This is a genomic window from Picosynechococcus sp. PCC 7002 (genome assembly GCF_963860125.1).
Lineage (GTDB): Bacteria > Cyanobacteriota > Cyanobacteriia > Cyanobacteriales > MRBY01 > MRBY01.
Genome location: NZ_CAWLFA010000001.1, coordinates 229,166 through 344,508, shown reverse-complemented (window position 1 = coordinate 344,508; position 115,343 = coordinate 229,166). Strand labels below are relative to the sequence as shown.

Below are 115,343 nucleotides of genomic sequence, written 5' to 3'. Positions count from 1 at the left end.
CACTCCAAATTTAACAGCATCGGATTGCCCGCAAAGGCCGAATAACACAGATAAGGAGAATTCCCAAACCCCGTTGGCCCCAGGGGCAGAACTTGCCAAACCTGCTGTCCACTATCGGCAAGAAAATCAATAAATCGATAGGCTTCTGGCCCTAGATCGCCGATTCCAAATCGACCCGGCAAAGACGTAGGATGCAACAGAACACCACTAGCACGACGTTGAAACATACGCAGATTACAAGCTCACAATTTTTCTCTACTGGCCATCCTAGCAACCGTTTCCCGTACAGCCGGAGATTGTGACGATTTTTGACAGCTTAAGGTCAAGGTTTGCCTATATCCCGCCCATTCTGCCCAAATACTTTCCTTTTTTCCTTGCTTTTCCATTAAGTAATCCTTTAGCAAGAGCGCATCCCCTAGACACAGTCGTTACCATTAGGGCAGACCCATAAAGGAAAAAGCCTATGCCAGATCACAATAACGACATTACCCAAAGTCCCAGTCTTGACCGCGACTGCACCACCCTCTCCCGCCACGTTTTGCAACAGCTCCAGAGCTTCGACACGGCAGCCCAGGACATCAGCGCCATCATGAATCGCATTGCCCTCGCCGGAAAGCTCGTTGCCCGTCGCCTCAGTCGCGCTGGCTTGATGGAAGGGGTACTCGGCTTCACAGGGGAAGAAAATGTCCAAGGAGAATCTGTCAAACGGATGGATCTCTATGCCAACGATGTCTTTATTTCCGTTTTCAAACAAAGTGGCCTCGTCTGTCGCCTCGCCTCCGAGGAAATGGAAAAACCCTACTACATTCCTGAAAACTGCCCCATCGGTCGCTATACGCTGCTCTACGATCCGATTGATGGCTCCTCCAATGTCGATATTAATCTCAACGTGGGGTCTATTTTTTCCATTCGCCAACAAGAAGGCATGGACCTCGACGGAGACGCCGCCGACCTCCTCCAAAATGGCCATAAACAGATTGCTGCTGGTTATATTCTCTATGGCCCTTCGACCATGTTGGTTTACTCCATTGGCACAGGGGTTCACTCGTTTATTCTCGATCCCAGTTTGGGGGAATTTATCCTCGCTGAAGAAAACATCACAATGCCCAACCATGGCTCGATCTACAGCGTCAATGAGGGGAATTTTTGGCAGTGGGAAGATTCGATTCGAGATTACATCCGCTATATGCACCGCCACGAAGGTTACACGGCCCGCTACAGCGGTGCCCTCGTGGGGGATCTACACCGCATCCTGATGCAGGGGGGCGTCTTTCTCTATCCGGGCACAAAGAAAAAGCCAGAGGGCAAACTGCGCCTCCTCTATGAAACCGCACCGTTAGCTTGGCTCATTGAACAGGCCGGGGGGAAAGCCAGCACAGGCACTATGCCGCTCCTGGATTTTGTGCCGACCTATCTCCACCAGCGCACCCCGACAATCCTCGGCAGTGTGGAAAATGTGGAATTGGTTGAATCGTTTATCCAAGAGGCAGAGCGGGAAACCGTCGGTGTTTAAGCATTGAGAGGATGTGGCAAAAATTCGGATCGACAACTGTGAGGTGAAGCTGAATGCAAGAGTTAACGGGGCGCATTGCCCATCAATCCTTAGGTGTTGGCGTATGGGTTCTCGAAACAGCAGCGGGGGTCAACTATGAACTGCGGGATTTACCCCAGGTCTATCAGCAGCCAGGGCTGCAAGTTACTGTAACGGGAGAAGTCCTCGCCGATACGGTTTCTGTTGCCATGGTGGGGCCAATTTTCGCCGTGGATACCGTTACAAAACTTTAGCGCTACACTGAAGGCACTTGTGCGCTTACCTGACATCAGTTTTGATGATGGTCGGCGATCGCCTTCTAAAAATCAGCCTTTTTAAAACCCTTTCATCATAAAACTCTTAAATACCATGCGTGTCCTCCTCATTTATCCGGTTTTTCCGCCCACCTTTTGGTCCTACGAAAAAATCCTTGAACTGGTCAACCGCAAGGTGCTGCTGCCCCCCTTGGGCTTGATTACTGTGGCGGCGATTTTACCCCAAGAATGGGAATTTAAGCTGGTTGACCGCAATATCCGTGCTGTCACCGAAGCGGAATGGGAATGGGCCGATCTGGTCTTGATGTCGGCAATGATCGTCCAAAAGGATGACCTCCTCGATCAAATCAAAGAAGCCAAAAAACGAGATAAATTAGTGGCCGTTGGTGGCCCCTACCCGACGTCGGTACCTGAAGAAGTCCAGGATGTGGGGGCGGACTTTTTGATCCTCGATGAAGGAGAAATCACCCTGCCGATGTTTGTGGAGGCCGTTAATAATGGCGCAACCTCAGGCACCTTTCGGGCTGAGGAAAAACCCGATGTCACCACCACCCCTGTCCCCCGTTATGATCTGCTGGAATTGGATCAATATGATTCGATGTCGGTGCAATTTTCCCGGGGCTGTCCCTTCCAATGTGAATTTTGTGACATCATCGTCCTCTATGGGCGCAAACCCCGCACCAAAACCCCAGAGCAGCTTCTTAAGGAATTAGATTGCCTCTACGAATTGGGTTGGCGACGGAGTATTTTCATGGTGGATGATAATTTCATCGGCAATAAACGCAATGTCAAACTCCTCCTCAAGGCCCTTAAGGAATGGCAACGGGAACATCAATATCCTTTCCGCTTCAATACTGAAGCTTCGGTGGATCTCGCTGACGATCCAGAGCTGATGGATTTGATGGTGGAATGTTTCTTTGATGCGGTTTTCCTGGGTATTGAAACCCCTGACGAAGAGAGTTTGCAACTGACGAAAAAATTTCAAAATACCCGCAGTTCCCTCGCTGAATCCATTGACAAAATTATTCAAGCGGGATTGCGACCCATGGCAGGCTTTATCATCGGCTTCGATGGGGAGAAAAAAGGGGCAGGCGATCGCATTATCAAATTTGCAGAACTGACGGCGATCCCCACCACCACCTTTGCGATGCTCCAGGCGTTACCGAATACGGCTCTCTGGCACCGCCTCGAAGCAGAAGGACGACTCCGGGCGAAAAAGGACGGCAACATCAACCAAACGACCCTGATGAATTTCATCCCTACTCGTCCCCTCGAAGACATCGCCAATGAGTATGTCCACGCCTTTTGGCAACTCTACGATCCCCACCTTTATTTGGACCGCATTTACCGTTGTTTCCTGAAATTGGGCGCGCCCAAATGTCATCCCCCGGCCAAGTTGCCCAGCCTGGTCGATCTCAAGGCATTGGCGATCGTCATTTGGCGACAGGGCATTAAACGGGATACCCGCTGGCGCTTCTGGCACCATTTATTTGGTATTTTGCGCCACAATCCGGCAGTTTTTGAGCATTACCTCACCCTCTGCGCCCACAACGAGCATTTCCTGGAATATCGCCAGATCGTCAAAGACAGCATCGAAACCCAGTTAACGGAATTTTTAGAACAGGAAGAAACCTCTACTCCCACCCCCGTTACGGTGTAATTCCCACTGGGCCAAGCATGTAAAAATAAAACTCCCCGATTTTCAATAGTTGGGGAGCTTTTTATTGCTTTGGGCAGGATAAAGAAATTTAGAGAGCCATGGCAGCGAGGGTCTGGTCTAAAAGGGCGATCGCCTCATTGATTTCTGCGGCGGAAACAATCAGAGGCGGCACAAATCGGAGTACCTTCGGGCCAGCGGGAGCCAACAGTAGACCCTTTTCCATAGCTGCTTTGACCACTTCAATGGAGGTGAGTTCGAGGTCTGCTTTAATTTCCATACCATTGATCAAACCCCAGCCCCGGACATCGCTGAAGTAGGGATATTTTTCGGCCAGGGTTTTTAAACCCGCCCGGAGCTGCTCCCCACGGGCATTGACATTTTCGAGTAGGTTTTCCTGTTCGAGGGTTTCAACCACCGCTAGGGCCGCCGCACAGGAGAATGGGTTACCGCCGAAGGTGCTGGCGTGTTCCCCAGGGTTAAAGACCGCACAGGAATCCTTGCACATCATCGCGCCAATGGGGATTCCTCCCGCTAATCCCTTCGCACTGGTGAAAATATCCGGTTCAATGCCGAGGTTTTCGTAGCCCCAGTATTTGCCAGTTCTCCCGACCCCAACTTGCACTTCATCGAGGACAAGGAGAATTCCGTTTTCGTCACAAATGCGCCGCACTGCTTTGAAATATTCCACATCACCAGGCCGGACGCCCCCTTCTCCCTGGAGGGCTTCGAGCATAATGGCAGCGACGCGGCGGTTACCTTCATCGATGTCGGTGATCGCTTCTTCGAGGGCGCGAATGTCGTTGTAGGGCACATAGGCAAACCCATCGGGGAGCGGGTCGAAATGTTTTTGGTATTTGGGTTGTCCGGTGGCGGTAATCGTCGCAAGGGTACGCCCGTGGAAGCTCGATTTCGCCGAAAGGATCACGGGTTGTTCGAGGAAATCTGAGACGGTGTGGGCATATTTACGGACTAATTTAATCGCCGCTTCGTTGGCTTCGGCCCCGGAGTTACAGAAAAAGACTTTATCGGCACAGGAATGTTCGACGATCCACTGGGCTAAAGCGCCTTGCTCTGGGATGTAGTAGAGGTTAGAAATATGGTGCAGTTTTTGAATCTGCGCACTGACCGCTTGGATCAGGGCTGGGTGAGCATGGCCCAGGGTGCAGGTGGCAATGCCTGCGACAAAATCGAGGTAACTTTTCCCTTCGGTATCCCACAGACGACATCCTTCCCCCTTGGCGATCGCCACCGGAAAGCGCCCATAGGTATGCATCACATACTGATCGAACTGAGTTGGGTTAAAGCTTTGGGCTGGGGAATGGTTCAGTAGCGTTTGGGGACTCACGGGTTACTCCTCTTCGATGGCGAGACTCAAAGTTAAATTTCAGTTTAGCCAATGGGTAATCTTTTTTGCTAAATACAAGGGGGGAATGAGCTAAAGAAATTCTATGTTTTTTTAGCTTCCTACGGGTCGGCTGAAATTGTCTGCAACTTTCCCTACAAACATCAGACTTATCTTGAGGTTCATCGGTGTACAGCATTGAGCAAAAATATAGACGCCTCAGGGGGCAACTGCAATTGGGTCTGCTGATGCTTGTGGCGCTGTTTCTGCTGGGGACAAGTTGGTTCATTGTCGTGGAGCAGTGGTCGTGGGTAGATGCGGCCTACATGACGATGATCACCTTAGCCACGGTGGGCTTTGGGGAAATTCATCCCCTAGGCGATCGCTCTCGGATATTCACTATTATTCTGATTTTTTTGGGCTTGATTGCGGTTGGTTATATCGTCAACCGTTTCATCGAAGCAATGATTAGCGGCTATTTTCAGGAGATAAAAAAATTGAAACAGTATCAGCAGCAAATTAGTCGTCTCAATAACCATTACATTGTTTGTGGCCTCGGTCGCACGGGGCAGCAGGTGGCCCGGGAATTTCTCGCCGAGAATATTCCCTTTGTCGTCATTGACCAAGATCCCGACATTATCGAAGCCGCTCAGGATCAAGGCTATATTTGTATTCAAGGAGATGCCACCCTCGATCAACATCTCCATGAAGCGAAAATCGACCGGGCAACTTGTTTGGTGGCGGCCCTCAGCTCCGATGCAGAAAATCTCTATACGGTACTCTCTGCCAAAACATTGAATCCAAAAATTCGGGCGATCGCCAGGGCCAGTACCGAAGAAGCCGTGGAAAAATTACGCCGCGCCGGAGCCGATGCCGTTGTTTCTCCCTACATTACCGGGGGACGTCGCCTGGCCGCCGCGGCCCTTAGACCCCAGGTTATGGATTTTGTTGATGGCATTTTGACTGGCGCAGAACGGTCTTACTACCTCGAAGAAATCCGTGTGGATAGCAATTGCGGCGGTTACATTGGCAAAAGCCTCAGTGAAGCCCGACTCAGGGTACAGTCCGGTGCCCTCGTCCTCGCCATTCGCCGTCAAGATGGCAGCCTTATTCCTGGGCCGACGGGTGATACCTTACTGTTATCTGGGGACTTTTTAATTTGCATGGGCACAGCCGAACAACTGCGTAAATTAAATAGTATTTTGATCCCTGTACAAACCGATGGGCCTCTCCGTCCCCCCCAGCGCTAGGTCAGTGTTTCCTGAAACAATGCTCTACCCAGGCTAGGCCACAAAAAATATTGATACAAACTTTTGTTAATATTGATACCAACTTAGAATTCTTGAGATAATAAGAGGAATCCACCCACCATGACTGACAAGAAAATTGTAGTTTCCCCGTCCATTCTTTCAGCGGACTTTAGCCGCCTTGGTGAAGAAATTAAAGCAGTCGATGAGGCTGGCGCTGATTGGATCCACGTCGATGTCATGGATGGTCGTTTTGTCCCGAATATCACCATTGGGCCGTTAATCGTCGAAGCCATTCGTCCCTACACCAAAAAGCCTTTGGATGTGCATTTGATGATCGTTGAGCCAGAAAAATACGTGGCAAATTTTGCTAAAGCTGGCGCTGACATTATCTCCGTCCACGCAGAACACAATGCGTCTCCCCACCTCCATCGCACCCTCTGCCAGATTCGTGAACTGGGTAAAAAATCTGGGGTTGTGCTGAATCCTTCTACGCCCCTTGACATCATTGAGCACGTCCTTGATGTTTGTGACCTGATTTTGATCATGAGCGTAAACCCTGGGTTCGGCGGCCAAAGCTTCATTCCTTCGATGGTGAACAAAATCGAAAAACTCCGGGCCATGTGTGATGAGCGCGGCCTGGATCCTTGGATTGAAGTCGATGGTGGGATCAAGCCTGCTAATGCGTGGCAAGTGATTGATGCGGGTGCGAATGCGATTGTTGCAGGTTCTGCTGTTTTCAAGGCCCCCAGTTATGCTGAGGCGATTGAAGGGATTCGTAACAGCAAAAAATCAGAAGCGGTTGCGGCCTAGGACATCCCCCTAAATCCCCCTTCAAAGGGGGACTTGAGATCCTATTTTTGTGGCCAAGGGAGTCTGGTGGCATAATCGAAATGCTCCCCTCCAGAATGGTTGTGCTGTGAAAGAGTCGGATTTGCGTCGATTGGCGGAACAGGGAAATCCCCAGGCGATCGCCCAGGTGTTAAGGCAAGCGTTTCAACCCCACCAGATCCGGGTGATGCTCAAACGGGTGACTGATAAGCACCTCAAAATTCAACTCGAAGGTTTTAATACCCCCGACCAGGCGATCGCCAAACAAATCCTTACCCCTTGGCAGAAAATCTGGGAGCACACGATCACAGAAACCTTTACTGTTGAAGGCATTCGGTTTGGGGAAGTTACCCCCGACTGGGAATGGACAATTGTAGCGGGCTTACTCTCTCCAGCCGAACGGGAACCCTCCCCGGAAGCGCTCAGTGCCCAAGAATCACCTAAAAAGGCAGCCCTCAAAAACGATGATCTCACCCTGAAACTCCGGCAACTACTCGCTGCATACCTATGGAGTATCAAAGTTACCCCTTCCGCTGGGGCCTTGGTGATCAAGTTAACGGTAATTGACCAGCGCGATAGCCAAGACTATTGCCAGATTATCCAGCAGGCTTTGCAGCATTTCTCCCTGGATAATGTGGAAAAAGTCTATCTCAATGTCTACCATCGTCAGCAACGGCAGTATCTCCTCAAAACCTGTTTTTCTCTCCATGGCGCCCTGCCGTCCCAAATCCCCAACCCGCGCCCCCGGTCACGGCAACTGCATCCAGATACCCCCCAGGCGCTCCTCATTGGTGGCGGCCTAGGTCTGATTCTCTTTTTGCTGCCCCCCAGTCGCTTTATTCTGAATACCTTTCTCACCCTCGTCCATGAAATTGGCCATGCGATCGCCTTTTGGCTGTTTGGCTATCCCGCTGTGCCGAGTTTTGACTTTATCTTTGGGGGGGGAATTACCCTCGCCCTCGGCCGCGCCAGCATTATTTTGTGGCTACTCTACGGGGCGATCGCCTATCTCGCTTGGCAATACCGTCGCAATCGCGGTACCCTAATCACCTTGGCAGGTCTGACTCTCCTGCAAATCCTTTTGATCCTGACGGGTTGGGATCAAATCGCCATTATCGCCATGGGTCATCTCTTGGAAATTGCCGCCGTCTTTATTTGTCTGTACTTTGCCCTCGGTAAATATTTTTGCCATGTCTCCGGTGAACAAACTCTCTATGCCCTGTTGGCCAGTTTTAGCTTTCTGGAAAATGGTGCCTTTTTCGGGCAGCTTATGACCAGCGAAACGTTCCGCATTGCCTACCGGGTCGGGAAAGGGGGCCTCCTCGACCATGACCTGGTGCGTCTGACCCAAGATTTTTTCGCGATGTCCCTGTCAACCCTGGCGGGTTGCTTTCTGCTGCTGACTTTCCTCGCGCCCGTGCTGGCCTTTGGGGCATTTTATTGGGAATCCCGCTGGGTACCTCAGTTTTATCGACTATGCCAACCGAGCCCCAAATCCTAAAAATTGTCGTAAAAAAACCTATTCCTCAGGAATAGGTTAATTGCAATTGAAAATTTAGGTTTGACTCACAAACATCTTCCTAAACGTAGCAAGATTTCATTTGTATTTTTAATAGTCACCGGTGTTCAGACGTTGGTCACCATCAATAAACACATCAGCAGGCGGTGTTACAGTGAAACGCTCCAAATTTTCCTCTAACCGTGCCAGTTGCTTCTCGCTGAGGTCGGGGATATTCAATACATCTTCAACACTGTCATAGGGGGCATTTTCGATGATGCGTTTAGCCAATGTGGGATAAAATCCACGGAGCTCGCGGAAAAGACGGACGCTGGCGTTGTTTAGGTCGATTTTCTTGCCGTATTCTGACTCAAGCACCTTGTCAGCGGGATTAACACGCTCACCGAGCACGGCTGCAGAAACAAAGCCATTGCTTAAATCGAGGGCTTGGGCTTGGGGCTGAACGCTAAAGAACGCGCAACCGAACATGAGGACGAGCCCCATTAATGCACTCACAACTCTACTCATTATGATTGATTCCTCCTAGGCTTTTCCCAGCTTTTTTTGATGATTTTTAGATTTATGTAAAATACCAAGCTTCAGGCGGCCTGAAACTACTAACGTAAAAAATTCTGGCTTATTATTTCATTTTTCCGGCTTGATTGTCACCCTCGGCTTTTTTGATTCTGAAGAATGGCAACAAAAGTTAATAAATATTGCGCTGTGTGACGGCAGCTTATCATTTTCTGGTGGCGATCGCCCCCCTTGGCATCTTCCCAGGGAGATGGGCCATAATAATTCTTTGGTAGTTTATTTAACATCAGGAGTTTAGTTTATGTCTCTCCGGTTAGGCGATGTGGCCCCCAACTTTACCCAAGATTCCACCATTGGGGAAATTAATTTTTACGATTGGGCCGGCGACAGTTGGGTTGTTTTGTTTTCTCACCCCGCTGACTTTACCCCCGTGTGCACCACCGAATTGGGCGAAGTGGCTCGGTTAAAGGGAGAGTTTGAAAAGCGCAATGCTAAGGTAATTGCCCTCAGCGTTGATGACACGGCCTCCCACAATGGCTGGGTGGGTGATATCGACGAAACCCAGGGATGTGCTGTCAATTACCCGATTTTGTCCGACGCAGATCAGAAGGTCGCTACCCTCTACAATATGATCCACCCCAATGCCAACCCGAAGGTGACAGTGCGGACAGTCTTTGTCATTGATACTGAGCGGAAGGTACGTTTAACCATTACCTATCCCCCCAGCACCGGCCGGAATTTCCAAGAAATTTTGCGGGTTTTGGATTCGTTGCAACTCACAGACAACTACAGCGTGGCGACTCCCGTTAACTGGCAGGATGGTGAAGATGTCGTGGTTTCTCCGGCAATCTCCACTGAGGATGCGAAGGTCAAGTTTCCAAAGGGCGTTAAGGAAATCAAGCCCTATCTCCGTATGACCCCCCAACCGAATAAGTAGAGCCTCAAGTCCTAGGGGTTGGCAGTCTCTGAAAAAAGGCGATCGCCAGCCCCAGCAATACAAGTCAAACTATCGGCGTTATCCTTCACCCAATAGCAGCTTGATTAGAATTTTAGAAAAGCATTGCCTGTAAGGTTTTGGCAAGCTGGGTATGGAGTTTATGGCTTGCTTTATAGGCCAGGTAATGGGCCGTGGGAATTGTGCCCAGCAAACTCAAATCCCCGATTAAATCAAGTAATTTGTGGCGAGCCGGCTCATTGTCAAACCGAAGCGGCGGATTGAGCCATTTTTCTTGATCGCAAACGAGGGCATTATCAAGACTGCCTCCCTGAATTAAACCAGCTTTTTTCAATTGCTCAATTTGATCGGCAAAGCCAAACGTCCGGGCCGGGGCGATCGCCTGGGCAAAGGGCTCTGCTGCGGGGCTCCAACTGTGCCACTGGTTGCCAATGGGCTTGTAGGTAAAATCGATGCCATAGGTAAACCGCAGTTCCAGTGAGGGTAAGGCCACCACAAACGCGTCATCTTCCCGGAGCCAAACGGGTTCTGCGACCACGGGAACGGCGATCGCCTCATCTGTGAGGGTCTGGGTGCCTGCCTTGGCGATCGCCTCTACCCACTGCGCTGCCGAGCCATCCAACAGGGGTAACTCCGGCCCATCTATTTCGAGGCGCACAACATCGATCCCAAGACCCACCAATGCCGCTAACAAATGCTCTGTGGTTCTGACCTTGGCCTCACCCACTGCCAATTCCGTAGACAAAAGGGTTTGATCGACGGCCTCAATGCGGGCCGGGATCTGGGGTTGCCCTGGTAAATCTGTACGCACAAAATAACGACCCTGGTGGCGATCGCCAGGCACGAGCCTTAGGGTGACCCGTTGCCCCGAATGGAGACCCACCCCAGAACATTCAACGGTTGTTTTTAACGTTTTAACCATCACAAAAAAGGGGGGTGCCCCCCACGAAATCAGACCGATAACACCTTAGAAACGCTCACCAATACCAAAGTGAATACGACTGTCCCCTTGGTCGTTAAGCCCATAATCCACCCGGATTGGCCCCAGGGGAGAATTCACCCGCACACCGATACCATAGCCGAAACCATTACCGGGCTTACCACGGGTCCCCGCCGGATCTCCAGGCACATCATCCCCGGAACCGAGGTCTGTGGCATAGTCCGCAAATAGCGCGCCACCCACCGCCGAGAAAATGGGGAAGCGATATTCTGCTGTCGCTTGGATGTAGTTACGGCCACTGCCGAGGTCTCCTTCTTCAAAGCCCCGAACCGAGTTACTCCCCCCAAGAGAGAAGGCTTCGTAGGGGGGTAAATCCCCGATAATTGCGCCCCCTTGGATATTGAAGGCCAAAGTGTGGGGTTTCTCTTCACTGCCAAAACTGGGGAGTTTAATCGGTGAATCCATATAGATACTGTGGCTGGCCCGGAGTCGGTTAAAGAGAATACTGCCGCTACCAATGGGAATGGTCTGGTCGGTGCCGAAACGGGTAATGGAGCCGCGGGTTGCCCCATCGAAGCTCGTGCGTTTATCGCGCACCACATTTAGACTCAGAGCAAAGATATCGTCAATACCATTGTCAGAGAAACTGAGTTGGTTCCCAGCTTCGTCGATAAACTCTGTATCACCATCGGCATTGGTAATCCGGACGCGATTGTAGTCGAAGCCGAGGGAGGCGCGCCATTCAGAGGGGCCAAAAACATCCTTCGATAAAGGACGGCTAAAGGTCACCCCACCGCCAATCCGGTTAATTCGGGGGCGATCGCCGCTGTCTTGCAGATCAACATCATTTTCCCCACCATCAAAGATCAGTGAGATAGAACGACGGCGGAAGGCATTGACCGAATAGGACGTCCGGTAAGGATCGCCGGCAATCCAAGGATCCGTAAAGGATAGGTCGAACAGAGCATCCCGTTGTCCTAATTGGAATTCGGCTGCCAGACGCTGGTTATTGCCGCCCAGGTTTTGTTGTTGGTAGCTCACACTCCCAAAGAAACCGCTGGCGGAGCTAATCCCCCCACCCGCAGCGATGGAGCCTGTATTTCCTTCAATGACATTTAGATTGAGGACAGCCTGGGTCGGATCTTCGGTGCCTGTGGTGAAATCTAACTGGACATCTTCAAATAACCCCAGACCAAACACCCGCTGGAGATCCCGTTGGGCGACATCCCGCCGGAAAACGTCTCCTGGCTTGAGTTCCATTTCCCGCGTGATGATAAAGTCTCGGGTCTTGCCATCAACGGATTCATTGTCAGCATTAATGAAATTGACCTGAATATCTTCGATCACCCCTTCAACGACGACGAGGGTCACAACCCCATCGGCACTGGGTTCATCAATACCGATCACTTTCGCTAAATCGTAGCCATTGTCTTGGTACCACTGCTGGAGTTGTTGCAGCTTATTACTGCCCTCTTGGAAATCGTTGAGGTTGATAATTTCGCCATAGCGATCGCTAAAAATATTATCGACAACTTCGGGAGGGGTAATATTTTGACTGCCTTCTAGGGGCAATGCCTGCACGACGATATCGGTCAAAACGGGGTTGGGCACCACGTCAAATGTCACCCGTACCCCAAGGGGTGTATCTTCCGGGGTGGCGACTACATTGGCAAACAAACCTGTCGCATAAACACGGTTCACGTCATTACGGATTTGTGAAACCGTCGTCGGCCGCCCGGCTTGGGTTTCAATGGCCCGGATAATTCTTTGTTCCAGTTCGACGTTGTCGCCCACACCATTAATCTGAATTTCTGCGACCAATACCCTAGGCTCGTTGGGGTTGGCTTGCTGGGCATTAGGATTTCCCTGCTGCTGGGCGTAGAGTTGCGGCAGATTACTATCTTGGGGAGCTTCTTGAGCCTGAGCAACGGGAGAGGTAACAGCTTGGGTTGATGATTGGGCCAGGTTTTCGGACTGGGGCGCTGGCGTCTGGGAAGCTGGTGCTGCTGTGGGGGCTACATCCTCTACGGGCAGAGCTGGCACAACAACTTGGGTCGCCGTTGGCACCAGGGGATCGGAGTGACTCCCTTCTGATCGGGGTTCGGCATGGGCCGGAGACATCACACCCAAAGAGGCGATCGCCGCCCAAAGTGCGAGGGCCTGGGGGGAAAAATAGTCTAAATTTTGTTGTTTCTGCACGTCCAAACACCAGATCAAACGAAAGTTATCAGCACTATATTTATAAGTGCTTTTTCTGTAAATCGGCCAACATGAGTAATTTACTCTGCTGGATTGTACCAGAGTCGAAGACGGGGAAGCGTTGCTTATGTTTCCATGTCTAGACCCCGTAATTTAGCCTTGGGTCGGGAAAATTTAGGCGAGGGATTGCAATTGCTGCACCTGGGCCAAGACCCTGGCCTGGACAGTTTGATAAGCGTTTTCGATGTTACCGAGGTCTTGACGGAAGCGGTCTTTATCCATCACCCGCAGGTTGGGGTCTGTTTCGGTTTGATCCCACAGGCGGCAGGTGTCGGGACTAATTTCGTCGGCCAAAAGAATTGTCCCTGTTTTGTCGGTGCCAAACTCGATTTTAAAATCCACCAGGGTAATCTGACAGCGCGCAAAAAAGCCTTGCATCAGACCATTGATCCGCAGGGCATAGTCCTGGAGTTGGGCCAGTTGCTCGGCGGTGACGATCTGAAGCAGCATAAGGCGATCGCGGGTCAAGAGCGGATCACCGAGGTTATCATCCTTGAGATAAAACTCCACGAGGGGTTGGGGGAGAACTGTGCCCTGGGCCAAACCCGTTTGTTTACAAAGACTACCCGCCGCAATATTGCGCACAACCACTTCTACCGGCAGAATTTTAACTGCTTTAACGAGCATTTCATCGGCTTTCGTTTGTTCGATAAAGTGGGTCGGAATACCCTGGGTTTCCAGCCATTGGAGGAGGGCAGCGGCAATGGTGCAGTTCATTTCCCCTTTACCCTGGATGGTGCCTTTTTTCTGGGCATTAAAGGCGGTGGCGTCATCTTTAAAATAGGTGAGGAGAACATCAGAGTCGGCGGTGCTGTAGAGAATTTTTGCCTTACCTTCGTATCTTTTTTCCGGGTGGTGCTCGCTCATAAGCTGGTTAAAATCGTGGATAAAATCATTCTCCATTGTAGGGGCTGATGTCCCTGGGTTTGCCTAGGGGCTTGGGGAAACAATATGTCACAATAAAGCCGATCTCTTCTGTGTGGCGCTGTATTTTGTGATTGCTATTTATCCTGGAAGCTTTGATCCGATCACCCTGGGTCATCTCGATATTATTGAACGGGGCGATCGCCTCTTTGAAAAAGTAATCGTGGCGGTGCTGTGCAATCCCAGTAAATCGCCGATTTTTAGCCTCGAAAAGCGCGTGGCCCAGATTCGTCGCTGTACCCAACATTTACCCAATGTAGAAGTGGCGAGTTTCACGGGTTTAACCACCGACTACGCCCGACAACGTAATGCGGGTGTATTACTACGAGGGCTACGGGTGCTGTCCGACTTCGAGAAGGAGCTACAGATGGCGCATACAAATAAGACGCTTTGGGATAATATCGAGACAGTATTCCTGGCGACCTCCAACGAATATAGTTTTCTCAGCAGCAGCGTCGTCAAAGAAATTGCTAAATTTGGTGGTTCCGTTGATCACCTCGTTCCTGACAATGTCGCTGAAGATCTTTATCAATGGTACAAAGTTCATCCTCCCCAGGTAAGCCCACCGACAATAATGCCAACTCCCCAACCCTTTATCGAGGGGTAGACTTGAATGTGCAGGAACAGCTCACCCATTTAGAAGAAGTAATTTTTGAAGGCTTTCAAATTCCCCTCACGGGACTAACTCTCGTTAAAGACAACGATGTTTTAGACCAGCTCGATGCGGTACGGGCCAGTGTTCCTGAAATTATTGAGCGGGCCGTCGAAGTGCTCCAATATAAGCAACACCTCGTTGAACAGGCCGAAGCCGATGCGGATCGGATTGTCACCAGTGCCAAGCAGCAGGCCGCCCAATACTTAGACGAGATGGCCCTCACCCGGCAAGCTGAGCAACAGGCGGCTCAATTACGCTACACCACAGAGCAGGAATGCCAAGCCCTCCGCCAAAGTACCCTCGCTGATCTAGAGGCCTTTCGGCAGCAGGTGTCCCAGGAAGTGCAGCAAATGAAAAACCAGGCGATCGCCGAGGCCCAGGCCATCCAACAAGATGCGGATCAATATGCCCACAATCTCCTCGGACGCCTTGAGGTGAATCTCCGGGAGCAACTAGAAATTGTTCAAAACGGACGGCGGCAACTCCAACCGCCACCATCCTCGAATAATGGGTTAGCCCCCCAGGCGACTGGCCAAAATCCCCAGGGACGGCGTACTTCTCCCCAACCGCGTCAGCCTAGATCGAGATAGGTATCGAGATCCGGCACCGTTAACCAACGGCCTTGGGTATGGGCCTGGTGGGTTAAATCCATTAGCAATTGAGAATAGACCCCTTCCCGGAGCGTTGGGGCGATCGCCACTGGATCTTCGGAGATCCCTTGATTTTGCTGGCAGCGGTCGATGGCTTTGACCCAATGATCGACAACTCGAATAAAAGGCGCGAGGCGGCCATCGGCAAAGGTTTGGGGAAATTCAAGGCGCTCTGGAATAGCCACAGGTTGCAGTGCTTCACCCGCCTGGCCCGCCTGGAGCGTAAAACCATGGACATAATCCTTGAGGTTGCTGCTTCCCAAAACCAGAGAACCGCGATCGCCATAGACTTCAACCCAGTGGCCCCGACCATGGTGACTGACGGAGGTGATATTAATTTGACAGGGTGTGCCGTCGGCCAGTTCTAGCATGATCAAGCAGGTGTCATCGGCATCTACGGGTTTAAGGCGATCGCCATCCTTGGGGTCGGGTCGCTCTTTAATGGCGCAACTGAGATGACCCGCCAAACGTTGCACGGGGCCAAACAACCAATGGACATAATCAAAGGCATGGGAACCCACTGCCCCCAAAGCGCCACCCCCTTGATCCTGGCGGGCATACCAATTCCAAGGTCGGTCTGGGTTGGCTCGACTGGTCACTAACCAGTTGATCGTAATCAGGCGTTTTTCACCAACAAAACCCTGTTGCAGATATTCCGCGAGACATTGCCAAGCAGGGACAAAGCGAAATTCAAAGTCCGGGGTTACGACCAAATTTTTTTGGGCTGCCAGATGGTAAAGCTCCCGCGCCTCAGCCCCATTCAAGGTCATGGGTTTTTCTAATAAAACATGTTTCCCCGCTAGAAGAGCTTGTTTGGCCATTTCATAATGCAAAAAAGGGGGCGTCGAAATGGCAACGGCGGCAACGGCAGGATTTTCTAGAAGCGCATTAAAGTCGCTGGCACTTTCGGCAATTTGATGGGTGGCAGCGATCGCCTGGGCTTTGTCCGGATCGCGATGGTAAACCGAGACCACTTCAGTACGGTGGTGGTGTTGGAGGCCGGGAATGTGAATTTTTTGGCCAAAACCGGTGCCGGCGATCGCCACCCCAATGGTGTCGTGGGTCATGGGAACTCCTCAATCGATGATCTTCCTCCGCATTATCCAGAACAGCGGTGGGCAAAATCAAAATTTTTCTGGCCTAGCCCTGGCGCACTGCTTGCCAAACCTGTTGATACTGGGCCGTCGCGTCGGGGTCTAACATCTCAATGATTTCACTGGCCCGGAAGGTGTTTTGATCAAGGTAAATTAACGGATTATCAGTGATGGCAGGGTCTAAATTGGTCGCCGCATAAATCAGTGGAGAGGCCCCGTGACTACTACGGGAAATCTGCTGAATCGCCGCCGGTTCCCAACAAAAATCTAACCAAGTTTTTAGGGTCTCAAAAGAAGTTTGGCTGCGTTGGGGCTGCACCCACAGATCACACCAGAGGGCCGTGCCACTGGCGGGAATCACTGCCCCTAAATTGCGGTAGCGTTGCAGGAGCGGCAAAATATCCTGGGACCACCCCTGGGCAATCCAGGTGTCGCCCATGTTGAGGGGCTGGAGATAGTGGGTGGAACTATAGAATTTGACCTGGCGGTGGAGGGTTTGGAAATCGCTCTCTAAATTGGCGATCGCCTCTGGATCGGTTTCGTTGTAGGATTTCCCCTGTTTTTTCAGCAAAAGCCCCAACACTTCCCGCGATTGATTCAGCAGAGAAATTTTTCCCTGTAATTCTGGCCGCCATAGATCTGCCCAATCCGTCGGTGTCCACCCCAGGTTTTTCAACTTATCCTTGCGGTAGACCAGCATCGTCGTGCCCCAGCGGTAGGGCTGTCCCCACAGTTGCCCTTGGGGGTCGATCTCGCCCTGGACATTGCGGCGCAAAAACCGTTGCCAAGGTTCCCCCAACTCTTCCCACCGCGTTAGTTCCTCCAGAGATAACGGTTGAACAAATCCCAAGGCGATCGCCTGTTGATACCAACCATGGCCCAGGGTCAGCAAATCCGGCACCGCTGCCGAGCGATTGAGGAAATTTTCAGATGTCTCCGGTATCCTCATGGCCGCATCCTGCAGCACTACAAATAATTCTTGGAGCTGTTCTAGGGGTTTGAGATCTAAGCTGACCGTTTGCCCTTGGTTTTGCCGAAACAATGTCAACAGTTGTGGCGAAATTGACCCCCGTAATGTATTGATTTGTAAAGTTGTCTCCGAGGTTCGTTGACACCCTCCCAAACACCCAGCGAGGGCATAGAGTGCGGAAATAGTCAAAAAATGGCGGCGATTGGGCATAAATCTAAATGTCGTTTCCCCTGGGAAATATCTTTTCAAAAAATAGCAAATTTAGCCTTTAATCAAGTTCAACCTTGGCCAGGACAATTGCAACTTTATCCTTAGAGAGGCAAGGTTTTCTTAAGGTTTTCTAAGAGAATCTTAAATATATCAGGATAAATATTCACAGCCTTGGGGTTGGTACTAGCATGGGACAAAGACCCGACTTTAGGCTGACAAAATATGAGTGTTCAAGGCTATATCAACGAGTTGAAACATCAGCTTGATCTGTTGTATCAAACCGTCGAACAAATGCAGCAGGGGCTAGGCCCAACGGGACAATCCTTATCGGAAGCAGATTTGATGGCGATGGTTCCCAAAATTGATCCAGCGGTCTTTGGTCTAGACTTTCGAGTCGGCGGAGAATCCTTTCAGCATAAAGATGTTTTATTTGATGAAACCCTTGGCTTAGAGGGGCGTCCCATGGACGAAAAACAAATGAGCCCAGAATTACAAATCAAACGACTGACGGCCCAGTTGACAGTGGCCTACAAACGCATTGCCCAATTAGAGGAGCAGTTGCTCTCGCGGCAAAACGAACACAATGGCAGTGAATATATCTATTCTTGATATTTTCTGAGAATCCATAACGGCGATCGCTCCACCCTCCAGATTATTAAAAGATTACTTAGAGTTAGGGGGCGATTCTGTTTGGGCAAGGCGGTAGGAAAACCACAAATTGAGCAATAAACAGGCGATGCCAATGTTGATACAGACATCGGCAATGTTAAACACGGGAAAATTAATCAGGCGAAAGTCGAGAAAATCGACCACATAGCCAAATAAAAAGCGATCGACGCCATTACCCATCGCCCCCGCAAGAATAAATCCGTAGCCGCCTTGTTCCCAGAGCGTTTGGCGATCGCCAAACCAAGCCAAAGCCATCAAACCCACACTGACCCCCAAGGACAACCACCGGAGCCAATGCACCCCATCGGTAAAGATACTGAAGGCAGCCCCAGTGTTTTGCACATAGGTGAAATGGAAGACATTCGGCCAGAGGGCAAAGGTATCACCCACTTCCGGCAAAGTCTGGAGCACAATGGTTTTTGTCAGTTGATCGAGGACTAATCCGAGGAAGGCAACAAGCCAAAACCAGCGATTTTTCAGTAAATCTTGGCGCAGATCCATGGAGAGAGAGTTTCCGTTTCGCTAAAAAGAAAAAATATCAAGCCCAATGCTTTGGCTTAATAGAAGAGAATCCGTCGTACCCCATAGGCCACCACGGCCACACCACAGACTAGCATTAACTGACTCGGAAAGGGAGTCACACTATAGAGGGCGATCGCCTGGAGCAAACTCAGTTCCGTCGCCTGTAATTTTTCTAAGAGGGTCAGCCCCATCAGATAAAGAATGCCGCAACTGTGGAGAGCGATCAGACCACAAAAAGCACTAAGAGCGAGGGCTTCTAAACTCAGCACATACCGAAAGGCAAGCCAACCACAAATGCCCGCCGCTGGGATAAAGCCAAGAATGTAACCAAAGGTGGGTTCTGTCAGATATCCCAGTTTTCCCCCTTGGGAGAACACCGGCAACCAAAACAAACCGATCAGAATATAGGCAATCTGGGCGATAATCCCCGCATTTTTGCCCCCCAAACAGCCCGTGAGGAGAACGGCAGCCACTTGACAGTAAATCCCCAAAGACTGAGTTTGTAGTCCCGCCGTTGACCAGTCCCAAGGGAGATTGAGCCGATGGGCCTCGATGAAGGTGCCCCCAATCGTCAGGGATACACCGATCAATGCCCACAGGAGTTGGTTAAACCAGTTCGGGCCAGTGGTGGCAGTTTGCTTTGGGGACAAGGATCTGGGGAGGGCTTTCGCTTTCAAGGGTTATTGGGCGGCAGAATATTGGCCAGGAATCGGTGCTTCACCCCCTTGTAAGCCGAGGGATTTGAGCATCGCTTGATCCTGTTCGGGGGGTTGGCCCATGGTGGTGAGGTAGTGGCCGATGAGCATCGCGTTAATGCCTGCCTTCAGGCCGAGGTGTTGTAGTTCACCCATTACCGCTTCGCGACCGCCAGCATAGCGGATAATTTGTTCGGGCAAGATAAACCGGAAGATTGCCATGCATTTGAGGGCTTCGTAGACATCGAGACGGTCATTGCTTCCGAGGGGAGTTCCCTGACGGGGATTGAGGAGATTCAAAGGCACAGATTCGACTTCGAGATCCCGCAGGGCGATCGCCAAATCAACCCGGTCTTCCCAACTTTCACCGAGGCCCATAATGCCACCACTGCACGCCTGAATGCCCGCTGCTTTGAGATTTTTGATGGTTTCGACCCGGTCTTGCCAACTGTGGGTGGTGACGATATCGGGGAAGAAATTTTCCGAAGCTTCGAGGTTGTGGTTGTAGCGGGTGACGCCGGCTTCCCGGAGCTGTTGGGCTTGTTCTGGGGTGACTTCGCCGAGGGCACAGCAGGGTTTGATCGCTGTTTCTGCCTGGATGCGGCGCACGGTTTCTAAAATTTGCTCAAATTCAGTATCCCTGGGGCTGTTGTACTTAATGCCCCGGCCTTGGCTAACGAGACAAAAACGCTTTGCCCCAGCGGCTTCAGCGGCTTTGGCCTGTTCAATAATTTCTTCGGCGGTTTTGAGGCCATACACAGGGGAATCTTCGCCGGGGTGGTGGGCGGACTGGGAGCAAAAACTACAGTTTTCGGAGCAACTGCCAGATTTCACATTCACAATGCTGCAGAGGTCAACGGTATTACCACAGCATTCATGCCGGATCAGATCCGCAGCGGCACAGAGTTTGAGGATATTTTCGGGGCCGGTGATGGCGGTGAGACGGAGAGCTTCGGTACGGGTGAGGCGATCGCCATTAATAATCCGCTGCGCCCAGTCATTTAACCAAGCTTCGAGGGCCGGGCCATTGGGAATTGCAGTGGTGGGGGCGGGGGTTTGCGGGGTGGGCTTGATCGGTACTTGAACCACGTTGACCTTCTCTCTCTTTTACTAAAAAAGTATTCCAAATTTTATCATTCCCGTTTCCCTGGCTTAAAGGTTCTCTGTACATCTGTTACATCTTGGGGCAGCGGTGGCGGATCTCTCGGTTGGTACGCATCATCCGGGTCACGCTTGCTTTCTCCAGAAAGAATAGGTTAACTTCTATGGGTTTTAATTGCCGAACGGGAACCATGAGTCAACAAACCGCTTTAATCACAGGGGGGGCAAAACGCATCGGTGCGGCGATCGCCCGGACCCTCGCCCAGGAAGGAATCAATCTCATCCTCCATTACCGCTCTTCCCAAGCCGAGGTAGAACAACTGGCCGAAGAACTTTCAGCTTTGCCAATTTCGGTGGATATTGTGGCGGCGGATCTGCTCCAGCGGGATAGTGTGGAGGCGATGATCGAGACGGTGAAAGCGAAAACGCCCCAACTAGACATCTTGATTAATAATGCCTCGATGTTTAATAAGGAAAGTTTGTTTGCCCTGAGTCCAGAAAATCTCTGGGACAATATTCAAGTTCACGCCCTGCACCCTTTTTTGTTGACGAAAGCGTTCTTTTCTAAAGAATCTAGCCACGGGAATGTGATTAATTTCCTTGATACGCGTATCTACGGCTATGACCATGAGCACGTGCCCTATCACCTGAGCAAAAAGATGCTCCATAGTTTCACGAAGATGTTAGCATTTGAGCTTGCCCCCAATGTTCGTGTCAATGCGATCGCCCCAGGCCCCATCTTGCCACCAGTCAATGCGGAGGGAGATGAGCGGGTGCAAGCCGTGATTGCAAAAACCCCCCTGGGACGGTTTGGTGATCCACGCAATATTACCCAGACGGTACTGTTTTATTTAAAAAATGACTTCATCACTGGCCAAGTCATTTGTGTTGATGGTGGGTTTCACCTAGGAGAAAATTTCTATGTCTAAAAGCCTCGATAAAATTTACATTCGTGACCTGCTGCTGCGCTGCATTATCGGCATTTTTCCGGAAGAACGCACCAAAAAACAGGATGTGGTGATCAATGTGGTGATGCACGCGGATCTCACCAAAGCGGGCCAAACCGACAGTATCGATGACACCGTTGATTACAAACGAATCACCAAGGCAATTTTGGCCGCCATTGAGCCTTCTAGCTACAATTTGATCGAAAAAATGGCCCAGGTCGTCGCTGATATTTGCTTTACCGATGCCCTTGTCGAAAAGGTAGAAGTCACCATTGATAAACCCGGCGCCCTCCGTTTTGCCAAGGCTTCGGCGGTTACCATCTACCGGGAGCGTTAAAAGCCATGGCCCAGAATCGTGTCTACCTCAGCGTCGCCTCGAATATTCAACCGGAAGCCAATATCTTGCAAGCGATGACGGAATTAAAGCAGTTCTGTCAGCTCAAAGCGGTCTCGCGGTGTTTTGTGACGGACGCGATTCCGGCCCCAGGCCAAGCCCCCACCAAGGATCTGCCCTATTACATTAACTGTGTTGCCTTTGTCGAAACAGAGTACGAGGCGACAGCATTTAAGTTTGATATTTTGCGATCGCTCGAAACAAAGCTCGGCAGAGTCCGCACTGCTGATAAATATGCCCCCCGCACCCTGGATCTCGATATTTTGCTCTTTAATGACGCGGTGATCCAGGCGGAAAATTTGGTCATTCCAGATCCGGATATTAAAAAGCGTTGGTTCCTCACCCAGGGCATCCTCGATATCAACCCAGACCTTTCCCTCCCCGATGATGCCCAGCCGCTCCGGGTTTATCTGCAGCCCCTCTTGGATGATTTGGCAGCCACCAACCAGACCTTCACCGAAGACCAAACGCTCCGGGAAAAAATTTTGGCGATCGCCTAACCATCACCACACCCAGCCATTTGTGATCCATTGGCCATATTTCCTCTCGCCGAAAGTCGTGGGCGGTTTAACGAATCCTCTAAGATAGAGAACGCAAACTTTTTAAGAAAATTTTTAGAAATAACATGGGTGAGTTCATTCGTCCTTATCTAGAACCAATTGCCGCTCGGTTCAACACCTTACCGATCCCAGAAATCATTACCCACTGGGGGCACCCCTTGATGATGGGCATTGTCATTGTGGCTGTCGGTGGCTCCGCTGCCGTTAAGGGTTGGCAAATTCGCCGCAGTGAGGATGTCAGCGACAAAAACGAGAGTGCCTACTGGCATAAAAAAGCAGCGCTCTGGCTCACAACCTTTATCAGCTTGGGTTGGACAGGGGGCGTTCTCTCTTTAGTAATGCAGGGAGAGCCGATTTTTGAAAGTCCCCACTTTTGGACAGGCACGATCGCTATTGGGATGTTGATGGCCAACGGTGCGCTATCAATCACAAAATTCCTCGGCAAAGATTCCCTGCGCACGGTGCATGCCTATGTGGGGTCAGCGGCGATCGCCCTCCTTGTAGTCCATGCAGCCCTCGGTATTAACCTCGGTTTATCCTTCTAAATCAACAGCTTAAACTTTACGCCTAAAAAGAAAATTTCTGGGGGTCGTCATCCGGGCGGCCTCTTTTTTATTGCATCCACCCAGATGTTTAGTGGCAGCTTGCTAAAATTATTTGGGAGCAAAATTAAGCAATAAAAGATTATGTTAAAGTCTCTTTTGCGCAATTCAGAAAGACTTCAAAAAAGCGGTTCGGTTTAGGTTCGGGAAACCGAATAAATATTGCAAAAACAATACCTTTAAAATTTGAAACCCTTGATAAATAGGCGTTTCAGGAGCGATATATGTCTATCGATAGATGTGCCCAGTCGGAATATTTCATAATATTAAAAGTGTAGTCAAGCAAAAACAAATTCGATTTCAAAACAACATTTTGAACTTTGGATCTGATCCGTGCTTGATTTTTTGAAGAACACATCAACAAGGAGGTTTAAGCCTTACTTTATGGCTAACCAACTAAACAAAACCCTAGAACAAAACGCAGAAAATCAAAAACGCTATAAAGAGAAAGTCAAAGCGCAGATTGATAAAATCGACGCCCGCATTGATGAGTTCCGCGCCAAAGTTGATCAAGCAGAGGCAGACGGCAAACTCAAATACCAAAATATGCTCGAAGAGCTAACCGCCAAGCGGGATGCTGCCCAACAGAAATTTGACGAACTTCAGAATGCCAGCGAATCAGCCTGGGATGACTTGCAGAAGGGCTTTGAAAGCGCTTGGCAAGAGTTAGACCAATCCTTCCAGAAAGCTGTCAACAACTTCTAATCCTCTGTCTCACCACGCAACACGAACAAGAGACAATAGGAGGATAATCCATGACTACGGCAACCTTTGATCAGAACCAAAACAACCAACAAACGGCTGATCTCCAGACCAAAGTACCCTGTACTGTTTCCGCGATCTTTGAAGATCGCCAGCAGGCAAACAAAGTACTAAGGCAGTTGCTCGATATGGGGGTGAAGCGAGAAGACATCTCCATCATTGGTAAGAATTTGCAGTCAGAAACCCAAATCACTGGTTTCTTCGGTCGGGCAGATTTTATTAAAGAAGGTCTGCAGTCCGGCGCAATCTACGGTGCCCTCTTCGGAACCCTGTTTAGTGCCCTGAGTGGCTTCGGTGTCCTATTTGTTCCCTTCATTGGTACGGTGGTCGCGGGTGGCCCCATCGGTGCGGCCCTCCTCGGTGCAACTAGCGGGGCGATCGCCGGTGGTGCAGGTGTCGGACTCATCTCTGCCCTTGTCAGCCTCGGTATGCCCAAAGAAAAGGCAGCCATCTACGAAACGAAGATTAAAGCAGGTGGCTTGATGCTGACCGCCGAAACAAGTCAGGGTACTGCCACAGAGTTAGAAAGCCTCTTCCAGGCGGAAGGCGGGACAGACATTCTCTCCTGTAAAGACTTCTTGCTCTCCCGCTTTGATACTGGAAAAGTCAGCTCAACCGAGGATTTGCCGGAGTCTGTGCGCTCACGCCTTGCTGATGCGGCCCAAGAAACCTTTGTCGAGGTTTACAACCAGGTCTACGCAGAGAAGCAAAATCAACACGTCGCTGCCTACCGCGCTTGGATGCGGGTCGAAGATGAATATGAACAGAACAGCCAGGGCATCTGGGCAAAACCCAAAACCCTACAACAGGCCTAGGTTAGACCTTGACTCACAGTGAGCACGCTGAAGCATTTCAGAACCATGAATTCTAAAAAACCTTAAAGCAGAGTTTGTCCTAGAACACAACTCTGTTTAGCCCGGGGGTCGGAGCGAATGACTTCACCCTGCTAACCGGGCCTCTCTAACCCATTTACCAAATCCCTTTAACAACACTAGGAGGAAAATATTTTATGGCTACGACTTTACAAGCCCCCACCACTGGTACAACGACCCAAAACCAAGAGGCATCCTTAACGATCGCCCAATCTCTGTCCCACATTCTGGCAGATACTTATTTGCTTTACCTAAAGACCCAGAATTTCCACTGGAACGTCCAAGGGAATCTGTTCTACGGTATTCACAACCTACTTGAAGAGCAGTACCAAGCCTTGGCGATCGCCGTAGATGACATTGCCGAACGTATCCGGGTCTTAGGCTTATCCGCCCCTGGTTCCTTCCATCAATTCCTGGAATTGAGTTCTCTCAAGGAAGCTAGTGGTTTAGCCAGCGCCGAAGAAATGATCGCCGAGCTATCGAATGACCACATCACCCTGACCGAGAAGCTGAAGGGCGTCCTGCAACAGGCAGAACAAAACCACGATGTTTCTACAGTGGAACTCCTCAGTGGCCGGATCCGCGATCACGAGAAACAAGCTTGGATGCTCAGTAGCATTGTGCGATAAATCGAAACTTTCACTGAAAATTTGTTGATTTCGGTTAATTTTGCCCATGATGTTTATCTACTGTGGCTATAGCTTCAAGTTATTTTCCCAATGGCTGACTTCTCGTTAATTTCAGCCAGGAAAATTTCCCAACACCCCGAAAAAAAGCGAGTCCCTCCATTCTGGGGGGATTTTTTTTGTGAATTCAATGGCAGAAATGTTTTTCTTTTGCACCATCGCCTTGAAATCAACCAGGCTTCATGGGTAGTCAAGGACAACTCACAGTTCGCCGCGGTTTAAAGCTATAGTGATTAGAATTTATTGCCCACCCACTGTCCAAAGGAATGACCAGCGTGACCAATTTGCCGACTCAATTTGATGTTGTTGTCATTGGGAGTGGCGCAGCGGGCTTATATGCGGCCCTGTCTTTGCCGAGTCATTTACAGGTGGGTCTCATCACGAAGGCAAAGCTACGCACTGGATCAAGTAAGTGGGCCCAGGGCGGTATTGCGGCGGCGATCGCCCCAATGGATTCCCCAGAATTACATTTCCAAGACACCCTCAAGGCTGGGGCTGGCCTGTGTGATCCTGAGGCCGTTGAGTTTTTAGTTAACCACGCGAAGGAAGCCATTGATCATCTGGTGGCCATGGGAGTCGCCTTTGACCGCAGGGATGGGGAACTGGCGATGACCCTGGAAGCCGCCCATTCCCGCCCCCGGGTGTTACATTCTGCCGACACCACCGGCAAAGCGATCATTACTACCTTGATCGAGCAGGTGGTTGAACGTCCGAACATTCACATTGTTTCCCAGGCCTTTGCCCTCCAACTCTGGCGCAATGAAACAGGCCGATGCCAAGGGGTCAGCGTTTTATTTGATCATCACATCCAATGGATTGCCGCAGGAGCCGTAATTTTAGCGACAGGCGGTGGCGGCCAAATTTTCGCCCAAACCACAAACCCCACCGTCAGTACTGGGGATGGGGTGGCCCTGGCTTGGCGGGCAGGTGCCCAGTTGCGGGATCTCGAATTTTTTCAGTTTCATCCCACGGCCTTAACGAAACCGAACGCCCCCCATTTTTTGATTAGTGAGGCGGTACGGGGTGAAGGGGCGCATTTATTGGGGTTTAATGGCGATCGCTTTGCCTTTGACTACCATCCAGACGGTGAACTCGCCCCCCGTGATGTGGTCAGTCGCGCTATTTTTAGCTACCTAGCCGAAAATGCTGGCGATCCGGCCAATGCCCATGTTTACCTCGACTTGAGTGTGATCCCCGCCGAAAAAATCCGCCGTCGCTTCCCGAACATTATTCGGATGTGTGCCGAGTGGGGGGTGGATGTTTTTACGGAGCCGATTCCTGTGGCCCCCGCCGCCCACTATTGGATGGGAGGGATTACCACCAATACAGACTGTGAAACCTCGATTCCAGGGCTCTATGCCATTGGCGAAACCGCAAGTACAGGCGTCCATGGGGCGAACCGTCTCGCGAGTAACTCCTTGCTAGAATGTCTGGTTTTTGCGGCGCAACTGCGGGATCTCCAACCAAAACCAGCGACCCTAGCGGTACAAGATCCTGAGATCCAGACCATCACCGCAAGCTGGAAAAAATTATCCATTAAAGTGCAAACGATCCGGGCAGATCTCCCCCTATTACTCTGGCAAAGTGCTGGTATTTGTCGAGAACAAAAAATTTTACAGGAGGCGATCGCCCAGGTAAGCACCTGGCAAAAACAACTCCAGCAAATGCCCCTGGCGCAATTTCTTCAGGGCTATCCCCCGCAGCAAATCCATCTAAGCCATCCCGATGCCGAGGCACAAATTCGTCTCTACGCAGAAACCTGTAATCTCACCGATGTTGCCCTCTTGATCCTCAAGAGTGCCCTCTGGCGTACCGAGAGCCGTGGTGGGCACTATCGCACCGACTATCCCAACGCTGAAGTCCCTTGGCAAGTGCATACGTTAGTTGAAGGGGAAACGTTGCAACGTTCTGCACCGTCGCGCTTGGAGTCGTTGCATTAATAAACTTGTAGCTAGTTAATTAATGACCTCTGCGAGTTCGATCACCCGTTCATCCCAGTCTTTGACCAGAAAGTTTAAGGGTTTTTCCTGGCGAATTTTATATTTGAGACGGCGGGCTTGGATGCGGAGCAGGAGCGCTTCTAAACAATCTTTATCGAAACAAACGTGGCGTTGGCGATTCTTTTTTCCAAGGCTCGCCCCAGACACCACATGGAGTTGGGTATTTTTTTTCAGTTGATACCATAACCCGTCAGCTCCCCCCAAGGTTTCAGTGCGGCCCATCGCCATGGGACTGGCCCCCATGTACATCGGGTCAAGGCTGGCGGCCCCTAGGGTTTGTTCATAGTTGTAGTAGTAGTGGAGGGGGACATCGGCGACGGGGAGCTGCAAAATTCCTTCATAAAATCCCCTGGCCACTTCTAGATCCGAGACCATAATCGTGTGGACTTTGGGGGCTGTGGTCAGAAACATCCACATGGCGACCCCATAGGCACAGAGCAACATCACCATGATGCCTTGGGTGGAAAACAGGCTATCGAAGGCGGGGAAAAAGGCCGCCATTGAGGGATGGAACAATGCAGAGAAAGCAACGATCATGGAACAAAAGTTGGGAGGTGAATCGCTTATGATTAAAATCAGGTGACGCCGCACAGGCACTTTTTAGGCATTATTGCAGGACATGATTCAGATTCCGAGTTTTTCTGAAACCAATCATCCACTGATTTTGGCCCTCAACCATTATAGCGATTCGGATCTGCTGACTTTTTGTCAACGTTATTCGGATCAAGGGAAATACTTCACAGGGATTTTTTGTCGATATGCGCCGTTGGTGTACACGCTCGTTGGCCATGGGGGGCGATCGCCTGTGCAGACGGATTACCTTTTTGCCCTGACCTGGCGGCAAATTTTCCACGAAATGCGCACCCTCGATTTAGAGGCCCAAGGGTTTCAATCTTTACAGCAGTGGCTTTTGGAAGTGGCGACAGCCTACCAAAATCAATTTGAGATTCCGCCAGTGGCCAGCATTAACTACGATATTAAGCGGACAACGCCGCCCCTGTGGTGTTACCTCGAACAGGCCTTGGATTTAGTCCCGCCACTGCCCCGGTTGATTGTGGTGCTCGCGGATCATTTTCACTGGAGCTCGACCCGCATTTCTGCCCATCTCCAGGCCGAGAGAGAGTATTTAACCGTTGAGGACGTGGAGGATTGGCTTAACCAAGGGCGTCAATTGGTTTTAGAAGAGTTGCCGACAGATATTCGCACGATCTACTTTCCAGAATCCCTACCCCAACTCAATAACGAAGGCGATCGCCTGACAGATTCGGCGAGTAACGCCAATTGAACGCGCTATGATAGGTAAAATTTCTTAGTCATTTCAGTAAAAGGTTTGGAAGCGATGATTCTCCCTGGTAGCACGGTGCGCGTAATCAACCCCGATGACACCTTTTATCGGTTTAAGGGCCTCGTCCAACGGGTCAGCGATGGTCGGGCGGCAGTTCTTTTTGAAGGGGGGAACTGGGATAAACTGATTACCTTTAACCTCGCGGAGCTTGAAGTCACGAAATAAGTTCCTTTGGCTCCTCCTATGCGTCTGCCCTTGCCCCAATTTTCCCCTGGCGATCGCCACCCCGATCACATTGCCGAGGTCATTGAAACTGCCACCACTGAGTTTACTGCCCAATGTTTGGAGCCGGAAGACCTCAGCTTTCCAGTGATGCCCCCCTTTGGCAGTTGGGTGAAATCCTATGACGAAGAATCAGGCAACATCGTCTACGGGGTCGTTACCTATGTCACCACGGCCCCCATTGATTCAGTCCATCGGGCGAGAGCCTTGGGGATGAGCCTCGAAGAATTGCGAGAACAACAGCCGCAAATTTTTGCGATGCTCAAAACGGAGTTTCGGGCAGCCATCGTCGGTTTTGAAATTCCCAGTAATCGCCGCAATGGTCGGCGGGGCGAAGTGTTTCAATATTTACCGCCCCGTCCCCCCCAAATTCACCAATCGGTTTACCATTGCGAGCCGGACGAAATTATTCACTTCACCGACAGATTAGAGTTTCTCCGGGTGCTTTTGCAGGTGAATTGGGTGCCCCCAGAATCCCTCATGGCGGCGGCAGTGCGGGAAGTCTACCGACTGCGAAAAGGCGATCGCCAATGGTTAGTGGATGTGGGTCGCATGATCAGCACCCTCCTCAAAGATGACTACGACCGACTCCGCTACATCCTGAGTCAGATCCATTGGTAGCCACAAAAAAAGAGGGATTACAATCAATCCCCCTCGTTGTTTACCGCAATTTAGACTTTAATCTCGAATTTCTTTAGTCCCAACCATGGCGATCGAGATACTTTGCCACCGTTTGTACATCCTTATCACCCCGACCAGAACTGTTGATCACAATGCGCGGACTGCCCGACAACTGGGGACAAAGGGTTTCTAAATAAGCAAAGGCATGGGAGGTTTCCAGGGCGGGAATAATTCCTTCTAACTCGGACACCCGTCGGAAGGCAGCCACTGCATCCTGGTCGGTGACACTGTAATATTCAGCCCGACAAGTATCTTTGAGGTAGCTGTGTTCCGGGCCGACGCCAGGATAATCTAAGCCCGCACTGATGGAATGGGCCTCGACAACTTGGCCTTCGGTGTCTTGCAATAGGTAGCTCATGGCCCCATGTAGGACCCCTGGTTTCCCTTGGGTGAGGGTAGCCGCGTGGTGACCACTGGTGATCCCAGACCCTTCGGCCTCAACGCCAATCAAGCGCACAGTCGAATCTTTAACAAATTCGTGGAAAAGCCCCATGGCATTGGAACCTCCCCCCACACAGGCAATCAGAATATCCGGGAGGCCACCCCACTTTTCTGCACATTGTTGGCGAGTTTCGGCACCAATGATCGCGTGGAAATCTCGCACCATCATCGGGTAGGGGTGGGGGCCAGCTACGGAACCGAGGATATAGTGGGTTGTCTCTACATTTGTTACCCAGTCCCGAATGGCCTCGGAGGTGGCATCTTTGAGGGTTCCAGTGCCCGCTTCTACGGGTTGGACGGTGGCCCCTAATAATTTCATCCGGAAGACGTTGAGGGCTTGGCGTTCCATGTCCTGCACCCCCATATAGATAATGCATTCCAACCCAAACCGGGCACAGACCGTCGCTGTGGCAACGCCATGTTGACCCGCACCAGTTTCGGCGATGATGCGTTTTTTGCCCATACGTTTGGCGAGTAGGGCCTGGGCGATCGCATTATTGATTTTGTGGGCACCCGTGTGGTTGAGATCCTCCCGTTTCAGGTAAATTTGCGGGCCAGAACCATCGGGGCGAGCATAGCGAGCCGTCAGCCGTTCCGCGAAATAAAGGGGACTGGGGCGACCAACATAATCTTTTAGCAGCCCAGCTAATTCTGCTTGAAAAGTCGGGTCGTTACGATACTGGGCATAGGCCGCTTCTAACTCAGCCAAAGCGGGCATCAAGGTTTCAGGCACATATTTACCACCATATTTCCCAAAACGCCCAAAGGCATCGGGTTGATTGGGGTTAAAGGTAGTGTCTTGGGGAGAAATGGGAGAAATAGTCACGGTGTCTGTATCAGGTGAAATCAACTAGGTCTGGGTCAGCTTTATTGTAACTTGATCAAACTCCCTCGCAGATACCCTAGAGCTGCTTCCTAGGCATTGTCCTTGGGGGAAGATTGCATCGGAAAGGAAAAGTAAAAAGTAGAGCCTTCACCAAAGGTAGAAGTCAACCAAATTTCACCACCATAACGGCGCACAATTTTTTTACAGACGGCGAGGCCAATGCCTGTCCCGGAATATTGACTCTGGGAATGGAGGCGTTTAAAAGCGTAGAAAATTTGCTCAAAATAATCGGCTTCAATGCCAATGCCATTGTCGTGGCAGCTAAAAACCCAGTGGTTATCGTTTTGGACGGCACTGATCCGAATCTGGGGGGGCACCTCTTCCCGGCAATATTTGAGGGCATTTTCGATTAAATTTTGGAAAATTTGACTGATTTGTAGAGGATTTCCCTGAATGGTGGGCAAGGAATCAATGGTGAGCTTGGCGCTTTGTTGGGCGATCGCCGAACTGAGTCGATTACAAACCTGATGGACGATCAAATTACAATCTACGTCCACCGCCGTATTTTCTACTCGATCGACCCGCGAATAGGTTAAAAGATCTTCAATGAGCTGGGTCATCTGGCGCACGGAATCTTGGATCGCATTGAGGTAACTACTCCCTTTTTCATCCAGACAATTGCCGTAGCGCACCTGGAGCAGTTGAGACCAAGAGTAAATACTCGCTAAGGGTTGCTTCAAATCGTGGGAGGCAATATAGGCAAACTGTTCAAGCTCCTGGTTGGATTGTTCAAGTTTGATCTGCATTGCTTCGCGGGCCTTCATCTCTTGCCGGAGTCGCTCGTTGGCTAACTTGAGGGCCTGTTGATTTCGCTTGCGTTCGATGGCGTAGAGAATTGAGCGGAGTAATGTCTCTTGGTCAAAGGCGATATTTTTTTTGATTAAATAATCCTGGGCTCCTTGGTGCACCGCTTCGAGGGCTAACTCGGCATCATTGGTATTCGTCAGCACCACAATGGGAACGTCCGGAGCAATGCCCATCAGCATCGGGAGAGAGCTTAGGCCCTGGCTGTCGGGCAAGCTCAAATCGAGCAAAATCACGTCAAAGGTTTGGTCTTCAAGACAGGCGATCGCCTTTTCGAGGTGGGCAAAATGCACAATATCGCACTGCACCATCTCAATATCTGCCAGTAGATCCCCTAACAATTCAGCTTCCGCCAAATTATCTTCAATGAGCAGAATATGTAGATCATCTAAGTGCATAGTTTAGTCGCGACAGTTGGGGAAGTCAGGCCAAATTCACTTGCAATCTCGCTTTTTCACCCCAGGCTTTTCCCTTGAAAAGTGGCCGTTACTCGCCTACTTGCATCGATATTAGGAATCCATATTCCTTCGATTTACAACTGGTGCTGAATTTTCACGAGGATGATTTTTCCAGGAAAGTCACTATTTTACAATAACCTATTTAGGCTTTTCCCTATTGGTTAGATATCGTCATACTTTGTTTTACTAATCTCAAAATAATACGAAAACCAACCAAGATAGCAGTGTGGTCTTAAAAATTAAACTTAGAAAATTAAAAACCCGCATTGACTACCGAATACACCAAGGTGCAATCTTTGCGGGTGAATACAGCTTTCCTTTGGGCATTCACGCCCGACGAACTTCTTAGCCAATGACCCAAGCAGTAGAAGCGACTACCATAGAAAACCAAAGGAGTGATTAAAATGTAAAGGAGTATGCTTACCCCTTTGCCAGAGTAAGTCACAGTTTAAATTGCACTCAATCACGTATAGAGATATAGCATCATGGGATTTTTAGATCGTCTTGGTCGTGTTGTTAAAGCCAACCTCAATGATATGGTCAGTAAGGCCGAAGACCCCGAAAAAATATTGGAACAGGCCGTTGCCGATATGGGGGAAAGTTTGGTGCAATTACGCCAGTCGGTGGCCCGGGCGATCGCCGCCCAGAAAAAAACTGAGCAACAGCTGATCAAAAACCAAACCGAAGCGACCACTTGGCAAAAGAAAGCAGAATTAGCCATTAAGAACGGTCGAGAAGATCTTGCCCGGGAAGCCCTAGTCCGGAAAAAAACCTTTGCGGACACCGCAGCAGTCCTCCAACAGCAACTGACCCAACAAAATGCCCAGGTAAAAACCCTCAAGGAAAACCTCCTTGCCCTAGAAAGCAAAATCCAAGAGGCGAAAACCAAGAAAGATATGCTTAAGGCCCGGGCCAACGCTGCGAAAGCGAATGCCCAACTTCAGAGCACCATGAACAACATCGACACCAGTAGTGCGATGAGTGCCTTCGAGCGGATGGAGGACAAAATCATGGAACTCGAAGCCCAATCTGAAGCAACCAATGTCTTGGGCAGTGCCAGTTTAGATCAAGAATTTGCCCAACTCGAAGCCTCCAATTCCATTGATGATGAGTTGGCGATGCTCAAAGCGGCTTCCCAGGAAGCACCAGCCCTAGAAGCGGCCAAAATGGTGGATGAAATGGAAGAAGTATCCGATACTCCTGTCGAAACTCCCGAACCAACGGATGCTGATTTTGCAGCGGTGGATGCTGAGCTGGAAGCCCTACGCACCCAAATGAAAAATCTCTAGGATCTCGCCTTGAGGGGGGGATCTTTATCCTAGTTTTTGGGTCTTGAAACCTTACAAACAGATTACTTGGCTGGGTAGAAGTCCAAAGAACTCCTACCTGGCTCACTTATGGAGTTTTGTGGCTGTTCGTAAATCCATTGATCCAGCGATCGCCGAAAACTGTTAACGTAAGGAACTGTCTTCATTTTGTAAGTAATCAAGGAGTTCACCCCCTGTGAGTGGCAGCGTTTTGGAAATTACCGATTCCCAGTTTGAGCAGGAAGTCCTCAACGTCAATCAAGATATCTTGGTCTATTTTTGGGCCAGTTGGTGTGGGCCTTGTCGGTTAGTTTCGCCCTCGGTCAGTTGGGCCGCCCAGGAGTATGGCGATCGCCTAAAAGTCGTTAAGCTCGAAGTAGACCCCAATCCGGAAGCCGTTGCCCAATGCCAAGTGGAGGGGGTGCCGGCCCTGCGCTTTTTTAAGGCCCAGAAGGTTGTGGCGAGCCATGAGGGGGCGATTACGAAGCAGGGTCTTAAGGATTTTGTTGAAGCCCAACTGTAATATTTTTCAGCGATTTGATTTGCCCCTATGCATTTTTCCCAGCGGTTATCACGGCTTTCGGCAAATGTGTTTGCAGATATGGACCGGGCCAAGGCCAAGGCGGTGGCAGCGGGTCGGGATTTAATTGATCTATCCCTCGGCTCTTCTGATCTCCCTGCTTCAGCGATCGCCACGGAAACCATTGCCCAGGCATTAACCGATCCCCAAACCCACGGGTATGTCCTCCACCGCAATACCCAGGCTTTTCGGGAGGCGATCGCCACTTGGTACACCGAGCGTTATGGGGTTGCCGTTGATCCCGATACTGAAGTCTTGGCGCTGATTGGTTCCCAGGAGGGGACGGCCCACCTGCCACTGGCCTTGCTCGACCCTGGAGACTATGCCCTACTGCCGGATCCGGGTTATCCCTCCTATGCGGGCGGGGTGGCGCTGGCGGGTGGCGAAAGTTACTTTATGCCCCTCACCGCTGAACATCATTTTCTGCCGAAATTTGCGGCGATCCCCCAGGATATTTTGGCGAAAAGTCGCTTAATGATTCTCAGTTATCCCCACAATCCCACGACGGCGATCGCCACGCTCGATTTTTTTCAAGGGGCAGTAGCGTTTTGCCAGGCCCATGATCTGGCGCTGATCCATGATTTTCCCTACAACGACATCTATTTCGCTGGGGAAACGGCACCACCGTCGGTATTACAGGCCGATCCGGAAAAAACCTGTAGCATTGAATTTTTTACCTTTTCAAAGTCCTTTAATATGGGAGGCTTTCGTACTGCCTTTGCGGTGGGGAATGCCCAACTGATTGCAGCCCTACGCCAAATTAAGGCGGTGGTTGATTTTAACCAATACCAAGGGATTCTCAACGGGGCGATCGCCGCTCTCCAACGGGATCAAGCCACCATCGCGGAAAATGTGCGCGTTTACCAAGCCCGCCGGGATGCCCTCGTCGAAGCCCTCAATGACCACGGTTGGTCTGTACCCAAGCCTGGGGCGACCCTCTATGTGTGGGCCAAGTTGCCAAAAGCTTGGTCAGGAACTTCTTTGGAATTTTGTACCCAATTGGTGGCCCAAACGGGCATTGCCCTGTCGCCAGGATCAGGGTTTGGTAAAACAGGGGAAGGCTATGTCCGCTTTGCCCTCGTTCAGGAACCAGCGGTACTGCGGGAAGCCGTGCGCCGGATCCAAACATTTCTTTCGCCACAACCATGACATTGACGCAGGTCTGGGGTTGTCTACTCATTTTTACTTTAATCCCAACCCTCGGTGCAGTTTGTATTTTGCCCTGGGGCGATCGCCATCCCCCTAGGCAACTGTTGGGAGATTGTCTCCTGGGGATAATTGTGGTGCTCTTCACCCGGCATTTTTTCCCGTACCAATCCCCTTGGGAACTCATCAGTCTTTTAGCTTTTATGATGGGCCGCTATTGGCGCACCCAAGATCTGGCTTTTGCGGCGGTGTGGGGAGGCTTGTTACTCCATGATTGGCAGATTACCCCCATTGTCAGTTTTATTGGCTTGGTGGGCTTGACGGTATTTCGGCAAATTCGCCTGGGGATCTGGGCCGTTTTGACTTTGATTTTTGTGGCCCTCACGATCCGCCACGGTACGGTACCGGGCTATTGGGTCGCGGCGATCGCCCTGGGGGGACTCCTGGGCTGGTTAAGTCAACAGACAACAAATAGTCGGCAAGTTTGGCAAATTTTTCGGCCTGAATCCGGCTTTCTCTCCCTCGATCAGCGCCTCAGTAGCCCCCAAGTGGGCCAGGATGCGGCGACCCTCAGCCAATTGAAATATTTGGGTTATCCCGTTTTGCCGGGGTGGGTTCTAAAACCAGGGGATGATTTTAAACGACTGGTTGATTTACTAAAACCCAGTGGCGATCGCCCCTATATGGTGCGTCTCTCCAGCGAAAAAGTCCTTCCCAGATTTCAGATTCCCACGGAGCAACTCACCAGCCCAGAAGCCTTGGAAGTTGCCCTGGTGAATGGCTTTAGTCAAACGGCAGTGGGGAAACAAGCACTGCTGGTGCAAGCCCAACCCACCGTGCAATGGTCTGGCATTACCTACAGTCGCCCACCGCTCCCCTACAAGCGCCAGGATCCCCTCACAGAAGTTGTCCGAGATTTTATTACGCCGCTCGTGATTGGGGAAGGCCAATTTTTGCTGTACTACGGATTGGATTCACCCCAACCCCTGGGCGGGAAACCCTACGCTAACCATCCTCCCTTGGATATTTTGCAGGAAGTGGCCCACCTCAGCCGTCAGTTGGAACATCAACAGGGGAGTCCCCAGGCCCTGGAATGGTGTTTTACGGGCCAGGATATTTGGATTTTGCGGGTGCGGCCCATCTATCATCTCCATCCGGTCTGGACGAGGGAAGAAATTGCGAGCCATTTCCCCAAACCATTGTCGCCTTTGAGCGCCTCCCTGTTGGAAGTCACAGCTCCAGGGGCGATCGCCAGTATCTATGATGCCCTGTGGGAAGGGCGCGAAAATCTCCAGAACATCGCCTTGATTTCCCATCATCGGGGATATAGCTATCTCAATCGCAGCTTTTGGGAGCGGGTCTGCCGCCGGGAAAATTTTGAATTTAGCGACCTCCAATCCCGGCTGGGGTGTCTGCTGTTTAGCTTTCGCCATCCTCTGTTTTGTTACCGCTATTTGCGTTGGGATTGGCAATGGTACCCAGAGTTTCAGCAGGAGGCAGAGCGCCTTTGTTACCCTCTGCTAAAAACGATCAAAATGATCAGCCGCAATGATCTTTCGACCCTCAGCCTGGCGGATTTGGTGCAAAATGTCGAGCAAATTACAGAGATACTGGAACTCCTGCTTGGCTATTGGCTCCGGGGCGAGGTGATCCTCTGGCGTCGCCGTTTGACCACGGGGCTGTCCCATTTTCTGCCACCGCTCCCCCCCAAATTCCAAGCCCTCAATCAGTTGGCCGTGGATATCCGGGGGATCCTCCGCACCACAGGGGAACCACGCCAGGGGGTCGTTGAACCCTTTACACGGGCGGCTTTATTTGCCCAACTCGCAGAGCTACCCGATGGTGAACATTTGTTTGGTCGTTTAAATCAGTGGCTGAAGGAGCATGGGGATGGGGCAGATTTCCCTTGGGAGTTGGCCCAGCGGCGCTGGCGAGAAGATTCGGGGACGATCCGCCAACAATTAACGGATTTAGTGAACCAGCCGCGCACCGCCATTTCTCCCCTTGACCTTAGCTCCGCCCAGCGCCAACTCCAGCAGATCTACCGTCAACAGGAAGCGGTGAGAGGGCTTTGTGAAACGTTCTTGGCTCAGTTGCGCTGGCATTTTTTGGCGATCGCCCAGATTTGGCAAAACCAAGGTTATCTAGAGCAGCCCCAGGATATTTTTTGGCTCAAGCTCCCGGAGGTAAAGGCCTTAATTAATGCCCCCCAATCCCAGGAGTTTTCCCGCCTCCAGCTCAAAATTCAATATCGGCGATCGCAAATGAATCTAAACCAAGAGCAGGGGCTTCCCCCAGAGATTATCTACGGTCAATTGACCACGAAAGAAGATGTTTCGAGTAGTTGTTTTTTACAAAAACTCCAGGGTCAAGCGGTGAGTAGTGGCTCGGTGATTGGCCGTGTCCATCGCTGTTTACCTGGGGAAAGGGTCATGTCCTGGAGTCCCAATGATATTTTGGTGACCACTTACATTGATGAACATTTTCTAGAGCATCTCAAGGAGGTCAGCGGCATTATCACAACCCAGGGGGGCATGCTCTCCCAGGGAGCAAGTTTGGCCCGCCAACACCAAATTCCGATGGTTGCTAATGTCGCCATGGCCCTTGAGCTTCTCCAACCAGGCCAATGGGTACGCCTCGACGGTCGCCTGGGTCAGGTGGAACTTTTAGATCCAGAAGCCCTGTCTACGGATGCGAATTAGTTGCCCACGTAGCAGGTTACAATCGCTGAAGTTTTTTACTTAAAATACTCCAATTTGCCCATGTCGCCCCTTGATTCTGTTCGTCGTTGGTACTACAGCTATGAGAAATTCCCAAAAACCACGGGGATCATTTCGGCGATCGCCTTGGGTCTCCTGGGGGGACTCGCTTTTTTTTGGCACCTTGGCGCTGTGGGCCTCGTGGATGAAACGGAACCCATGTTTGCGGATGCGGCCCGACGGATGTTAGCCACAGGGGATTGGATTACGCCCTATTACAACGATGCCACCCGCTTTGATAAGCCGCCCCTGGTGTATTGGCTGATGGCGATCGCCTACAAAATTGTTGGGGTGAATGCCTGGGGGGCCAGATTACCCTCTGCCTTTGCGGCCCTTGGTTTAATGGTCTTAGTCTTTGTGGTACTGCGTCAGTTTGGTTTTGGCACAACAACGGCGGCCCAAAGTCCTGAAGCTCCTAATACCCAACGCAAACTCTGGCTGGCAGCTTGGATCGGCAGTAGCTTAATCGCCTTGAACTTACAAACCATTGTCTGGGCGCGGCAGGGGGTCTCCGATATGCTCCTTAATGGCTGCTTTAGTGGGGGCTTGATTTGTTTTTTCTATGGTTATGGTAGCGGCGGACAGCCGATCAATCGCTGGTTACCCAATAGCTGGTACATGGCGGCTTACGCGTTATTTGCCTGTGCAGTCTTGACCAAAGGGCCGGTGGGGATCGTAGTGCCGGGACTTGTGATCATGCTCTTTTTGCTCTATGTCGGCAAGTTTCGCGAGGTACTGCTGGGGGAAGCGAAACCCTTGACTGGGGCTTTGATCTTCACGGCGATCGCCTTACCTTGGTTTGTCCTGGTGACCCTCCGCAATGGCCAAGCGTACATTGATAGTTTTTTTGGTTACCACAATTTTGATCGGTTTACGGGGGTGGTCAATGGCCACGATGCTCCCTGGTATTTTTATTTTCCAGTGGTATTGGTGGGGTTTTTGCCCTGGTCTGTGTATCTACCAGCGGCGATCGCCCGACTCAAGTTACATCGTCCGGCCCGTTGGCGGCAGGAAGCGCGTTCTACCCACCTTGCCGTCTTTGCAAGCATTTGGTTTGGGGTGATTTTTGGCTTCTTTACCATCGCCGTCACCAAACTACCGAGTTATACGATTCCCCTCTTGCCCGCCGCCGCAATTTTGGTGGCGTTGTTTCTCAGCCATGTTATTGAAACGCCCCGGCAACCCTCGACAGGATTCCGTTGGAGTGCGATCGCCAATGTGGGGCTGTTGCTGATTCTCAGCGGGTTTATGATCTATAGTCCCCAAGTCATTGGTTATGATCCTGCGGCCCCGGATCTGGCTACGACCTATGCCCAATCAAACCTTGCTTGGTGGGGCTTTGGGATTTGGCTCCTGGGGGCGGTTGTTCTTGCGGTTTGTGTGTGGCGATCGCGCCTGGGGATCTGGCTAGCTAATGGGGCGATTATGGTGGCATTTATTGTCCTTGTTTTACTGCCTGCCAGCACCTTGCTAGATCAAGCTCGCCAAGCCAGTCTCCGGGAAATTGCCGATACCATTACAGCCCAGCAGCGGCCTGACGAAACAGTGATGATGGTGGGTTTTGAAAAGCCGAGCCTCGTCTTCTATACAGGCCAAGATATTCTCTTTCTTGACGATGATAAAGAAGAGGAACTCGCCGCCATCGACAGCACCTTAACCCAGGCCAATTCTTCTTTTCTGTTGGTGGTGCGCACATCCACCCGTCCAGAACTTCCCCTCGGGGACAAAACCCTTGATCTCCTCCTGGAAAGATCGCCCTACGAACTGTTGCGGGTACAAAAATAATGCTGGCGCTAAATTTCCGGTAAAATCTCAGCCTATTTTGACAAAAGATGTTACCGTAACCCCAAGCAAGCAAAAAAATTAAGCTTATCTTTATAATTGTCCCATTATTAAAAGAAAGCTATCCTTTAACTTAAGCTTATTTCGATGTTGGTCGGTCTACTTTGGTTTCTAAACTCTCCCTTTATCTAGTTACACCTCCTGGTTTTCAACCCGGAAAAATTGAAGCTCAATTGATAGGCGATCGCTATCAGATCAAGCTCCTTGACTATGGCCAAAAATTCCTGGCATTTCTTGAGGCAAATAAAGAACAAATTGACTGCCTTGTAGTTGTTCAAGGAAAAGAAAACCAAGACTATTTTGAGTGCTTAACTCAGAGTGGAATTTTACTCCCCTGTGTCTTTCTTGGGCCGACCACCGCCTGTGAAATTTCCCAAGAAGATGTCTCCGAGCAGCTTTACCATAGTGCCGAAAAATACCTGGATTTTGCCAATCTCGAAAACTTATCGTTGACCATCGACCAGGCGATCGCCCAATTTTTGCACCTCGCCCCAAGCTGTGCCCTGAGCGACAAACCCCAAGATCCCCACCACAGCGATCCCGATAAAACCCACCAAGCTTTTTTACTGTTACAACAGCGCCGTCTCGCCGAAAAATTACGGGAACGATTAGGCTATCTCGGCGTTTATTACAAGCGCAATCCCAAATATTTTTATCGCAGTCTTTCCCCCGAAGAACAGCAAGAATTTCGGGAACAATTTGTCGCCGATTATCGCGATATTGTCCTAAGCTACTTCAGTGGCGATCTCCCCACAAATCAAGCCATTGATCAATTTGTCAATCAGGCTTTTTTTGCCGATGTTTCTGTCTCTTATATCCTCGAAACTCACATGAAGTTAATGGACGAATTCGCCCAACAGCTCAAACTTGAAGGGAGAAGCGAAGAAATCCTCCTAGACTATCGCCTTACCCTCATCGATATCGTCGCCCACTTGTGTGAAATGTATCGCCGTTCTATCCCCCGTGAAGATCTACCTTTTGAACTTCTATTTCGGATAGACTAGGATGAAATCATTCCCCTCCACGACGCCTAGCACCTAACCCTATTCCTACCCACATCAGCCTTGTTTATGAACCTCCTAAAGAAAACTTATGTTTTAAAGCTTTATGTGGCTGGCAATACCCCCAACTCTGTCCGCGCCCTCAAAACCTTAAAAAATATTTTAGAAACCGACTTTAAAGGGGTCTATGCCCTAAAAGTAATTGATGTCCTCCAAAACCCCCAACTAGCCGAAGAAGATAAGATTTTGGCGACACCAACCCTCTCCAAAGTGCTTCCACCCCCCGTCCGTAAGATCATCGGTGACCTCTCCGACCGAGAAAAAGTATTGATCGGTCTCGATCTCCTTTACGAAGAGTTTTTAGAACGGGAAGAAGAGCTTTAAGAACAGGAGCACTTTCTAGTAGGATAAAGCCATTTGATTTCGTATACTTCCTTCGTCTTGTTGGGTCATCAGGCTATGCCGTCCAAAAAGATGGCGTTTCAAGCGCTTGCTCTCCCTGCATTAGGACAACCCTAGTTAAATCTCTTCATTTTTTTATTTATATCTCCAGTCCCTAAGTCGTAATGAATCAGCCCACCTCCTCTAATAACGGTGCCATCAAAGGCGTCCAAAAAATCCGCACCCTCATTGAAGGTCTCGATGAGATTAGTCATGGTGGTTTACCCTCCGGCAGAACAACCCTAGTGAGTGGTACTTCGGGGACTGGGAAGACCTTATTGGCAATCCAATTTCTCTACCATGGCATCAAGCATTTCGATTACCCAGGGCTTTTTGTCACTTTTGAAGAATCCCCCCGAGACATTATTCAGAACGCCCATAGTTTCGGCTGGGATCTCCAAAGTCTCGTTGATGAAGGTAAGTTATTTATCCTAGATGCCTCCCCCGATCCCGATGGTCAGGAAGTGGTGGGTAACTTTGATCTATCTGCTTTGATTGAACGGATTCAATACGCGATTCGCAAATACAATGCCAAGCTTGTTTCCATTGACTCGGTGACAGCGGTTTTTCAACAATATGATGCCGCCCCCGTCGTCCGCCGGGAAATTTTTCGCCTGGTTGCGCGATTGAAACACCTTGCGGTCACTTCAATCATGACCACGGAAAGACTGGATGAATATGGTCCTGTGGCCCGCTTTGGGGTCGAAGAATTTGTCTCAGATAACGTGGTGATCCTGCGGAATGTCCTAGAAGGGGAACGGCGGCGACGCACCATTGAAATCCTTAAGCTGCGGGGAACAACCCACATGAAGGGGGAATATCCCTTCACGATCACCAACGACGGGATCAATATTTTCCCACTGGGGGCAATGCGTCTGACCCAGCGGTCTTCTAATGCACGGATTTCTTCTGGAGTGGAAACCCTGGATAAGATGTGCGGCGGCGGTTTCTTTAAAGATTCGATCATCCTAGCCACGGGAGCCACAGGTACTGGAAAGACTTTACTCGTAAGTAAGTTCCTCGAAGAAGGTTGTCGGCGCGGCGAACGGGCGATCCTGTTTGCCTATGAAGAGTCCCGGGCACAGTTATCGCGCAATGCCTCTTCCTGGGGGATTGATTTTGAGGAGATGGAACGCAAAGGGTTGCTCAAGTTACTCTGTTCCTATCCAGAGTCGGCGGGCCTGGAGGATCACTTACAGATGATTAAGTCAGAAATTTCTGAATTTAAGCCGTCCCGAATTGCGATTGACTCACTATCAGCGTTAGCGCGGGGCGTGACCAATAATGCGTTCCGCCAATTTGTGATTGGGGTAACGGGCTACGCGAAACAGGAAGAGATCACGGGCTTCTTTACGAATACAACGGATCAGTTTATGGGGGCCCACTCGATTACGGAATCCCACATTTCGACGATTACGGACACGATTTTGATGCTGCAATATGTCGAGATTCGTGGCGAGATGTCCCGGGCGATCAACGTCTTTAAGATGCGGGGATCTTGGCATGACAAGGGCATTCGGGAATACACCATCAGTGAAGGTGGGGCAGCGATTAAGGATTCTTTCCGAAACTACGAACGGATTATTAGTGGTTCGCCGACCCGGATTGCCGTGGATGAGAAGTCGGAGTTGTCACGGATTATGCGGGGTGTACAGGATAAGACCTTGCCGGAGTAACCTCTACCCTTCGGGTATCTCTCCCAAGGGAGAATATTTTTGGGGGAGAAGAGGCGATCGCCTCTTTCTTTTCACGCAGATTTAATCCCGACTATTTTTATCGGGTATGATTGACGACAGTTTTGGAACTGTTTACTATGGCTTTCAATTAAGCATTCAGCATTCATGGAAACGGAGAAAACCCTAATGACGCAAGCAACCCTTGATACCGCCGTCGCCTCCCTCGACACCGCCAACTTCACCGCCCTCGCCTGTAAGGAATGTGGCGCTGAGTACGAACCCAAAGCCCTCCACGTGTGTGAGTTTTGCTTTGGCCCCCTCGAAGTGAAGTATGACTACGAGAAAATCGCCAGCAAAGTGAGCCGTGAAAGCATCGAAGCTGGCCCCAAGTCCATCTGGCGCTACAAAGAATTTTTGCCCGTTGCCGGAGAACCCATTGATGTGGGCACTGGCTTTACGCCCCTCCTCAAAGCGAACCGTTTGGCCCGTCGTCTCGGCATCAAGGAGCTTTACATTAAAAATGACGCGGTGAATATGCCCACCTTGAGTTTCAAGGATCGGGTGGTATCCGTTGCCCTGACCCGCGCCCGCGAATTAGGTTTCTCGACTGTTTCCTGTGCCAGCACTGGTAATTTGGCAAACTCCACTGCGGCGATCGCCGCCCATGCCGGATTAGACTGTTGCGTCTTTATCCCCTCCGATCTCGAAGCTGGGAAAGTCCTCGGCACGCTGATCTACAATCCCATTCTGATGGCCGTTCACGGCAACTATGACCAGGTGAACCGCCTCTGTTCTGAAGTTGCCAACTCCCACGGCTGGGGCTTTGTGAATATCAACCTCCGCCCCTACTACTCCGAAGGTTCTAAGACCCTCGGCTATGAAGTCATCGAACAACTTGGCTGGGAACTCCCCGACCACGTGGTTGCGCCCCTGGCTTCCGGTTCCCTCTTCACCAAGATCTATAAAGGCTTTAATGAATTCGTCAAAGTCGGTCTTGTTGAAGATAAAGCGGTTCGTTTCAGCGGTGCCCAAGCTGAAGGTTGCTCTCCCATTTCTCAAGCCTACAAAGAAGGCCGTGACTTTATTACTCCTGTGAAGCCCAACACGATCGCCAAGTCCATTGCGATTGGCAACCCTGCTGATGGTGTCTACGCCGTAGAAATCGCCAACAAGACCAACGGCAACATTGAAGACGTCACCGATGCTGAAATTGTTGACGGCATCAAACTCCTTGCTGAAACCGAAGGCATTTTCACCGAAACTGCTGGTGGCACCACCATTGCCGTTTTGAAAAAACTCGTAGAAGCAGGCAAGATCAACCCCGACGAGAAGACAGTCGTCTACATCACTGGGAACGGCCTCAAGACCCAAGAAGCAGTACAAAATGCTGCTGGTGAACCCCTCACCATCGAAGCCAACCTCGAAAGTTTCGAGCAGGCTCTTGATCGTGCCCGCACCCTCGAGCGTCTAGAGTGGCAGCAAACTTTGGTATAGTTGCTGTTCTAAATTGGGTCTTTTCTCATTGTCACTGCACGGTAGATCTGACCCAATCCCTGTTCCTTATCGTTTAGTTATTAGAAAAATTTGTCTGACTCAAAATGGCAATTAAAGTTTTAGTTCCAACTCCCCTCCAAAAGTTTACGAAGGATCAGCCCACCGTTGAATGCGCTGGTTCTTCCATTAAAGAATTGCTCGATTCCCTAGAAGCAAACTGCCCCGGCATTAAGGCTCGCCTCTGTGATGAACAGGGCAATCCTCGACGCTTTTTAAACCTCTACGTCAATGAAGAAGATATCCGTTTTCTGAACGGTGTCGATACTGCTCTCAATGACGGTGATGAGGTCAGCATTGTACCCGCTGTGGCAGGGGGCTAAAGTTTCGAGTAATAACCATGAATGCTTTTGTACGGGGGAAGAATACTTCCCTCGTTTTTTTATTTTTTGATTTGTTGATGACATTTGATTCGATCAAAAATAGGCTGATTTTTAGCTGACTTCATAAGCAAAAGTTGACCTTGAAATTAAAAATTGATCTCATAAAAAAGCCATGAATGCAAGAACGTCATGATATATTTAAATAATTGCATGGAGCAAAGTTATTAAAATCCAGCAATCCTATCGATCTTGATTGGAAGTTTTATGTCATCATTTCCCCGGCGGGCATCTATTCGATTAAAAAAACGTTCTAATACAGCAATTTTGAGGCGGTGGCGACGCAAATTTTATACGCTGCAACAGAGCCGTAGACATCAACCCAGCTTCTCCCGACAACACATTGGCTTATCATTTTTAGGCAGTTTTATTGGTATTTCGACCCTGGCTTACATCTCGGTTTATAGTTCCTATCCTTTGATTGCGGCTCCCTTTGGGGCCACGGCCGTGCTGGTATTTGGGGTGCCGGAGAGTCCATTAGCCCAGCCCCGCAACGTAATTGTGGGGAATGTAATTGGGGCTTGCAGTTGTGTGGTGTTATTTCATTTGTTCGGGGATGCTCCCTGGGTCATGGGTTTGGCGGTGGCAGTGACGATTAAGCTCATGCAACTGACCCGAACCGTCCATCCGCCTTCGGGGGCTGTGGCCTTAATTGGTATTTTGAGTCATGCGTCTTGGCAATTTATTTTGACGCCTGCTTTATGCGGTTCTGTGTTGATTGTGTGGTTGACGGTAATTTTTAGTCGTGTGGTGCCGGGACGTCCTTATCCAAAGCACTGGCTTTAGGTTGAACTTTAAAAAACGCTACTTTTGTTAGGCGAATGAGGGTTAGAGTTCGTTGAAAATGACGACGGATGTTTGGATTTGGCTCGAAATTTTTGTGGTGACATCGCCCACAGCTAGGCCTCCGGCGGTACGGTAACGGGTAGAGTGCAGAATGACAAGATCGAAGTCTTTGGCGTCATGGAGAATTGCCTTGGCCACGTCGTGGTAACGGATGATCCGAATCTGCATTTTGGTGGTGATTCCGGCATTTTGCAGGGCATTTTCTAGGTCGGCTTTGAGCAAATTGCGTTGGTCTTTGGTCATCCAGGTTTCGCACACATGGAAGACGGTGACTTCGGCTTGGTTGGCGATCGCCAAAAGTTCTGCAAATTGAACTATCTGTAAATTTTGGGCCGAAATTCCCTTGAAGGGCACCATAATCCGCCGCAAATTTTTCGGGTCATCCAGCAGACGCACCACCGCCACCGGGCAATGGGCAGACCAACAGACATTGTGAATTAAAGTCCCCAGGAGCCTTGCTTTGAGACCCTCGGTTTTTCCCCAGCCCATCAAAATTAAGTTGGCATTTTCTTCCCGGGCCACGCGACTGATCCCGGCGGCCACATCGTCATCGATGCGAATTTTTGGTTGCATTGTAATTTGCAGTTGCTCCCCCTGGGCGATCGCCTCTTGGAGTAAGCTTTGACTCCGGTCGATCCCCGTCATCACTGCCGGATCATCCATGTGGGCGTGGCCCGTCACAATCGACACAGGCATCACAACCCCTTGACGAATGCGGGTTAAAAGCCCTGCCGCTTCGAGTAAATAATCCTTGGTGCTGGGATTAGCAATGGGTACAACAATTTTGAACCGATCCGTCGATGGCGACACCTTAACCGTTGTCAGGGCAATATCCTTGCCACTACTGGGTAATAAACGACCAAAACGACGGGTTAACACCGGCCCCAGCATCGAAGTGACTAGCATCAGCACAATCACCGCATTAAATACTGATTCGCTGATCAGTCCCACCCGGAAACCAACCAAGGCCGCCGCCAGGGTTGCCGCCACCTGGGGGATCGACAACGACCACATCGTGAGGGTTTCGGCCCAGCTATAACGATAAATCTGTTTGGCGATCGCCGCCGCGATAAATTTAGACAACAACAACCCACCCACAATCGAAAACGTGAGGGGAAACTCATAGAGCAAATTATTAATAAATGCCGGAATATCGAGCAATAACCCCATCCCCACAAAGAAGAATGGAATAAATAGCGTACTGCCGACAAATTCGATTTTTTCCTCTACCGGGCTTTTGCCGACCACATCATTGACCGCTAAACCCGCCAAAAAAGCCCCCACAATTTTATCCACATTGATCACCTGGGCCCCCACTGACGCGAGAAAGACAGCCAGCAAAATAAATAGAAATTGATTGCCCTCTTCATCCCCATTGCGCTGGAAAAATTCTCGACCAAGCCAGGACAGACCGAAGAGTACCAAAGCTCCGTAGCCCACCAATAACGCCAGTTGCAAGACCAAAGAAGCCGTAGAAAAATCGCCCTGGTGAATCGACACACAGATCGCCAGCACCAAAAGAGCCGCAATGTCCGTAAAAATCGTCGCGCCAATCGTGACCGTTACACTCTCATTATTGAGAATCCCCAAACGGTTAATAATTGGGTAACCCAGCAACGTATGGGAAGCCAATAAAGATCCAATAAGAATTGCCGCATTCCAACCAAAATCGAAACTTAGGCCGACCACCGTTCCCATCGTTAACGGCACAATAAATGTCAGAAAACCAAAGCCAATGGAGCGATCTTGGGTTTTCCGAAACTCCGCCAAATTAATTTCCAATCCGGCCACAAACATCAGGTAAATTTTGCCCACTTCCGAGAACAAAACCATGGTTTCACTCTCTGAGTCGAGGAGACCGAGGGCGTTTTCACCAAGGATAATCCCTGCAAAGAGTAAGCCCACCAAACCAGGTAAATTCAGCCGTTCAAAAATAGGGGGAATGGTCAGAGAGACCAACAGCAGCAGAATAAACGTAAAAATCGGATTTTCTGTGATGTATTGGATCGATTCGGCAACCATGGCAGTCCGAGAAAAAGGCTAGCCTCCCAGTGTAGCGGAAGAAGTTTATAACGAAAATAAATTGTCGATTTTATGGCAAAAACAGGGAATTTTGGCCCTTAAGCTTGCTCAAATTTCCCTACAGAGAGAAAAGGGCATCGCCGCTTTTAGGCCCAGGAAACGTTAAACTTGAAATAAATTGTTACATTTCAGAAAAATCCAAATTATGGCTGCAACCGTTGAAATTTATACTTGGAGCACCTGTCCTTTTTGTATCCGGGCCAAGCATCTCCTCGACAGTAAACAAGTGGAATATACAGAGTATTGCATTGATGGCGATCGCCAAGCGCGGGAGGCCATGACAGAACGGGCCAATGGCCGCAGTAGCCTCCCCCAGGTTTTTATTAACGATCAGCACGTGGGTGGTTGCGATGATCTCCATGAACTAGAGTACCAAGGCAAACTCGACGATCTCCTGATGCAGGCAGCTTAAATTTGGCCAGCACTGATTTTTCAAACCCTCGGTTTCGGTCTGGGGGTTTTTGTTTGGCTATTTTTGAATGTTCTGGCTCGTTAGCTCTGGATAACCGGCTTTGATCAGGGCTTCATCCCGAATCCGGCAGGAGTCACATAAGCCGCAGGGATGTTCTCCCCCTTGGTAACAAGACCAGGTTGCGGCGATGGGAACGCCCAACTTTACGGCCTTTTGGATAATTTCTACTTTGGTGTCAAGCACAAGGGGCGCAACCAATTGGGGTGCGTGACCTTCAATGCCAACTTTGGAAGAGAGATCCGCTAACTTCTGGTAGGCGGCGAGATATTCGGGGCGACAGTCAGGATAACCGGAATAGTCTACGGCATTGATCCCCAGGTAGATCGCTTCGGCTTGTTTTGCTTCAGCGAGAGAAAGGGCGATCGCCAAAAATACTGTATTACGACCGGGGACATAGGTCGAGGGAATATCTCCTGTCTGGACACCACTTTGGGGAATCGCTTGGTTAACGTCGGTTAGGGAAGAGCCGCCCCACTGGGACAAATTCACATCCATGATGAAATGCTCGGTGATCCCTAAATGTTCGGCAATTTTCTGGGCGGCGACCAATTCCCGGCTATGTTTTTGACCATAGCGAAAGGAAAGGGCAAACACTTCATAGCCATCGGCGATCGCCTGGGCGGCACTGGTAGCCGAATCCAAGCCACCGGAGAGTAAAACAACAGCCCGTTTCATCTAGCGCACCCCCAAAAACTTATGGGTTTGCAGACCGAGACGCCATTCAGGATGGGCCAGGATATAGTCGAAAATGAGACTCTGGCTGGCGGGATTTTCCCATTGGGGTTGGAGATATTTGGGAATATTTGCGGCAATTTTTTGGACTTGGGATTCCGCCCACTGGAAATCGGTGGCTTGATCGATCACGACTTTTAATTCACTGACATGATCGTAAATTTCCGGCAATGGCGCTTTAAAGGGTTTTGGCGAAAGGGTCAGCCAATCAAAGTGACCGTTGAGGGGATGGGCACCGGAGGTTTCTAGGTGGAGGGGAATCCCCGTTTCTTTTAAACCCGTCGTCAAAGGATAGAGGTCGTGCATCAAAGGTTCCCCCCCCGTAATGACAATGATCTTCGGCTGGGCAGTTTGTACTTGCTCTTTTAATTGACCAACGGAAACTTGGGGATGACGTTTCGGATTCCAGGAAATTTTGGTGTCGCACCAGGGGCAACCCACATCACAACCGGCGAGGCGAATAAAAAAAGCTGCGGTGCCGCACCAAAAGCCTTCCCCCTGGATGGAATGGAACGTTTCTACAATGGGGTAGGTGAAGGAGGCAATATCTAAAAAATCAGCGGAGTCAAGCAAGGGTCGCGGTACGGTACGAAGGGCCATGGCCTTGGGCAACAAAAAATAACACAGGGTTACTACTGTATTCTAAAAGGCGATCGCCTGTCTCCGGGGCAAAATCCAGAGATCCCCTAGGAGATGCGATAAAGTAAGAATTTGCCTGCCGATTCTGTTTTGTGCGCCGTCACCATGGTTAAACCTGCCTCCACCGATACCACCGCTATTTTTCGCATCCTCGATGCCAACCTTGACCGAGCTAGGGAGGGACTGCGCATTGTTGAAGAATGGTTTCGATTTGGCCTGAACCATGCTGAACTGGCCGCCCGTTGCAAGGAAATGCGCCAAACCCTGGCCCAATGGCACCACGACGAATTGCGCGCCGCACGGGATACCCCCAACGATGTAGGCACCAGCCTCAGCCATCCCCAGGAAGAAACTCGCACCGACCTCAACCATTTACTCCGGGCCAATCTTTGTCGGGTCGAAGAAGCGCTCCGGGTGCTCGAAGAATACGCCAAACTCTACAAAACAGAGATGGCGATCGCCTGTAAACAGATGCGGTATCAGGTCTATACCCTCGAAAGTCAACTCTTTAGCCCCCAACTCAAACAACGTCTCGAAAAAGCACGACTTTATTTGGTGACTTCTCCCCACGAAGAACTGTTGGCAGTGACCGAAGCGGCCCTCCAGGGGGGCGTTGAAATCGTCCAATACCGCGACAAAGAAACCCCCGATGAACAGCGTTTTGCCAATGCGATCGCCCTGAAAAAATTATGCGATCGCTACCATGCTCTATTTCTCGTCAATGACCGTGTGGATCTTGCCCTAGCTGTGGATGCCGACGGCGTTCACCTCGGCCAAACGGATTTACCCATTGCCACTGCCCGCCAACTCATTGGCCCCGATAAAATTATTGGCCGTTCCACCACCAATCCCCAGGAACTCGAAAAAGCATTGAGAGAAGGGGCGGATTATGTCGGCGTTGGCCCCGTGTACGAAACCCCCACCAAACCAGGGAAAGCCGCTGCGGGTCACAGTTATGTCAGCTATGCCAGGGAAACTTGTCCTGTACCCTGGTTTGCCATCGGGAGCATTGACACCGAAAATCTCGGCGAGGTTCTGGCAGCTGGAGCCGAACGGGTTGCAGTGGTGCGGGCGTTGATGCAGAGTGCAGAGCCAACCCTGACAGCCCAGTTTTTTGCAGCCCAATTACACCGCCAACAAACCCTACAAAACCTTGAGGAGGCCACTGCATAAAATGATCGATGTTTGGGTGAATGGTGAACTAAAAACCATTGCAAGTGAACTATCTCTACCCCGCTGTCTTGAGCAATTGGGCATGAATCCACGCCTTGTGGCAGTGGAATATAACGGCGAAATTTTGCACCGTCAGCGGTGGGAGCATACCTTGATTCAAGCAGGCGATCGCCTAGAAATTGTCACCATTGTTGGTGGTGGCTGAGGCTGAAACCGTTACACTACAAAGCAACACACCTTCAACTCCTTGAGCGAAAAATGAGTCAAACCGTAAACTGTGCCGTTGAGTGCGTCAATGGTTGCATCCTAGGGGAAGACTGCCCCAACAAAGAATATGCGGCCCAAGCCAGCGAATTTGTGCAGACCGTCTCCATCGACAAAATGCACGAAATCGCCGAAGCAGCGCGCCTCAAGAAAATGATGGAACCCCCCAAATGGGTAATCCCCGACGAAATTTAGACTGCTTTTACCTTGGTTTTCCGGTTGAATCATGACCCAAACCATCGATCATGATTTGTTGTTTAAGGAGTTGCTGACGACCTTTTTCTGGGATTTTCTCGCCCTTTTTGCGCCGGAAATCCTCGAAACAGCCGAGCAGAACTCCTTAACTTTTCTTACCCAAGAAGTTTTCAATGACCTACCTGGCCAAACGCGTCGCAATGTAGATATTGTGGCGAAACTTCACTTTCGCGGCCAAGAGACTTGTTTTCTCGTACACGTTGAAAATCAAGCAACCTCCCAAGCAGATTTTGCGGAACGGATGTTTCTCTATTTTGCGCGGTTGTACGAAAAGTATCGTTTACCCATTTACCCCATTGCCTTATTTTCTTACCGCTCTCCCCAGAGGCTAGAACCGGAAACTTTTTCGGTGGCGTTTCCTTCCAAGGAAATTCTCAGTTTTTCTTTCCAGACTATTCAATTGAACCGCTTGCCGTGGCGCGATTTTCTCCGCCAACCAAATCCCGTTGCCGCCGCTCTGATGGCAAAGATGAACTTTAGCTCAGAGGAACGCCCAAAGGTCAAGTTAGAATGTTTACGGATGATTGTGACGCTTCGTTTAGATTCGGCCAGAATTCATTTGTTGTCGGGTTTTGTGGATACCTATCTGAGGTTAAATATGGCAGAACAGCAGGTCTTTGAGCAGGAACTACACCGAATTCAGCCCCAGGAGGAAGCCCAGGTACTGCGAATTGTCACGTCTTGGATGGAAGAAGGTCTACAGCAAGGCCGCCAGGAAGGACGACAGGAGGAGGCTTGCAAGTTGATTTTGCGATTTGTTCAGCAACGCTTCCCGGAGCAAGTTTCAGGATTCGCCCCACAAATCCAGGCCCTGAATCTAACTCAACTGGATGCCCTAAGCGATCGCCTATTTGGGTTTGAGTCAGCCGCAGAGTTAGAAACTTGGCTGCGGGAAAATCCCACCGAGGGCAACCCTACCTAACTACCGAGAATAAACAAACTCAATAGAGTGCCGCTGTTCCACAAACTATGGAGAAGCATCGGTGCCAGCAAGTTGCGGGATTTAACATAAACGAATCCCAAAATAATGCCCAGGGTCATCAAGGGTAGAACTTCCGACAAACTCATATGGGCGATCGCAAACAAAAACGCACTGAGAATAATGCTGCCCCACACTGGGACATAGCGGGTTAGAGAAGGTAATAGAAAACCTCGGAACATAATTTCCTCAAAAAGGGGAGCCATCACCGAGGCCGTCAAAAAGAAAATCGTTAAAGCCACCTGATCCTGGGCTTTGAGGGCGAGAAACAAAATCGGATTACTGCCCCCCTGACCCTGCCAAATTTGTTGATTGAGTAGGGAAACGAGTAACACCAGCGGCAAGGCCACCATGTAGCCTCCAAATCCCCATACCGTCCAGTTATCCAGCCATTTCACCTGAAACCAGCCCTGGGGGAGGGGCCGAAATTCCCAAACCGAAGCCGCTAGAACGATTAAACCAGCGATCGCCATCAGTGAATAGGTGATGAGGGTATAAACAGCTTTTTCACGGACTGTCCAAGCGGTGGCATCGATGCTAAAGGCCTGGAGGGCGATGGGTAAAGCAAGGGGCAAAATAATTTGACCGACGAGAAAGAAGCCGACGATAAAAACTTGCCAGATAATTTCTCCATTCCAGGGGGTGTTCCAAGTCGCTTGATCATCAATGTGCAAAAGGGCTGCTTCCTGCTTCCGGAAAGCTTGAACGCCCAAAAAGATGAGAAAACCCAAGCCAAAAAGACCCACACTAAAGGGCAAGACGGTAATGACCGTTAATTTTAAAAAAGCCCGTTGCGCATTCTGTTGTATTTGTTGCTGGAGTTGCTGTTGTGCCGGACGATTGTCTTGAATTTGGTATAGCTTTTGGAGATTTTGTTGCTCGAACCAGGTTTCAAGCTCTGTTTGAGTTAAAGCGTTTGGGTCGGTGGGAGCTTGGGAGTTAAGCCAGAGGGGCGCTAAAGTTTGGGCCAAACCATCAGATTCTTCTCCGGAAATGGCTTCCCATCGCTGTTGTGCTTGTTCGAGCTTGCCGCGACTGGCATACAAAATTCCGAGTCTGAGCTGGAGTTCATCGATTAAAGTGGCGGTTTCGGCGATCGCCTTTTTGGTCGCCTGGGTTTGAGCAGCGCTTGTTTCTGTGGAGTCTGTGAGGAGTTTTTGGCGGGCTTCACTACTACTGAGCACTTTTTTATACTGGGCGATCGCACTACTGTAGGGATCTTGGCCCGTCAGTTGGGTCACGAGGGTGGCGATCGCCTCAGGGGAGGTAGTAGCCGTAGAATTGGGATCGTACTCTGCGGCCTGAAGCACCAAGTTGGTTTGATACAGTTCGAGGCGGCCCTGGATCTGCGGTTCCTGGAAACTGGCCCACAACGAAGACAGGAGCGGCACCAGGGTAATAATCGTCAACAGAATTAAAATTACGCGCTTCACGTTAGCTACCCGCACAAAAACAGTGGATCTAGCCTAGCCTGTTGTTTCTCACGGAATCAATCTTTAACGGTGGATAATTTCCCTGGCTGACTATGGTGAATGAAATCTGATTAAACTTGCTGCCAAATTTTGATCGTGCCATCGGAACCGCCCGCCGCGAGGGTACGCCCATCGGCAGTGAGGGCTAGGGACAGCAAACGCACATGATCTTCTTGGTCTGGGGTGTTGAAATTTAACGTCGTCAAAGGCTCAGTGATGCCTAACTGCCAAATTTTAATCGTGCCATCGACGCTACTGCTCAGGAGAAAATGACCTTGACGACTAAAGAGAAGCTGAGTAATCGGCTTTTCGTGGGCTTCGAGGGTGAAGCAAGGCACAGTTTCTGGTAAAACCTCTAGATGATTGAGATCCACTTGCCACAGATGGATCAGGCCATGTTCGCCAGCAGAAGCAAACAATTTACCATCGGTGCGGATGGCGATCGCCGCAATGGCTGCGGGGGGATCATTTTTTAAACTACCGAGTAAGCGATGATCCGTGGTGCGCCAAAACTTGAGGATGCCTTCTGTGCCACCGCTGATAAAGAGGTTTTCTTGGGGGGCCAGGGCGATCGCCTGAATCTGATCGTTGAGATCAAGGGTTTGTTGATAAACGCTACCAGCCTGAAGTTGCCACTGGCGCAGGGTCTGATCATGACTCCCGGTGATGAGTGTTTGTTGGCCAGTCAAAGCCATGGCATAAACGGCCCCTTGGTGTCCCTCCAGGGATTTTTGGAGCGTGAGTTGGGGCACCGCTTGGCTTTGATCGAGGTGCCAAAGGTTAACTTCCGGTGAAAAACTACTACTGGCGATCGCCAATGTTTCTATTTGTTCTGTCTCCGCCTTGGCTCCGGTCACAGGGGGGATGAATGCTAGATTTAAAAGACCCTGTTCGTGGGCGGTCACTTGGGAAATTTGCTTTTGATCGTCTACGCGCCAGAGTTTCAACTGATGATCCCAACTGCCACTCGCGAGAAATTTTTGATCGGCACTAAAGGCTAAAGCACTCACACAATCTCGGTGGGCTGGGATAGTAGCGACTAACTGCCATTGCTGCTTGGGTTGCGGTGCTGCGGGTGGTTCTGGAGCGGGGAGTGTTTCCGTGGCCCAAGGATCGGCGATCGCCTCTGGTTTTAGATCATCGGCAACTGCTTGGGCGATGGCTGGAGATTTTGCGGCTGGGGTAGGTTGCTGCCGTAAAAATTCCTGTTCTAAATTCGTGAGTCGTTCATCCAAGACAGCTTCATTGAGATACTGCACCACATTGGTTAGGGCTTTTTCTAAACTGCGCAGATAGGTTTGCATTTCTCCATCTGTTTCGATTTGGGCCAGGCTGGCATTGATTTGGCTCACTTGGCGAATTTGTTCAGTGAGGGGTTGCAGTTGCCCTTGAAACTGACCTTGTAAACGTTGCTCAAGGCTGCGCACCATGCCCAGGATTTGTCGCCGCTGGTGTCGTTGATGGGCAATGCGGTTAAAAAAATTTAGCCCTAGGGTGATCCAGAGCAGGAATATGACTAATGAAGCTGTCGAATTACCGTCGCCTTGAATCACATCCCAGATCCACGCCAAGAAAACCAGCAGCAGCAAACCCAATTCTGCAAATTCCAACCATTGCTGCTTTTTCCCCATCAAAACATGACCCTCCTCACGGGTGCGTTCGCCTTATCATAACCTCAACATCATGCGGGCGATATTAAAGTAAATCAAAACCCCAATCACGTCCACCGCCGTTGTAATAAAGGGTGCCGACATTAGGGCCGGGTCTAACCCTAGGTATCGAAACAAAAATGGTAGCGAGGAGCCAGCCACCGATGCCAGCACGGCGATCGCCACCAAACTGATCCCCACCGAAATGGCCACCGCCAGATTTCCCTGGAGAAAGTAGGCCCAAACAATCACCACAATCCCCAGGATCGCCCCTAATAATGCCCCGGCGATCGCCTCCCGTCCGACTACCTTCGCTGGCCCCAGATCGTTCAAATCTTCCGTATTCAAACCCCGAATTACCACCGTCGAAGACTGCGCCCCTACGTTTCCCCCAGTCCCCGTCAAAAGCGGAATAAATGCCGCCAAAATTACCACCTGTTCCAAGAGCGACTGCTGGGAGCTAATAATCCAGCCCGTAAAGGTATTCGTAATCAGCAACACAAACAACCACACAACCCGCTGCCTGGCCACCGTCCACAGATTCATCTGGAAATAATTATCACCATCCGTTTGCAGCCCCCCCAACGCATAGATATCTTCCGTGGCTTCCCGTTCAATAATGTCGATTACATCGTCCACCGTAACGACCCCCACCAGACGATCTTCTCGATCCACCACAGGTAAAGCGAGTAGGTCATACCGTTGAATCGTTCGCGCCACTTCCTCTTGGTCAGTATCTGTGTGAACCGAGACCACATCCCTGGTCATAATCTCTGACAACGGTAAATCCGGCTCTGAAACAACGAGATCCCGTAGGGAGACAATGCCTACCAGTTGCCGGGACGCGTTAGTGACATAGAGGTAGTAGATAATTTCCGATTTGCTGGCCTGTTGCCGAATCCGCTCGATGGTTTCTGAAACGGTAAAGGTTTCTTTGAGGGAAATATACTCCGGGGTCATTACCCGGCCAGCGGTATCTTCCTCGTAACCAAGCAAAAGATTTGTCGCCTGTCTCTCCTCGGGGCTGAGCTGCTCCAGGAGCTGCCGGACAACCTTCGCGGGCAATTCATCGAAAAGACGCACCCGGTCATCGGGGGACATTTGGTCAACGACTTCCCGCACTTCCTGGCGCTTAAATTTTTGAATGAGGGCCTGCTGCACCGATGAATCTAGATATTCATAGACTTCGATGGCCTCCGCTTTAGAAAGCAGGCGGAAAGCAATGACCTGCATCGATTCTGGTAAATCTTCGATCGCTTCGGCAATGTCAACGGGTTGTACGGGCACAAGTAGCGATTTAGCCCCTTGCAAATTATTCGATTCCAGCAAAAGCAACAATTGGCTTCGGACCAACTGGCGCAGCTCAGTATGTTTAGCGGATGTAGTCATCTTGATGGATCGTTTTGCCTCGGAATGTGCGGCCAACAACAGCCTGGGTACCCAGAACAAAGCTTAAAGGAAGGGTGACTCTGCGATTATCTAAGTAAAAGTGCTCAGGCTATCAAAAAAAGGAGAAAGCGCTTCATAAAACTTTATTTATTCTACAAAACAAGTGCCCCCCAAAACTTGTGTTTATTTTTTTGACTGTGCTAGCCTAGTATTGTTGGGAATCAAAAGAATTCGAAAGTACTCGGTTACGGTTTTGTCTCGTTTGGTATTGTGTTTGGTTACGACAGTATTGACAGAAAATCTCCCCGCCCGATACGACTACGAACTCTCCTTCCCCGATGCACAGATTAAGTCATCTTTAAGGAGACAATTTTTATGTCAATTTATGTTGGAAACCTGGACTACGCCGTAGAAGAAGACGATCTTCGTGAAGTCTTTAATGACTACGGTAAAGTAAAACGCGTTTATCTTCCGGTAGACCGTGAAACCCAAAGAAAGCGTGGCTTTGGCTTTGTGGAAATGTCTAACGATGAAGAAGAAGATAAGGCGATTGAAGCCCTCGATGGTGCTAGCTGGATGGGCCGCGACATGAAGGTCAATAAAGCAAGACCCCGCACCAACAGCCGCTAAATATCACCTCTGCGTTGGCATGGGATGTAATTTCTAAAAAACGACCCATGCTTCCAAACAACATGAATTAAATTCAGTGAGGCCACTAGTTTTGTATCTAGTGGTTTTTTTAATTGCCATGATTCGGGAGCAGCAACAAAAAAACTCCCCAGACTTTCCGAGGGAGTTTTTTGGCGATCGCCTAGGCTGTTCCGGGAATTACACAGTAATTGCAGCTTTTTGGTTGAGTCGATCCAGTTGGCGCGTCAGGAGACTGAGGAATAACCCCACATCGGTGACTACACCGACGGATTCTACCGAGCCGCGATCGCTTAGTTTTGTGACTACCGCAGGATTAATATCGACACAGACCATCTTCACCCCGGCAGGAGTCATATTGCCGACGCCAATGGAATGGAGCATCGTCGAAAGCATCAAAACCATATTGGTGCCTTCTAGCAAGCGAGCATATTCTTCCTGGGCGCGAATCAGATCCATTTCTGTATCGGGGAGAGGGCCATCATCACGAATAGATCCGGCTAAACAGAAGGGCACATTATTTTGGACGCATTCATACATTACCCCCTTTGTAATGAGCCCCTGGGCCACGGCATTGGCGATACTGCCACAGCGACGAATAGTATTAATTACCTTGAGGTGGTGACGGTGTCCCCCACGCACGGGAACGCCTTTATTCATATCAACGCCGAGGGAAGTACCCATCATTGATTGTTCAATGTCGTGGACGGCGATCGCATTCCCACCGAGCAAAGTATGGACATAGCCCTGGCGAATTAAATTGGCGAGATGTTGCGCCCCCCCGGTATGGATCACCACTGGCCCAGCCGTGACCGCAACTTTTCCACCCTGGGCACGGATTTTATGGAGTTCCCAGGCAATTTGCTCAACGACCAATTCCACACGGCGTTCACTCGAAACCCCGGCCCCCATGAAGCTAAATTCTTGTTTTTCGGCACTGGGGCGAGCGGTGGTTTTATGGTTGGTGCGAATCCCGTCGATGCCCACAACAACTTTTTCTCCCACCTGGAGATCCCGCAACAGACGACAGCGGGCATGAATAGTGCCGTTGCTCTCACTAATGGCGATCGCCCCGTCCATCCGTTGGTGGGTCACCTTAACCCATTGGCCTTTAATCCTGACCTCCGTGGGATAGATATTCGTGACATAAAAATCATCGGGGGCGACTCCCATTTGCTTCACGGTTTCTAGGTGTGCATCCTGAATATCTTCTGCCGAAGCACTGATCGCGCCCATTTCAATAAGGGCGGACATAATGTCCTCCATGGTGGTGGGAGAGGGTGCGGATACCCGTACATTGGCCGATGACGTATTTTTTCGCTCGATGCCGAGGTTGAAATTTAATACTTTTGCACTGCCGCCCTGTTCATTGATTAAATCCAAGGCTTGGTTCAAAATGCCCGCATCGAGGAGGTGCCCTTCGAGGTGAATAATCCGACTATCCACCGGAGCATTGGCTTGGGCAGTTTCTTGAATCGGTTCTGTGGTTTTTAGGGTTAAACATTTTGCAGCTCCCCCTGCCTTGAGAAATTCCGTGAGGGACGTTTGCCGCACCTGAAAGCCCTTGGTGGCGATCGCCGTTTCGAGTTCTGGGCTGATTTTATTCATGATGATCACATCATCGACATTGACCGCATTGCAGGCAAAGTTCACCGCATCCGGCTCGGGGACAACAATACGTTTTTCCGCCGGAATCCGCCGCTCAATTAGGGCATTGGAGTACGTATCAAAGGCAGGGGGATAGTAGAGGAGATAGCCGCCGCTGAGGGGACAGAAGCAAGTATCGAGGTGATAAAAGCGGGGATCGATCAGGCGTAGGGATAAAACTTCCACATCGAGCCACTGGGCAATGTAGGCGTGGGAGTCGAGTTCAGAGCGAAAACCATAACCGGCCCACAACGCTCCAGAATCCCGGTCAAAGAGGGCATCCCCTGCCCCTTCAAAGGGCAAATCCTGGGGCAGCTCATAGACCTGGAAACCATTTTCCGCAAACCATTGCTTAAAGTAGGGTTCTTCCCCTTGGCGCTCTGGGTGATAGAAACGACTGAGAATCGCTTTTTGACCCAAGACTAGGCCGGCATTGGCCGTAAAAACCATATCTGGCCAGCCCTGGGCAGGGGGCACGAGGTCAACAACGGCATATTCTTTGATGATTTGATGTAGGGCCTGCCACTGTTCAATGGCTTGAGCTTGGGACGATTTGTGGACGTTTCCTTCCATCCAAGGGTTAATGACATAGTCCACCTCGTAATGGTCGGGAGCACACATCAAAATTCGGGTTGGGTTGGTCATGGTCAATTTAAAAGCTGAATGGTTTAGGACTAATCATGCAACGGGAAAAGCGGGCGAATTGTATTGATCGGTACGGTACAAAACCCTGTTTTCTGTGGCGCGAGTTTAATTCTATGGGGTCGCTATAACCACGGCAAATTAAGTTTTTCGAGTTTTTAGGCTTTGGGGGCGATCGCCTTGTTTTTATATTGGTAAATGCTGACAAAAACGCCTTGGATACTGGCAATATTTGACGATTTTGTTGGCCTTTAAAGGATTATTTTGTCATGAAAATTTGACATAAAACTGTAGCGGCGATCGCCTTTGGGCCAGGGCCGAGATGTTAATTTATATATCAAAACCTTGAAAAGGACTTTTATTCAGGGAAATTTAAGGGTAAGCACCCCCCTAATATTTTTCAGGAGAGTCGCCATTATGACCACCGCCAAGCAGTCCAAGAGCCAAGGTTCCTTTGACTCCCTAACCGAAACCGCTAGCAACGATGAGCTTGCTGTGTTTGATCCGGATGAAACAACCCTCCGGAATGGTCAGACCACAGATTTAGTGAGGCTGTATCTGCAGGACATCGGGCGCGTACCGTTACTCGAAAGAGATGAAGAGCTAACGGAAGCCCGCAAGGTTCAAAATTATATCCAGCTTTTGGAAAAACGACAAGAGGGGGCAGAAGCAGGCGACGAAATTTTGGCAGAATTTTTGAGTTGTATCAATGTCCATGACCGCCTAGCCATTGAGTTGGGTTGCCGTCCTTCCCTCAATCGCTGGGCCCAGGAAATGAACCTAGAGCGAGCCGTGTTGCGGGATATCATTCGCCAGGGTAAACAGCGTTGGGCTGAGCAAGTGGGCTTAAGCGTTAAAGAACTTGACTCGATCCTCAAGGCTGGGGCCAAGGCAAAAGAGCACATGATCCAGGCCAACCTCCGTTTGGTGGTTTCTGTGGCCAAAAAATATCAGAATCGCGGCCTCGAACTTTTAGACCTTATCCAAGAAGGAACCCTCGGTTTAGAGCGGGCGGTGGATAAGTTCGACCCGACAAAGGGCTATCGCTTCTCGACCTATGCCTACTGGTGGATTCGTCAGGGGATTACCCGGGCGATCGCCACCCAAAGTCGCACCATCCGTCTCCCGGTTCACGTCACCGAAAAGCTCAATAAAATCAAAAAAGCACAACGGCAAATTTCCCAAACCCAGGGTTGTACTCCCAGCTTAGACGACGTAGCCCAGGCCCTGGAAATGACTCCAGAGCAGGTGCGAGAGGTCTTACAAAAGGTTCCCCGTTCCGTCTCCCTCGAAATTCGCGTCGGCAAAGACCGGGACACAGAGTTAGGCGATCTCCTAGAAACCCAAGATGCTTCCCCCGAAGAAAATCTTGTGCGGGAGTCTCTGCAACGTGACTTGCATAACTTACTGACAGAACTCACCGACCGAGAACGGGAAGTCATTCAACTGCGCTATGGTCTAGGCGATGGTAAAACCTACTCCCTCGCAGAGATTGGCCGAATGCTAGAGCTTTCGCGGGAACGAGTACGCCAAATTGAGGCAAAGGCCCTCCAGAAACTCCGCCAGCCCAAACGCCGCAATATTATGCGGGATTACTTGGACACATTGTCCTAAACATAAATGAGCCATCCCAAGAGGATGAGGCGATGATCTAGGGTTCCCTGACTCTGGATCTTTTTTATGTTCAGTTTTTTTACGACTAGTTCAAAATCTAGATTTTTTTCTTGGAAGCTTTCTCTAAAAGAGTTTGGGAAAGAGGTAGACGAAAATTTAGTCAACCACAACGAAAAAAGACCACAAAAAAGGGGCATTGCCGCCCCTCGATTGAACAGTGTTTGAGAAGTTGAAATTAAGCAGCCGTCTTTAGACGTGCATAGAAAATACCGCGAATTCGGACTTCTTCGGGATCTTCTGCACCCATGTCAGTGGATGAAGTTTGCTCGCTTTCAAAGGTGCCGGCAATTTCACCAGTTTTCTCGTCGATTTTGGCAATTTGCAGGGAAATTTCACCAGTGCGAGATTCATACTGCTTGATGTTGGCGCGGGTTAGCTCTTCTTCATCGGCTTGGGAAGGTAGAGCGACAGCGTTGTCATAACCGCTAGCAGTACCACGGGCCTTGGGATCAAGGAATACGGCACCACGATAGGGGGGAACCCGGAATTCACCGATGAAATCAGTGGAAGTGTTGATGGAGTCAGACGGGGTAGAGGTCTGGGCCACTAGATTTTTAATGGTGAAGAGGAAAGGTACTTGGTCACCACCGGGCAACTGAACCGTAATCGGTTGGAAATCGATACCGTCTTCTTCTACCAGGGTAAGGAGCCCTTCGCTATCGGCTTTGATCTTCCCGGTCATTTGTTCGAGGGAAGAGGTGTAGCGGGTAAGGGGCTTACCTTCGATGAATTCAGCTTCACGACGCTTGTTGAGGGGCTCTTCCTTAACGAAATAGGTTTGAGGCTCTAAGCAGAGGTCAGAGAATTCAATGGTTTCATTGGGGGCAATGGGAATTGTTCCCCGGGTGAAGTTCGCGATTTGGGGGCAGGAGTTCGCGAGTCCTGTATTGAGAATTTCGTCGTATGTTAGTTGCTTCACATCGACGGTCGCAGCATCGGGCGCTTCACTACAAGCAGTTAGCACGCCGATACACAGAGCCAGAATGGCTGCTAATAACGAACGTAACTTCATGATTAACCTCTTTTTGTCAATCTCAGGGCGGAACTAATCTTGTCCGTTCCACTTAATTTTTTAAAAGTCTGGGATCTAATAGGGACAAGCTATCCGGTTTTATATCGGTATCTACTCTACCAAATTGGGATCCTTTAGTGGTAATGAATCCTCATCTTACCTGGGCGATCGCCTAGGGTTTTTTACGGCAACCAGGGATATTGGCGGAAATTTGGCGATCGCTTTTCCAAAAAAGCCTGCTTCCCTTCTCTGCCCTCTTCTGTCATGTAATAAAGCATAGTGGCATTCCCCGCTAGCTCCTGGAGGCCCGCTTGCCCGTCACAATCAGCATTCAGCGCCGCCTTGAGGCAGCGAATCGCAATGGGGCTTTTACTCAACACTTCCCTGGCCCACTGCACCCCCTCAGCCTCTAGCTGGGCGATGGGAACCACTTGATTTACTAGGCCCATTTGCAGCGCTTGCTGGGCATCATACTGACGACAAAGAAACCAAATTTCCCGGGCTTTTTTTTGTCCAACAATGCGCGCCATGTAACTCGCCCCAAATCCACCGTCAAAACTGCCTACTTTTGGCCCCGTTTGCCCAAAAATTGCATTATCTGCGGCAATCGTTAGATCACAAAGAAGATGCAGTACATGGCCGCCGCCGATCGCGTAGCCCGCCACCAAAGCGATCACCACCTTGGGCATCGAGCGAATCAGTTTCTGCAGATCCAGCACGTTTAGGCGCGGTACCCCGGCTTGATCGACATAGCCGCCCTCACCCCGCACCGATTGGTCGCCACCAGAGCAGAACGCATATTTCCCATCCGTATGGGGGCCAGCCCCCGTGAGCAGGATGACACCGATGTCTTGATCTTCCCGGGCATCGCAGAAGGCCTCATACATTTCAAAGATTGTCTGGGGTCGAAAGGCATTGCGCTTGTGGGGACGATTAATCGTGATTTTTGCAATCCCATCTAACTTTTGATACAAAATATCTTCGTAAGCTTTAACGGCTTGCCAAGCAAGAGATTCCATAATTTTTCATAGACAATGACTGCCCGTCATCTTATCCCATTCCCCCACTGCTAAGGTTCACTGGCCTTGTGAAAGATGTGTCCCGACGGAGGCTCACACTCTTTTAAAGGGACGACAAACTTAATGTTTTTTTGTTAACCTTTACTTAAAAGTACGGAAAACCCAAAACTGCTTTTGACTATTTTTCGGTAAAAACTTAAATTAGTCTTAAGTATGTTTAGGATCAAAGAAAAAGGTAAGAGAATATTCTTGGGATCAACTCAATTGCATTTAAAAGCTTTTTAATGAAACTTCAAACGACCCTCAAAATCACCGACCTTAATTTTTTTAGAATTCAGGACAAAGCTATGGATTGTTCATATTCGCTCCCCTGTCCGAACTGTGGTGCTCCAGCTCTGCGCCGTTATTTACACAACTCTAGCCTGCGGGAAACAACTTGTGAAACCTGCGATTATTTAATGGTGAGCTGTGAAGAAACCGGTAATGTTGTCGAATCCTATGCCCCTGGCCTTTATAGTTTCTAGGGCCGCTTAATGGTCGATAGTCCCTTGGCGATCGCCAATCACCCGTAAATCTTTTTTAAAGACAAAATCTTTCCCCAGGAAAAATTTTAGAACCCTTTAGCAACCTCTCAAGTTTCAACACCTTGGGAGCCTCTTTCCCAGAATATTCTCTACCACTTCTTTGGATCCGACAATCAAAATCCTAGTCATTTTTCACTCTAATTCTCACTCTTATCTGTCAATTCTTTTGCAACAAAGTGATTTTTAACTAGGAGAGATGATTGTTCGCTTTCGTGAAAATGAAGCTAGTTCATCGAGTTGCTTTTACGTGAATCTACACACGAACTGAGTCACCAGCACCAAGCCCAAAATTCAGCCTCCAGAAAGATTGACGTCTGATGGTCGCTTTTTTGTAAGAAAATGCAAGCAATCAGTTATCCTAGACTGACACATTTAAGTTTTGGCAATCATTAAGGAGTAAGAGTGGACATTCAAATTGGTCGTGGCAAAACAGCTCGTCGTGCTTACGGATTCGATGAGATTGCCCTCGTTCCGGGCGGTCGTACCCTAGACCCTGAACTGGCAGATACCAGTCTCGAAATTGGTGGAATTAAGCTAAATATCCCAATTTTAGCCAGTGCAATGGATGGCGTTGTCGATGTAAAAATGGCAGCGCTGCTTTCTGATTTGGGTGCAATGGGCGTATTGAACCTTGAGGGACTCCAAACCCGTTATGAAGACCCCAACCCAGTCCTTGATCGGATCGCCGCAGTTGATAAAACCGAGTTTGTCGGCTTAATGCAAGAGCTCTATTCCAAGCCGATCCAACCGGAGCTAATCCAGAAACGCATCCAAGAAATCAAGGCTCAAAACGGCCTCGCTGCAGTGAGTCTTACCCCTGTCGGTGCCACCAAATATGGCAAAATTGTCGCTGATGCTGGGGCCGATATTCTCTTTATCCAAGCAACGGTAGTTTCTACTTCTCACCTATCTCCTGAAGGGATTGTCCCCCTAAACTTGCACAAACTTTGTTCTGAACTGCCCATTCCAGTTGTCCTGGGGAACTGCGTTACCTATGATGCAGCGTTGGAACTGATGCGTGCAGGGGCAGCGGCCGTGCTCGTGGGGATTGGCCCCGGAGCGGCTTGTACTTCCCGTGGTGTGCTTGGAGTTGGTGTTCCCCAGGCAACCGCAGTTGCTGATTGTTCTGCGGCCCGCGATGATTATGAGAAAGAATCTGGCCGCTATGTGCCGATCATTGCCGATGGTGGAATTGTTACTGGTGGCGATATTTGTAAATGTATTGCTTCTGGGGCAGATGCAGTAATGATTGGGTCTCCCATTGCCCGTGCGGCGGAAGCACCGGGTCGCGGTTTCCACTGGGGGATGGCTACACCTAGCCCTGTACTACCCCGGGGAACTCGGATTAATGTGGGGACAACTGGCACGATTACCCAGATTATGACGGGGCCAGCGAAACTTGATGATGGAACCCACAATCTCTTGGGCGCTCTCAAAACAAGTATGGGAACCCTCGGCGCCAAAAATATCAAGGAAATGCAACAGGTAGAAGTAGTAATTGCTCCTTCGCTGTTGACAGAAGGGAAGGTCTACCAAAAAGCCCAAAAACTGGGCATGGGTAAATAGGCTCGGCAACGATTGCTGATTTTCGGCCTGGAGGTTTAGCTTTTTGAAAAGTGAGCCTTCGTTTTAAGCAAATCCATCAAATTAACCGAAAGAAAAGGGAATGTTTTTCAACACTCCCTTTTTTTCTTGTTTTGGTAAAAAAATTATTCGACTGAGATGAATATTGTTTAACCGATCCCAAGGTACTGGGCCTCCGCTTCTAACTGCTGCACGAGGTGGTCATTGCCGGAATTCCGGGCGGCTTCGAGGCGATGCTGCAAATTTTTCTTGAGGTTTTCGCGGTGGGTGCGTTTAATTTGCTTGACGATTTGCTGTTGAACGTTTCTAAACATGATCTTCTCGCTGGGGATAATTGGCTATTTTTAGAGTAACAGGCTTCAGATTAAACTGTATCAAATACTACAAAATACTTAAAACATGATGGCGATCGCCTTAGTGACAGATTTCGGTTTACAAGACGGCTATGTGGGGACAATGAAGGGGGTCATGGCGGCGATCGCCCCCCAAGCCCTAGTGATTGATCTCAGCCACAATGTTCCGCCCCAGGATCTGTGGGCTGGTCGCTTTTGTCTGTTGAGTGCAGCGCCTTATTTCCCGCCGGAAACAATCTTCGTGGGCGTTGTGGATCCGGGGGTGGGCACTAACCGCCAGGCGATCGTCGTGGAATTGAACCAAGGTTATTTTGTGGGGCCAAATAACGGTCTAGGGAGCGGTTTGTTTGCAGATGATGCCATTATTGCGGCGGTAGAACTGGATAATCCCCAGTATTGGCGATCGCCCCTGAGGGAAAACCTGAGTCACACTTTCCATGGCCGGGACATTTTCGCGCCAGTGGCAGCCCATCTTTCCCTGGGCGTTCCTTTATCCAAGCTGGGTCGTCCCCTTAAATCAGCAGAAATCATTCGTTTAGATGTTCCCCCCTATCAGAGCAATGGCAAGTCCTACACCGGGATAATTCAGCACATTGACCACTTTGGGAACTTGATTACCACCATTCCCAATACTGTATGTGCAAATAATCAGGGCCAAGCAACGTTAGCGGGTCAACAAATTCCCCTGGTTTGTACCTATGGAGATGTACCGAAAAATCATCCCTGTGCCTTGGTAGGAAGCCATGGTTGGTTAGAAATCAGTGTAAATCAAGGTAATGCCCAACACTTTTTTCAGGTGCAACGGGGCGCAATGGTTCAATACCAAATTTGCTAACTATTTAAGTTAATTAGTCTCTGATAACTCACAAAAAAGAAGCAATAAAAAAGGAAAGCTTTATGTTAAAAAACTTTCCTTTACATCAGGGATTAGATTTGCCGATGATCCAAATAATAACTATTGTCTAAAAGCCATTAAATGAACCTGGAAAAAATCAACTATTCTTTGCCCAAGCGTGGTTGGATTACACCATAACCACCGTGGTTGCGGATATAGATCACATTGATAGCGTTTGTGTCTTTGTTCAAGAACATATAGAAGTCGTGGTCTACCAACTGCAACTGCTCTAAAGCCTCATCAATGGTCATGGGGGGCATCGCAAAATACTTCATCCGTACCACTTCAGAGGGAAGCTCTGGGGCGCGATCGCCAATGAGATTATCTGGCACCGGATCCTCAGGTAACACTTCACTGGTTTTTTCCTGAACGTGGGTTTTCTTGCCAAAATTTTTCTCTTTATATTTGCGGAGTTGGCGGGCGATTTTATCAGAAACAAGGTCAATGCTGGCGTAGAGATTTTCACTGCCTTCCTGGGCGCGAATCACTGTACCATTGGCGTAAACAGTAACTTCAGCTTTATGCTTGTCGGTAATGCGAGCATTGTTAGCAACAGACAAGTGCACATCTACTTTTGTGGCGAAGGTTTGAAAGTGCTTGGTTGCTTTTTCAAGCTTACTTTCAACATAGTCATGGATCGATTCAGTTACTGCAATGTTGTTGCCTTGGATCAATAGCTTCATAGTCTCTGGTTACTCCATCTGAATGGATAAAACAAGTTTACTTTGTACACAATTTACGAATGAAATCTGGATTTTAAGCCTAAGAAAATTCGCAATGAAATGACTGGTGTAAACAAGAACTTGTTGGTGAAGTGTTTCGTTATTCTAGCAAGGTTTCTTCAAGGCGAAAAACTATTGTGGTGGCGTCATATATAGATCCGTCCGTTTAATATTACGCAACACTTCTACAAGTATTAGCGTAGGTTTGAATACTAGAGAAACTTTTTTTGACGAGATAAACAAACTGAAAATTAAGCGGTTTTTAGTTCTTTTGGAGAAAATTAGTTGCTGACAACTTATTGACTGGGAATTTTTAGGATTTATCTCTTTCTCTCTATAGTTTTAATTGTAGGTTTTGCCTTTGGGCCTTGTCAATTTATCTTTTTTGAAACATTAAGAAAGCCCGGAAGCTTTTACAGTTCTTAACTCTTTGCTATGGTGAGGACAATATCTAACATTGTTTTGCCAAAAGGCGATCGCCCCTTGATGACTTTTAATGTTTTGTCGGATCCCTTGACATTGCGTCATATCAATTCACCCCCTTTCTCTTCTTGTCTATTTTATCAAGGGGGAATTTGGCCTTACACCGAAGCTTGGGCACAGCAACAACAACTGGTGGAAGCACGCCTACGGGATGGGCAGTTGAGTGATGTTTTACTGCTGCTGGAACACTTTCCGGTCTATACCCTAGGGACAGGTTCAAAGCTGGATTTTGTGAAATTTTCCCCGGAAACCGCAGACGTGGAATTGCATCGGACAGAACGGGGCGGCGAAGTGACGTACCATTGTCCGGGACAATTGATCGGTTATCCGATTTTGAATTTGCGTCGCCACCAACAGGATCTGCATTGGTATCTGCGGCAATTGGAAGAGGTCTTAATTCGGCTTTTGGCGCGCTATGGCTTGGTGGGAGAACGAATTCCTGGACTAACTGGGGTGTGGGTCGAGGGTCATAAGGTGGCAGCCATTGGCATCAAGGTGAAGCGCTGGATTACGATGCATGGGTTTGCCCTGAATGTTTGCCCGGATTTGGCGGGATTTAAACGGATTATTCCTTGCGGCATTGGCGATCGCCCAGTGGGGAGTTTGCAGCAGTTTTTACCGGATATTACCTTAGCCCAGGTGCGCGAAGATTTACCGAAGATTTTTGGCGAAGTTTTTCAGTTAGAGATGATCAAGCAGCAGGATCTCCTAGGCGAAGCAGGCAGCAATCCAGAACAGACCATCGACGAGGAGGGTACTGACTACGGCTCCGGCGAAACTCCAGTAGGGAATTTGGGGCTGACGGAAGGCCCACCAACTAATGCCGATCAATAAATTCACTAGAACAACCGCCCAACTGATGCCCCAGAGGGTCTGCATCTGGGCCAAGGCCGCCTGGAAAATAGGCATCACAAAATCCGGCTCAGCATACATGAGCTTGCGCCAGTAGGGGATCAAATCCGTGAGATAAAAGTAAATGTCGGTGATCGCCGTACCAAGAAGGGAACCCAGGTAAAACAAATGTCCCACCAAGCCCCGCTTTTGCCACAGGCCCCACAGGGCAAAGGGTAGCCCAATTGCCTCCACCGGAAGATGTAAAAAGGGTTCGTAGCGCAACCAGCCCCAATAGATGGCTCCGGCTAACCAACTCCAGCTAAAACCCCAGAGGAGATCACCCCAAATTTCGGTATTTTCTCGCTGCCGGAGGCCACAGGCGATCGCTACCCAGAGGAGAGTCAAGGCCAAACTCAGCCAGGGAGCTGTCCTGACCAGGGGGGCTTGGAAAAAAACAGGCACAGAAACCAAGAAGCCCGACGCGAGGCAAATTAGCAGGGGAATATTGCGGCGGAGATCCTGTTGTCGCTTGAGAACATACACTGCACCGACAGAGAAAAGAGGATGGTTCAGCAAAACAAAGTGGTTTGTAACAATAACTTGTAAATATTTATTAATGAATTTTAACTTATGACTCCCGATTTTCTCATAAAGAGGACGGGAAATTTGCCTGATTTTGCCATTTCTGAGGGGCGATCGCCGAGGATTTAACCTCCGAGTGGGGAATCCCCAGGCCGGATTTTTCTAAAAGCTAGTCAAGGTCAACCAGATTGACTAGAGTAGTTGAGGCAGATTTACCCGACGCCCAAGGGAAGCGACATCAATGCTCAAAAAAAAGCAACAACGGCACTGGTTTGAGTTCAGCAGTATGGTGGCCCTCGGCTTGGTTCTATTTCTGTTGATTAGCTTTTGGCATCTGCGCATCAATGCGGCAACGCCCGAAAATACGTTGGCGATCGCCCCGGTACAGTTCAATTGGTTCCAAGGGATTATTTTAGGATTGGTGCAAGGCTTAACCGAATTCATCCCCATCAGTAGCACTGCTCACCTCAAGGTGATCCCCGTGGCCCTCGGTTGGCCCGATCCAGGGGTGGCTCTCACCGCCGTGATTCAACTGGGGAGCATCGTCGCTGTGCTGGGTTATTTCTGGCAAGATTTACGGCAGGTCATTGGTGGGGCCTGGCAAGCTTGGCAACAAAAAGATTGGCAAAAACAAGAGTGGCGCATGTTTTGGGGCATTGTGTGGGGGACTTTCCCGATTCTTGGTGTGGGTCTGCTGCTGAAAATTTTTGTCCCTAACTATGACGCGTCACCGTTGCGCAGCTTAACCGCCATTGCGATCGCCTCCATTGTGATGGCGATTTTGTTAGCCCTTGCCGAACGTTATCCCCGGCACCAACGCGCCTTTGACCAGCTCAGCCTCAAGGATGGTATTCTCATGGGCTGCGCCCAAGCCCTCGCTGTCATCCCCGGAGTGTCGCGGTCTGGTTCGACGATTACAGCGGGTTTGTTTATGAATCTAGACCGAGCTACGGCGGCGCGTTTTTCGTTTCTGCTAGGGATTCCGGCTATTACCATCGCTGGCCTGGTGGAATTCCAAGGGTTAGTGAGTGGGGGATTAACAACGGTGCCGCCCCTCACCCTGATTGTCAGTCTGATTTCTTCAGCGGTGTTTTCCTACTTGGCGATCGCCTGGCTGATCCAATTTCTCCAAAAACACCAAACCTGGGTTTTCGTCTGGTATCGATTGGGCTTTGGTATGATCATCTTGGCATTAACCCTGCTGCGTTAACCCATGAGCGTCTCCACCATCAAGCCCGCCCAAATTTGCCACGTTGTCCCCGATTCCATTGCCGCTGAAATTGGCTTTGAGGCTGGTGATGCCCTCGTTTCCATCAATGGGATGAAGCCGAGGGATCTCATCGATTATCAATTTCTCTGCGCCGACGAATACCTCGAATTAGAAGTCCTCGATGCTAAGGGGAAATCCCATCACCTCGAAATCGAAAAAGACTACGACGAAGACCTGGGTTTAGAGTTTGAAAATGCCCTCTTTGACGGTTTGATCCAATGCAATAACCGCTGTCCCTTTTGCTTTATCGACCAGCAGCCCCCCGGCAAACGCCAAAGCCTCTACTTAAAAGATGACGACTATCGCCTCAGCTTTCTCTATGGCAGTTATCTCACCCTGACCAACCTGACCGAGCGGGAATGGCAACGCATTAACCAAATGCGCCTCTCGCCCCTGTTTGTGTCCGTCCATGCCACTGAGCCGGAGATTCGTCGGCAACTCCTCAAAAATGACCGCGCCGGGGAAATTCTCACGCAACTCCAATGGTTTGCGGATCATCGCTTACAAATCCACGCCCAAGTCGTCGTTTGTCCTGGGATCAACGATGGGCCTCATTTAGAAAGAACATTGCGGGATTTGGCTGAATTTCACAGGGGAGATTTACCCGCTGTGATTTCGGCAGCGGTGGTGCCGGTCGGTTTAACTCGTTTTCGCCCTAATTTGACGGAACTGAGCCCCGTTGATCAGGCCAAAGCCCAGGAAGTGATCGCCCAGGTGACAGCGCTCCAGGCAGAGTTCCGGGAACGGTTTCAAACGAATTTTGCTTGGCTGGCCGATGAGTGGTTCCTGATTGCACGGGCAGAACTGCCGCCGGAGTCCCATTACGAAGACTATCCTCAACTGGGGAATGGGGTGGGTTCGATTCGCCAGTTCATCCGGGATTTTCTCAACACCGCCGATGAGACTTTACCGTCGGCGATCGCCAAACCCAAGCACTTCACTTGGGTCGTAGGGAATGCCGTAGAACAAGCCTTTGAACCCCTTGTCGCGCGTCTAAACCAAGTGGAAAATTTAACGATTACCCTAGCAGCCTTAAATAGTGACTACTGGGGCCAGGCGATTACGGTTACCGGACTGCTCACGGGGGAAGACTTGATTAAAAAACTGGCTGGCCGAGATTTTGGCGATGGCATTTTGCTCCCGACGGTGATGCTTAAGCACGATGAAGCCAAATTCCTCGATGATAAAACGGTGGCAGAAGTGGCGATCACCTTAGAGACCCCCATCTATGCTGTAGAAAATGTCTTAGATTTGATGAACCGCTGTTGTCAAGATTAACAGTTCACAAAGAAGATTATCGAAACATTAAGAATTAAATGCTTCTTCAGTAAATAGAGTATGTTTGCTTTTCTAATAAAAGAGGAGGCCGATGCCAGCAGGTAGCATTTACAAATGGTGCTGCTCGTTTTTGGTGCTCGGTTGCATAAAGCTGGCCCTATGAATATTGAAGCGCTTCTCAATGACTATGCCTTGGGACAGAGGTTATTTCCCAGGGAACGGTTTACTGCCGCAAACTTGACTGGGTTAGACCTAGCCCATACCAACTTTACCGGAGGAAATTTTGTTTCTGCCTCCCTCGCAAGGACGAATTTGCACCATTGCCATCTACGTCAGGCCAACCTCAAACGAGCTTTTTTATACGGCGCGAACCTTAGCTATGCCAAATTAGACCAAGCCGATTTGACCGGCGCGGATCTCACGAAAGTTAATCTCCAGGGGGCGACCTTAACCCAAGCAACCCTAAATCACGCCCAGCTCAGTGGGGCCATTATGCGTTGGGTCACTTTTTTCATGGCAGATCTCCAAAATGTGAATCTCTGTGGCGCCAATTTAACGGGGGTCAATTTTCGCGGGGCCAATTTAACAGGAGCGGATCTCAGTTGGAGTAATTTGAGTGAGGCGAAGCTCAGTGGTGCGATTTTGCAGGAAACAAATTTACAAGGCATACAGTTACAGGCCGCCTATCTCAATGGTGTTGATTTTCGGCGGCAGGATTTTAGTGGTCTCAATTGTGCTGGAATTCTTTTCTGCGGTGGAAAAGGCCACGATATGAACTTGGTGGGAACCAATTTAACTGGAGCCAAACTGCGTTTTACAAGTTTTGTCCGGGCCAATTTCTCACGGGCATCTCTGCACCAAGCTGATTTCCAACACGGAAATTTAACCGCCGCTAACTGTCAATATGTAGAGGCGATCGCCAGCAATTTTCAGCAAGCAGAATTAGTTTCGACGGATTTTCGGCATGCTCAACTCCAAAGGGCCGATTTTCGGGGCGCAAATCTCTGGGGAGCCAATTTCGCCCGTGCTGACCTCCGGGGAGCCAAGTTTCAGGGCGCTAAACTAAATCAGACAAATTTCCAAGGGGCTGTTTTTGAATTCGATCCCCGCACACAGACTCTCCTTGCTTCGTAAGGGAAAGTACAAGATCAAAATTATCCCAAAGCGGACTATAATCCTGGGGAACTTGTTACGTTACAAAAGTTAATGGACGCCCAAACGATTGTATTTTGCGACTTTGACGGCACAATCACGACCGTCGATACCTTCGGCGATGCCCTCGGTAAATATGCGCCGGAGGTGGCCGCTGACATTCTTCCGGGCTTGTATAACCGCAAGATTACGCTCCGGGAAGGGGTACGCAAAATCCTCGAAGCGATTCCCTCGGAGTAATTTGCTGCTTTTGTCGGCGAGGTGGATGATAAGCCTGTGCGTCAGGGCTTCAGTGATTTTCTCCAGTTTTTAGGCGATCGCCAAGTGCCGATTGTCGTGGTCTCCGGCGGCCTCGTGCCAATGGTAGAGCGGGTTTTAGCGCGCCCCGGTACCGATGGCAACCCCCTGCATGATCACATTGAAACGGTTGCCGCGATGAATATTGATACCTTTGATCCCTATTTCAAAATTATTGCGCCCTTTGAAGGGGGGACAGAAATGGTGGAAAAAGTGCAAGTGATGGGGAAGTATAAATACCAAAAGGCGATCGCCATCGGGGATTCCCTGACGGATATCAATATGGCCCTCAAAGCAGATTTGGTTTTTGCCCGCGATCGCCTCCAGCAATATCTGGATGAAGAAGGCAAAACTTACGTGCCTTGGGAAACCTTTGATGATATCCGCCATTACCTCGAAACCAACGGTTTTCCGGCCTAGTAAGCGCCTTTGCCAAAAAAGACGATCCGCACCGTTTCTAGCAGAATATCGAGATCGAGGTTCAAAGACCAATTGTCGATATAGTACAAATCTAGCCGTGCCGCATCATTAAAATCACTCAGATCAGAGCGGCCCGAAATTTGCCAGAGCCCCGTGATCCCCGGCAATACCTGATGGCGGATATGGTGCCATTCGTCAAACCGTTCCACATCCCGCAATGGTAAGGGGCGCGGCCCCACCAAACTCATCTGGCCCAGTACCACATTAATTAATTGGGGCAACTCATCAATACTGGTGCGGCGGAGAAATTTACCCAGCTTGGTAATGCGGGGATCGTCTTTAATCTTGAACAATACCCCATCTTTCATTTGATTTTGCGCTTCTAGTTGGGCCTGCAACTGGGGTGCATCGACGACCATTGTCCGAAATTTCCACATCTTGAAGGGTTTGCCATTGAGACCCGCCCTCGGTTGCCGAAAGAAAATTGGCCCCGGTGAATCGAGACGAATGGCGATCACCACGCCGACCAACAGCGGTGAGATTAGCAGTAGACCCAACCCTGCACCCAGGAAATCAAACCAGCGTTTCAGGCGATAATCCCAACACAATAACAAAGGCGTTTCAATGCGGAGGGTGGGAATTCCCGCGAACATTTCCGGTAAGCCCCGACGATAAAGCATTTCCCGACTAGATGGCATCAAACGAATCGCAATCCCCGCACTGCGCAAGTGCCAAAACAAATGGGAAGCCAACTCTGTTTCCGGCAAGTCTTTGACTAAAACCTCCTGGGCGCCTGACTGACGAATTTGGGCAATGGTGGCCTGGGTGCCGGCCATGGAAGCGAGGGCAGCACCAACAATTTTGTAATGGGGACGTTTTTTGATCACCCGCTTGAGGCAGTCCAACTGTTTTGCCGGTGCCACCAAAAAGACATTTACCGGCGGTGCTTGGCGATCAAACTGCCGTAGGATAAGGGTCAGAATAAAGCGAAAACCTACAACAAAGGCAATGCTGAGAAACCACGCCGTAATAAAAAGTGAACGGGGCGGATCCAACATTGGATTGTGAAAATAACTGCCGACCAAGAACAAACCATAGACCAAGGTGATAATCCAGGCGGCGCGGGTGTAGTTCTGGGGAGCCGGAGGGAGGCGATAGAGATGATTTCCAAAGAAAAAACAGAGGGTGACAATGGCAAAAATCCAGAACAGACTGGGAATATCGAGCCACACCCACCAGACCAGATCTGCCGGAATGGGTGAATAAAAATTATTAATGTAGTCCGCGAGTTGCCAGGCGATCGCCAACCCCAACAGATCACTACCCACCAGCAATAAACCCCTTTTCCAGCGGCCTTGGGCAGTTTTTAACCAGTGGAGCGGATGAATCGCGCGGATATCCTGGGTGGGAAGGGGAAACGGAGACTTGGGCATGGATCGAGGCCATCAATTGGCAATACAAAGAAAAATACTTAAAATCCCTCAGGGGTGGGCAGAATTTGAAAAGAATTAGGGCGATCGCCGCCGGAGCAGTTGCCAACCAAACAGCAAAATAAACGCCCCATTGTGGATGAGATAACGTTTCCAGAGGCGACGGGGTTCTTGGAGCAGTCGATAAAGCCACTCCAAACCCAGGGGCCTCAACCAGTGGGGGGCCTGGGAAACCGTACCCGCATGGAAATCAAAGGCAGCCCCCACCCCCAACAAAACGGCATTAAGGTGAGGGCTATTTTCAGCCATCCATTTTTCTTGCTTCGGGCAACCCAAACCGACGAAAACCAGCTTCGCGCCAGATTGTTCGATGCGCTGTCTTGTGGCGATCGCCTCGGCGGAGGTTGGTGACCGAAAAGGGGGCGCTTCCACTCCGACAATTTGCAAATTGGGAAATTTTTCTAAAAGATTTTGCTGCAATTTTTCGAGGGTTTCTGGGCGACTGCCGTAAAGATACACCAGAAGTTTCTCCTGGGCAGCCATGGCGCAACAATGGAGCATCAAATCCGGCCCATAAACCCGGGTCGCCTGGGGATAACCCAACCATCGCAACCCCCAAACTAACGGCATTCCGTCCGGTGTCGTCACCAAGGCTTGGTTGATAATTTTTTGAAACCCTCGATCCCAGTAGCCCGTCATCACCATGTGTACATTGGCGATCGCCCCATAACCAAACGTTCCATCGCGGATCGCCGCCGCAATTTCGGCCCAGGCCCGTTGATAATCTAGGCAATGCACCCTTGTTTTTAGAATGTGCCGCTGGGGAATATCCGTCATCAAAGCCATGGCGATCGCCCGCAAATATCAACGCTTATTCTAAGATGAGGATTACCAGGCAAAAACCTGACCCTTGGTCAAAAAACGTAAACTTTCACCCTCCCATCGTCCCGTTATGACCCTGCTCAAAGCCGTTTTATTTGAAATCAACGGAGTCTTTCTGAACGATACGGCCCTCCAATTTGAGCTGATCGATGACATTTTGCTGGCCGAAAATCTTCGACCCACCGACCGCCTCTATCGCGACAGCAGCCTGGGCAAAAGCGATCGCCGCTGCCTCAAGGAAAATCTTGCACTCCGGGGGCGGGTATTCTCCGAGGTGCAACTGGATAGTCTCATTCAACAAAAATCTGCACTTTACCAAAACAAATTACGGGAAATAAAGCCGTTCCCCCTCTATGAAGACGTTGTTCCCCTAATTTCGGCGATTAAACTCAAAAATATTCCCGTGGGGATTGTAACGGGCTATTGTCGTGCCGATGCCGAATTTATTCTCCAGCAAGCGCAACTTGACCAAGCTTTTGATGTGATTGTCACCGCCGATGAAGTGAAAACGTTTAAACCGAACGGAGATGGTTATCGCCTGGCGATCGCCCAACTGAACCAGAAATTTCCTGACGCTCAAATTCAACCGGAAAATTGTCTCACCGTTGAAGATAATTTCCATGGTATCCAAGCCGCTAAATCCGTCGGTATTCCCGTGGTTGGCGTCGCCCATACCTATCCATTTCATATGTTGCAGCGTTGCAGTAACTGGTGTGTGGACTACCTCAGCGATCTAGAACTCGAACGCATCGATCCCAGTCTTGCGCCCCCCGCAGAGGTGCTAAAATAATTTTTCGTTCTGGGGAATTAGCTCAGCTGGTAGAGTGCTGCGATCGCACCGCAGAGGTCAGGGGTTCGAATCCCCTATTCTCCATCCCCCAAAAAACTTGCCTACAATGGGAGCATTCCGCCGCGAGAGGTCGTGACAATGGCTACCGTAACCCTTGATCTCCAGCCCGTTTTGACCCTGACCCAAGACCAATTTGCCCAGCTCTGTCAGGCGAATCCCGATGCCAAATTAGAACGCACAGCCCAAGGAGAACTTGTGATCATGGCCCCTACTGGTGGTGAAACTGGCAGAGTCAATTTTGAACTCAATGGCCAGCTTTGGTACTGGAATAAACGTTTCGGTTTCGGCAAATGTTTTGACTCCTCGACGGGCTTTGTTTTGCCCAATGGTGCGACGCGATCGCCGGATATGTGCTGGGTCGAAAAGTCCCGCTGGGATAGCCTTACCCCAGAACAACAGCAAAAATTTGTTCCCCTCTGCCCTGATTTTGTCGCCGAATTGCTCTCGCCCAGTGATCTGGTGCAACAGACCCGGCAAAAGATGCAGGAATATTTAGCCAACGGTTGTCGGTTAGGCTGGCTCATTAACCAAGGCGATCGCCAAGTGGAAATTTATCGTCCTGGTCGAACCGTAGAAATTTTAACGACCCCTAAACAGCTTACCGGAGAAGATATTTTACAGAATTTTGTTTTAGATCTCAGTGATTTATGGTGATAGCTTCCCCACAAAAAAATTGGTTTTGCAGCATCTTTAACCGACCCTTTTTAGAAAGTATGGCACCATAGAAGCAATCATCATTGAGATAATGAGAGAAAACACCAACCATGCCGACTATCACCTTCGGAAATCAAACCATTACCTGCAATCAAGGCGATAATTTACGTAAAGTTCTGCTAGCCAACAAAATTAGTCTTTACAATGGCAATGCAAAAACTATCAATTGCCACGGCCTTGGTACCTGCGGCACCTGTGCTGTCGAAATTACTGGCCCTGTTTCAGCCCAGAGCTGGAAAGAAAAAACGCGCCTCTCTCTCCCGCCCCATAACCCAGACAAAGAACGGCGTCTGGCTTGCCAAGTTAGCGTAGAAGGGGATATTACTGTCAAAAAATATGATGGCTTCTGGGGCCAGGGGGATACTGTGGTCAGTGACTGATTGCAACCTTGATCAATATTGATAAAAACCAATCAATTTGGGCGGCGAGACTGGGAAAAACCTAGTCTTTTTCTTTTTTAAAGCCCCTTGACATATCTTGAAAAGGTTAAAAATATCTTAAATAAAGATAAGAAAAAAATATTGTCTTTTTAGGCAACATCAAGCTTGTTTTTCTTGATGTTTTTTCATTAAACAGAAGTGAAAGGTAAGGATATATTTCATTTCTGTAAAGGGCTCATTTTAAGTCTTTTAGGATCGAGGTGTACGGAGAGGGATGATTAAGGAGTTTTTATCGTTATGGTTAGCACTCTTAACACGGCTACGGCTTCTGATGCGAGAACCGAAGCGCTCGTTTTGTGGTTTGAGGAGGTTGGTTCCCTGGATGTGGGTCTGGTTGGCGGCAAAAATTCTTCCCTTGGGGAAATGATTCAGCAGTTACAGCCCCAGGGGGTCAATGTTCCAGGCGGATTTGCGACGACGGCCCACGCCTATCGGCATTTTGTTAAATCTGCGGGCTTAGAGGAAAAGTTGCGGACATTGTTTGCAGACTTGGATACGGATGATGTGGCCAATCTCCAAGCACGGGGGCGGCAGGCACGAGCTTTGATTTTAAATACGCCGTTCCCCCAGGATCTCCAGGTGGCGATCGCCTCTGCTTACAAAAAAATATGTGAGCGCTATGGGGCTAAATCTGATGTCTGCGATCGCTTTGAGGGGGCAGACAAACAAGCCTGCGAAGACAGTGCCCACAACGTCGATGTGGCGGTACGTTCCAGTGCCACGGCAGAGGATTTGCCGGAAGCCAGTTTTGCGGGACAGCAGGAAACTTATCTGAATGTCCACGGTGTCAAGGGCGTTCTCGAAGCCTGCCATAAATGTTTTGCTTCGCTGTTCACGGATCGGGCGATCGCTTACCGGCAGCACAACGGCTTCGATCATTTTGAAGTGGCCCTGTCCGTCGGTGTCCAAAAAATGGTGCGCTCCGATCTCGCCACCTCCGGCGTGATGTTCTCCATCGATACCGAAAGCGGTTTTAAAGATGCTGCATTTATCACCGGAGCCTATGGTTTGGGTGAAAACGTGGTGCAAGGCGCAGTCAACCCCGACGAATTTGTCGTCTTTAAACCGACCCTCAAGGATGGTTACAAACCGATTCTCGAACGACGGCTCGGTAGCAAGAAGATCAAGATGATCTATGCCGACGGTGCCAAGCTCACGAAAAATGTTGATGTTCCCGAAGCCTTGCAAAACAAATTCTGTGTCAGCGACGAAGATGTGTTAACCCTCGCCCGTTGGGCAACCACCATCGAAGAACACTATTCCAACGTCCGGGGTCAATACACGCCGATGGATATTGAATGGGCAAAGGATGGGTTAACGGGTGAACTCTTTATCGTCCAAGCCCGTCCGGAAACGGTGCAATCCCAGAAAGCTGCCAACGTGATCCGCACCTACAAGCTCCAAGAAACAGGTAGCGTCATTGCCCACGGTCGCAGCGTTGGGGAAATGGTCGGTCAGGGGGAAGCCAACGTAATCCTTGATGTGGATCAAATTAAGCTCTTCAAACCCGGTCAAGTGCTGGTCACCCGCCGCACCGATCCCGATTGGGAACCGATCATGAAAAAAGCCTCGGCGATCGTCACCGACCAAGGCGGACGCACCTGTCACGCTGCGATTATTGCCAGAGAAATGGGTATCCCTGCCGTAGTAGGTTGCGGTGATGCCACGACCTTGGTGAAATCCGGTCAAGACGTAACCGCCTCCTGTTGTGAGGGGGAAGACGGCAAGATCTATGAAGGTCTGCTGAAGTTTGAAGTGGAAGAAACATCCCTTGAAAATCTGCCCACCACCAAGACTAAAATTTTGATGAACGTGGGCAACCCCGAACAGGCTTTTTCGCTGTCGCCTTTACCTGCCGATGGTGTTGGTTTAGCTCGCCTAGAATTCATCATTGCCAACCATATTAAAGCCCACCCCAAAGCCCTCATCCACTTTGATGAATTGGAAGATTTGATGGTGAAAAAAGAGATCGCGGAATTGACCCATCTCTATGAAAATAAAGCTGATTTCTTCGTGGACAAATTAGCCAGTGGCATCGCCATGATTGCCGCCGCATTCTATCCGAATCCGGTTGTGGTCAGAATGTCCGACTTCAAATCCAATGAGTATGCAAATCTGCTCGGCGGTCGTCAATTTGAACCGACGGAAGAAAACCCGATGATTGGCTGGCGTGGTGCTTCCCGCTACTACGATCCCAATTATTCTGAAGCCTTTGGTTTGGAATGCGAAGCCTTTAAGATTGCCCGCAATGAAATGGGTCTAACGAATATTATTCCGATGATTCCGTTCTGCCGCACCCCAGAAGAAGGTCGCCGCGTCCTCGCTGAAATGGCAAAACATGACCTCCGCCGTGGGGAAAATGGGCTGCAAGTTTATGTGATGTGCGAATTGCCTTCTAACGTGATTCTCGTGGATGAGTACAGTGAAGTCTTTGACGGTTTCTCCATTGGCTCCAACGATTTAACCCAATTAACATTAGGTTTGGATCGCGATTCTGCGCTGGTTGCCCACATTTTCGATGAACGGAATGAAGGGGTAAAACGCATGGTTCGCATGGCGATCGAAGGGGCGAAAAAATATGGTCGCAAGATTGGTATCTGTGGTCAGGCTCCCTCTGATTATCCAGAATTTGCTGAATTCCTCGTTGAATTGGGCATTGATTCCATCAGTTTGAACCCTGATTCTTTACTCAAAACTAAGTTGGCGATCGCCGCTTTAGAACAAAAACTCGGTCGATAGAGTTACAGGTTGAATCTTTTTATCCCGTATTAATGTCCCTTCTCCAACCACCGTCTTGGGGAGGGGATTTTCCTACGGCCCAATACAATAGCTCAATTTACATTGCCAGTCCTGTCGGTCGGTATTATTGGAACTGAATTATAAAATTCATTCTTTAAGTTTAGACTCCCAGTTCTTCCACAGAATAGGAATAGGATCAATATTGATGTTTATTGGAGATAATTCTTGACATTTATAATGTGAGATAAGAGTTTTTTCTTGTATTTCTAAAAAATCTTCAGATTTCAATGCGCGAATGGTGACATTTGCCAATTTCCAAGGAATAGCTCTCTCTTTAAAGAAAGCCAACTGATGCAGACCATTTTCTGGAGTAATGTCAATTATTACGCCATTGCATCCGATTTCCCAATGATTATTATAGGTGCGATTTTCTAATGCTTGCCTACGTGCTTTTCTACTGCCAACACGATAAACTTCGCCATAGATTTTGCTTACATATTTAGTTTTTTTTATTTTTAAAGAAGAACCTTTATTTTCTGCTTGAAACTTTTTGATGATTGCCGCTGCTCCTTTTTTTGTACAATTTTGAGCGTCGAATTTAGCATAAACTGTCTTTAAGCGACTACTAGGATTTTCAGATATCCCAATAACACAGATTTTACGTGCAATTTTTCGCAACAACTGCTTCAAAATAACTTCAGACGGAATAACTTCAGGTGTTTCAACAATTGTAGAATTGAGTAATGGTTTGTATTTCTCAATAAAATGTTTTTCCGCAGTTTTTAAATCATCTAGATTTAAAATAATCCAATATAATCTAATTGGATATTTTTCATTGATTTGATCCAATTGAAACTTACGATGATGGTTTCTCCACCTTTTTTCTAAATCTTTTGCCTGACCAATGTATTGAATGATATTTTTCGAATCAACAACAAAGTAAATAGCTGGACAATTTGGAAGCTGCCTTAAGTCCGACCACTCGACAAAAGATAGTTTTTCGATTTCTGCACTAATTTTCATGCTGTGATACTCCTTTTATTTGTCCAAATATATTGAAAAACTTCAAATTACTAAACTAAAAATAAACGATGATCGCCGCTTTAGAACAAAAACTTGGCCGCTAGATTCCTCGGTCAAATCCCTTGGCTTTCCCTTCTCCAATCACTAGATTGGGGAGGGGATTTTCCTATGGCCTAATCTGCGTTACCCGTCGTGTCGGTCGTTATCATTGGAATTGTCCACCCTTGCAACGAGGATTTTTTTAACCCCGATGACAGACGCAAAAAACGTTTTAGGAACTGCCCTCCAGCCTTGCAGTACCGACCCCTTAACTGGATTTTATCGAGATGGCTGCTGCACCACTGGCGCGAATGATTTTGGCCGCCATGTGGTCTGTGCAAAAATGACGCCAGCTTTCTTGGAATTCACCAAAAACCAAGGCAACGACTTGAGTTCCCCCGTGCCCCAATACCATTTCCCTGGCCTCAAACCTGGCGATCGCTGGTGTCTCTGCGCTGCCCGCTGGCAAGAAGCCTTTGAGGTTGGTGTTGCGCCTCCAGTTCATCTCGAAGCCACCCATGCTAAAGCCCTAGAAATTGTTCGCCTCAAAGATCTACAGCACCACGCCTTGGTTTCCTAACGGAGCTTGGATTACTGCCTCCAATTCAGGCCAGTCTCTGCCCCTAAACCAAGGGCCGATTACCCCAAATTTTCTCAAACAGTTGAAGGAACATCTTTTCAGGGGAGTCGGCATCTATAATGAACATCGGTTCGCCATTCTGTTTCACCCCTAGCGGCACAATCTCACCCACCATGAAAATTGCCAAGAACATTACCGAATTAGTAGGAAAAACGCCCCTTGTGCAGTTAAATCGTATTCCTGAGCAGGAAAATTGTGTTGCCCAGGTTGTGATCAAATTAGAAGGGATGAATCCAGCCGCCTCCGTTAAAGACCGCATTGGCGTCAATATGATCGAAGCTGCCGAAGCCGCTGGGGAAATCACCCCCGGTAAAACGATTTTGGTAGAACCGACTTCCGGGAATACAGGCATTGCCCTAGCGATGGCCGCTGCCGCCAAAGGCTATCAGTTAATTTTGACGATGCCAGAAACCATGAGTATGGAGCGACGGGCCATGCTCCTCGCCTATGGAGCACAACTCGAACTGACCTCTGGGGATGCGGGCATGAGTGCTTGTATCACCAAAGCCCAGGAAATCGTCGATACCCTGCCCAATGCCTATATGTTGCAGCAGTTTAATAATTTGGCGAACCCCGATGCCCACCGCAAAACTACAGCCCTCGAAATTTGGGAAGATACAGAGGGAAAAGTCGATATGATCATTGCTGGAGTTGGTACCGGTGGCACAATTACCGGAATCGCCGAGGTGCTAAAAAAATATAAGCCCGAATGCCAGGCGATCGCCGTTGAACCAGCCAATAGCCCCGTACTTTCTGGTGGTAAACCCGGCCCCCACAAAATCCAAGGCATCGGCGCGGGTTTCGTCCCCAGTGTGCTCAATCAAACCATCATTGATGAAGTGGTGACGGTAACCGACGAAGCCGCGATTAATTTTGGCCGTCGCTTAGCTAGGGAAGAAGGTATTTTATCGGGCATTTCAACGGGGGCCGCCCTCTGTGCTGCGATCAAGGTTGCCCAACGTCCAGAAAACAGTGGCAAACTCATTGTTGTGATCCAACCAAGCTACGGGGAAAGATACCTGAGTACTCCCCTTTATCAGGATCTCCCTGCCAACGTGATTCATTCGGTTTGAACTCGTTTTTTCACACAATAAAAGCCCCCTACATCGCTAGAGGACATAGAGGGATTTTGAATTTTATTTAATGATTGACTCAATCGAGGCGAATCATCTACTTAATAAACAGCATTTCCTGGTAAGTGGGCAGGGGCCAGAAGCTGTCTGGTAGTTCATTTTCCAACAGATCTGCGTAGCTACGAACCTCATCCATCAGAGGGCGAATGGTGCTCGCGCAATAGTGCATATGCTCTTCTGTAGAAGCAAAATCTTCTTTTTCAAAGGCAGCACTGAGCTTTTCGGTGGCAGCCATCAGGCCATTGGTGAGACTAGAAACCGTTTCTGCACTTTTCTTCTCGAGGGAAATGCCGAGATTCACGAGGGCAGTGATCGTGCCTGACAACTTGGACAGGTATTCCACAGCGGCGGGATAAACCATGGTTTTTGCCATGTTCATCACCAGTTTGGCTTCCACTTCAATGGATTTGATGTACTGCTCAGCGTAAACTTCAAAGCGGCTTTCGAGTTCGATGGGAGTCAGAACCTTGAGCTGGTCAAATAAGGCGACTACTTCATCTTCCTTGAGCACAGGTAGGGCATCAGCAGTGGTGGGCAAATTCCGGAGACCACGTTCTTGAACGGCTTCACGGTGCCATTCTTCGGAGTAGCCATTGCCACCAAAGATCACAGAACCATGGTCGTTCATGATTTCTTTGAGAACCGTGAGAATGGCTTCGCTAATTTCTAATCCCTTCGCCAATTCACTTTCGAGGCGATCGCCAATCCAACCGAGGGAATCTGCGAGGATCGTATTCAACGCCACCAAAGGCCCAGACACAGACTGGCTAGAACCCACAGCCCGGAACTCAAAACGGTTTCCGGTAAAGGCAAAGGGGGAAGTCCGGTTGCGATCGCCCGCATCTTTAGTCAGCTCAGGCAGTACCGCCACACCGAGATCCATAACGCCTTTCTTCTTCGACTCAGAAACAGTGCCGTTTTTGATTTGCTCAAAAACTTCCTCCAACTGAGAACCGAGGTACACAGACATAATGGCTGGGGGGGCTTCATTGGCACCGAGGCGGTGGTCGTTACTGGCATTAGCAATTACCGCCCGCATCAAAGGTCCAAACTTATGGACACCACGGATTACCGCCCCACAGAAGACGAGGAACTGAGCGTTGTCATGGGGAGAATCGCCCGGATCCAGCAGATTACCCTGGGTTGCATTCCCCACAGACCAGTTCACGTGCTTACCAGAACCATTGATCCCGGCAAAGGGTTTTTCGTGGAGCAAGCACATAAAACCGTGCTTTTTCGCCGTGGTTTTGAGGGTGGTCATGATCAACTGTTGGTGATCACTGGCCACGTTTGCCGCTTCAAACACAGGCGCAATTTCAAATTGACCCGGTGCCACTTCATTGTGACGGGTTTTTGCGGGGATACCGAGCTTATACAGTTGCGCTTCCACATCCTGCATAAAGATTTGTACCCGCTCAGGGATGGCCCCAAAGTAATGATCATCAAATTCTTGGCCCTTAGCCGGAGACTTACCAAAAAGGGTACGACCAGCCAAGAGAAGATCCGGACGTTGGTGGGCGAAGTTAGAGTCAACGAGGAAATATTCCTGTTCTGCCCCACAACTGGAATTGACCCGGGCGATTTCGGTGTGACCCAACAATTTTAAAACTTTCTGGGCTGCCTTATTCATGGCATCGATGGAGCGCAGTAGGGGCACTTTTTTATCGAGTGCTTCCCCAGTCCAGGAGACGAAAACGGTAGGAATACAAAGGGTCGAACCATTTTCGGTTTCCATGATGTAGGCCGGACTGGTCACGTCCCAAGCCGTATAACCCCGTGCTTCAAAGGTGTCACGGATCCCACCGTTGGGGAAAGAAGAACCATCGGGCTCCCCTTGTACCAGTACCTTACCGGAAAATTCGGAGATGACTTTTCCATCGCTCTGGACAGAGACGAAACCATCGTGTTTCTCTGCGGTGAGGTTGGTCATCGGGTAGAAGACGTGGGCGTAGTAGAGAGCGCCCTTAGACATGGCCCAATCACGCATTGCTGTTGCCACAGCATCGGCCACGGAAGGGTCTAGCTTTTCACCGGAAGTAATGGTGTTTTTGATAGATTTAAAGACGGCCTTTGGGAGACTGGCCTGCATCTTACTCAGATCAAAAACATTAGTAGCCCAAGCTTCTTCGAGCTTAATGGGCGGTTCACACTTGATGGGGGTACGATTGGTAATTTGCTGAATCGCTTGAACACGGGCGGCGTTTCCAGTCATAGGTTTTTCCGTAGATCTAACCGCACCATACTACCCAAGACTAATCCTAAAAACAGATAAGATCTATACAGAAATCGAATTCACTTTTGTTTTTTTCATCTGCTTTTTGGGGGATTTTTCCAAGCCCAATACCACTGAATCACAAGTTTTTCTAATTCTACCCAAACAAAGAGTAGGGTACTGACCCCCAAACAAATTAACAGTTGCTGGCCAGAGAGACGTTGGGTATCGAAAAATAGCCGTAGGGGTTCGACATAGATCAGCATGAGTTGGAGGATTGTTGTGGCGGCCACGGCAATAATTAGGTAGGGATTCCTTAGGGGATTACTGGTTAGGGTCAGTTGGGTGCGGGAGCGCACGGCGATCGCATGGCCCATTTGCGAAAGGCAGAGGGTCGTGAAGACCATGGTTTTCCAATTATCGGGGTGGGCATTGTAGCTATAGGCCATGAGGGCAATGCTGATCACGGAGAAAATCAAGCCAATGCGCAAAATATAAGCGCCTAGCCCCCGCGCAAAAATACTTTCCTGGGGATTAAAGGGACGGCGTTGCATCACGTCAGGTTCAGCGGGTTCGATGGCAAGGGCCAGGGCGGGTAAACCATCGGTGACAAGGTTCATCCAGAGAATTTGCAGGGGAATGAGGGGCACTTCCGATAAACCGATCAAGGGAGCAGCGGCAATGGTAATTACTTCGCCAATGTTGCTACCGAGAATGTATTGGATAAAGTGACGAATATTCGTGTAAACGACCCGGCCTTCTTCGGTGGCAGCGACAATGGTGGCGAAATTATCATCAAGGAGCACCATGTCACTGGCTTCTTTACTGACATCAGTGCCTGTAATTCCCATGGCAATGCCAATATCAGCTTGCTTGAGAGCGGGGGCATCATTAACCCCATCTCCGGTCATGGCGACAAATTTACCGCGACTTTGGAGAGCCTGGACGATGCGCAACTTATGTTCTGGAGCCACCCGTGCATAGATACTCACGGTTTCGACCATGGCTTCTAGATCGACCTGGGAAAGTTTACTAAGCTCTAACCCTGTGAGGGCCTTGGCGTCTGGGGTCGCAATGCCCAATTGTTGGGCGATCGCCTGAGCCGTAAGTTGGTGATCACCGGTGATCATCACGGGCCGAATCCCGGCGGCGCGACATTTCGCCACGGCCTCTTTGACTTCCGGACGGGGCGCATCCATCATCCCCACTAGGCCCAGCCAAACCATTTCCTGTTCCGCATTTGTCTCGGCTTGGGCTTCTGGTACATGGGTTAAACAACGTTGGGCAAAGCCCAAAACCCGTAAACCTGCCTGGGCCATTTCATTGTTGCGCTGGAGAATCGCGGCCCGATCTTCTGCTTGGAGAGGCAAAACACCCGTGGCGGCTTGGTACATTTGACAGCGCTCTAGCACCAACTCCGGCGAACCTTTGCAGCAGAGCAAATAAGCTGCCGTTGATTCAGCTTGGTCAGGGTTTGGCGTGGCGCAAATAACGCTCATACGTTTGCGTTCCGAGGAAAAGGGAAATTCTCCCAAGCGGGGCCATTCTTTCTGGAGAGCTTCAGCAAATAGATCCCCTTTGCCAGACAGACTCAGTAAAGCCCCTTCTGTGGGGTCACCAATAATCAGCCAATCCTGGTCGTCTTGTTTTAAAACGGCATCATTGCAGAGGACACAAGCCCGTAATAATTGCTGCACTTCGGGATGTTGAGTTGGATTGAGGCTTTGATCCTGGGACAAAAATTCGCCAATGGGGGCGTACCCTTCCCCGGTAACCCGGAGGGACTGGTCTTGGGTTTCTAGGCGCTGTACCACCATTTTGTTCTGGGTGAGGGTACCCGTTTTATCGGAGCAAATGGTATCGACAGAACCAAGGGTTTCAACGGCAGGTAGTTTTCGGATCAGGGCCTGGCGTTTCACCATGCGCTGGGTGCCAATGGCAAGGGTAACGGTAATTACAGCGGGCAATCCTTCTGGGACGACGGCCACGGCCATACTCAGGGAAACTTCGATTAATTCTTTGATGCGACTAAAATTACCCACCTGGAGGCTACCAAAAACCACCACCAAAATCACGAGGATAAGTGAGCCGGTGACTAGAATTTTGCCGAGGTGGGCCATCCGCTTTTGGAGAGGGGTTTGGCTAGCTTTGACGCTTTGGAGCATTTGGGCAATCTTGCCGAGCTCGGTGCTCATTCCAGTGGCAGTGACCAAGATCTTGCCCCGGCCTTGGAGGACTTCTGTGCCTGAAAAAACCATATTTTGGCGATCGCCTAGGGGCGTATCCGCTGCGAGCCCCACTGGACAAATCCTTTTGGTGACGGGGTTGGCTTCTCCGGTTAAGGCTGACTCGCGCACTTGGAGCTGGGCCGCTTCGAGGACGAGACCATCGGCACTGAGTTGGGAACCAGCTTCGATAAACATCAGATCTCCGGGCACCAACTGGGCCGCTTTGACTTCAGAAAATTGCCCCCCACGACACACCCGCACCTGGGGAGAAGACATTTTCTTGAGAGCGGCCAGGGCTTTTTCGGCGCGACTTTCCTGCATGAATCCCAACAGTCCATTGAGAACCACAATGGCCATAATGGCGATCGTATCCTTGAAGGGAACCGTTCCTTCCGGTAAGGCATTGGCACGGAGTTCTACAAAATCAATTACCCCAGAAATTAGGGCCACGACAATCAACATGATCAGCATCACATTTTTAAACTGATCGAGAAAAATTTCCCAAGTATTACGCCCCCGACCAGCTTCGATTTCATTGGGGCCATAAAACTGTTGACGTCGTTCTACCTCCGATCTTTCTAGGCCCTGTTGTTCATCCGTTTGAAATACTTGGAGGACATGGGCGATCGCCTGATGGTGCCAAGGGGCCGCTGGGTCTGGTAAAGAAGTCTTTTCGTGGAGATCACTCACAATCACAATCCAAAAAAAATATCGCTCAAATATTATCCGTAATCATAAAGGTTATCGCTCGAATATTGCTTTACACTGGCAAAAATTATGAATTTTTGTTATACTATTAGTAACGGCCATTTTTCGACAGTAGCAAGACAAAATGTAACGGCTTTTGGCGAGAGTCAAGCAGGCAATAGAAGTTGTGAAATAATAAAAGTAAGGGACTTTGTATTCTGTATCAGAATTGATTTTTCACTAAATTTTTTGGGGCAATAATCGACTGTGATGTCAGCTCCAATGATGTGAACAAGTACCCGCCGAAAGCCGATGACCTAGGCAACAAAAAGACCGTCGAAAAACTGGCTCGGTTTTGTGCAAAATTGGCAGGAGGAAATAAAATATGAAACGCCTATTATTAGCCCTCGCAACCCTCACAATGCTCTTGGCGATCGCCAAGCCAGCTAGGGGCGAAAACCCAGACCACGTAAAACGTCTGTTGGAAACGGGTGCCTGCCAAGGCTGTAACCTCATTGGCGCGGATCTCAGGGAAGCGCACTTAATTGGGGCCGATCTGCGGGATGCGAACCTCAGTTATGCCAACCTCGAAGGGGCCAACCTCGAAGGAGCCGACTTAACGGGTGCGAACCTTTCTGGGGCCGACTTTACCGATGTTTTTCTCACCAATGCGGTCTTAAACTATGCCCGAATCAACCGGGTAAATTTCACCGCAGCACGGATGTATGACACCCATGTTTTTGGGGCTGTGATGGAAGATTTAACCTTAACCGATGCAGAATTGTTTAATACCGATATCAGCGTTGGTGGTAGCTACGAAGACTTTGAATTGCCCGAACAACAATAAAGAGTAATCTGCTATTGTCCTTTCAAGACTGATCGGCGAAAGGCACCATGGCAAGCTCCCGAATATTTTCTCAGAAAGATTTTTATCTACTCGGCATTTGGGTGGGGTTAGGAACGTTATTGCGCTTCTGGAACCTCACCCTTAAGTCTGTGTGGGGAGATGAGTGGGCCACTTTAGTCTTTAGCTTGGGCCATGGTTTCCGGGAGATTCCCTTAGACCAGTTGATTGCGGCAGATCTTCTCCTGACACCACTCCGCTATGAAACTGGCACGAATCTTGCGATAGTCAGCGAGATGCTCCTCAGTGAGAGTAACCATCCGCCTTTATACTACTGGCTGACCCACCTCTGGCTCGATTTGTGGAGTACAGACGGGGAATTAATCAGTATTTTTGTGGGGCGATCGCCTGCTGCTTTTTTTGGGGTTTTACTCATTCTGGTGGTGTTCGGGGTGAGTGCCTGGGTTTTTAAAAATAAATGGGCGGCCCACGGTGGGGCGATCGCCATGGCCTTGTCCCCCTACGCCGTTTATCTTTCCCAGGAGGCCCGTCACTATACCCTGGCCATGATTTGGATGACCCTGTCCTATGGATGCGTTGCGAAAATAATCCAAGCTCAACAACGGTCGCACAAAATTCCGTTTCAAGTGTTATTAGGCTGGCTAATCGTTAATACTTTAGGGGTAGCCAGTCATTATTTCATGGTGCTATCGCTCTTTGCGGAAGGACTCGTTTTACTCTTTTGTTATGGTCAGGATTTAAGAAAAAATTGGCACCAAAAATCTCTTGCAAAAATCTTTTTCCCAGGCTATTGGCAACGGATTTTTTGTGGGGCGATCGCCTCGGCAATTGTCGTTTTTCTGCTGCTCAACCACTGGCAGAGCCAAAATAATGACGAACTGACTTCCTGGCTCAATCAAGACTACGGTTGGGGGTTAGGAAATCTGCTGCCACCGCTCCGTTCCTTGGGGTGGGCCTTGGGGATGATTTTTATGCTACCCATCGAAGCAGATCAAACTTGGTTAGTGGTGGCCGCGGCGATCGCCCTTTTGCTGATTTTGCTCTGGTTTATTCCTAATCTGACAGCGGCATTTCAACAAAGCTGGGCGCAATTAGAAGTCAAAATTTTCACAGGTATTATTCTTGCGAATCTGGTCACAATTCTTGGTATTACCTATGTGCTGAAATTGGATATTACCCTAGCCCCTCGCTACCATTTCATTTATTTCCCGGCGTTAACGATTCTATTGGGATTTTTCCTGGCGCAGATGGGAAAAAATATTGCCTGTTCTAAGTTATTCTGGCCCCAAAATTGTCGTCTCAGTGCCCTAATGATTGTGGGTTTAATGGGTTTAAGTAGTTTGTGTGTCAATGTCGATCTTGCCTACCGAAAGCCCGAAAATAATCAGGCGATCGCCCAAATCCTCCAACAAAATTTAGACTGGAATGACCCTCAAATTTTTGCGACCCATTACTATGAAATTGCCGTAACCCGCACCCAGATGGGCCTTGCCTGGGCTTTGCATCACCTCGATCCCAGCCTGCAACCTCGGTTTTTAATTCTCGATAACTTTTTCAAACAGGATACAGCCGCCAAAGTCCTTGCTGAAACTGCGACTCAGCTCACGACACCAACCCAGATCTTGATGTTTAATACCCATTTTGCGCCCCCAGAATCCATCTGTCCGTTGCAACCAGAAGCAAGGCAAAAAGTGACCGGATATCGCTATCGTTTGTATTTTTGCGATCCTTCTTCTAATTAATTTCCCCATCACCAAAAAAAAAGAGACCTACCCATGGTAAGTCCCTTGTCAGTTAAGTTAGATATTTTGAAAAACCAAATGAATCTTAGGATTCAAACAAGACGTTAGGCCGCTGCGAGGTTAGCCGCCACGAAATCCCAATTCACAAGACTGGTGAGGAAGGTGTTGATGTAGTCGGGGCGACGGTTTTGGTAGTCGAGGTAGTAGGCGTGTTCCCAAACGTCCATGGTGAGGAGGGGAGTTTGGCCTTCGGTCATGGGGTTGCCAGCATTGCCGGTTTTAGTGACCTTGAGGGTGCCATTGTCGAGGACGAGCCAAGCCCAACCACTACCAAACTGGGTGCCACCAGCGGTTTTGAAAGCCTCAACGAATTTATCAAAACTACCGAAGTCGGCGTTGATTTTGTCGGCGAGGGCACCAGTGGGTTGACCACCGCCACCGGGCTTCATGCAGTTCCAGTAGAAGCTGTGGTTCCACGCTTGGGCAGCGTTATTAAACAAACCTGCTTTGGCGGGATCTGCAGCTACGGCTTTGATTACGTCTTCGATACTTTTGCTATCCATGTCGGTGCCAGCTACGGCATCGTTGTACTTGGAGACGTAGCTCGCATGGTGCTTATCGTGGTGAAATTCTAAGGTGCTCTTCGAGATGTGGGGTTCGAGGGCAGTGTAATCGTAGGGTAATGAAGGTAGTTCGTATCCCATGGTGGTGTTTTCCTCGTTGGAGTTTGCAGGATGCTTCAGAGATTTCCTATCTCAGGAAGATTCTGAAGTGAGAGTTGTTCGTAGAACGTACTGATCGAGATCTTAGCATGAACATTTACCGACCCTGGGTAGAGACATCCGCACCCTGATCCGCTGTGGGGCGATCGCCAAAACCTGATTTTTACTGCGACAGTTGGGCACAATGCACCACGACAAAAGACCCCTGGGCGATTGGGCACCAGAGGTCTTTGATTTTCTGAAGATAGTTTTTTCGATGGAGATAACCGGACTCGAACCGGTGACTTCTTGCATGCCATGCAAGCGCTCTACCAACTGAGCTATACCCCCTTAGGCACGGATAATATATTGCCCTAACTATTTTAGGCTTGTCAAGCTTTGGGGGAAAAAGTTTTGGCTCACCCTAGCTCATTTGGGCTTCGGGGACGGCTTGCTGGTGGTTTTGGGTGATTTCGACATAGATATGTTCGAGCTGAATGCCTTGGCGGGCAATGGAATCGATGGGAATGCCCTGAAAAATATCGAGAATGTCTGAAAGTTCTAAGGCTTCTGGTAGCCAAAAGGCGAGATCGCCACCATAGTCCCGTTGGGTAAAGCCGGCGGCGGTGCCTTTGGCGATCGCCCCTTCTCTGTCCGTCGTTTGCAGCAGGACAACTTCCTTGGCGGGAATCCGTTGGCGTAGTTCCGGAAGCGTCCCCTCGGCGATAATTTGTCCCCCTTTCAGAATGCCAATGCGCTGGCAGAGTCGCTGGGCTTCATCTAAAAGATGGGTTGTCAGCAAAATTGTCATGCCTTCATCCCGGAGCCGCTGGATCAGTTGCCAAATTTCATAGCGGGTTTCGATATCTAGGCCCGTGGTCGGCTCATCTAAAATCAGCAATTGGGGTCGGTGCATCAGGGCAATGGCAATGTTCATCCGCCGTTGCATCCCGCCACTGAGGGTTTCGACAGGAGCACCGTGGCGATCGCCAAGTCCTACAGCCTCTAGACAAGCGCCGATCTGCGCCTGACAATCCTGTTTCGACAGCCCATAGATGCGACCATAAAACCGGAGATTTTCCGCACAGGTCAGGGTTTTGTAGAGCAAATTTTCCTGGGGGGCGACACCGATAATCTTTTTCGTGGCCTCAGAAAGGGGAGAAGCGGCAATTTCAATGGCACCACCGTCGGCCTGGAGTAAATTACACAGGATATTGATGGTTGTGGTTTTTCCGGCTCCGTTCGGCCCCAGGAGGCCATAAATTTCCCCGGTGTCGATCCACAAATCGAGGCCCCGGAGCACCGGGCGTTGGCCATAGGATTTTGTGAGGTTGTTAATTTTCAACATAGGCGATCGCCTTTTTTCCCAATCTTAATGCTGTAATTTAGCCTTGCTCTGGTACACCGAGGGTTGTGACATAGAGCACCGCCTCATCATCGGGAATGCCGAGAACCTCATTGACTTGATCATCAAAGAAGCCTCCAATGCCACTGACCCCCAAGTCTAGCTGGATTGCGGCAAGGTTTAAACGTTGTCCCAATTGGCCTGCATCCATGTGTAAGTATCGATAGGCGCGATCGCCATAGCGACTGACTGCTGCCCCTAGATCTGCCGTGTGGAAAACCAAGGCCGCCGCATCCCGACCCAAATCTTGACCTAAACAAAGGTAATGCAACTCTTCGCGAAAATTTTTAAAGCGTATTTGCCGCAGTGCCTGGGCCTTAGGCGCATAGTAATAGCAACCCGCCTCTAAGCCTTCTACCCCAGAAACCGCCACAAAGGTCTCGATCAAACTCAAGTCAAAATAGTCCGGGTCGCCTAGTAGACCCTGTTCTCCATAGTCCTCAGGATGATAGGTAAAGTGGAGTATCAGTTGCAATTCTTCGAGGGTGAGATCTTCCCCGGTGTAGGCCCGGGTCGAGCGCCGTTTTAACAGGGTTTCTTCTAAATCCTCCTGGTCTTCGCCCCAGTCAATGCGCTGACGATAACGATTTTCGGCATCAGTATTTGCGAGGGAAACCTTTAGGCAAAATGGAAAATTATATTTGTCTTCTAACAGATTCGGTTGGTGGGGGGGCACCGAAGACTTGGCCTGAATCATCGAAGCTTCATGGAGGGCTTTGAGTAGCTCGTCCTCTGCCAAATCAGGGTAATTGAAGGACACCGGGGAGGGTAAGGCGGTTTTGCCGTGACTGGTTGCTTGGGGTTGTGGATTGAGGGCCATAATGCTGGTCACGGCCTCTGTTTCACCGTCGAGATAGAGGAGTTGATTCATCAGGCGATCGCTAAACCCACCGATGAGATGGGGGCGAAATCCATGGGCTGTGGCCGCCAGGTTCACATTGCCTAGCAAATGGCCCGTATCTAGAAAAATGCGACGGTAAGCCCGGGCTTCATAGCGCCAAGCCGAGCGATAAAAAATTGCTGTCGTTACTAGCGCGAGTTGGGTTTTTTCGAGGGCCGGATGGCGAAAGCAAGCTTCTTGGAGATCGACCCAACAGTGGTTATCCCAAAAGCGCAATAGGGTATGGGTTTGGGGCTGGTAGTGGTAAAGGCCCGCCGGGAGCAATTCAGTGCCCCGGGAGATGAGATACAGTTCCGCCGGATACAGACCCCCCGCCGAAGGGGCCGTTCTGAGGTAAACAAAATCTCCCCCAAAAGTCGGAATTTTGGCGGTCAGCCCGTAGCTCAACAATAGTAGATAGGACAGGTTTTCCCATTGGGGCTCATTGCGGTCAAGTTCTAAATAGGGCTTGAGATCGTAACTGGTGCCAATTTTGTAGCCTTTGAAGGGACTCGGCTGCTGGGACCAGTCTAGGGATTTGCCCCGCTTGGAAAGGGTTTGGGGATCGTATTTGGTGCGTTGGTGATAATGGGCTGAGAGGGCTAAAGATCGGCTCATTTTTTCCCGAAAGCAAGAAAACTCTTCCATTATCCCCCTTGCTTCCCCCTTGACGGAAACTTTTTTCCCGGCGATCGCTTCTTTAGGTAGCATGAAAGGCAAGGCGATCACCCTTTGGAGTTTTCGGTTATTGACTATGAAAATCACTGCTTTACGATCGATGCTGCTACTTGGTTTGTTCAGTAGTGGTGGCATCCTGCTTGCTCCCTCCCCCAACCAAGCCCAGACCCTCCTGGCCCAAGGAAATCTTACCCTTGCCTTTGGCCTTAACCAAGCGAAAAATCTTGCCCGCCAAGCCGCAGAGGATGCCAATGGTGGCCTGAGTCAATATCGGGCCGAACCTTCCATGCATGGTGATCCCTTGGCGTCCCCCTATGTGGACAATGGCGATGGCAGCTATACTTTCACCTTCCGGGGACGGCAACCGGCATCCACGGATTATGTCTACGAAACCGTCGTCACTGTCGCTGACGATGGCACCGCAACCATTGATTACAACGGGCCAATTCGCTCTGATAATTTCAACAGCACCAATATCGCTGCGGCGAGCCTCGACCTCAACCAGGCGAAGAACCTCGCCCGCCAAGCTGCTGAACGGGAGAATGGTGGTCTGAGTCAATATCGCGCTGAACCCTCCATGCATGGTCTAGCAGAGCAATCTCCCTACGTTAGCAATGGTGACGGCAGCTATACTTTTACCTTCCAAGGCCGCCGTCCCGAATCCCTTGATTACACCTACGAAACAGAGGTCAAGGTGCTGACGGATGGGAGTACCCAGATTCTTTACAATGGCGACGTGCGTACCAGTGACAGTACCGTAGATTCCGGCGCGACTATTGTTGATCTCAATCAGGCGAAGAACCTCGCCCGTCAAGCTGCTGAACAAGAAAATGGCGGTTTGAATAACTACCGGGCTGAACCGGCAATGCACGGCAATCCCAATGAGTCTCCCTATGTACTAAATGCCGATGGGAGCTACACGTTCACCTTCGAGGGGCGTAGACCCGGCTCCGTTGACTACACCATTGAAAGCGTTGTGACTGTTACCCCCGATGGCACCGTAACCATCAACTCCAACACGAGTCTGTAAACGGCCCATTTCACTGGGAAACAATTAACGGCGAGACCTTCCCAGGGAGGCCTCGTTTTTTGTGTCGGGGCTGTCTTGATGGAAAATTGCTTACAATTTCTAAACTCCCCTCAACAATGTCTTGTCTTGGCCATGGCTACCTTGAATTCAGTGCCTTTATTGCAAGATCCTGAGCGATTGCAACAACGTCTCCGGGAAATTCCAACGGAGCCTGGGGTTTATTTTATGCACAGTCGTCAGGGAGATATTCTCTACATTGGCAAATCCAAAACCCTGCGGAATCGGGTGCGGTCTTATTTTCGGGATGCCCGCTTGCATTCGCCCCGCATCGAAATGATGGTGCAGCAGGTGGCGGACATTGAATTCATTGTCACGGATACGGAAGCGGAAGCTTTGGCCCTCGAAGCAAACCTGATTAAGCAGCACCAGCCCTATTACAACGTGCTGCTCAAGGATGACAAGAAATATCCCTATGTGTGCATCACCTGGTCGGAAGATTATCCGCGTTTTTTTATTACCCGCAAACGCCATATCGGCAGCAAAGGCGATCGCTACTATGGCCCCTATGTGGACACAAGGTTACTGCGGCATACTCTGGGCTTAATGAAACGGATTTTTCCGCTGCGGCAACGGCGACAACCGCTGTTTAAACATCGACCCTGTTTGAACTACGATATTGGCCGCTGTCCGGGGGTTTGTCAGCAGTTGATTTCCCCCCAGGAATATCGACAGACGGTGCAAAAGGTGGCGATGGTCTTCCAAGGGCGCAGCGGAGAATTGATTGAAACCTTGACGGCCCAGATGGCCCAGGCGGCAGAGAATCTCCAGTTTGAAAAGGCGGCCCAAATCCGCGACCAAATCAAAGCAATTGGTGCGCTCAATGCCGATCAAAAGGTGAGTTTACCGGATGATCGGGTGTCCCGGGATGCGATCGCCTTGGCTGCCGATGAACATCACTGTGCGATTCAACTTTTTCAAGTACGGGCGGGGCGACTGGTGGGAAGATTAGGCTTTTTTACGCCCTTACCAGAAAATTTGGGGCCAGATTTAACAGTGGAGTATGGCAAAATCCTCCAGCACGTTTTGGAAACCCACTATGCAAACGTGGACGGGGTGGAAATTCCGGCGGAAATCTTGGTGCAATACCCCCTCCGAGACCAGGAATGGCTTGAAAAGTTTCTGGGTGATCGCCGGGGCAATAAAGTGCAAATCCGCCAACCCCAACGGCAACTGAAGGCGGATTTGATCGCGATGGTAGAACGCAACGCCCAATACGAACTAAGCCGCACCCAACGCACCGCCACCAAGAATTTAGCGGCCCTCGAAGATTTAGCGAGTCTCTTAGATTTACCAGAATTGCCCAAACGCATCGAAGGCTATGACATTTCCCACATCCAGGGGTCGAATGCGGTGGCCTCCCAGGTGGTTTTTATCGACGGCATTCCTGCCAAACAGGACTATCGCCACTACAAAATTAAAAATCCTGAGATTCACATTGGCCGCTCCGATGACTTTGCCAGCATGGCGGAAATTATGCGACGGCGCTTTAAAAAAGGCTTGGAAAAAGACTGCCCCGATTTGATCATGATTGATGGCGGGAAAGGCCAATTATCCACAGTCATGGGAGTTTTAGAGGAACTCAACCTCGCCGATAAATTAAATGTGATTAGCCTCGCCAAAAAACAAGAGCAGGTCTATCTACCCTACGAATCCAATCCCCTTAAAAGTGAAAAGGAACAGCCTGGCATTCAACTTCTCCGCCGGGTGCGGGATGAGGCCCACCGTTTTGCGGTCAGTTTCCATCGCCAACAGCGTCTCAAGTCCAGCAGGCGATCGCAATTGGATGACATCCCTGGTTTAGGCCACCACCGCAAAAAACAACTTCTGGCCCATTTCCACTCCCTCGACTATCTCCGGGAAGCCAAACCCGAACAAATCGCTGAGGTCAAAGGGATTGGGTCACACCTCGCTCAGGAGATTTACGATTACTTTCACCCTTCATAAGGCTCTGGAGACCAATTAAAAGTCTTACAGGCTTCTAGTATATTTTCTGCTGCTTGACACACTACTTTACTTTGATACAGATTATCCATTTTCTGAATGATACTTTCTTTATTATCCCACTCCTCAAATTTTGAATATTTAGAAAAAATCCGCGTATATCTTGCTTCAGGCCTTAAAGATCGATCAGAAATTTCATTGAAACCATCAATTTTTTTGTCGAAACCATGATTCCTTAAATGTTTGAGGAAAGCTGTTCTTAAAGAGGGAAGATCGAAAGGTCTAACTTCAATGATGATTCCAATTTTATCTTTTTGTGCAGGAAACCAAAAAGCAAAGGGTAAATTATTACACCATTTTTCTTCACCTGCTCCTTTTAAAGTCTTCCCCAAAGAATCATTCAGTTTTTTGGGAATAAACCAAGCACTTTTTCCGTTGATAAAAATTTCTTCCACATCAATGCTTTGAATGAATTCACGTGCAGAATCTTCAAATTCGGTGTCTTCTTTGTATTCATAAATTAAATCCAAGGCTTCTTTATGATCTTTGTAAATTTGCTTGCATAAATTCTTGACTTCTAAATTTTCCATGGTAAGCAGTTCCAGAGTTTTAAGGTAGTAATAGATAAAATCATAAACTTTATCACTGATATTTTCTTTCTGCAGTGAGACGACAAACTTGAGGGTTGTCAGTATTTGGTGGTGGGATAAGACTCCATATTTCTCATGGGATGCTTCTTCCCCATCTATTGTTAGAAGAATAGGAATAATTCGATAATTTGTATATTCTTTCTCTACAATATCAAGATATTTTTGCAGTTGACTTTTTGAATGGCCACTATGAACCTTATTTTCTATTAGGACGCATATTTTATTTTCATTGCTGATGATCAGGATGTCGATTTTTTTCCACTCACGTCGAATCTCAAAATCTGTGTAAAATAATTTTTCGATATCAAAAACAGATAATGAAGTATCGATATTTTCATTATTAACAATAATTTCAGCTAAGATTTTCTTTAAAAAAGCGTAGCCTAATTTATGATTTTCATTTGGTGTCAAAAGCCATGCAAGAATATTTGAATGCCGAATTTCATATTGATCGACTTTAAGAACTTTAAGGGGATTGAATTCGTTGAGTTGGGCTTCTAATTTTTCTAAATCGTAGTTATTGGCAACGAATTTCTGAAGGTTTATGATCTGATCTTGCATTTTTTAATCTCTCAGGGTGAATTCCCCGCTCCTTGGGGCGTAAGTGTTAGAGCGGTAGTGCGTTCCAAAGGAAAAATTCCGTAATGCCCCGTCCGCTCGCGGCGGGGATAGGAATTTTAGCGCTCCGCTCCCGATTTTTTACTTCGCATAAACTTTTTTAACTACCTTAGCTAATCGTTCCATTGCCATTTCAATCTCACTGTCCGTGGCTGTCAAACTAATGCGGAGACATTGCTGCTTGTGAGGCCAGTCTTCCCGGAGACCAGGGAAAAAGGGACTGCCGGGCACGGCAATCACGCCCACTGCTTTTAGTTCTTGGTACAGTTCCCAGTCGGTCATCGGCAACTCATCAAACCACAACCAAGCAAAAATCGCCCCTTCCCCTCGGTGGAGATACCAGGGCACATCTTTAGGCATCGCCCGATCTAAGGCCGCTTCGAGGATTTGAATCTTGTTTTGGTAGTAGGGTCGGATCACCGTTTCGGCGATATTTGCCAAAGCTCCCGATTGGATCGCCCGGGCGGCGATCGCCTGACCATAGCGCGACGAATGAATGCAAGCATTGGTTAAAAAGGCCTGTAAAACTCCGATAAAACGCGGTTCCCCAATGGCAATCCCTACCCGTTCTCCCGGCAAGCCCGCTTTAGAAAGACTTAGGCAGTGGATCACGTTACCGCCAAAGAGGGGTTTCATCTCCGTGAAATTCAGGGCCGGAAAGGGCGGGGCATAGGCCGAATCAATAAATACTGGCACATCATGGACGGCAGCCAGATCAGCAATCTTTTCGGCTTCTTCGTCGCTGAGGACATTTCCCGTGGGATTACAGGGGCGCGAGAAAATTACACAGCCCGTATTTTCATCAATATTGAGCTGACTAAAATCGGGGCGATATTTAAAGCGGTGATTTACCTGATCAATGTCGAGACTCGGTTTAAAGGCGCGGATGGCCTCTGGGTATAAACTGACGCCCCCATAGCCGGTGTAGTCGGGGCTGAGGGGAAGAATGATCGATTTCAGTTGGCCGACATGATCATATCCACCAAAGGCATTGGCCGCGAGGAAATAGAGGGACTGGGAACCGGGGGTGATGAGAATATTTTCGCCCGTTAAGTTCAGGCCATAGCGTTGGTTAAAATCGGTGGCGATCGCCTCAATGAGGGGTTCATAGCCCTGGGATGAGCCGTAGCGACAAACCACTTCCCCATATTCCGGACTATTAAGAAGATCATTGGTGCAATCGCGCCAGAGCTGTTCCACTTCGGGAATAATTACAGGATTGCCCGCACTGAGGTTAATAAAATCTTGGCCTGCCCCTGCTTTTAGGGTATCGATGATGTCTTTCATGATCGCCCGCACGCCGGTTAAACGCGACATCTGCGTCCCAAATTTCGATAACAGAGGTGCCTGAGACATTGTTATTTAAATGGCCTGAAAATTGAACTTTTTCATCTTACCGTTTCTCTGAAATTCTTCAGGGTTTTTGATACAAGACATCAAAATTATCCGGCTTTATTGCGAGAAAAGTTTCCGATTCCAAGTTCGTCATCAAGGGCTTAAGGCTTTCCGTGAGAACGCCCTGGGGATAGGTGCGGTTGGGGGTTGGGTTTGGCGATCGCCCCATATTCAAAAAAGCAGCCTGTTGAGTCGGTGTCGCCACTTCGGCAGAATTGGGAGCCTGGGGTAAGCGACTCAGGAATCGTTCTAACTCTGGAGAAATCGTTTCCGTGAGGCGTAGCTTAATCGCCCCCTGGGAAAGAGATTGCACATAGGCCCCCGTGAGAAATTGCTGGTAATTTTGTCCTCCGGTTTGGTGGCGCGCCAGAAAGCTTAAGCTTACCCCTCGTACCATTTGTCGGACTGGTTCTGCCGCGTTGCCCATCACCTCCGGGACAAGGGTACTTTGGGCCAAGGCGCTATCGCGATTGCTAACATCAGTGACGCTCATGTGGGTTGCACCGTCGGCGACGACGAGATATTTTTCGCCGCCCAACTGCTGGAACGGTTTCAACTGGTGGGCCAAGCTTGGGGTGACGGTATCCTTTGTACTAGCAACGATCAAGGTCGGAATTTTAATTTTTTCTAAACCCTGCTCCCCAAAGATTTGATCGCTGAGGGGATTGAGGGCGATCGCCTGTTTGACCCGTTCATCCCGCAAATTTAACTGGTCATAGGGGAGTTTCGCCGCTGCACATTGGAGCCAGTCCCCCGGTGCTCTGGTTAAAGGGGTTGCCCGCTGGCAGTGAGCACGGATAGCAATGGGATCGACAATTCCTCCGGCGATCGCCAAGGCCGTGTAACCTCCGAAGGAATGGCCAATTACCGTCACATTGTCCGTGGCAAAGCGGGTTGTGAGGGTTTGATCCTGGTTGAGGCGCTCCAGTTGATCCAGCACAAATTGAATATCCTTGGGCCGATCGACAAATTCCGTCGCCGGGAGCAAAGTATCAAGATTTAAGCCCGGATTAAACAGAGACTGAATATTACTGCCGGGGTGATCGAGGGTAACGACGGTGTAACCATGGGAGGCCAGATGCACCGCCAGATAATCGAGAAAATGACGGTTGGCCGCAAACCCATGGGACAAAACCACTAGCTGAGACTGGGATTGGGGACTATCAAAAATATCAATGGGAATGGTGCGATCGCGCTTTGCATCTTGCAGAATTAAGCTTTGACGCCGCACCGTTTGGGGGCCGGGGGCTGTGGGGTTGAGGTTTGAGCGTTGAAAAATCTGCGGTTCTGTACTTTCGAGGGCTTCAGTCACCCTCGGCGCGAGGAGTTGATTCTGGATATTCGGTAAATTGAGTTGTAACAAGAGGCCAGCCACCGCCGTAAGATCAATAGTCAGTTCCTGCTTGGGGTAAGCCTGCAACAAATTCAGGGCGCTGATTTCTACTCCCTGACCTAACGCCAAATCCACCGTCGCCTGGAGATCCTGAATAGAAGTTCCCGGTAGGGCCGTTTGAATTTGCGCCAAAATCTGTTTTCCCGTAGGCGATCGCCACAACTGATCAAAAAACTGATCCGCCATCTCTGGCTCGATCTGCAAGCGTCGTTGGAGAAATTTCTGCAAATTACCATCCAAAAATACCCCATAGGGTCGGAGGTTGCGGGGGACTTGACCCGTTTCGGCAAAGGTTTCTAAATCTTCTAATTGTAAAGTTTGTTGAAGTGGCCCTAATTTTAGTCGGAGGGTTTCAGCGGCGATCGCCCTTTGACCCCAGGCTCCACCTAAACTCAACAGACCCACCATCACCCATACTTTCAGATCCCGCAACTGTCTTTTCATAGTCATACTGCACCGTTGACGATTATCCCCAAACTTTTTTGGACTCCCTATTGCCCCAGAAGTTCCTAAAACAAAACCACCCCTCAATTAGAGCAGGTGGTGTCTCAACAATTAATTAGAGCGAATTGTGCATCTAAACCGCAGAGCCTACCCCTGCATATGCACCGTAGAAAAAGATACCGACAACCGCAATGACGCCCATACCAGCGACAACTGCAACGATCCAAAGTGGGATTTTTCCGCCTTCAGACATGAGAACAACCTCCGAAAAAAATAAATTAAAGGGCTGAAATTAAAGGGCTGCCAGCTTAGTTAAAGAAGTAGCTGGAAAATAGAATACCGAGCACAGCGATTAGAAGTAAACCCAGATATAGAGAAGTCCGGTTTAGTTCCACAGGCTGTCTGTTGGGATTTTGATTTCTTTCCATCGGAAGCTCCTAACGTTGAATAAACTGCATAGCGGCGATCGCCCCTAGGAAGAAAACCGAGGGTACAGCCAGGGTGTGCACCGCCAACCAACGGACGGTAAAAATTGGATAAGAAACAGGTTGGTTAGGACCGCTTGTCATAATACAAAACCTTTTAGTGAATACAGCAAAGAAAAACGCGCGTTACTTAATTGTTAAACTCATTGATCTGATCAATCGCTTTGTAACGATCAGTCACAATGGGAATCTCTTGACGAGTTTCAGTAAAGTATTGGTCAGGACGGGGTGTCCCGAAAGTATCGTAAGCCAAGCCAGTGCTCACAAAGAGCCAGCCAGCAATAAATAACATCGGAATGGTGATGCTGTGAATAACCCAGTAGCGAATACTGGTCACAATGTCAGAAAACGGGCGTTCTCCGGTAGAACCTGCCATGCGACTATTCTCCTCTCAATTGTTAATGAAAAAAAACTTATTAAACAAATTAGCCTATATCATACGGAATTAACAGACACTCCCACAATAGAATGGGTTGCCCTTAGGCCGCTTCCGTGGATGTATCGTACCGTAAAATCACCCCCTGTTGCCCAAGGATGAAGCCTTTATTCTCATTTAAGAAAACGACTCGGTAAAAGTTTGTCGGGATCTCTTCTAGGGCAGCGTCCCGGAACCAAGTGTCGCCACCATCTTTACTCACAACAACACTGCCACTACCACCGACGGCCCATAGTTCTGCGGGGGTACGATAGCCAATGTGCAACAAACCAACACTGTTGCGGTACTGCGGTGTCACTGGTTCGCTCCAGGCTTCTGCATTGTCTGGATTTGTATCGTCGCTAAATTGCACAACTCCCCCACGGGCTAACAACCAGAGCTTATCTTCGCCATTAAAGCCCATGCTTTGGAGGCGACGGGAAGAATTCCGGTTATGGGGCGTCCATTCTGTGTCCCCAGGCGACCAAGTGGAATAAAAATTACCCCGGGCAGAAACGGCCACATATTTACCATCGGCAGAACGTTCAATGGTGCGGGCAACGCCAACGGCACCTTCGACAAGGGCTTTCCAGTTTTTGCCGCCGTCGGTGGTTTTGTAAATGGCCCCAAGATCGGTGACCATTTCGGCGGTGTTCGGCCCTAGGGCGGTGATGTTGTAGGGGGCACCGGGCAATTGACTGCTGAGGGCGATGCGACTCCAGTGCTCACCACCATCGTCGGTGTGGAGCAGGATCGAAGGCCGTCCGGTAATCCAGCCTTCTTGGCCAGAGAAGCTAACACCGGTAAAACTTTCTTTTTCGTCACCGAGATCAATAACTCGCTCGGCCCAGGTTTTGCCGCCATCGGTAGTTTCAAAGAGGGTTTCTTTGGTACCGACAAGCCAGCCATGTTGGAGGTCGTCGGTAAAAGCAATATTGGCAAAGGTCGAATCGGTATTTAAGTCGATTTCTTGCCAGGGATTTTCGCTAATGGTTGGTGCCTGGACACAGCCGATGCACAATACCAAAACGGCGATCGCCGCAATGGCTTTTTTTAAGGGTTTTAATAGACCTAAAACTGAAGTCATAGCGCAATATAAAAGCAATAAAAGTAAAAATTTGGAATTAAGACAAGGCTTTGCTATGGGGGTCTTTAGTCCAGACCATAAAGGCTCAGGAAGAAAAGGATTGCCAAGCCCATGGCTCCAAAAATGAGTAGGTTTTTTTGGTTGGAGCTGAGGTTATTCACGCCAAAACCATATTTCAGATTTTCTTCAAAACCTGAGGGGGCATCCGCTGCACCAATATTGCGAAATTGGGCGCGATCAACGCTACAAACAGGACAGTTCCAAATGAGGGGCAGATCTTCAAAGGCTGTACCCGGTGGCGTGTTGGTACGGCTTTCTCCCTTTGCAGGGGTGTAAATGTAACCGCAGCTGGGGCATTCGTAACTAGCAGGAGCCTTTTCGGCGAGGGTTTTTTCTATGGGGCGATCGCTCATCGTTCAGAGGGTATTTGACTAGCAAACCAAGGAAGTAATTATGAAAAATTATGACATAATCCGTAAACTTTCTTTAATTTATGAATCTGGCCAGCGGTATAAAGTGCAAAGTCAGCTTTTTCGTTTGCGGCGATAAATCCGGAGCAGTCACCACGGGGAAAGGCGATCGCCCTAGGGACAAATTAGGGGAGAAGCTATACTTTGATTAATTTTATGGCATTGCTGCAGATCCCTCCGGGGCAAGCTAGAACGTCCGCATGACAGATTCTTTTGATCTTACGTTGCAAATTATCATCACCGTCTTTGCGGGCATTAGTGCCCAGGTGTGTGGTGAGTTTTTAAAGATTCCGAGCATTGTGCTCCTCCTGATTTTTGGCATTGCCCTGGGGGGAGATGGCTTTGGGATCTTGCATCCGAGTGAATTTGGCGTCGGCCTGGAGGTCTTGGTCGCCCTAGCGGTGGCCGTCATCCTGTTTGAGGGAGGGTTAAATCTCAAACTCAAAGAATTAAATGAAGTTTCCGGGAGCCTCCGTAACCTCGTCACCATCGGTACTTTAATCACTTTGGTGGGGGGAGGTCTTGCGGCCCATTACCTCGCTGAGTTTCCCTGGGCGATCGCCTTTTTGTATGCCTCTTTGGTGGTGGTGACAGGGCCGACGGTGGTGGGGCCGCTCCTGAAACAAGTGGCCGTTGACCGTAAGGTGGCAACCCTCCTGGAGGGAGAAGGCGTACTGATCGACCCAGTGGGGGCTATCCTGGCGGTGGTGGTACTCGATACGATTTTGAACGTTGATGCGGGCCTGGGAGAAGTGGCCAGTGGCTTGGCCCTCCGTTTGGGGATCGGGGCCGTTATTGGGGCCGCTGGTGGCTGGCTAATGGGTCAATTCTTGCGCCTGGCGAACTTCCTGTCTGAAGATTTAAAAAATTTGTTGGTGCTGGCGGGAATCTGGGGCCTCTTTGGTTTTGCCCAGTCGGTGCGAGGAGAATCGGGCTTAATGACAGCGGTGGTGGCGGGGATTGTTCTCCGGGCCTTTTCCATCCCAGAAGAGCGGCTACTAAGGCGGTTTAAGAGTCAACTCACGGTTCTTTGTGTGTCCGTTTTATTTATTTTATTGGCGGCGGATTTGTCCATTGCCAGTATTTTTGCCCTGGGTTGGGGCAGTTTTTTTACGGTGGCGGTGCTGATGTTTGTGGTGCGCCCCATTAGCGTTGCCCTTTGTACGGCCAATAGCGATCTAGATTGGAAGCAGAAATTTTTTGTTGCTTGGGTTGCGCCACGGGGCATCGTCTCGGCCTCGGTCGCCTCTCTATTTGCGATTATTTTGACGGAAAAAGGGTTTAACGGTGGTGCTTCTATCAAAGCTTTGGTTTTTTTGACAATTTTGATGACGGTATTTATCCAAGGCTTGTCGGCCAAATGGATTGCGCGGCAGTTAAAAATTACTTCCATTGAGGCGCGGGGGGCGGTGATCGTTGGTTCTAGTCCCCTCAGTCGGCTATTGGCCCAACTGTTTCAGCAGCAGGGGGAGTCGGTGGTGATCATCGATACAGACCCCAAAGCCTGTGAAGCGGCCCGCACAGAGCAGTTGGAAGTGTACCAAAGCAGCGCCCTAGATGGAGATGTGCTAGAGGAAATTGGCATTAGCTCCATGGGAGCCTTTGTCGCCCTCACCACCAACGGAGAGGTCAATTTAGTGTTGGCCCAGCGGATCATGGAGGAGTTTCATCCGCCGAGGGTAGCGGCGTTTTTTGAACAGGGGGATCCGGACAATGCGATCGCCAACAAGGGCAAGATCAGTCAGGTCTTTGGGGGCGGCTTTTCCGTCAAAGTTTGGAATCAATATATCCTTGATCAACAGGTCAAATTGGGAAAAACAACCATTGGCCCCAGGGATAAAAACCAGATTTTACCCTTCCAAACCCTCATTGATGCCGGTAAATTTTTGCCCCTGCTCATCCGCCGCCAAGCCAGCCTCATGATCGTGCGATCGCTAGAGGATCTCAAGGCCGAAGACGAACTTATTTACCTCCTCCATGACCCCCGGCCCCAGCTTCTAAAACGACTTTCGGGGGGAATGCAAGCGCCGCGCCTCCTCTTAGAAACATTACCGGAAGTGGAAAAATTACCCCGCTCTCCCCAGGCGATCGCCCCAGCTGCCCTGCCTGAGCTTCCAGAGAACAGTTAAAATAGGGTCATGTTCAGCCCATAGATTGTGTGGAAATCATCGAGCAGCCATGACACAAACAACTACTGCCCCCGGCATCCAACTCACTGAAACCGCCCTCAAGCACGTCCTGATGCTCCGCGAACAACAGGGCCAAGACCTCTGGTTACGGGTGGGTGTGCGCCAGGGGGGATGTTCGGGAATGTCCTACATGATGGACTTTGATCGCCCCGACAATGTTAGCGAACATGATGAAGTATTCGAGTATGAAGGCGGTTTTAAGATCATCTGCGATCGCAAAAGCATGCTTTATCTCTATGGCCTCGTCCTGGATTACAGCAATGCAATGATTGGCGGTGGGTTCCAGTTCACCAACCCCAATGCCAACCAAACCTGTGGTTGTGGGAAATCTTTTGGGGTTTAATAGAAAATCGCGTCTTTGCCCCTTATGCGGTCGGCAAGGTGCCTGTTTTTTATGAGCCCGAATGACAACTATGACCGAATTAACCATCGAACAACGGTTTGAAGCTGGTTTTAAGCGTTACGATGCCGGCGAGTCCCCGGATGCCCTGCTGCCAGAATTTATCGAAATCTGTCGGCTCGATCCGAAAAATGCCGCCGCCTGGAGCTGTGTGGCTTGGTTACATTTACTCCGGGGGAAAGCAGACCTCGCCCTCCCTGCCGCCCAACGCAGTGTCAAAATTGACCATCGTAATCCCCAAGCCCATGTAAATCTTGCCCTTGCGCTCCTTGGTACTGGGGGTAAAGGGGTACGCAAGCACATCGAACTGGTGCAAAAGGTGATGGATTTCAGTGAAGAGGTGCGCCAAGATATTTTTGAAAATATTGACGATGGCCTCACGCGGAGACCGGATTGGAAAGAGTTGGCCAAGGTGAAAAACTGGCTGTCTGAGTAAACAACAGTAGAGGTGATTATTGGCGTGAAGCATTATTTTACCGGCCTAACCGCAGATCAGTTTCGCCATCCCCTAGATCAAGAAGCCACTGCCGCTCTCCGCCGCCTCCCTGGTTTGGATCTGTTGGTACGCTCTTTTTTGGGGTCAACGGCAGAGCAGGTTTTTCAGTTCAATAATCTCGCGTCGAGCATTTTGGTGGGCGATCGCCAATTGCCCCACCTCCATCACCTCCTCCAGGAAGCCGCCCAAGTACTGGATCTGACGCCGCCGGATCTCTACATCCAACAAAATCCTGTGCCCAATGCCTATACCTTTGCCATGCGGGGCCAAAAACCCTTTATGGTGATCCACACGGCCCTGGTAGAAATCCTCACAGAAGCAGAACTCCAGGCGGTTATGGCCCACGAACTGGGGCACCTCAAGTGCGAACATGGCGTCTATCTGACCCTAGCGAATCTGCTAATGCTAGCCACCAATGCCCTCCCGGTATGGGGAAGCCTACTGTCCCGGTCTCTGCAAAATCAGATGTTGGCCTGGTTACGCTGTGCGGAACTGAGTTGCGATCGCGCTGCTTTTTTGGTGAGTCAGGATCCGAAAATTATGATGTCGGTGCTGATGAAATTAGCAGGGGGATCGCCGAGTTTAGCCCCGTTGTTGAACCTGGATGCGTTCATGGAACAGGCCAAAACCTACGAACATTTGAGTCAAAATCAGTTGGGTCAACTGTTGCAGGAAACTCAAACCACCCAACTCACCCATCCCCTGCCGGTGGTGCGCGCCCAGGAAATCTGGCGGTGGGCGAGTTCCCAGGAATATTCCCTCTTGCTTCAAAACAGAGATTCAGTTTATAATCACGAAGGTTCATCCAAGGGCGGATGGCGAAATTGGTAGACGCACCACACTCAAAATGTGGCGACTTCGGTCATGGGGGTTCAAGTCCCCCTCTGCCCATCTAAAAATAGTTTTGAAGTATTTAAGCTTCTAGATACTGTCGGTAACGCTACTGAAGTGAAAGCTTTTCACCTTAAGGGCCGGAACCACGGTGCTGCCGTGGCGTTCTGGGGTGGCGATCGCCTCCACATCCCGGAGTAAATCGGGCAAAGATTGATTAAAACGTAGATTACAGATCGGGTAAGCGAGTTTGCCGTTTTCGATCCAAAAAGTGCCGTCGCGGGTCATACCTGTAAATTCGAGGGTTTGGGGATTCACTGCCTGCACATACCAAGCACGATTGATAAAAATTCCCCGTTCTGTCTGGGCAATTAAATCAGCGACAGTCTGGTCACTGCCCGTCATCACCAGAGGGAAAAGGCTTCCTGTGGGTTTCTGGCCGGTTTGCTGCGCCCAGTAACGGTCATAGCTCAGGGTTCTCGGAATCCCTTCAGTGGCGATCGCCAATGGATTACAGGGCAAACCCTGACTATCAAAAGCTCCGGTTTGTAACAGGGGATGGGTTGGATCACGGTATAGATTCACCAATGGGCTAAAGATTTGTTCACCGAGGGGATGTTTGGCAAAATAACTGCGTCCCTCGGCGGCAGCCCGTGCCGACATATACCAAACTAAGCGGGGGATCAGATTAGCAACTGCTCCGGCTCCCAGAACCACTGGGTAAGTACCGGGTTCAACCCGACGGGGATTTTGTGATCGCTTTGCCCGCTCCATGGTGGTCAGTACCATTTGCTCGATGGGCAACTCATCAATCCCCCAGGCTGTGCGACTTTGCCAACTGGAGCCATTGCCAATTTTGGCCGTGTAGCTAAATTCTGCCTGGGTTTGGCGATCGCCTGCCCGTAAGCCCACCGAATTCCCCAGGGCATAAACCTTAGCACTGGTACTTAAAATTCCTGACCCGTTTACTCCGGCTGCCTCGCTCCACTGGCACACCTGCTGAATTAATTCTCCCCGCTGTAAAGGCGATCGCTGCAACGTTGCGGCATCAAATTTTGCTGTCCGCACTGCGTACACTTGTTTTACTAAAAGCGGTACCCATTCAGGATCCTCTGGGGCAAGCCTCGCTAAATCTTCACTCCGTCGTAACGCCACCTGGATCTGCTCCCAGTCTTGTTCGACGGTGGTAACACTGGCACTACGGGAGCCGAAAGAACTTGTAATTGTTATTTCAAACTGATTTTTCTGCAAATTTTGTCGAATTTGGTTCTCCCCAAATCGGCCTAGGGTAGATTCCCGTTCGGCGATCGCCACCATTACCCCGTCCGATTCCGCCACCCGAATAATTTTTTCAATCCAGTCAAAGGCCTGAGCTTGGGAAATTAATTGTGATGCCGTCGCTACCATGTCGAGTGCTGTCCATTGAAACTTTTTCTATTAAAACAACAAAAACCCTTCCACCGCAGTCGATAGAAGGGAGAATGTTTTGCGGAAAATATTTAGGTCATCTAAATGAATAGCCGCTCATTGAATCTGTTGGCCCAATACAGGACTTACTCTGCCCAGGCCGTATGGAAAAACTCACCCCGGGATTTATCGGTTCGTTCGTAGGTGTGGGCCCCAAAGTAATCCCGCTGGGCTTGGGTCAGGTTTTGGGGTAAACGCGCCCGACGATAGCTATCAAAATAATCTAACGAGGCGCTAAAAGCTGGTACAGCAATCCCCAATTCATTTGCCGCCAAAATAACTGTCCGCCACGCAGTTTGGCGATCAATAATTGACTGTTTAAATTCCGGCGCCAGTAACAAATTCGGTAAATTCGGATTTTCCACATAGGCCGCCTTAATCTTGTCGAGGAAGCCCGCCCGAATGATACAGCCCCCCTTCCAGATCCGCGCCGTTTCACCGAGGTCTAGGTTGTAGCCATACTCCGCCGAAGCTTTACCCAGCAGGGCCATTCCTTGGGCATAGGAACACATCTTCGAGCAATACAACGCATCCCGTACTTGGTTAATAAAGGTTTTAATATCACCCCGATAAACGCGCTCCGGTGAGGGTAACTCCAAGGATGCGGCTTTCCGTTCATCTTTATAGGCTGACATCACGCGGGCATTCACGGCGGCATAGATCGTTGGAATTGGCACACCCAACTCCAGGGAACTCACCACTGTCCAGCGTCCGGTACCCTTTTGCCCTGCACTGTCGAGGATTAGTTCTACCAGGGGTTGATTGGTTTCAGGGTCAATTTTTTTGAAAATATCAGCGGTAATCTCAATTAAGAAAGAATTGAGCTCATCGGTTTGATTCCATTCCGTAAAGACCTCATGGAGTTCCGTATGGTTTAGCTTTGCGGCGTTTGCTAAGAGATCGTAGGCTTCGGCGATCAGCTGCATATCACCGTACTCAATGCCGTTGTGCACCATTTTGACGTAGTGACCCGCACCACCTGGCCCAATAAAGGTAACGCAGGGGCCATCGTTTACCTGGGCGGCAACTTTTGTCAGGATCGGTTCGAGCTCCCTGTAAGCGGCTTCTGTCCCACCGGGCATCAGACTGGGGCCGTTGAGGGCACCTTCTTCGCCACCACTGACTCCCATGCCGACAAAACCTAAGCCCGTGGCTTCAAGATCCTTGGTGCGACGTTCAGTGTCTTCATAGAGGGAATTACCGCCATCAATGATCATGTCGCCTTCTTCTAGAAGCGGTTTGAGGTCATTGATTACATAGTCAACGGGAGCCCCGGCTTTAACCATCACCAAAATTTTGCGGGGACGTTCGAGGAGTTGGACAAATTCTTCGAGGCTATAGGCGGCTTTGATGTCCTTGCCGACGGCGCGGGTCGCCATAAATTCTTCTGTTTTGCTGGCGGTGCGGTTGTACACGGCAATCGGGAAGCCATTACGTTCAACGTTGAGGGCTAGGTTTTCGCCCATTACCGCGAGGCCGATGACGCCAAAGGTTCGTTTAGTCATATTGAGTGTTGAGTTGTTTTTCTAAGCGTGTGAGGTCTTCTTTTCTTTTACGTTAGCGTGTGGGTCTGATCTTGCTCAGAATTCGGTCATTATTTGTCGTGTTTCTTAAATATCGATCAAGGATCTGTGAAAAGTTCTTCAAATTATTGTGAGTTCGTGACGGTTTAAGGTTGATTTAAGACTTCACTATGGTGGTTTTGCCTTTTTTAAAACGATGATTATCTCGGTTTATCAGGGCTTTAGGCCATATTTTTCTAATTTTTAGTTTATCGTTGTAACCAAGATCAATGGAAGAAAATACGGAAATAAATGTCACCAAAAGACCTATAAAGTCGACAGATTCCATACATTATTGTTTTGAGTTGAAACAATTTTTATTGGAAAAGTTTATCGAAAATATTTCTTATTCTGGTTGGGGGTAAGAGTCCCAGAGGGCTGTTTTTTGGCGTAGGCTGCCGAAGTTATCGCGGCCAAGGATCAGGTGATCAAGGAGGGGAATGCCGAGAATTTGGGCAGATTGTAGTAAGCGTTCGGTGAGTTGTAAATCTTCGGGGCTGGGATCGACATTACCAGAAGGATGATTGTGGGCGATGATCAAGCGGGTGGCTCCATGTTTGATGACTTCGCGGAAAATTTCCCTGGGGTGGGCTAGGGTTTCGGTGGCCAAACCAATGGTGACAACCCTCGTGGCGATCAGGGTATTTTTCACATCGAGGCAGAGGACGGCAAAGCGTTCTTGGTCTTGCCACATGAGATCGTTGCTGAGGGCGATCGCCGCTGCTTCGGGACTATCAACGATGATTTTTTCGCTGGGTTTCGCTTGGAAAATTCGTTTGCCGAGTTCGATCCCGGCGAGGATCTGGGCGGCTTTGGCAAGGCCCACTCCGGGGATGCTAGTCAGTTCTTGGGGGGTCGTGTGACGCAACATATCAAAGGGATCCCGCTTACCCTGGCTGCAGGTTTGCAAAATAAATTGGGCAAGGCCGACGGCGGAAAGGTTGCGGTGGCGATCGCCAGTGCTGATCAAGATGGCAATTAATTCGGCATTGGATAAATATTTGGCCCCCACTGCCACCAGGCGTTCGCGCGGTCGTTCGCTAGCGGGAATATCTTGGATCCGGGGGCTGTAGTTCATCTAGTTCTTAACAGATCAATGCACACAACTTGACGATGGGGATTTCATTATTCGTTGGTCTTGGTGACCTCGATGCGATCGCCTGCTTGGAGGTTAATTTCCTTCGCCAAACCGCCCCGAATTTCAATCACTTGATCAATATTGACGGTCGTTGGCGGCCCATAAGTAGGACAAGGATCATTTTCACAAGGGGGGACATCATGGGCGATCGCCTGCACGACTCCCTCCCGGAGAAAAATCATATCCAGATTGATCAAGCAATTTTTCATCCAAAAACTGACTGGGCGGGCGGGATCAAACTCAAATAACATCCCCCGATTATCCGGTAAAAATTCCCGATACATCAGTCCTAACCGCTGTTGTTCGGCGGTTTCTGCAACCTCTAACCCAAACCGTTGCTCCGATCCGATGATCTTGGCCGTTGCCGTAATCGAGAGCATTTGCCCCTGGGGTCTGGGGGCGGATTGGCTCACCGGGGTCTCACTGGGAGGCGTACTGAGGCCAGAATCATCAACCGGAAATGGGACACACCCAACCAAGACGGTGCCACAGAGAGCCAGACAAAGACGGGAAGTAAAAGACATGGTGCTTAGTTAAATGGTGGAGATCGAAGGGAGGCATTTGGAACGCATTTTAAAACCTAGGGATCTTTTTTGAGGACATAACCGACTCCCCGCACAGTTTGAATTAGGCGTTTCTGGCCTTTTGCTTCAATTTTAAGGCGTAAATAACGAATATAGACTTCAATCACGTTGGATTCCCCTTGAAATTCGTTGCCCCAGACATTTTCAAGGATTTGCTCCCGTGTTAAGACCTGTTGGGGATGGGACATCAAATATTTCAACAGTTCAAATTCTTTGACCGTTAGTTCAATGGGACGGGGCGAGTCGCTACTTTGGCCTGGCGATCGCCACACCTGGCGGGTATTGAGATCTAAGATTAAATCCCCAAAAAAAAGTTGCTCCCGTTGGCCTGTTTGGGGCTGGAGATAAATTTCGAGGAGTCGTAAAAAGCGTTCCTGTTGGTAGGGTTGCAGCACATAATCATCGGCACCCGCTTCCAGGCAGATCACCCGTTCCTCAACGCGATCCTGGGTCACCAGAAATAAAATGGGCCGCACAAATTGCGCTTTGCGGAGACTGCGACAAAAGTCGATCCCCCGTTGTCCCAGGAGGGGATAGTCCACAATTACCATGCCTGCTGGTAACTGTTGGAGGCGTTGTTGGGCTTGTTCTACCGTTTCAACGGTAATGGTTTGATAGCCGAGATCAGCAAGATCTAGGGTGGCCCGTTGTGTAAACTCTTGATCCGTCCCAACGAGGAGAACATAGGCTAAACCATCGGCGGCATATTGGCTTTGGGGCATATCAAGCTATCGAAATCTTCCGAACAAAGAAAAGTAAATGTGGCTAAATAAAAAAGCTCAAGGGGTAATCTTTTTGATTCTAGAAAGGCTCAATTTGGGGAAAGACAAATTTTCATGAATCTTTGCTTCTGATGCCATTTCCCTAAAGAACTTTGCGGGATGTGGGTTTCGCCACGTGGGGGAGTCCCCAGCCCAGCTTCTCCCGGAGGATTCGGAAAAATTCGGGTCGGTGGAGGCGTACAAAGCGGGCATTGTAAGGCGATCGCTCTAAATGGACTTGATCCTCCGGCAAGACATAGGCCCCACCGTTACCATCAACGACCATCACCAAGCGGTGGGACGTTGCCGGAAAAATATTCACCGGTTCTGTGTCCGAAAAGACGAGGGCCCGGGACGCGAGGGAATGGGGACAAATGGGGGCGAGCTGAAAAACGGGCACATCGGGGGTAACGACGGGGCCACCCGCACTGAGGGAATAGGCTGTGGAACCGGTGGGCGTCGAAATCATGATGCCATCGGCGGCAATATCAACGGGGGCATGGCGACCAATCTGGATTTCAAAGTGGCACATCCCGGCTAGGGGTTCCCGGTGGAGCACCATTTCATTGAGACTGAGGGCTTCCCAAAGGAGTTCCCCGTCGCGGAAAAGCTGCACGGTGATCATCGAACGGTCTTCAATTTCGTATTCTCCGGCTAAAAGCTGGGCGATCGCCTCATCGAGGTGC

General features: G+C 49.7%; 110 protein-coding genes, 3 tRNA genes and 1 pseudogene (2 of these 114 running past the window's edge). 64 read left to right on the top strand and 50 right to left on the bottom strand.

Features of this window, described 5'->3' with window-relative positions:
- Positions 1–227, bottom strand: the 5' end (the start) of a protein-coding gene (malQ, locus tag AACQ84_RS01655; protein ID WP_041443317.1) for a 4-alpha-glucanotransferase. Its footprint begins 1,291 nt before the window's first position; the window shows 227 of its 1,518 coding nt (coding positions 1–227); its start codon is at positions 225–227; its stop codon lies beyond the left edge, outside the window.
- Between the two features lie 236 nt (positions 228–463).
- Between malQ and fbp the strand changes: the two genes are divergently transcribed.
- The 3 genes from fbp to AACQ84_RS01640 all read left to right on the top strand — a co-directional run bounded on the left by fbp (position 464) and on the right by AACQ84_RS01640 (position 3,466).
- Positions 464–1,513, top strand: coding sequence for a class 1 fructose-bisphosphatase (gene fbp, locus AACQ84_RS01650; RefSeq protein WP_012305963.1), 1,050 nt, complete (start codon positions 464–466; stop codon positions 1,511–1,513).
- A gap of 53 nt (positions 1,514–1,566) precedes the next feature.
- Positions 1,567–1,785, top strand: coding sequence for a DUF5818 domain-containing protein (locus tag AACQ84_RS01645; protein ID WP_012305962.1), 219 nt, complete (start codon positions 1,567–1,569; stop codon positions 1,783–1,785).
- A 115-nt stretch (positions 1,786–1,900) separates the two neighbouring features.
- Positions 1,901–3,466, top strand: a complete 1,566-nt coding sequence (locus AACQ84_RS01640) for a B12-binding domain-containing radical SAM protein (RefSeq protein WP_012305961.1) — start codon at positions 1,901–1,903, stop codon at positions 3,464–3,466.
- A gap of 88 nt (positions 3,467–3,554) precedes the next feature.
- On the opposite strand, the gene AACQ84_RS01635 is transcribed toward AACQ84_RS01640, so the two are convergent.
- Positions 3,555–4,811: an acetylornithine transaminase gene (locus tag AACQ84_RS01635; RefSeq protein ID WP_012305960.1), complete on the bottom strand. Its 1,257-nt coding sequence runs from the start codon at positions 4,809–4,811 to the stop codon at positions 3,555–3,557.
- Positions 4,812–5,056: 245 nt separating this feature from the next.
- Here AACQ84_RS01635 and AACQ84_RS01630 point away from each other — a divergent pair, with 245 nt between their 5' ends.
- The 3 genes from AACQ84_RS01630 to AACQ84_RS01620 all read left to right on the top strand — a co-directional run bounded on the left by AACQ84_RS01630 (position 5,057) and on the right by AACQ84_RS01620 (position 8,387).
- Positions 5,057–6,058: a potassium channel family protein gene (locus AACQ84_RS01630; RefSeq protein ID WP_045441446.1), complete on the top strand. Its 1,002-nt coding sequence runs from the start codon at positions 5,057–5,059 to the stop codon at positions 6,056–6,058.
- 120 nt (positions 6,059–6,178) lie between these two features.
- A complete protein-coding gene (gene rpe, locus AACQ84_RS01625; protein ID WP_012305958.1) occupies positions 6,179–6,868 on the top strand; it encodes a ribulose-phosphate 3-epimerase in 690 nt (229 codons plus the stop codon).
- Positions 6,869–6,917: 49 nt separating this feature from the next.
- A complete protein-coding gene (locus tag AACQ84_RS01620; RefSeq protein WP_041443316.1) occupies positions 6,918–8,387 on the top strand; it encodes a hypothetical protein in 1,470 nt (489 codons plus the stop codon).
- Between the two features lie 108 nt (positions 8,388–8,495).
- Here the strand turns inward: AACQ84_RS01620 and psbU are convergent, their stop codons facing one another.
- Positions 8,496–8,912 (bottom strand): photosystem II complex extrinsic protein PsbU, encoded by a 417-nt coding sequence (psbU, locus tag AACQ84_RS01615; RefSeq protein ID WP_012305956.1) that lies wholly within the window; start codon positions 8,910–8,912, stop codon positions 8,496–8,498.
- 307 nt (positions 8,913–9,219) lie between these two features.
- Between psbU and AACQ84_RS01610 the strand changes: the two genes are divergently transcribed.
- Positions 9,220–9,855 (top strand): peroxiredoxin, encoded by a 636-nt coding sequence (locus AACQ84_RS01610; RefSeq protein WP_012305954.1) that lies wholly within the window; start codon positions 9,220–9,222, stop codon positions 9,853–9,855.
- A gap of 112 nt (positions 9,856–9,967) precedes the next feature.
- Here AACQ84_RS01610 and lpxC read toward each other — a convergent pair whose 3' ends face one another.
- The 3 genes from lpxC to purC form a co-directional block, all read right to left on the bottom strand.
- On the bottom strand, positions 9,968–10,795 hold the full coding sequence (gene lpxC, locus AACQ84_RS01605) for a UDP-3-O-acyl-N-acetylglucosamine deacetylase (protein ID WP_012305953.1): 828 nt from the start codon (positions 10,793–10,795) through the stop codon (positions 9,968–9,970).
- 45 nt (positions 10,796–10,840) lie between these two features.
- Positions 10,841–13,012 (bottom strand): BamA/TamA family outer membrane protein, encoded by a 2,172-nt coding sequence (locus AACQ84_RS01600; protein WP_012305952.1) that lies wholly within the window; start codon positions 13,010–13,012, stop codon positions 10,841–10,843.
- A 174-nt stretch (positions 13,013–13,186) separates the two neighbouring features.
- A complete protein-coding gene (gene purC / locus AACQ84_RS01595) occupies positions 13,187–13,939 on the bottom strand; it encodes a phosphoribosylaminoimidazolesuccinocarboxamide synthase (protein WP_012305951.1) in 753 nt (250 codons plus the stop codon).
- A gap of 127 nt (positions 13,940–14,066) precedes the next feature.
- Between purC and coaD the strand changes: the two genes are divergently transcribed.
- Both coaD and AACQ84_RS01585 read left to right on the top strand, forming a co-directional pair.
- On the top strand, positions 14,067–14,603 hold the full coding sequence (gene coaD, locus AACQ84_RS01590) for a pantetheine-phosphate adenylyltransferase (RefSeq protein WP_012305950.1): 537 nt from the start codon (positions 14,067–14,069) through the stop codon (positions 14,601–14,603).
- Positions 14,528–15,241 (top strand): hypothetical protein, encoded by a 714-nt coding sequence (locus AACQ84_RS01585; RefSeq protein WP_030006094.1) that lies wholly within the window; start codon positions 14,528–14,530, stop codon positions 15,239–15,241. The genes coaD and AACQ84_RS01585 overlap by 76 nt, the downstream gene beginning before the upstream one ends.
- On the opposite strand, the gene AACQ84_RS01580 is transcribed toward AACQ84_RS01585, so the two are convergent.
- A complete protein-coding gene (locus tag AACQ84_RS01580) occupies positions 15,223–16,368 on the bottom strand; it encodes a Gfo/Idh/MocA family protein (protein WP_012305948.1) in 1,146 nt (381 codons plus the stop codon). The two genes, AACQ84_RS01585 and AACQ84_RS01580, sit on opposite strands and share 19 nt — an antisense overlap.
- A gap of 73 nt (positions 16,369–16,441) precedes the next feature.
- A complete protein-coding gene (locus AACQ84_RS01575; protein ID WP_012305947.1) occupies positions 16,442–17,575 on the bottom strand; it encodes an extracellular solute-binding protein in 1,134 nt (377 codons plus the stop codon).
- 222 nt (positions 17,576–17,797) lie between these two features.
- On the opposite strand from AACQ84_RS01575, the gene AACQ84_RS01570 reads away from it, so the two are divergent.
- Positions 17,798–18,184, top strand: coding sequence for a hypothetical protein (locus AACQ84_RS01570; RefSeq protein ID WP_012305946.1), 387 nt, complete (start codon positions 17,798–17,800; stop codon positions 18,182–18,184).
- Positions 18,185–18,238: 54 nt separating this feature from the next.
- Here the strand turns inward: AACQ84_RS01570 and lspA are convergent, their stop codons facing one another.
- From lspA to bioB, 3 genes are read right to left on the bottom strand one after another with little or no spacing between them, the layout of a single operon-like run.
- Entirely contained in the window at positions 18,239–18,745 is a 507-nt protein-coding gene (lspA, locus tag AACQ84_RS01565; RefSeq protein WP_012305945.1) for a signal peptidase II, read from the bottom strand.
- Between the two features lie 56 nt (positions 18,746–18,801).
- Positions 18,802–19,443 (bottom strand): biotin transporter BioY, encoded by a 642-nt coding sequence (locus AACQ84_RS01560; protein WP_012305944.1) that lies wholly within the window; start codon positions 19,441–19,443, stop codon positions 18,802–18,804.
- A 3-nt stretch (positions 19,444–19,446) separates the two neighbouring features.
- On the bottom strand, positions 19,447–20,550 hold the full coding sequence (bioB, locus tag AACQ84_RS01555) for a biotin synthase BioB (RefSeq protein ID WP_012305943.1): 1,104 nt from the start codon (positions 20,548–20,550) through the stop codon (positions 19,447–19,449).
- Between the two features lie 203 nt (positions 20,551–20,753).
- Between bioB and AACQ84_RS01550 the strand changes: the two genes are divergently transcribed.
- The 8 genes from AACQ84_RS01550 to nadB all read left to right on the top strand — a co-directional run bounded on the left by AACQ84_RS01550 (position 20,754) and on the right by nadB (position 27,325).
- Entirely contained in the window at positions 20,754–21,491 is a 738-nt protein-coding gene (locus tag AACQ84_RS01550) for an SDR family oxidoreductase (RefSeq protein ID WP_012305942.1), read from the top strand.
- Positions 21,484–21,846 carry a dihydroneopterin aldolase gene (gene folB / locus AACQ84_RS01545; RefSeq protein WP_012305941.1) on the top strand — a complete coding sequence of 121 codons (363 nt, stop codon included), beginning with the start codon at positions 21,484–21,486 and terminating at the stop codon, positions 21,844–21,846. The genes AACQ84_RS01550 and folB overlap by 8 nt, the downstream gene beginning before the upstream one ends.
- Positions 21,847–21,851: 5 nt before the next feature.
- Positions 21,852–22,403: a 2-amino-4-hydroxy-6-hydroxymethyldihydropteridine diphosphokinase gene (folK, locus tag AACQ84_RS01540; protein WP_012305940.1), complete on the top strand. Its 552-nt coding sequence runs from the start codon at positions 21,852–21,854 to the stop codon at positions 22,401–22,403.
- Between the two features lie 125 nt (positions 22,404–22,528).
- Positions 22,529–23,008, top strand: coding sequence for a DUF4079 domain-containing protein (locus AACQ84_RS01535; RefSeq protein WP_012305939.1), 480 nt, complete (start codon positions 22,529–22,531; stop codon positions 23,006–23,008).
- 441 nt (positions 23,009–23,449) lie between these two features.
- Positions 23,450–23,770 (top strand): hypothetical protein, encoded by a 321-nt coding sequence (locus AACQ84_RS01530; protein ID WP_012305938.1) that lies wholly within the window; start codon positions 23,450–23,452, stop codon positions 23,768–23,770.
- A 50-nt stretch (positions 23,771–23,820) separates the two neighbouring features.
- Positions 23,821–24,642 carry a ChaB family protein gene (locus AACQ84_RS01525; RefSeq protein WP_012305937.1) on the top strand — a complete coding sequence of 274 codons (822 nt, stop codon included), beginning with the start codon at positions 23,821–23,823 and terminating at the stop codon, positions 24,640–24,642.
- Positions 24,643–24,836: 194 nt separating this feature from the next.
- Positions 24,837–25,328, top strand: coding sequence for a Dps family protein (locus tag AACQ84_RS01520; RefSeq protein WP_012305936.1), 492 nt, complete (start codon positions 24,837–24,839; stop codon positions 25,326–25,328).
- Between the two features lie 323 nt (positions 25,329–25,651).
- On the top strand, positions 25,652–27,325 hold the full coding sequence (nadB, locus tag AACQ84_RS01515; protein ID WP_012305935.1) for an L-aspartate oxidase: 1,674 nt from the start codon (positions 25,652–25,654) through the stop codon (positions 27,323–27,325).
- 15 nt (positions 27,326–27,340) lie between these two features.
- Here the strand turns inward: nadB and AACQ84_RS01510 are convergent, their stop codons facing one another.
- Complete coding sequence (locus tag AACQ84_RS01510; RefSeq protein WP_012305934.1) at positions 27,341–27,922, bottom strand: hypothetical protein; 582 nt, start codon at positions 27,920–27,922, stop codon at positions 27,341–27,343.
- A gap of 82 nt (positions 27,923–28,004) precedes the next feature.
- Here AACQ84_RS01510 and AACQ84_RS01505 point away from each other — a divergent pair, with 82 nt between their 5' ends.
- Genes AACQ84_RS01505 through AACQ84_RS01495 form a run of 3 tightly spaced genes read left to right on the top strand, consistent with a single transcriptional unit; the run spans position 28,005 to position 29,573 of the window.
- A complete protein-coding gene (locus AACQ84_RS01505; RefSeq protein ID WP_012305933.1) occupies positions 28,005–28,670 on the top strand; it encodes a hypothetical protein in 666 nt (221 codons plus the stop codon).
- Positions 28,671–28,724: 54 nt separating this feature from the next.
- Entirely contained in the window at positions 28,725–28,895 is a 171-nt protein-coding gene (locus AACQ84_RS01500) for an NAD(P)H dehydrogenase subunit NdhS (RefSeq protein ID WP_012305932.1), read from the top strand.
- Positions 28,896–28,913: 18 nt separating this feature from the next.
- Complete coding sequence (locus AACQ84_RS01495; RefSeq protein ID WP_012305931.1) at positions 28,914–29,573, top strand: HAS-barrel domain-containing protein; 660 nt, start codon at positions 28,914–28,916, stop codon at positions 29,571–29,573.
- Between the two features lie 73 nt (positions 29,574–29,646).
- On the opposite strand, the gene trpB is transcribed toward AACQ84_RS01495, so the two are convergent.
- The gene (gene trpB / locus AACQ84_RS01490) at positions 29,647–30,900 is read right to left on the bottom strand and encodes a tryptophan synthase subunit beta (protein ID WP_012305930.1); all 1,254 of its coding nucleotides are present in this window, start codon (positions 30,898–30,900) and stop codon (positions 29,647–29,649) included.
- 89 nt (positions 30,901–30,989) lie between these two features.
- On the bottom strand, positions 30,990–32,162 hold the full coding sequence (locus AACQ84_RS01485) for a sensor histidine kinase (RefSeq protein ID WP_012305929.1): 1,173 nt from the start codon (positions 32,160–32,162) through the stop codon (positions 30,990–30,992).
- 545 nt (positions 32,163–32,707) lie between these two features.
- On the opposite strand from AACQ84_RS01485, the gene AACQ84_RS01480 reads away from it, so the two are divergent.
- The 11 genes from AACQ84_RS01480 (at position 32,708) to AACQ84_RS01430 (ending at position 45,691) form a co-directional block, all read left to right on the top strand.
- Positions 32,708–33,511, top strand: a complete 804-nt coding sequence (locus AACQ84_RS01480; RefSeq protein WP_012305928.1) for a PspA/IM30 family protein — start codon at positions 32,708–32,710, stop codon at positions 33,509–33,511.
- Positions 33,512–33,725: 214 nt separating this feature from the next.
- Entirely contained in the window at positions 33,726–34,052 is a 327-nt protein-coding gene (locus AACQ84_RS01475) for a thioredoxin family protein (protein ID WP_012305927.1), read from the top strand.
- A 27-nt stretch (positions 34,053–34,079) separates the two neighbouring features.
- Positions 34,080–35,258, top strand: coding sequence for an LL-diaminopimelate aminotransferase (locus AACQ84_RS01470; protein ID WP_012305926.1), 1,179 nt, complete (start codon positions 34,080–34,082; stop codon positions 35,256–35,258).
- Complete coding sequence (locus tag AACQ84_RS01465; protein WP_012305925.1) at positions 35,255–37,957, top strand: PEP-utilizing enzyme; 2,703 nt, start codon at positions 35,255–35,257, stop codon at positions 37,955–37,957. Before AACQ84_RS01470 ends, AACQ84_RS01465 begins: the two co-directional genes overlap by 4 nt.
- A gap of 60 nt (positions 37,958–38,017) precedes the next feature.
- On the top strand, positions 38,018–39,799 hold the full coding sequence (locus AACQ84_RS01460) for an ArnT family glycosyltransferase (RefSeq protein WP_012305924.1): 1,782 nt from the start codon (positions 38,018–38,020) through the stop codon (positions 39,797–39,799).
- Positions 39,800–39,960: 161 nt separating this feature from the next.
- Positions 39,961–40,860 (top strand): circadian clock protein KaiA, encoded by a 900-nt coding sequence (locus AACQ84_RS01455; protein ID WP_012305923.1) that lies wholly within the window; start codon positions 39,961–39,963, stop codon positions 40,858–40,860.
- Between the two features lie 66 nt (positions 40,861–40,926).
- Positions 40,927–41,241 carry a circadian clock protein KaiB gene (kaiB, locus tag AACQ84_RS01450; RefSeq protein ID WP_030006078.1) on the top strand — a complete coding sequence of 105 codons (315 nt, stop codon included), beginning with the start codon at positions 40,927–40,929 and terminating at the stop codon, positions 41,239–41,241.
- Positions 41,242–41,423: 182 nt separating this feature from the next.
- A complete protein-coding gene (gene kaiC / locus AACQ84_RS01445; protein ID WP_012305921.1) occupies positions 41,424–42,974 on the top strand; it encodes a circadian clock protein KaiC in 1,551 nt (516 codons plus the stop codon).
- Positions 42,975–43,160: 186 nt separating this feature from the next.
- Positions 43,161–44,468 (top strand): threonine synthase, encoded by a 1,308-nt coding sequence (thrC, locus tag AACQ84_RS01440; protein ID WP_012305920.1) that lies wholly within the window; start codon positions 43,161–43,163, stop codon positions 44,466–44,468.
- Positions 44,469–44,572: 104 nt separating this feature from the next.
- Positions 44,573–44,848 carry a MoaD/ThiS family protein gene (locus AACQ84_RS01435; protein ID WP_012305919.1) on the top strand — a complete coding sequence of 92 codons (276 nt, stop codon included), beginning with the start codon at positions 44,573–44,575 and terminating at the stop codon, positions 44,846–44,848.
- A 264-nt stretch (positions 44,849–45,112) separates the two neighbouring features.
- Positions 45,113–45,691: an HPP family protein gene (locus AACQ84_RS01430; protein WP_012305918.1), complete on the top strand. Its 579-nt coding sequence runs from the start codon at positions 45,113–45,115 to the stop codon at positions 45,689–45,691.
- Positions 45,692–45,733: 42 nt separating this feature from the next.
- On the opposite strand, the gene AACQ84_RS01425 is transcribed toward AACQ84_RS01430, so the two are convergent.
- Positions 45,734–47,773, bottom strand: coding sequence for a cation:proton antiporter domain-containing protein (locus tag AACQ84_RS01425; protein ID WP_012305917.1), 2,040 nt, complete (start codon positions 47,771–47,773; stop codon positions 45,734–45,736).
- A gap of 205 nt (positions 47,774–47,978) precedes the next feature.
- On the opposite strand from AACQ84_RS01425, the gene grxC reads away from it, so the two are divergent.
- A complete protein-coding gene (grxC, locus tag AACQ84_RS01420; protein WP_012305916.1) occupies positions 47,979–48,245 on the top strand; it encodes a glutaredoxin 3 in 267 nt (88 codons plus the stop codon).
- Positions 48,246–48,302: 57 nt separating this feature from the next.
- On the opposite strand, the gene queC is transcribed toward grxC, so the two are convergent.
- Together queC and AACQ84_RS01410 are read right to left on the bottom strand one after the other, a co-directional pair.
- Entirely contained in the window at positions 48,303–48,980 is a 678-nt protein-coding gene (gene queC / locus AACQ84_RS01415) for a 7-cyano-7-deazaguanine synthase QueC (RefSeq protein ID WP_012305915.1), read from the bottom strand.
- A complete protein-coding gene (locus AACQ84_RS01410) occupies positions 48,981–49,637 on the bottom strand; it encodes a 7-carboxy-7-deazaguanine synthase QueE (RefSeq protein WP_012305914.1) in 657 nt (218 codons plus the stop codon).
- Between the two features lie 144 nt (positions 49,638–49,781).
- Here AACQ84_RS01410 and AACQ84_RS01405 point away from each other — a divergent pair, with 144 nt between their 5' ends.
- Genes AACQ84_RS01405 through AACQ84_RS01390 form a run of 4 tightly spaced genes read left to right on the top strand, consistent with a single transcriptional unit; the run spans position 49,782 to position 52,290 of the window.
- The gene (locus tag AACQ84_RS01405) at positions 49,782–50,849 is read left to right on the top strand and encodes a thiamine phosphate synthase (protein WP_012305913.1); all 1,068 of its coding nucleotides are present in this window, start codon (positions 49,782–49,784) and stop codon (positions 50,847–50,849) included.
- 1 nt (position 50,850) lies between these two features.
- A complete protein-coding gene (gene thiS / locus AACQ84_RS01400; protein WP_012305912.1) occupies positions 50,851–51,054 on the top strand; it encodes a sulfur carrier protein ThiS in 204 nt (67 codons plus the stop codon).
- Between the two features lie 53 nt (positions 51,055–51,107).
- On the top strand, positions 51,108–51,308 hold the full coding sequence (locus tag AACQ84_RS01395) for a hypothetical protein (protein WP_012305911.1): 201 nt from the start codon (positions 51,108–51,110) through the stop codon (positions 51,306–51,308).
- A gap of 31 nt (positions 51,309–51,339) precedes the next feature.
- Positions 51,340–52,290, top strand: coding sequence for a DUF4351 domain-containing protein (locus AACQ84_RS01390; protein WP_012305910.1), 951 nt, complete (start codon positions 51,340–51,342; stop codon positions 52,288–52,290).
- On the opposite strand, the gene AACQ84_RS01385 is transcribed toward AACQ84_RS01390, so the two are convergent.
- The 3 genes from AACQ84_RS01385 to mgtE form a co-directional block, all read right to left on the bottom strand.
- Complete coding sequence (locus tag AACQ84_RS01385) at positions 52,287–53,780, bottom strand: type II CAAX endopeptidase family protein (protein ID WP_143589374.1); 1,494 nt, start codon at positions 53,778–53,780, stop codon at positions 52,287–52,289. The two genes, AACQ84_RS01390 and AACQ84_RS01385, sit on opposite strands and share 4 nt — an antisense overlap.
- 110 nt (positions 53,781–53,890) lie before the next feature.
- The gene (locus AACQ84_RS01380; protein WP_012305908.1) at positions 53,891–55,450 is read right to left on the bottom strand and encodes a WD40 repeat domain-containing protein; all 1,560 of its coding nucleotides are present in this window, start codon (positions 55,448–55,450) and stop codon (positions 53,891–53,893) included.
- 36 nt (positions 55,451–55,486) lie between these two features.
- Complete coding sequence (gene mgtE / locus AACQ84_RS01375; protein WP_012305907.1) at positions 55,487–56,857, bottom strand: magnesium transporter; 1,371 nt, start codon at positions 56,855–56,857, stop codon at positions 55,487–55,489.
- A 375-nt stretch (positions 56,858–57,232) separates the two neighbouring features.
- Between mgtE and AACQ84_RS01370 the strand changes: the two genes are divergently transcribed.
- Entirely contained in the window at positions 57,233–57,487 is a 255-nt protein-coding gene (locus AACQ84_RS01370; protein ID WP_012305906.1) for an RNA recognition motif domain-containing protein, read from the top strand.
- A 198-nt stretch (positions 57,488–57,685) separates the two neighbouring features.
- On the opposite strand, the gene argZ is transcribed toward AACQ84_RS01370, so the two are convergent.
- Positions 57,686–59,797 carry a bifunctional arginine dihydrolase/ornithine cyclodeaminase gene (gene argZ / locus AACQ84_RS01365; RefSeq protein WP_012305905.1) on the bottom strand — a complete coding sequence of 704 codons (2,112 nt, stop codon included), beginning with the start codon at positions 59,795–59,797 and terminating at the stop codon, positions 57,686–57,688.
- A 414-nt stretch (positions 59,798–60,211) separates the two neighbouring features.
- On the opposite strand from argZ, the gene sigC reads away from it, so the two are divergent.
- Positions 60,212–61,408 (top strand): RNA polymerase sigma factor SigC, encoded by a 1,197-nt coding sequence (gene sigC / locus AACQ84_RS01360; protein WP_012305904.1) that lies wholly within the window; start codon positions 60,212–60,214, stop codon positions 61,406–61,408.
- A 235-nt stretch (positions 61,409–61,643) separates the two neighbouring features.
- Here the strand turns inward: sigC and AACQ84_RS01355 are convergent, their stop codons facing one another.
- Positions 61,644–62,480: a photosystem II manganese-stabilizing polypeptide gene (locus tag AACQ84_RS01355; RefSeq protein WP_012305903.1), complete on the bottom strand. Its 837-nt coding sequence runs from the start codon at positions 62,478–62,480 to the stop codon at positions 61,644–61,646.
- A 182-nt stretch (positions 62,481–62,662) separates the two neighbouring features.
- On the bottom strand, positions 62,663–63,499 hold the full coding sequence (menB, locus tag AACQ84_RS01350; protein WP_012305902.1) for a 1,4-dihydroxy-2-naphthoyl-CoA synthase: 837 nt from the start codon (positions 63,497–63,499) through the stop codon (positions 62,663–62,665).
- Between the two features lie 347 nt (positions 63,500–63,846).
- On the opposite strand from menB, the gene AACQ84_RS01345 reads away from it, so the two are divergent.
- Both AACQ84_RS01345 and AACQ84_RS01340 read left to right on the top strand, forming a co-directional pair.
- On the top strand, positions 63,847–64,023 hold the full coding sequence (locus tag AACQ84_RS01345) for a hypothetical protein (protein ID WP_041443725.1): 177 nt from the start codon (positions 63,847–63,849) through the stop codon (positions 64,021–64,023).
- Between the two features lie 462 nt (positions 64,024–64,485).
- Positions 64,486–65,649: a GuaB3 family IMP dehydrogenase-related protein gene (locus tag AACQ84_RS01340; protein ID WP_012305900.1), complete on the top strand. Its 1,164-nt coding sequence runs from the start codon at positions 64,486–64,488 to the stop codon at positions 65,647–65,649.
- Positions 65,650–65,816: 167 nt separating this feature from the next.
- On the opposite strand, the gene pirA is transcribed toward AACQ84_RS01340, so the two are convergent.
- Positions 65,817–65,981, bottom strand: coding sequence for an arginine synthesis PII-interacting regulator PirA (gene pirA, locus AACQ84_RS01335; protein ID WP_012305899.1), 165 nt, complete (start codon positions 65,979–65,981; stop codon positions 65,817–65,819).
- Between the two features lie 85 nt (positions 65,982–66,066).
- Between pirA and AACQ84_RS01330 the strand changes: the two genes are divergently transcribed.
- Positions 66,067–66,855, top strand: coding sequence for an SAM hydrolase/SAM-dependent halogenase family protein (locus AACQ84_RS01330; protein WP_012305898.1), 789 nt, complete (start codon positions 66,067–66,069; stop codon positions 66,853–66,855).
- 161 nt (positions 66,856–67,016) lie between these two features.
- On the opposite strand, the gene hpf is transcribed toward AACQ84_RS01330, so the two are convergent.
- Positions 67,017–67,598, bottom strand: coding sequence for a ribosome hibernation-promoting factor, HPF/YfiA family (gene hpf / locus AACQ84_RS01325; RefSeq protein WP_012305897.1), 582 nt, complete (start codon positions 67,596–67,598; stop codon positions 67,017–67,019).
- Between the two features lie 552 nt (positions 67,599–68,150).
- Here hpf and lipB point away from each other — a divergent pair.
- Positions 68,151–68,810, top strand: a pseudogene (gene lipB / locus AACQ84_RS01320) (lipoyl(octanoyl) transferase LipB); the annotation flags it as partial.
- Between the two features lie 18 nt (positions 68,811–68,828).
- Here the strand turns inward: lipB and AACQ84_RS01315 are convergent.
- Complete coding sequence (locus AACQ84_RS01315; RefSeq protein ID WP_315862007.1) at positions 68,829–69,458, bottom strand: DUF3120 domain-containing protein; 630 nt, start codon at positions 69,456–69,458, stop codon at positions 68,829–68,831.
- A 319-nt stretch (positions 69,459–69,777) separates the two neighbouring features.
- Here AACQ84_RS01315 and AACQ84_RS01310 point away from each other — a divergent pair, with 319 nt between their 5' ends.
- The 5 genes from AACQ84_RS01310 to AACQ84_RS01290 all read left to right on the top strand — a co-directional run bounded on the left by AACQ84_RS01310 (position 69,778) and on the right by AACQ84_RS01290 (position 73,953).
- Positions 69,778–70,746, top strand: coding sequence for an undecaprenyl-diphosphate phosphatase (locus AACQ84_RS01310; protein ID WP_012305894.1), 969 nt, complete (start codon positions 69,778–69,780; stop codon positions 70,744–70,746).
- A gap of 3 nt (positions 70,747–70,749) precedes the next feature.
- Positions 70,750–72,084 (top strand): TIGR03279 family radical SAM protein, encoded by a 1,335-nt coding sequence (locus AACQ84_RS01305; RefSeq protein WP_012305893.1) that lies wholly within the window; start codon positions 70,750–70,752, stop codon positions 72,082–72,084.
- Between the two features lie 114 nt (positions 72,085–72,198).
- A complete protein-coding gene (locus AACQ84_RS01300; RefSeq protein ID WP_049761541.1) occupies positions 72,199–73,218 on the top strand; it encodes a pentapeptide repeat-containing protein in 1,020 nt (339 codons plus the stop codon).
- 72 nt (positions 73,219–73,290) lie between these two features.
- Positions 73,291–73,476, top strand: coding sequence for a hypothetical protein (locus AACQ84_RS01295; RefSeq protein WP_198161501.1), 186 nt, complete (start codon positions 73,291–73,293; stop codon positions 73,474–73,476).
- Positions 73,477–73,497: 21 nt separating this feature from the next.
- Complete coding sequence (locus AACQ84_RS01290) at positions 73,498–73,953, top strand: haloacid dehalogenase-like hydrolase (RefSeq protein WP_012305891.1); 456 nt, start codon at positions 73,498–73,500, stop codon at positions 73,951–73,953.
- On the opposite strand, the gene AACQ84_RS01285 is transcribed toward AACQ84_RS01290, so the two are convergent.
- Together AACQ84_RS01285 and AACQ84_RS01280 are read right to left on the bottom strand one after the other, a co-directional pair.
- The gene (locus tag AACQ84_RS01285) at positions 73,950–75,386 is read right to left on the bottom strand and encodes a sugar transferase (RefSeq protein ID WP_012305890.1); all 1,437 of its coding nucleotides are present in this window, start codon (positions 75,384–75,386) and stop codon (positions 73,950–73,952) included. The genes AACQ84_RS01290 and AACQ84_RS01285 overlap by 4 nt on opposite strands.
- 75 nt (positions 75,387–75,461) lie before the next feature.
- Positions 75,462–76,229: a WecB/TagA/CpsF family glycosyltransferase gene (locus tag AACQ84_RS01280; RefSeq protein WP_012305889.1), complete on the bottom strand. Its 768-nt coding sequence runs from the start codon at positions 76,227–76,229 to the stop codon at positions 75,462–75,464.
- 106 nt (positions 76,230–76,335) lie between these two features.
- On the opposite strand from AACQ84_RS01280, the gene AACQ84_RS01275 reads away from it, so the two are divergent.
- From AACQ84_RS01275 to ppsA, 5 genes are all read left to right on the top strand, one after another.
- On the top strand, positions 76,336–77,055 hold the full coding sequence (locus tag AACQ84_RS01275; protein ID WP_012305888.1) for an HAD family hydrolase: 720 nt from the start codon (positions 76,336–76,338) through the stop codon (positions 77,053–77,055).
- An 11-nt stretch (positions 77,056–77,066) separates the two neighbouring features.
- Positions 77,067–77,139, top strand: a tRNA-Ala gene (locus AACQ84_RS01270).
- Positions 77,140–77,193: 54 nt separating this feature from the next.
- Positions 77,194–77,769: a Uma2 family endonuclease gene (locus AACQ84_RS01265; RefSeq protein ID WP_012305887.1), complete on the top strand. Its 576-nt coding sequence runs from the start codon at positions 77,194–77,196 to the stop codon at positions 77,767–77,769.
- A gap of 110 nt (positions 77,770–77,879) precedes the next feature.
- A complete protein-coding gene (locus AACQ84_RS01260; protein WP_012305886.1) occupies positions 77,880–78,209 on the top strand; it encodes a 2Fe-2S iron-sulfur cluster-binding protein in 330 nt (109 codons plus the stop codon).
- A gap of 297 nt (positions 78,210–78,506) precedes the next feature.
- Positions 78,507–81,008, top strand: a complete 2,502-nt coding sequence (ppsA, locus tag AACQ84_RS01255; RefSeq protein WP_012305885.1) for a phosphoenolpyruvate synthase — start codon at positions 78,507–78,509, stop codon at positions 81,006–81,008.
- Positions 81,009–81,155: 147 nt separating this feature from the next.
- On the opposite strand, the gene AACQ84_RS01250 is transcribed toward ppsA, so the two are convergent.
- On the bottom strand, positions 81,156–82,031 hold the full coding sequence (locus tag AACQ84_RS01250) for a GIY-YIG nuclease family protein (RefSeq protein ID WP_012305884.1): 876 nt from the start codon (positions 82,029–82,031) through the stop codon (positions 81,156–81,158).
- A 250-nt stretch (positions 82,032–82,281) separates the two neighbouring features.
- Between AACQ84_RS01250 and AACQ84_RS01245 the strand changes: the two genes are divergently transcribed.
- The gene (locus AACQ84_RS01245; RefSeq protein WP_012305883.1) at positions 82,282–82,650 is read left to right on the top strand and encodes a DUF2237 family protein; all 369 of its coding nucleotides are present in this window, start codon (positions 82,282–82,284) and stop codon (positions 82,648–82,650) included.
- A gap of 173 nt (positions 82,651–82,823) precedes the next feature.
- Positions 82,824–83,783 (top strand): cysteine synthase A, encoded by a 960-nt coding sequence (gene cysK / locus AACQ84_RS01240; protein ID WP_012305882.1) that lies wholly within the window; start codon positions 82,824–82,826, stop codon positions 83,781–83,783.
- Between the two features lie 97 nt (positions 83,784–83,880).
- On the opposite strand, the gene AACQ84_RS01235 is transcribed toward cysK, so the two are convergent.
- Both AACQ84_RS01235 and AACQ84_RS01230 read right to left on the bottom strand, forming a co-directional pair.
- On the bottom strand, positions 83,881–86,055 hold the full coding sequence (locus AACQ84_RS01235; protein ID WP_012305881.1) for a glutamine synthetase III family protein: 2,175 nt from the start codon (positions 86,053–86,055) through the stop codon (positions 83,881–83,883).
- A gap of 95 nt (positions 86,056–86,150) precedes the next feature.
- On the bottom strand, positions 86,151–88,973 hold the full coding sequence (locus AACQ84_RS01230) for a cation-translocating P-type ATPase (protein WP_049761697.1): 2,823 nt from the start codon (positions 88,971–88,973) through the stop codon (positions 86,151–86,153).
- Positions 88,974–89,355: 382 nt separating this feature from the next.
- On the opposite strand from AACQ84_RS01230, the gene AACQ84_RS01225 reads away from it, so the two are divergent.
- Both AACQ84_RS01225 and AACQ84_RS01220 read left to right on the top strand, forming a co-directional pair.
- Positions 89,356–89,817, top strand: coding sequence for a pentapeptide repeat-containing protein (locus tag AACQ84_RS01225; protein WP_012305879.1), 462 nt, complete (start codon positions 89,356–89,358; stop codon positions 89,815–89,817).
- Between the two features lie 47 nt (positions 89,818–89,864).
- The gene (locus AACQ84_RS01220) at positions 89,865–91,577 is read left to right on the top strand and encodes a glycosyltransferase family 39 protein (RefSeq protein ID WP_012305878.1); all 1,713 of its coding nucleotides are present in this window, start codon (positions 89,865–89,867) and stop codon (positions 91,575–91,577) included.
- Positions 91,578–91,681: 104 nt separating this feature from the next.
- Here the strand turns inward: AACQ84_RS01220 and AACQ84_RS01215 are convergent, their stop codons facing one another.
- From AACQ84_RS01215 to AACQ84_RS01200, 4 genes are all read right to left on the bottom strand, one after another.
- Positions 91,682–92,281: a superoxide dismutase gene (locus AACQ84_RS01215; protein ID WP_012305877.1), complete on the bottom strand. Its 600-nt coding sequence runs from the start codon at positions 92,279–92,281 to the stop codon at positions 91,682–91,684.
- A gap of 275 nt (positions 92,282–92,556) precedes the next feature.
- Positions 92,557–92,629: transfer RNA gene (locus AACQ84_RS01210), tRNA-Ala, on the bottom strand.
- 73 nt (positions 92,630–92,702) lie between these two features.
- Complete coding sequence (locus AACQ84_RS01205) at positions 92,703–93,626, bottom strand: ABC transporter ATP-binding protein (protein WP_012305876.1); 924 nt, start codon at positions 93,624–93,626, stop codon at positions 92,703–92,705.
- 37 nt (positions 93,627–93,663) lie between these two features.
- Positions 93,664–95,181, bottom strand: coding sequence for a SagB/ThcOx family dehydrogenase (locus tag AACQ84_RS01200; protein ID WP_012305875.1), 1,518 nt, complete (start codon positions 95,179–95,181; stop codon positions 93,664–93,666).
- A gap of 49 nt (positions 95,182–95,230) precedes the next feature.
- Between AACQ84_RS01200 and AACQ84_RS01195 the strand changes: the two genes are divergently transcribed.
- Positions 95,231–96,271 (top strand): hypothetical protein, encoded by a 1,041-nt coding sequence (locus AACQ84_RS01195; RefSeq protein WP_049761540.1) that lies wholly within the window; start codon positions 95,231–95,233, stop codon positions 96,269–96,271.
- Positions 96,272–96,403: 132 nt separating this feature from the next.
- Positions 96,404–98,275 (top strand): excinuclease ABC subunit UvrC, encoded by a 1,872-nt coding sequence (uvrC, locus tag AACQ84_RS01190; protein ID WP_012305873.1) that lies wholly within the window; start codon positions 96,404–96,406, stop codon positions 98,273–98,275.
- Here the strand turns inward: uvrC and AACQ84_RS01185 are convergent.
- From AACQ84_RS01185 to AACQ84_RS01145, 9 genes are all read right to left on the bottom strand, one after another.
- A complete protein-coding gene (locus AACQ84_RS01185; protein WP_012305872.1) occupies positions 98,263–99,483 on the bottom strand; it encodes a PDDEXK-like family protein in 1,221 nt (406 codons plus the stop codon). The genes uvrC and AACQ84_RS01185 overlap by 13 nt on opposite strands.
- A gap of 138 nt (positions 99,484–99,621) precedes the next feature.
- Positions 99,622–100,896, bottom strand: coding sequence for a valine--pyruvate transaminase (locus AACQ84_RS01180; RefSeq protein WP_012305871.1), 1,275 nt, complete (start codon positions 100,894–100,896; stop codon positions 99,622–99,624).
- A gap of 58 nt (positions 100,897–100,954) precedes the next feature.
- Positions 100,955–102,778: an alpha/beta hydrolase gene (locus AACQ84_RS01175; RefSeq protein ID WP_012305870.1), complete on the bottom strand. Its 1,824-nt coding sequence runs from the start codon at positions 102,776–102,778 to the stop codon at positions 100,955–100,957.
- Between the two features lie 127 nt (positions 102,779–102,905).
- Positions 102,906–103,025, bottom strand: coding sequence for a photosystem II reaction center protein J (locus AACQ84_RS01170; protein WP_012305869.1), 120 nt, complete (start codon positions 103,023–103,025; stop codon positions 102,906–102,908).
- A gap of 55 nt (positions 103,026–103,080) precedes the next feature.
- A complete protein-coding gene (locus AACQ84_RS01165; RefSeq protein ID WP_012305868.1) occupies positions 103,081–103,200 on the bottom strand; it encodes a photosystem II reaction center protein L in 120 nt (39 codons plus the stop codon).
- A gap of 9 nt (positions 103,201–103,209) precedes the next feature.
- Positions 103,210–103,341: a cytochrome b559 subunit beta gene (gene psbF, locus AACQ84_RS01160; RefSeq protein ID WP_012305867.1), complete on the bottom strand. Its 132-nt coding sequence runs from the start codon at positions 103,339–103,341 to the stop codon at positions 103,210–103,212.
- Positions 103,342–103,387: 46 nt separating this feature from the next.
- On the bottom strand, positions 103,388–103,633 hold the full coding sequence (psbE, locus tag AACQ84_RS01155; RefSeq protein ID WP_012305866.1) for a cytochrome b559 subunit alpha: 246 nt from the start codon (positions 103,631–103,633) through the stop codon (positions 103,388–103,390).
- A 103-nt stretch (positions 103,634–103,736) separates the two neighbouring features.
- Complete coding sequence (locus AACQ84_RS01150) at positions 103,737–104,759, bottom strand: photosynthesis system II assembly factor Ycf48 (protein WP_012305865.1); 1,023 nt, start codon at positions 104,757–104,759, stop codon at positions 103,737–103,739.
- 65 nt (positions 104,760–104,824) lie between these two features.
- Entirely contained in the window at positions 104,825–105,172 is a 348-nt protein-coding gene (locus tag AACQ84_RS01145) for a rubredoxin (RefSeq protein WP_012305864.1), read from the bottom strand.
- 257 nt (positions 105,173–105,429) lie between these two features.
- Between AACQ84_RS01145 and AACQ84_RS01140 the strand changes: the two genes are divergently transcribed.
- The 5 genes from AACQ84_RS01140 to AACQ84_RS01120 all read left to right on the top strand — a co-directional run bounded on the left by AACQ84_RS01140 (position 105,430) and on the right by AACQ84_RS01120 (position 109,205).
- Positions 105,430–107,358 (top strand): cation:proton antiporter, encoded by a 1,929-nt coding sequence (locus tag AACQ84_RS01140; protein WP_012305863.1) that lies wholly within the window; start codon positions 105,430–105,432, stop codon positions 107,356–107,358.
- A 49-nt stretch (positions 107,359–107,407) separates the two neighbouring features.
- Entirely contained in the window at positions 107,408–107,761 is a 354-nt protein-coding gene (locus AACQ84_RS01135; RefSeq protein ID WP_012305862.1) for a HesB/IscA family protein, read from the top strand.
- Positions 107,762–107,831: 70 nt separating this feature from the next.
- Positions 107,832–108,254, top strand: a complete 423-nt coding sequence (locus AACQ84_RS01130) for a tetratricopeptide repeat protein (RefSeq protein ID WP_012305861.1) — start codon at positions 107,832–107,834, stop codon at positions 108,252–108,254.
- Between the two features lie 15 nt (positions 108,255–108,269).
- Positions 108,270–109,145, top strand: coding sequence for a M48 family metallopeptidase (locus tag AACQ84_RS01125; protein ID WP_071819477.1), 876 nt, complete (start codon positions 108,270–108,272; stop codon positions 109,143–109,145).
- A tRNA-Leu gene (locus AACQ84_RS01120) sits at positions 109,124–109,205 on the top strand. The genes AACQ84_RS01125 and AACQ84_RS01120 overlap by 22 nt, the downstream gene beginning before the upstream one ends.
- A 30-nt stretch (positions 109,206–109,235) precedes the next feature.
- Here AACQ84_RS01120 and AACQ84_RS01115 read toward each other — a convergent pair.
- The 6 genes from AACQ84_RS01115 to AACQ84_RS01090 form a co-directional block, all read right to left on the bottom strand.
- Complete coding sequence (locus tag AACQ84_RS01115) at positions 109,236–110,552, bottom strand: TldD/PmbA family protein (protein ID WP_012305859.1); 1,317 nt, start codon at positions 110,550–110,552, stop codon at positions 109,236–109,238.
- Between the two features lie 146 nt (positions 110,553–110,698).
- Positions 110,699–112,117 carry a decarboxylating NADP(+)-dependent phosphogluconate dehydrogenase gene (gene gnd, locus AACQ84_RS01110; protein ID WP_012305858.1) on the bottom strand — a complete coding sequence of 473 codons (1,419 nt, stop codon included), beginning with the start codon at positions 112,115–112,117 and terminating at the stop codon, positions 110,699–110,701.
- A 403-nt stretch (positions 112,118–112,520) separates the two neighbouring features.
- Entirely contained in the window at positions 112,521–113,252 is a 732-nt protein-coding gene (radC, locus tag AACQ84_RS01105) for a RadC family protein (RefSeq protein WP_012305857.1), read from the bottom strand.
- A 47-nt stretch (positions 113,253–113,299) separates the two neighbouring features.
- Positions 113,300–113,836 carry a DUF192 domain-containing protein gene (locus AACQ84_RS01100; protein ID WP_012305856.1) on the bottom strand — a complete coding sequence of 179 codons (537 nt, stop codon included), beginning with the start codon at positions 113,834–113,836 and terminating at the stop codon, positions 113,300–113,302.
- 56 nt (positions 113,837–113,892) lie between these two features.
- Positions 113,893–114,618: a response regulator transcription factor NblR gene (nblR, locus tag AACQ84_RS01095; RefSeq protein ID WP_012305855.1), complete on the bottom strand. Its 726-nt coding sequence runs from the start codon at positions 114,616–114,618 to the stop codon at positions 113,893–113,895.
- Positions 114,619–114,760: 142 nt separating this feature from the next.
- Positions 114,761–115,343 carry the 3' portion of an NAD(+) kinase gene (locus AACQ84_RS01090; protein ID WP_012305854.1) on the bottom strand. It continues 359 nt past the right edge of the window, so the window shows 583 of its 942 coding nt (coding positions 360–942); the start codon falls outside the window, past its right edge; its stop codon occupies positions 114,761–114,763.

Coding starts and splice junctions, on each gene's coding strand:
- AACQ84_RS01425 (WP_012305917.1), bottom strand. CDS start 47,773: ATGGTTGCCGAATCGATCCAATACATCACAGAAAATCCGATTTTTACG.
- cysK (WP_012305882.1), top strand. CDS start 82,824: ATGAAAATTGCCAAGAACATTACCGAATTAGTAGGAAAAACGCCCCTT.
- AACQ84_RS01480 (WP_012305928.1), top strand. CDS start 32,708: ATGGGATTTTTAGATCGTCTTGGTCGTGTTGTTAAAGCCAACCTCAAT.
- AACQ84_RS01380 (WP_012305908.1), bottom strand. CDS start 55,450: ATGGGGAAAAAGCAGCAATGGTTGGAATTTGCAGAATTGGGTTTGCTG.
- folK (WP_012305940.1), top strand. CDS start 21,852: ATGGCCCAGAATCGTGTCTACCTCAGCGTCGCCTCGAATATTCAACCG.
- AACQ84_RS01570 (WP_012305946.1), top strand. CDS start 17,798: ATGAGTGTTCAAGGCTATATCAACGAGTTGAAACATCAGCTTGATCTG.
- AACQ84_RS01485 (WP_012305929.1), bottom strand. CDS start 32,162: ATGCACTTAGATGATCTACATATTCTGCTCATTGAAGATAATTTGGCG.
- AACQ84_RS01500 (WP_012305932.1), top strand. CDS start 28,725: ATGATTCTCCCTGGTAGCACGGTGCGCGTAATCAACCCCGATGACACC.
- AACQ84_RS01585 (WP_030006094.1), top strand. CDS start 14,528: ATGGTACAAAGTTCATCCTCCCCAGGTAAGCCCACCGACAATAATGCC.
- AACQ84_RS01310 (WP_012305894.1), top strand. CDS start 69,778: ATGCTCAAAAAAAAGCAACAACGGCACTGGTTTGAGTTCAGCAGTATG.
- AACQ84_RS01260 (WP_012305886.1), top strand. CDS start 77,880: ATGCCGACTATCACCTTCGGAAATCAAACCATTACCTGCAATCAAGGC.
- AACQ84_RS01465 (WP_012305925.1), top strand. CDS start 35,255: ATGACATTGACGCAGGTCTGGGGTTGTCTACTCATTTTTACTTTAATC.
- thiS (WP_012305912.1), top strand. CDS start 50,851: ATGATCGATGTTTGGGTGAATGGTGAACTAAAAACCATTGCAAGTGAA.
- AACQ84_RS01430 (WP_012305918.1), top strand. CDS start 45,113: ATGTCATCATTTCCCCGGCGGGCATCTATTCGATTAAAAAAACGTTCT.
- AACQ84_RS01645 (WP_012305962.1), top strand. CDS start 1,567: ATGCAAGAGTTAACGGGGCGCATTGCCCATCAATCCTTAGGTGTTGGC.
- AACQ84_RS01135 (WP_012305862.1), top strand. CDS start 107,408: ATGACACAAACAACTACTGCCCCCGGCATCCAACTCACTGAAACCGCC.
- grxC (WP_012305916.1), top strand. CDS start 47,979: ATGGCTGCAACCGTTGAAATTTATACTTGGAGCACCTGTCCTTTTTGT.
- AACQ84_RS01245 (WP_012305883.1), top strand. CDS start 82,282: ATGACAGACGCAAAAAACGTTTTAGGAACTGCCCTCCAGCCTTGCAGT.
- AACQ84_RS01265 (WP_012305887.1), top strand. CDS start 77,194: ATGGCTACCGTAACCCTTGATCTCCAGCCCGTTTTGACCCTGACCCAA.
- AACQ84_RS01370 (WP_012305906.1), top strand. CDS start 57,233: ATGTCAATTTATGTTGGAAACCTGGACTACGCCGTAGAAGAAGACGAT.
- hpf (WP_012305897.1), bottom strand. CDS start 67,598: ATGAAGCTATTGATCCAAGGCAACAACATTGCAGTAACTGAATCGATC.
- AACQ84_RS01140 (WP_012305863.1), top strand. CDS start 105,430: ATGACAGATTCTTTTGATCTTACGTTGCAAATTATCATCACCGTCTTT.
- pirA (WP_012305899.1), bottom strand. CDS start 65,981: ATGTTTAGAAACGTTCAACAGCAAATCGTCAAGCAAATTAAACGCACC.
- purC (WP_012305951.1), bottom strand. CDS start 13,939: ATGAGCGAGCACCACCCGGAAAAAAGATACGAAGGTAAGGCAAAAATT.
- AACQ84_RS01200 (WP_012305875.1), bottom strand. CDS start 95,181: ATGAGCCGATCTTTAGCCCTCTCAGCCCATTATCACCAACGCACCAAA.
- psbE (WP_012305866.1), bottom strand. CDS start 103,633: ATGGCAGGTTCTACCGGAGAACGCCCGTTTTCTGACATTGTGACCAGT.
- AACQ84_RS01460 (WP_012305924.1), top strand. CDS start 38,018: ATGTCGCCCCTTGATTCTGTTCGTCGTTGGTACTACAGCTATGAGAAA.
- AACQ84_RS01145 (WP_012305864.1), bottom strand. CDS start 105,172: ATGAGCGATCGCCCCATAGAAAAAACCCTCGCCGAAAAGGCTCCTGCT.
- AACQ84_RS01275 (WP_012305888.1), top strand. CDS start 76,336: ATGACCCTGCTCAAAGCCGTTTTATTTGAAATCAACGGAGTCTTTCTG.
- radC (WP_012305857.1), bottom strand. CDS start 113,252: ATGAACTACAGCCCCCGGATCCAAGATATTCCCGCTAGCGAACGACCG.
- uvrC (WP_012305873.1), top strand. CDS start 96,404: ATGGCTACCTTGAATTCAGTGCCTTTATTGCAAGATCCTGAGCGATTG.
- AACQ84_RS01220 (WP_012305878.1), top strand. CDS start 89,865: ATGGCAAGCTCCCGAATATTTTCTCAGAAAGATTTTTATCTACTCGGC.
- AACQ84_RS01550 (WP_012305942.1), top strand. CDS start 20,754: ATGAGTCAACAAACCGCTTTAATCACAGGGGGGGCAAAACGCATCGGT.
- AACQ84_RS01180 (WP_012305871.1), bottom strand. CDS start 100,896: ATGTCTCAGGCACCTCTGTTATCGAAATTTGGGACGCAGATGTCGCGT.
- AACQ84_RS01100 (WP_012305856.1), bottom strand. CDS start 113,836: ATGTCTTTTACTTCCCGTCTTTGTCTGGCTCTCTGTGGCACCGTCTTG.
- queC (WP_012305915.1), bottom strand. CDS start 48,980: ATGAAACGGGCTGTTGTTTTACTCTCCGGTGGCTTGGATTCGGCTACC.
- AACQ84_RS01395 (WP_012305911.1), top strand. CDS start 51,108: ATGAGTCAAACCGTAAACTGTGCCGTTGAGTGCGTCAATGGTTGCATC.
- AACQ84_RS01435 (WP_012305919.1), top strand. CDS start 44,573: ATGGCAATTAAAGTTTTAGTTCCAACTCCCCTCCAAAAGTTTACGAAG.
- argZ (WP_012305905.1), bottom strand. CDS start 59,797: ATGACCAACCCAACCCGAATTTTGATGTGTGCTCCCGACCATTACGAG.
- AACQ84_RS01520 (WP_012305936.1), top strand. CDS start 24,837: ATGGCTACGACTTTACAAGCCCCCACCACTGGTACAACGACCCAAAAC.
- AACQ84_RS01470 (WP_012305926.1), top strand. CDS start 34,080: ATGCATTTTTCCCAGCGGTTATCACGGCTTTCGGCAAATGTGTTTGCA.
- lpxC (WP_012305953.1), bottom strand. CDS start 10,795: ATGGTTAAAACGTTAAAAACAACCGTTGAATGTTCTGGGGTGGGTCTC.
- psbU (WP_012305956.1), bottom strand. CDS start 8,912: ATGAGTAGAGTTGTGAGTGCATTAATGGGGCTCGTCCTCATGTTCGGT.
- AACQ84_RS01285 (WP_012305890.1), bottom strand. CDS start 75,386: ATGCCCAAGTCTCCGTTTCCCCTTCCCACCCAGGATATCCGCGCGATT.
- AACQ84_RS01505 (WP_012305933.1), top strand. CDS start 28,005: ATGATTCAGATTCCGAGTTTTTCTGAAACCAATCATCCACTGATTTTG.
- AACQ84_RS01640 (WP_012305961.1), top strand. CDS start 1,901: ATGCGTGTCCTCCTCATTTATCCGGTTTTTCCGCCCACCTTTTGGTCC.
- AACQ84_RS01295 (WP_198161501.1), top strand. CDS start 73,291: ATGGACGCCCAAACGATTGTATTTTGCGACTTTGACGGCACAATCACG.
- fbp (WP_012305963.1), top strand. CDS start 464: ATGCCAGATCACAATAACGACATTACCCAAAGTCCCAGTCTTGACCGC.
- AACQ84_RS01330 (WP_012305898.1), top strand. CDS start 66,067: ATGATGGCGATCGCCTTAGTGACAGATTTCGGTTTACAAGACGGCTAT.
- nadB (WP_012305935.1), top strand. CDS start 25,652: ATGACCAGCGTGACCAATTTGCCGACTCAATTTGATGTTGTTGTCATT.
- gnd (WP_012305858.1), bottom strand. CDS start 112,117: ATGACTAAACGAACCTTTGGCGTCATCGGCCTCGCGGTAATGGGCGAA.
- mgtE (WP_012305907.1), bottom strand. CDS start 56,857: ATGACTACATCCGCTAAACATACTGAGCTGCGCCAGTTGGTCCGAAGC.
- rpe (WP_012305958.1), top strand. CDS start 6,179: ATGACTGACAAGAAAATTGTAGTTTCCCCGTCCATTCTTTCAGCGGAC.
- AACQ84_RS01225 (WP_012305879.1), top strand. CDS start 89,356: ATGAAACGCCTATTATTAGCCCTCGCAACCCTCACAATGCTCTTGGCG.
- AACQ84_RS01630 (WP_045441446.1), top strand. CDS start 5,057: ATGCTTGTGGCGCTGTTTCTGCTGGGGACAAGTTGGTTCATTGTCGTG.
- AACQ84_RS01205 (WP_012305876.1), bottom strand. CDS start 93,626: ATGTTGAAAATTAACAACCTCACAAAATCCTATGGCCAACGCCCGGTG.
- AACQ84_RS01525 (WP_012305937.1), top strand. CDS start 23,821: ATGACTACGGCAACCTTTGATCAGAACCAAAACAACCAACAAACGGCT.
- kaiB (WP_030006078.1), top strand. CDS start 40,927: ATGAACCTCCTAAAGAAAACTTATGTTTTAAAGCTTTATGTGGCTGGC.
- AACQ84_RS01250 (WP_012305884.1), bottom strand. CDS start 82,031: ATGAAAATTAGTGCAGAAATCGAAAAACTATCTTTTGTCGAGTGGTCG.
- AACQ84_RS01300 (WP_049761541.1), top strand. CDS start 72,199: ATGGTGCTGCTCGTTTTTGGTGCTCGGTTGCATAAAGCTGGCCCTATG.
- AACQ84_RS01580 (WP_012305948.1), bottom strand. CDS start 16,368: ATGACCCACGACACCATTGGGGTGGCGATCGCCGGCACCGGTTTTGGC.
- folB (WP_012305941.1), top strand. CDS start 21,484: ATGTCTAAAAGCCTCGATAAAATTTACATTCGTGACCTGCTGCTGCGC.
- AACQ84_RS01405 (WP_012305913.1), top strand. CDS start 49,782: ATGGTTAAACCTGCCTCCACCGATACCACCGCTATTTTTCGCATCCTC.
- AACQ84_RS01575 (WP_012305947.1), bottom strand. CDS start 17,575: ATGCCCAATCGCCGCCATTTTTTGACTATTTCCGCACTCTATGCCCTC.
- menB (WP_012305902.1), bottom strand. CDS start 63,499: ATGGAATCTCTTGCTTGGCAAGCCGTTAAAGCTTACGAAGATATTTTG.
- AACQ84_RS01610 (WP_012305954.1), top strand. CDS start 9,220: ATGTCTCTCCGGTTAGGCGATGTGGCCCCCAACTTTACCCAAGATTCC.
- AACQ84_RS01150 (WP_012305865.1), bottom strand. CDS start 104,759: ATGACTTCAGTTTTAGGTCTATTAAAACCCTTAAAAAAAGCCATTGCG.
- sigC (WP_012305904.1), top strand. CDS start 60,212: ATGACCACCGCCAAGCAGTCCAAGAGCCAAGGTTCCTTTGACTCCCTA.
- nblR (WP_012305855.1), bottom strand. CDS start 114,618: ATGCCCCAAAGCCAATATGCCGCCGATGGTTTAGCCTATGTTCTCCTC.
- AACQ84_RS01495 (WP_012305931.1), top strand. CDS start 28,914: ATGCGTCTGCCCTTGCCCCAATTTTCCCCTGGCGATCGCCACCCCGAT.
- AACQ84_RS01175 (WP_012305870.1), bottom strand. CDS start 102,778: ATGACTATGAAAAGACAGTTGCGGGATCTGAAAGTATGGGTGATGGTG.
- kaiC (WP_012305921.1), top strand. CDS start 41,424: ATGAATCAGCCCACCTCCTCTAATAACGGTGCCATCAAAGGCGTCCAA.
- AACQ84_RS01390 (WP_012305910.1), top strand. CDS start 51,340: ATGACCCAAACCATCGATCATGATTTGTTGTTTAAGGAGTTGCTGACG.
- AACQ84_RS01305 (WP_012305893.1), top strand. CDS start 70,750: ATGAGCGTCTCCACCATCAAGCCCGCCCAAATTTGCCACGTTGTCCCC.
- AACQ84_RS01345 (WP_041443725.1), top strand. CDS start 63,847: ATGGATTGTTCATATTCGCTCCCCTGTCCGAACTGTGGTGCTCCAGCT.
- AACQ84_RS01170 (WP_012305869.1), bottom strand. CDS start 103,025: ATGTCTGAAGGCGGAAAAATCCCACTTTGGATCGTTGCAGTTGTCGCT.
- AACQ84_RS01165 (WP_012305868.1), bottom strand. CDS start 103,200: ATGGAAAGAAATCAAAATCCCAACAGACAGCCTGTGGAACTAAACCGG.
- AACQ84_RS01355 (WP_012305903.1), bottom strand. CDS start 62,480: ATGAAGTTACGTTCGTTATTAGCAGCCATTCTGGCTCTGTGTATCGGC.
- AACQ84_RS01530 (WP_012305938.1), top strand. CDS start 23,450: ATGGCTAACCAACTAAACAAAACCCTAGAACAAAACGCAGAAAATCAA.
- lspA (WP_012305945.1), bottom strand. CDS start 18,745: ATGGATCTGCGCCAAGATTTACTGAAAAATCGCTGGTTTTGGCTTGTT.
- AACQ84_RS01215 (WP_012305877.1), bottom strand. CDS start 92,281: ATGGGATACGAACTACCTTCATTACCCTACGATTACACTGCCCTCGAA.
- AACQ84_RS01280 (WP_012305889.1), bottom strand. CDS start 76,229: ATGGCTTTGATGACGGATATTCCCCAGCGGCACATTCTAAAAACAAGG.
- ppsA (WP_012305885.1), top strand. CDS start 78,507: ATGGTTAGCACTCTTAACACGGCTACGGCTTCTGATGCGAGAACCGAA.
- AACQ84_RS01185 (WP_012305872.1), bottom strand. CDS start 99,483: ATGCAAGATCAGATCATAAACCTTCAGAAATTCGTTGCCAATAACTAC.
- AACQ84_RS01235 (WP_012305881.1), bottom strand. CDS start 86,055: ATGACTGGAAACGCCGCCCGTGTTCAAGCGATTCAGCAAATTACCAAT.
- AACQ84_RS01535 (WP_012305939.1), top strand. CDS start 22,529: ATGGGTGAGTTCATTCGTCCTTATCTAGAACCAATTGCCGCTCGGTTC.
- AACQ84_RS01410 (WP_012305914.1), bottom strand. CDS start 49,637: ATGGCCCTTCGTACCGTACCGCGACCCTTGCTTGACTCCGCTGATTTT.
- AACQ84_RS01510 (WP_012305934.1), bottom strand. CDS start 27,922: ATGATCGTTGCTTTCTCTGCATTGTTCCATCCCTCAATGGCGGCCTTT.
- thrC (WP_012305920.1), top strand. CDS start 43,161: ATGACGCAAGCAACCCTTGATACCGCCGTCGCCTCCCTCGACACCGCC.
- AACQ84_RS01130 (WP_012305861.1), top strand. CDS start 107,832: ATGACCGAATTAACCATCGAACAACGGTTTGAAGCTGGTTTTAAGCGT.
- AACQ84_RS01115 (WP_012305859.1), bottom strand. CDS start 110,552: ATGGTAGCGACGGCATCACAATTAATTTCCCAAGCTCAGGCCTTTGAC.
- psbF (WP_012305867.1), bottom strand. CDS start 103,341: ATGACAAGCGGTCCTAACCAACCTGTTTCTTATCCAATTTTTACCGTC.